Annotated in this window: 87 protein-coding genes, 1 pseudogene and 1 riboswitch; of the genes and pseudogenes, 36 read left to right on the forward strand and 52 right to left on the reverse strand. The window is 69.1% G+C overall.

From position 1 onward, the window contains the following. Window positions 1-104 precede the first annotated feature (104 nt). The 3 genes from ACP7AS_RS03245 to ACP7AS_RS03255 all read right to left on the reverse strand — a co-directional run bounded on the left by ACP7AS_RS03245 (window position 105) and on the right by ACP7AS_RS03255 (window position 3461). Window positions 105-737, reverse strand: coding sequence for a LolA family protein (locus ACP7AS_RS03245; protein WP_426027402.1), 633 nt, complete (start codon window positions 735-737; stop codon window positions 105-107). Window positions 738-923: 186 nt separating this feature from the next. Then, window positions 924-1073: a hypothetical protein gene (locus ACP7AS_RS03250; RefSeq protein WP_426027403.1), complete on the reverse strand. Its 150-nt coding sequence runs from the start codon at window positions 1071-1073 to the stop codon at window positions 924-926. A gap of 24 nt (window positions 1074-1097) precedes the next feature. Further along, a complete protein-coding gene (locus tag ACP7AS_RS03255; protein ID WP_426027404.1) occupies window positions 1098-3461 on the reverse strand; it encodes a DNA translocase FtsK 4TM domain-containing protein in 2364 nt (787 codons plus the stop codon). Window positions 3462-3597: 136 nt separating this feature from the next. On the opposite strand from ACP7AS_RS03255, the gene ACP7AS_RS03260 reads away from it, so the two are divergent. Next, the gene (locus ACP7AS_RS03260) at window positions 3598-4851 is read left to right on the forward strand and encodes a UbiH/UbiF/VisC/COQ6 family ubiquinone biosynthesis hydroxylase (RefSeq protein WP_426027405.1); all 1254 of its coding nucleotides are present in this window, start codon (window positions 3598-3600) and stop codon (window positions 4849-4851) included. Window positions 4852-4901: 50 nt separating this feature from the next. Here ACP7AS_RS03260 and ACP7AS_RS03265 read toward each other — a convergent pair whose 3' ends face one another. The 5 genes from ACP7AS_RS03265 to rpe all read right to left on the reverse strand — a co-directional run bounded on the left by ACP7AS_RS03265 (window position 4902) and on the right by rpe (window position 9306). Continuing rightward, window positions 4902-5096, reverse strand: a complete 195-nt coding sequence (locus ACP7AS_RS03265; protein ID WP_055831844.1) for a Trm112 family protein — start codon at window positions 5094-5096, stop codon at window positions 4902-4904. Window positions 5097-5200: 104 nt separating this feature from the next. Continuing rightward, window positions 5201-5860, reverse strand: coding sequence for an LON peptidase substrate-binding domain-containing protein (locus tag ACP7AS_RS03270; protein ID WP_426027406.1), 660 nt, complete (start codon window positions 5858-5860; stop codon window positions 5201-5203). Between the two features lie 9 nt (window positions 5861-5869). Then, entirely contained in the window at window positions 5870-6766 is an 897-nt protein-coding gene (trxA, locus tag ACP7AS_RS03275) for a thioredoxin (protein ID WP_426027407.1), read from the reverse strand. 75 nt (window positions 6767-6841) lie between these two features. After that, window positions 6842-8650 (reverse strand): heparinase II/III family protein, encoded by a 1809-nt coding sequence (locus ACP7AS_RS03280; RefSeq protein ID WP_426027408.1) that lies wholly within the window; start codon window positions 8648-8650, stop codon window positions 6842-6844. Continuing rightward, window positions 8647-9306, reverse strand: coding sequence for a ribulose-phosphate 3-epimerase (gene rpe / locus ACP7AS_RS03285; protein ID WP_426027409.1), 660 nt, complete (start codon window positions 9304-9306; stop codon window positions 8647-8649). The genes ACP7AS_RS03280 and rpe overlap by 4 nt, the downstream gene beginning before the upstream one ends. Window positions 9307-9409: 103 nt before the next feature. Between rpe and ACP7AS_RS03290 the strand changes: the two genes are divergently transcribed. Beyond that, window positions 9410-9871, forward strand: a complete 462-nt coding sequence (locus tag ACP7AS_RS03290) for an OsmC family protein (RefSeq protein WP_426027410.1) — start codon at window positions 9410-9412, stop codon at window positions 9869-9871. Here ACP7AS_RS03290 and ACP7AS_RS03295 read toward each other — a convergent pair. From ACP7AS_RS03295 to ACP7AS_RS03310, 4 genes are all read right to left on the reverse strand, one after another. Then, window positions 9868-10638, reverse strand: coding sequence for a dienelactone hydrolase family protein (locus ACP7AS_RS03295; protein ID WP_426027411.1), 771 nt, complete (start codon window positions 10636-10638; stop codon window positions 9868-9870). The genes ACP7AS_RS03290 and ACP7AS_RS03295 overlap by 4 nt on opposite strands. A 178-nt stretch (window positions 10639-10816) precedes the next feature. After that, window positions 10817-12421: a bifunctional phosphoribosylaminoimidazolecarboxamide formyltransferase/IMP cyclohydrolase gene (gene purH / locus ACP7AS_RS03300; RefSeq protein ID WP_426027412.1), complete on the reverse strand. Its 1605-nt coding sequence runs from the start codon at window positions 12419-12421 to the stop codon at window positions 10817-10819. 188 nt (window positions 12422-12609) lie between these two features. Continuing rightward, window positions 12610-13125, reverse strand: coding sequence for a CBS domain-containing protein (locus ACP7AS_RS03305; protein WP_426027413.1), 516 nt, complete (start codon window positions 13123-13125; stop codon window positions 12610-12612). A 206-nt stretch (window positions 13126-13331) separates the two neighbouring features. Next, on the reverse strand, window positions 13332-13877 hold the full coding sequence (locus ACP7AS_RS03310) for a prolyl-tRNA synthetase associated domain-containing protein (RefSeq protein ID WP_426027414.1): 546 nt from the start codon (window positions 13875-13877) through the stop codon (window positions 13332-13334). A gap of 53 nt (window positions 13878-13930) precedes the next feature. On the opposite strand from ACP7AS_RS03310, the gene ACP7AS_RS03315 reads away from it, so the two are divergent. After that, window positions 13931-14671: a DUF6065 family protein gene (locus ACP7AS_RS03315; RefSeq protein WP_426027415.1), complete on the forward strand. Its 741-nt coding sequence runs from the start codon at window positions 13931-13933 to the stop codon at window positions 14669-14671. A gap of 76 nt (window positions 14672-14747) precedes the next feature. Here ACP7AS_RS03315 and ACP7AS_RS03320 read toward each other — a convergent pair whose 3' ends face one another. From ACP7AS_RS03320 to htpX, 10 genes are all read right to left on the reverse strand, one after another. After that, entirely contained in the window at window positions 14748-15311 is a 564-nt protein-coding gene (locus ACP7AS_RS03320; protein ID WP_426027416.1) for a CC0125/CC1285 family lipoprotein, read from the reverse strand. Window positions 15312-15394: 83 nt separating this feature from the next. After that, the gene (locus ACP7AS_RS03325) at window positions 15395-15976 is read right to left on the reverse strand and encodes a LysE family translocator (RefSeq protein ID WP_426027507.1); all 582 of its coding nucleotides are present in this window, start codon (window positions 15974-15976) and stop codon (window positions 15395-15397) included. A 211-nt stretch (window positions 15977-16187) separates the two neighbouring features. Further along, complete coding sequence (locus ACP7AS_RS03330; protein WP_426027417.1) at window positions 16188-16769, reverse strand: hypothetical protein; 582 nt, start codon at window positions 16767-16769, stop codon at window positions 16188-16190. A gap of 110 nt (window positions 16770-16879) precedes the next feature. Beyond that, window positions 16880-17278 (reverse strand): translation initiation factor IF-2, encoded by a 399-nt coding sequence (locus ACP7AS_RS03335; RefSeq protein ID WP_426027418.1) that lies wholly within the window; start codon window positions 17276-17278, stop codon window positions 16880-16882. Between the two features lie 104 nt (window positions 17279-17382). After that, the gene (locus tag ACP7AS_RS03340; protein ID WP_426027419.1) at window positions 17383-18615 is read right to left on the reverse strand and encodes an argininosuccinate synthase; all 1233 of its coding nucleotides are present in this window, start codon (window positions 18613-18615) and stop codon (window positions 17383-17385) included. 168 nt (window positions 18616-18783) lie between these two features. Further along, window positions 18784-19107, reverse strand: coding sequence for a hypothetical protein (locus tag ACP7AS_RS03345; RefSeq protein WP_426027420.1), 324 nt, complete (start codon window positions 19105-19107; stop codon window positions 18784-18786). Between the two features lie 56 nt (window positions 19108-19163). Then, complete coding sequence (locus ACP7AS_RS03350; RefSeq protein WP_426027421.1) at window positions 19164-19628, reverse strand: hypothetical protein; 465 nt, start codon at window positions 19626-19628, stop codon at window positions 19164-19166. A 30-nt stretch (window positions 19629-19658) separates the two neighbouring features. After that, complete coding sequence (locus tag ACP7AS_RS03355) at window positions 19659-20018, reverse strand: hypothetical protein (protein WP_426027422.1); 360 nt, start codon at window positions 20016-20018, stop codon at window positions 19659-19661. A gap of 52 nt (window positions 20019-20070) precedes the next feature. Then, entirely contained in the window at window positions 20071-20466 is a 396-nt protein-coding gene (locus ACP7AS_RS03360; protein ID WP_426027423.1) for a helix-turn-helix domain-containing protein, read from the reverse strand. A 108-nt stretch (window positions 20467-20574) separates the two neighbouring features. Further along, on the reverse strand, window positions 20575-21519 hold the full coding sequence (gene htpX / locus ACP7AS_RS03365; RefSeq protein ID WP_426027424.1) for a zinc metalloprotease HtpX: 945 nt from the start codon (window positions 21517-21519) through the stop codon (window positions 20575-20577). A gap of 86 nt (window positions 21520-21605) precedes the next feature. Between htpX and ACP7AS_RS03370 the strand changes: the two genes are divergently transcribed. From ACP7AS_RS03370 to ACP7AS_RS03380, 3 genes are all read left to right on the forward strand, one after another. Further along, window positions 21606-21854, forward strand: a complete 249-nt coding sequence (locus ACP7AS_RS03370) for a DUF1674 domain-containing protein (protein ID WP_426027425.1) — start codon at window positions 21606-21608, stop codon at window positions 21852-21854. Between the two features lie 85 nt (window positions 21855-21939). Continuing rightward, window positions 21940-22401: a hypothetical protein gene (locus ACP7AS_RS03375; protein WP_426027426.1), complete on the forward strand. Its 462-nt coding sequence runs from the start codon at window positions 21940-21942 to the stop codon at window positions 22399-22401. 137 nt (window positions 22402-22538) lie between these two features. Continuing rightward, window positions 22539-23444 (forward strand): hypothetical protein, encoded by a 906-nt coding sequence (locus tag ACP7AS_RS03380; RefSeq protein WP_426027427.1) that lies wholly within the window; start codon window positions 22539-22541, stop codon window positions 23442-23444. On the opposite strand, the gene pyrF is transcribed toward ACP7AS_RS03380, so the two are convergent. Further along, complete coding sequence (gene pyrF, locus ACP7AS_RS03385) at window positions 23441-24169, reverse strand: orotidine-5'-phosphate decarboxylase (RefSeq protein ID WP_426027428.1); 729 nt, start codon at window positions 24167-24169, stop codon at window positions 23441-23443. The genes ACP7AS_RS03380 and pyrF overlap by 4 nt on opposite strands. Window positions 24170-24262: 93 nt before the next feature. On the opposite strand from pyrF, the gene ACP7AS_RS03390 reads away from it, so the two are divergent. Next, window positions 24263-24961: a MarC family protein gene (locus tag ACP7AS_RS03390; protein WP_426027429.1), complete on the forward strand. Its 699-nt coding sequence runs from the start codon at window positions 24263-24265 to the stop codon at window positions 24959-24961. 6 nt (window positions 24962-24967) lie between these two features. Here the strand turns inward: ACP7AS_RS03390 and ACP7AS_RS03395 are convergent. Both ACP7AS_RS03395 and ACP7AS_RS03400 read right to left on the reverse strand, forming a co-directional pair. Continuing rightward, window positions 24968-25779, reverse strand: a pseudogene (locus tag ACP7AS_RS03395) (SDR family NAD(P)-dependent oxidoreductase). A gap of 1 nt (window position 25780) precedes the next feature. Next, the gene (locus ACP7AS_RS03400; protein ID WP_426027430.1) at window positions 25781-26251 is read right to left on the reverse strand and encodes an Rrf2 family transcriptional regulator; all 471 of its coding nucleotides are present in this window, start codon (window positions 26249-26251) and stop codon (window positions 25781-25783) included. Window positions 26252-26461: 210 nt separating this feature from the next. Between ACP7AS_RS03400 and ACP7AS_RS03405 the strand changes: the two genes are divergently transcribed. Further along, window positions 26462-28450, forward strand: coding sequence for a potassium transporter Kup (locus ACP7AS_RS03405; RefSeq protein ID WP_426027431.1), 1989 nt, complete (start codon window positions 26462-26464; stop codon window positions 28448-28450). A 47-nt stretch (window positions 28451-28497) separates the two neighbouring features. After that, a complete protein-coding gene (locus tag ACP7AS_RS03410) occupies window positions 28498-29844 on the forward strand; it encodes an RsmB/NOP family class I SAM-dependent RNA methyltransferase (protein WP_426027508.1) in 1347 nt (448 codons plus the stop codon). Here ACP7AS_RS03410 and ACP7AS_RS03415 read toward each other — a convergent pair. Genes ACP7AS_RS03415 through mutS form a run of 5 tightly spaced genes read right to left on the reverse strand, consistent with a single transcriptional unit; the run spans window position 29841 to window position 38377 of the window. Beyond that, window positions 29841-30299, reverse strand: coding sequence for a hypothetical protein (locus tag ACP7AS_RS03415; protein ID WP_426027432.1), 459 nt, complete (start codon window positions 30297-30299; stop codon window positions 29841-29843). The genes ACP7AS_RS03410 and ACP7AS_RS03415 overlap by 4 nt on opposite strands. Further along, complete coding sequence (gene trpS / locus ACP7AS_RS03420; protein ID WP_426027433.1) at window positions 30299-31357, reverse strand: tryptophan--tRNA ligase; 1059 nt, start codon at window positions 31355-31357, stop codon at window positions 30299-30301. Before trpS ends, ACP7AS_RS03415 begins: the two co-directional genes overlap by 1 nt. Beyond that, window positions 31357-32964: a murein biosynthesis integral membrane protein MurJ gene (murJ, locus tag ACP7AS_RS03425; RefSeq protein ID WP_426027434.1), complete on the reverse strand. Its 1608-nt coding sequence runs from the start codon at window positions 32962-32964 to the stop codon at window positions 31357-31359. The genes trpS and murJ overlap by 1 nt, the downstream gene beginning before the upstream one ends. 32 nt (window positions 32965-32996) lie before the next feature. Beyond that, entirely contained in the window at window positions 32997-35687 is a 2691-nt protein-coding gene (gene glnD, locus ACP7AS_RS03430) for a [protein-PII] uridylyltransferase (RefSeq protein WP_426027435.1), read from the reverse strand. Then, window positions 35684-38377, reverse strand: coding sequence for a DNA mismatch repair protein MutS (gene mutS / locus ACP7AS_RS03435; protein ID WP_426027436.1), 2694 nt, complete (start codon window positions 38375-38377; stop codon window positions 35684-35686). Before mutS ends, glnD begins: the two co-directional genes overlap by 4 nt. 81 nt (window positions 38378-38458) lie before the next feature. Next, window positions 38459-38641: riboswitch (cobalamin riboswitch) on the forward strand. Between the two features lie 165 nt (window positions 38642-38806). On the opposite strand from mutS, the gene ACP7AS_RS03440 reads away from it, so the two are divergent. Next, complete coding sequence (locus tag ACP7AS_RS03440) at window positions 38807-40627, forward strand: TonB-dependent receptor plug domain-containing protein (protein WP_426027437.1); 1821 nt, start codon at window positions 38807-38809, stop codon at window positions 40625-40627. Here ACP7AS_RS03440 and ACP7AS_RS03445 read toward each other — a convergent pair. From ACP7AS_RS03445 to ACP7AS_RS03455, 3 genes are all read right to left on the reverse strand, one after another. After that, the gene (locus ACP7AS_RS03445; protein ID WP_426027438.1) at window positions 40611-41504 is read right to left on the reverse strand and encodes an aldo/keto reductase; all 894 of its coding nucleotides are present in this window, start codon (window positions 41502-41504) and stop codon (window positions 40611-40613) included. The two genes, ACP7AS_RS03440 and ACP7AS_RS03445, sit on opposite strands and share 17 nt — an antisense overlap. Window positions 41505-41580: 76 nt before the next feature. Continuing rightward, window positions 41581-43452, reverse strand: coding sequence for a DNA helicase RecQ (gene recQ / locus ACP7AS_RS03450; protein WP_426027439.1), 1872 nt, complete (start codon window positions 43450-43452; stop codon window positions 41581-41583). Window positions 43453-43506: 54 nt separating this feature from the next. Continuing rightward, window positions 43507-44127 carry an SOS response-associated peptidase family protein gene (locus ACP7AS_RS03455; RefSeq protein WP_426027440.1) on the reverse strand — a complete coding sequence of 207 codons (621 nt, stop codon included), beginning with the start codon at window positions 44125-44127 and terminating at the stop codon, window positions 43507-43509. Window positions 44128-44266: 139 nt separating this feature from the next. Between ACP7AS_RS03455 and ACP7AS_RS03460 the strand changes: the two genes are divergently transcribed. From ACP7AS_RS03460 to ACP7AS_RS03495, 8 genes are all read left to right on the forward strand, one after another. Beyond that, window positions 44267-45166, forward strand: coding sequence for a class I SAM-dependent methyltransferase (locus tag ACP7AS_RS03460; protein ID WP_426027441.1), 900 nt, complete (start codon window positions 44267-44269; stop codon window positions 45164-45166). Between the two features lie 38 nt (window positions 45167-45204). Next, a complete protein-coding gene (locus ACP7AS_RS03465) occupies window positions 45205-45894 on the forward strand; it encodes a pseudouridine synthase (RefSeq protein ID WP_426027509.1) in 690 nt (229 codons plus the stop codon). Window positions 45895-46082: 188 nt separating this feature from the next. After that, the gene (locus ACP7AS_RS03470) at window positions 46083-47297 is read left to right on the forward strand and encodes an NAD(P)/FAD-dependent oxidoreductase (protein ID WP_426027442.1); all 1215 of its coding nucleotides are present in this window, start codon (window positions 46083-46085) and stop codon (window positions 47295-47297) included. Window positions 47298-47328: 31 nt separating this feature from the next. Next, complete coding sequence (locus tag ACP7AS_RS03475; RefSeq protein WP_426027443.1) at window positions 47329-47970, forward strand: phosphoribosylanthranilate isomerase; 642 nt, start codon at window positions 47329-47331, stop codon at window positions 47968-47970. A 63-nt stretch (window positions 47971-48033) separates the two neighbouring features. Continuing rightward, a complete protein-coding gene (gene trpB / locus ACP7AS_RS03480; RefSeq protein WP_426027510.1) occupies window positions 48034-49218 on the forward strand; it encodes a tryptophan synthase subunit beta in 1185 nt (394 codons plus the stop codon). Between the two features lie 3 nt (window positions 49219-49221). Beyond that, window positions 49222-49665: a hypothetical protein gene (locus tag ACP7AS_RS03485; protein ID WP_426027444.1), complete on the forward strand. Its 444-nt coding sequence runs from the start codon at window positions 49222-49224 to the stop codon at window positions 49663-49665. Continuing rightward, window positions 49662-50492 (forward strand): tryptophan synthase subunit alpha, encoded by an 831-nt coding sequence (gene trpA / locus ACP7AS_RS03490; protein WP_426027445.1) that lies wholly within the window; start codon window positions 49662-49664, stop codon window positions 50490-50492. Before ACP7AS_RS03485 ends, trpA begins: the two co-directional genes overlap by 4 nt. Window positions 50493-50501: 9 nt before the next feature. After that, a complete protein-coding gene (locus tag ACP7AS_RS03495; protein ID WP_426027446.1) occupies window positions 50502-51401 on the forward strand; it encodes an acetyl-CoA carboxylase carboxyltransferase subunit beta in 900 nt (299 codons plus the stop codon). Here the strand turns inward: ACP7AS_RS03495 and ACP7AS_RS03500 are convergent. Next, complete coding sequence (locus tag ACP7AS_RS03500) at window positions 51398-51826, reverse strand: DoxX family protein (protein WP_426027447.1); 429 nt, start codon at window positions 51824-51826, stop codon at window positions 51398-51400. The two genes, ACP7AS_RS03495 and ACP7AS_RS03500, sit on opposite strands and share 4 nt — an antisense overlap. A gap of 62 nt (window positions 51827-51888) precedes the next feature. Here ACP7AS_RS03500 and ACP7AS_RS03505 point away from each other — a divergent pair, with 62 nt between their 5' ends. Then, window positions 51889-53163, forward strand: coding sequence for a bifunctional folylpolyglutamate synthase/dihydrofolate synthase (locus tag ACP7AS_RS03505; RefSeq protein ID WP_426027448.1), 1275 nt, complete (start codon window positions 51889-51891; stop codon window positions 53161-53163). Between the two features lie 23 nt (window positions 53164-53186). On the opposite strand, the gene trxA (ACP7AS_RS03510) is transcribed toward ACP7AS_RS03505, so the two are convergent. The 7 genes from trxA (ACP7AS_RS03510) to ACP7AS_RS03540 form a co-directional block, all read right to left on the reverse strand. Beyond that, the gene (gene trxA / locus ACP7AS_RS03510) at window positions 53187-53525 is read right to left on the reverse strand and encodes a thioredoxin (protein WP_426027449.1); all 339 of its coding nucleotides are present in this window, start codon (window positions 53523-53525) and stop codon (window positions 53187-53189) included. Window positions 53526-53658: 133 nt separating this feature from the next. Beyond that, window positions 53659-57171, reverse strand: coding sequence for a double-strand break repair helicase AddA (addA, locus tag ACP7AS_RS03515; RefSeq protein WP_426027450.1), 3513 nt, complete (start codon window positions 57169-57171; stop codon window positions 53659-53661). Continuing rightward, entirely contained in the window at window positions 57168-60254 is a 3087-nt protein-coding gene (gene addB, locus ACP7AS_RS03520) for a double-strand break repair protein AddB (protein ID WP_426027451.1), read from the reverse strand. Before addB ends, addA begins: the two co-directional genes overlap by 4 nt. Window positions 60255-60306: 52 nt before the next feature. Next, window positions 60307-61023: an N-acetylmuramate alpha-1-phosphate uridylyltransferase MurU gene (gene murU, locus ACP7AS_RS03525; protein ID WP_426027452.1), complete on the reverse strand. Its 717-nt coding sequence runs from the start codon at window positions 61021-61023 to the stop codon at window positions 60307-60309. After that, window positions 61020-62108, reverse strand: coding sequence for an N-acetylmuramate/N-acetylglucosamine kinase AmgK (gene amgK, locus ACP7AS_RS03530; RefSeq protein ID WP_426027453.1), 1089 nt, complete (start codon window positions 62106-62108; stop codon window positions 61020-61022). The genes murU and amgK overlap by 4 nt, the downstream gene beginning before the upstream one ends. Further along, entirely contained in the window at window positions 62101-62583 is a 483-nt protein-coding gene (gene tsaE / locus ACP7AS_RS03535) for a tRNA (adenosine(37)-N6)-threonylcarbamoyltransferase complex ATPase subunit type 1 TsaE (RefSeq protein WP_426027454.1), read from the reverse strand. The genes amgK and tsaE overlap by 8 nt, the downstream gene beginning before the upstream one ends. Next, window positions 62576-63439, reverse strand: a complete 864-nt coding sequence (locus ACP7AS_RS03540) for a GNAT family N-acetyltransferase (RefSeq protein WP_426027455.1) — start codon at window positions 63437-63439, stop codon at window positions 62576-62578. The genes tsaE and ACP7AS_RS03540 overlap by 8 nt, the downstream gene beginning before the upstream one ends. A 112-nt stretch (window positions 63440-63551) precedes the next feature. Between ACP7AS_RS03540 and ACP7AS_RS03545 the strand changes: the two genes are divergently transcribed. Further along, on the forward strand, window positions 63552-65675 hold the full coding sequence (locus ACP7AS_RS03545) for a prolyl oligopeptidase family serine peptidase (protein WP_426027456.1): 2124 nt from the start codon (window positions 63552-63554) through the stop codon (window positions 65673-65675). A gap of 76 nt (window positions 65676-65751) precedes the next feature. On the opposite strand, the gene ACP7AS_RS03550 is transcribed toward ACP7AS_RS03545, so the two are convergent. Then, entirely contained in the window at window positions 65752-66069 is a 318-nt protein-coding gene (locus ACP7AS_RS03550; protein ID WP_426027457.1) for a hypothetical protein, read from the reverse strand. A gap of 177 nt (window positions 66070-66246) precedes the next feature. Here ACP7AS_RS03550 and ACP7AS_RS03555 point away from each other — a divergent pair, with 177 nt between their 5' ends. The 3 genes from ACP7AS_RS03555 to ACP7AS_RS03565 all read left to right on the forward strand — a co-directional run bounded on the left by ACP7AS_RS03555 (window position 66247) and on the right by ACP7AS_RS03565 (window position 70894). After that, complete coding sequence (locus ACP7AS_RS03555) at window positions 66247-68289, forward strand: AsmA family protein (protein WP_426027458.1); 2043 nt, start codon at window positions 66247-66249, stop codon at window positions 68287-68289. An 88-nt stretch (window positions 68290-68377) separates the two neighbouring features. Further along, window positions 68378-69241 (forward strand): alpha/beta hydrolase, encoded by an 864-nt coding sequence (locus ACP7AS_RS03560; RefSeq protein WP_426027459.1) that lies wholly within the window; start codon window positions 68378-68380, stop codon window positions 69239-69241. A 207-nt stretch (window positions 69242-69448) separates the two neighbouring features. Then, on the forward strand, window positions 69449-70894 hold the full coding sequence (locus ACP7AS_RS03565; protein WP_426027460.1) for an AMP nucleosidase: 1446 nt from the start codon (window positions 69449-69451) through the stop codon (window positions 70892-70894). A 169-nt stretch (window positions 70895-71063) separates the two neighbouring features. On the opposite strand, the gene ACP7AS_RS03570 is transcribed toward ACP7AS_RS03565, so the two are convergent. The 5 genes from ACP7AS_RS03570 to ACP7AS_RS03590 all read right to left on the reverse strand — a co-directional run bounded on the left by ACP7AS_RS03570 (window position 71064) and on the right by ACP7AS_RS03590 (window position 75717). Continuing rightward, the gene (locus ACP7AS_RS03570) at window positions 71064-71567 is read right to left on the reverse strand and encodes a phasin family protein (protein ID WP_426027461.1); all 504 of its coding nucleotides are present in this window, start codon (window positions 71565-71567) and stop codon (window positions 71064-71066) included. Window positions 71568-71587: 20 nt separating this feature from the next. After that, a complete protein-coding gene (locus tag ACP7AS_RS03575; protein WP_426027462.1) occupies window positions 71588-72343 on the reverse strand; it encodes a creatininase family protein in 756 nt (251 codons plus the stop codon). Between the two features lie 61 nt (window positions 72344-72404). Beyond that, window positions 72405-72998: a TetR/AcrR family transcriptional regulator gene (locus ACP7AS_RS03580; RefSeq protein ID WP_426027463.1), complete on the reverse strand. Its 594-nt coding sequence runs from the start codon at window positions 72996-72998 to the stop codon at window positions 72405-72407. Beyond that, entirely contained in the window at window positions 72998-74608 is a 1611-nt protein-coding gene (locus tag ACP7AS_RS03585) for a DHA2 family efflux MFS transporter permease subunit (RefSeq protein ID WP_426027464.1), read from the reverse strand. The genes ACP7AS_RS03580 and ACP7AS_RS03585 overlap by 1 nt, the downstream gene beginning before the upstream one ends. Further along, on the reverse strand, window positions 74605-75717 hold the full coding sequence (locus tag ACP7AS_RS03590; protein ID WP_426027465.1) for an HlyD family secretion protein: 1113 nt from the start codon (window positions 75715-75717) through the stop codon (window positions 74605-74607). The genes ACP7AS_RS03585 and ACP7AS_RS03590 overlap by 4 nt, the downstream gene beginning before the upstream one ends. Before the next feature lie 119 nt (window positions 75718-75836). On the opposite strand from ACP7AS_RS03590, the gene ACP7AS_RS03595 reads away from it, so the two are divergent. Both ACP7AS_RS03595 and nth read left to right on the forward strand, forming a co-directional pair. Further along, window positions 75837-77117: a flavin monoamine oxidase family protein gene (locus tag ACP7AS_RS03595; protein WP_426027466.1), complete on the forward strand. Its 1281-nt coding sequence runs from the start codon at window positions 75837-75839 to the stop codon at window positions 77115-77117. Then, complete coding sequence (gene nth / locus ACP7AS_RS03600) at window positions 77114-77851, forward strand: endonuclease III (RefSeq protein ID WP_426027467.1); 738 nt, start codon at window positions 77114-77116, stop codon at window positions 77849-77851. Before ACP7AS_RS03595 ends, nth begins: the two co-directional genes overlap by 4 nt. A gap of 214 nt (window positions 77852-78065) precedes the next feature. Here the strand turns inward: nth and ACP7AS_RS03605 are convergent, their stop codons facing one another. Further along, on the reverse strand, window positions 78066-78935 hold the full coding sequence (locus ACP7AS_RS03605; protein WP_426027468.1) for an ATP-grasp domain-containing protein: 870 nt from the start codon (window positions 78933-78935) through the stop codon (window positions 78066-78068). A 92-nt stretch (window positions 78936-79027) separates the two neighbouring features. Here ACP7AS_RS03605 and ACP7AS_RS03610 point away from each other — a divergent pair, with 92 nt between their 5' ends. Continuing rightward, window positions 79028-80059: an adenosine kinase gene (locus tag ACP7AS_RS03610; RefSeq protein WP_426027469.1), complete on the forward strand. Its 1032-nt coding sequence runs from the start codon at window positions 79028-79030 to the stop codon at window positions 80057-80059. Continuing rightward, complete coding sequence (locus ACP7AS_RS03615; RefSeq protein WP_426027470.1) at window positions 80059-80529, forward strand: hypothetical protein; 471 nt, start codon at window positions 80059-80061, stop codon at window positions 80527-80529. The genes ACP7AS_RS03610 and ACP7AS_RS03615 overlap by 1 nt, the downstream gene beginning before the upstream one ends. Here ACP7AS_RS03615 and ACP7AS_RS03620 read toward each other — a convergent pair. The 3 genes from ACP7AS_RS03620 to ACP7AS_RS03630 form a co-directional block, all read right to left on the reverse strand. After that, window positions 80518-81072 carry a Smr/MutS family protein gene (locus tag ACP7AS_RS03620; protein WP_426027471.1) on the reverse strand — a complete coding sequence of 185 codons (555 nt, stop codon included), beginning with the start codon at window positions 81070-81072 and terminating at the stop codon, window positions 80518-80520. The genes ACP7AS_RS03615 and ACP7AS_RS03620 overlap by 12 nt on opposite strands. Next, window positions 81069-81329 carry a helix-turn-helix domain-containing protein gene (locus tag ACP7AS_RS03625; protein WP_426027472.1) on the reverse strand — a complete coding sequence of 87 codons (261 nt, stop codon included), beginning with the start codon at window positions 81327-81329 and terminating at the stop codon, window positions 81069-81071. Before ACP7AS_RS03625 ends, ACP7AS_RS03620 begins: the two co-directional genes overlap by 4 nt. Before the next feature lie 65 nt (window positions 81330-81394). Beyond that, window positions 81395-81901 carry a DUF2975 domain-containing protein gene (locus tag ACP7AS_RS03630; protein WP_426027473.1) on the reverse strand — a complete coding sequence of 169 codons (507 nt, stop codon included), beginning with the start codon at window positions 81899-81901 and terminating at the stop codon, window positions 81395-81397. Window positions 81902-82502: 601 nt separating this feature from the next. Here ACP7AS_RS03630 and rdgB point away from each other — a divergent pair. The 9 genes from rdgB to ACP7AS_RS03675 all read left to right on the forward strand — a co-directional run bounded on the left by rdgB (window position 82503) and on the right by ACP7AS_RS03675 (window position 92259). Then, entirely contained in the window at window positions 82503-83105 is a 603-nt protein-coding gene (gene rdgB / locus ACP7AS_RS03635) for an RdgB/HAM1 family non-canonical purine NTP pyrophosphatase (protein ID WP_426027474.1), read from the forward strand. A 40-nt stretch (window positions 83106-83145) separates the two neighbouring features. Then, window positions 83146-84315 (forward strand): radical SAM family heme chaperone HemW, encoded by a 1170-nt coding sequence (gene hemW / locus ACP7AS_RS03640; protein ID WP_426027511.1) that lies wholly within the window; start codon window positions 83146-83148, stop codon window positions 84313-84315. A 54-nt stretch (window positions 84316-84369) separates the two neighbouring features. Then, the gene (rsmI, locus tag ACP7AS_RS03645; RefSeq protein WP_426027475.1) at window positions 84370-85242 is read left to right on the forward strand and encodes a 16S rRNA (cytidine(1402)-2'-O)-methyltransferase; all 873 of its coding nucleotides are present in this window, start codon (window positions 84370-84372) and stop codon (window positions 85240-85242) included. A 38-nt stretch (window positions 85243-85280) separates the two neighbouring features. After that, window positions 85281-85679, forward strand: coding sequence for a YraN family protein (locus ACP7AS_RS03650; protein ID WP_426027476.1), 399 nt, complete (start codon window positions 85281-85283; stop codon window positions 85677-85679). Then, complete coding sequence (locus tag ACP7AS_RS03655; protein WP_426027477.1) at window positions 85676-86491, forward strand: SirB1 family protein; 816 nt, start codon at window positions 85676-85678, stop codon at window positions 86489-86491. Before ACP7AS_RS03650 ends, ACP7AS_RS03655 begins: the two co-directional genes overlap by 4 nt. Before the next feature lie 99 nt (window positions 86492-86590). Next, window positions 86591-87535, forward strand: a complete 945-nt coding sequence (gene gshB, locus ACP7AS_RS03660; RefSeq protein ID WP_426027478.1) for a glutathione synthase — start codon at window positions 86591-86593, stop codon at window positions 87533-87535. Window positions 87536-87624: 89 nt separating this feature from the next. Beyond that, window positions 87625-89217, forward strand: coding sequence for a YifB family Mg chelatase-like AAA ATPase (locus ACP7AS_RS03665; RefSeq protein ID WP_426027479.1), 1593 nt, complete (start codon window positions 87625-87627; stop codon window positions 89215-89217). A 112-nt stretch (window positions 89218-89329) separates the two neighbouring features. Next, entirely contained in the window at window positions 89330-90865 is a 1536-nt protein-coding gene (locus tag ACP7AS_RS03670) for a response regulator (protein WP_426027480.1), read from the forward strand. A gap of 35 nt (window positions 90866-90900) precedes the next feature. Further along, window positions 90901-92259 carry an AmpG family muropeptide MFS transporter gene (locus ACP7AS_RS03675; protein WP_426027481.1) on the forward strand — a complete coding sequence of 453 codons (1359 nt, stop codon included), beginning with the start codon at window positions 90901-90903 and terminating at the stop codon, window positions 92257-92259. 10 nt (window positions 92260-92269) lie between these two features. Here ACP7AS_RS03675 and ACP7AS_RS03680 read toward each other — a convergent pair whose 3' ends face one another. Beyond that, window positions 92270-94552 (reverse strand): NADP-dependent malic enzyme, encoded by a 2283-nt coding sequence (locus ACP7AS_RS03680; protein ID WP_426027482.1) that lies wholly within the window; start codon window positions 94550-94552, stop codon window positions 92270-92272. Between the last annotated feature and the right edge of the window lie 394 nt (window positions 94553-94946).

A 94946-nucleotide genomic window follows, 5' to 3' on the forward strand; every position in this document is an offset into this window, starting at 1 on the left:
GGAAGGGGATGAAATCCATGCGGTCAGGTCGACACCTGCCAACCTGTGGCTAAAGAGCCACTCTCGGCAAAAAATGTCAAATGCGAATTCGCCCGGGACGGGAGTCAGTTGCGGCGCGGCCGGCGGGTCGGGTCGCTGAGCTGGAACAGGCTGGCGGCCAGGCCCGGCGCGGGCGCGAGCGAAGTCAGCTGGGTCCGGGTGCGGGTGCCTTGCGCATCCGTGATGGTCCATTCGTGCAGCCGAACCGGGTTGCCGGCGAAGGACAGGATCACCGATCCCTCGTTCGGGCGCTGGTCGTCACGGGCGGTTATAGCGAAAGCGCCCGAATCCATCCGGGTCACGCGCGTGATCTGCACGCCCTGGTCGAGGCGGACGTTGCGGGCCAGGAAGACTGACAGGGGCGTCAGCCGCAGTGGCACCTGACGGAAGACATTGAGCCGCGGGTCGTAGCGTTTGACGTTGTTCCCGTCCGACACGACCAGCAGGCCGGCCGGGTTTGTGTATTCGAACCGCATCTTGCCGGGGCGCTGGATCCAGAAGCGGCCCTCGCGGCGCTGTGCCCCCGTGGTCTCGACGAAATTGCCCTGGGCCGACGCCAGGCCCTGCAGATAGGTCTGGGCCTGGGCCAGGACGGCGCGGTCGTCGGCTGAGAGGCTGGTCTGGGCGGCGGCGGGCATCGCCGCTACGGCGGCGAGGGCGGCGGATCCGAAAGCGAAGGCGCGGCGTGAGACGGTCATGGGGTCTTCTCCTCCGTCATCCCGGGCTCGATCCGGGATCTGGATGGTTGTTGATCATGCCGTCGTATGGACTGCGAAAGGCGCGGGCATGACCCCAGCCTGACCATATTCGGGCGCTGCGATGAAGCCCTGTTCAGGCTTCGGGGTTCCCCGGAGCCATATTTGACCGGCGATTCCTGCAGGCGATCACGAGCCGGCAGGGGCGATCACCTCGATATCGACGGCGTCGTCGGTAAAGCTGATCTCGCGGAGTCCGAAGGTTATCGTGATCCAGACCGCCGCGGCGAGGGTGACGATCCCGAGGATCAGGAACAGGATGCGTGTTCGTTTGGTCATGTGACGTGCCTGGGGGCGTCCAGCCTACATCGGCGGCGGACCCGCCAGAATATCCCGCTTGCCCGCGTGATTGGCCTGGCTGACGACGCCTTCCTGTTCCATCCGCTCGATCAGGGAGGCAGCGCGGTTGTAGCCGATCTGCAGCCGGCGCTGGATGTAGCTGGTCGAGGCCTTGCGGTCGCGGGTGACCACGGCCACGGCGCGGTCGTAGAGGTCGTCGCCCGAGCCCCCGCCGCCCTCGTCGTCGAAGGCCGCGTCGCCGTCGCCGTCAGGATCGTCGGTGATCAGGTCCAGATAGTCGGGCTCGGCCTGGCCGCGCAGGTGTTTGCAGACCTCGTCGACTTCCTGGTCCGTCACGAACGGGCCGTGCAGACGGGTGATGCGGCCACCGCCGGCCATGTAGAGCATGTCGCCCTGCCCCAGCAGCTGTTCACCGCCCTGTTCGCCGAGGATGGTGCGGCTGTCGATCTTGGACGTGACCTGGAAGCTGATCCGGGTGGGGAAGTTCGCCTTGATCGTGCCGGTGATGACGTCGACCGAGGGGCGCTGGGTGGCCATGATCAGGTGGATACCGGCGGCGCGGGCCATCTGGGCCAGACGCTGCACCGCGCCCTCGACGTCCTTGCCGGCGACCAGCATCAGGTCGGCCATCTCGTCCATGACCACGACGAGGAAGGGCAGGGGTTCGGGGCGGATCTTTTCGGACTCATAGACCGGGCGGCCCTGGTCGTCGAAGCCGGTCTGGACGGTGCGCTCGAAATGCTCGCCCTTGGCCACGGCCTCGCGGGCGCGCTCGTTGTAGCTGGCGATATTGCGCACGCCGAGCTTGGACATGCGGCGATAGCGGTCCTCCATCTCGCGCACGGTCCATTTCAGCGCGACGACGGCCTTCTTGGGATCGGTGACGACCGGGGCCAGCAGGTGCGGGATGCCGTCATAGACCGACAGCTCCAGCATCTTGGGGTCGATCATGATGAAGCGGCATTCGGCGGGCGTCATCCGGTACAGGATCGACAGGATCATGGCATTGACCCCGACCGACTTGCCCGAGCCGGTGGTGCCGGCGATCAGCAGGTGGGGCATGCGCGCCAGATCGGCGACATAGGGCTCGCCGCCGATCGTCTCGCCCAGCGCCAGCGGCAGCAGATGGGCGGGCTTGTCGTATTCGGCCGATGCCAGCAGATCGCGCAGATAGACGGTCTCGCGCCGGGCATTGGGCAGCTCGATGCCGATGGCGTTGCGGCCCGGCACGACCGAGATGCGGCAGGCGCGGGCGGACATAGAGCGGGCGATGTCGTCGGACAGGGCCACGACGCGGCCGTGTTTGACCCCCGGCGCAGGGACCAGCTCGTACAGGGTTACGACGGGGCCGGGGCGGATCTGGTCGATGATGCCGCGTACGCCGAATTCCTGAAGCACGCCCTCCAGCATCTTGGCGTTCTGTTTCAGCGCCTCCTCGTCGACCGAGGCGACGCGTTTGGCGGGCTTGGTCAGCATGCCCAAGGGCGGCAGGTCGAACCCGGACGAGGGTTTGGCGAAATCGAAGGCCGCCTGGCTGTCGTCGAGCTCGCGCTTCGAGGCCTTGGGGGCCTTGGCGGCGGCGACCCTGGGCTCTGGCGCGCCGCGGGCGGGCACGGGGGCCTCCCAGGGCGGGGCCTCGCAGTCGTTGAGGCTGGCCGGCGTATAGTCCTCGGGCTCGGGCGCGGGTCGGGGACGGGGCGGGGCCTTGACGGCGGCGCGCCGGGCCTTGGTGGGCGGGGCGACGGGGCCCCCGCGGTTCCGGGCCCAGTTCAGGGCGTCGCCGAGATCGGACGCTCTCAACCCGATGGCATAGCCGACGGCCCACAGGCCCGTGGGCAGGAACAGGACCCCGGCGAAGATCGGCGCGCCGGGCAGACGCAGCGCCGAACAGGCCATGCGGATGAGGCCGACGATAGCGTCGCCCCAGAGCCCGCCCAGCCCCGCTGCCAGTGGCCAGGCGGCGGGCGCGGCAAGGGCCGACAGGGCGGCGGACAGGGCCAGAATACCGCCGGCCGCGGACAGGGCCTTCAGCGCCGTGGGCTTGAGTCGCTGCTGGATCACGTCGCCGATGGCCGAGGCCAGGCCGAAGGCGAACAGCAGCAGGGTGGCGGGGAAGGCGGCCAGCCCCAGCGACTGCATGAACAGGTCGGCGAACAGGGCCCCGTTCAGACCCAGCCAGTTGGTCGGCTCCAGCCCCGAGGCCGCGTTCAGGCTGGGATCGGCCGGATTCCACGAGACCAGGGCGGCCAGCAGCAGGGCTGCCAGCAGGGCCTGGAGCACGCCGCGAAACTTGATCGCGATGGGCGCGCCCCACAGGATGCGGGCGCCGAACCAGGCGCGCTGGCCGATGGCGAGGGCGGCGGACATGCGGCAGGGAACTCCGGACGGGCGGGACAGGCCCGCTGTTGTCACCCGCGCAGGGTTAAGAGGCTGTTTACCAGGGGCCTGAAATTGCGACCTCGCGGCACTGGACGCAATCCCGATCCGGCGCGACAACCGGCCCATGAATACGACCGAACGACACGACGTCATCATCGCCGGGGCCGGCATGGCCGGCGCCACCTTTGCCCTGGCCGCGGCGCAGGGCGGGCTGAAGGTGGTTCTGGTCGATCCGCAGCCGTTTTCGCTGCAGCTCGAGCCGACCTTCGACGGGCGGTCGACGGCAATCGCATTCTCGACGTTCCGGATGCTGGACGCGCTGGGCGTGGGTGCGGGCCTGCGACCGCACGCCTGCCGGATGGACCGGATTCTGGTGACCGACGGACGGCGTCCGGGGCCCGCGTCATCGGCCGCGTCCCCGGCCTGGCTGCGCTTTGACGCCGACGAGATCGGCGATCGCACCAACGGCGAGCCGTTGGGTTATATGGTCGAGAACCGGCGTATCCGGGCGGCCCTGAGCGAGGCCGTCATCGCCGCCAGCATCGAGGTTCGGGCTCCTGCGGCCGTCGCGTCGGTCGAGGTCGGCCCGGCCACGACGACCGTGACCCTGGCCGACGGATCGCGCCTGCAGGCCCCGGTGGTCGTCGGGGCCGAGGGGCGCGGCTCACTGGTGAGACAAGCCGCCGGAATTGACACGGTGGGCTGGAGTTATGGCCAGAGCGGGGTCGTGGCGACGGTGTCCCTCGGCCGGGACCACGGCAATGTCGCTCATGAGCATTTCCTGCCGGCGGGCCCTTTCGCCATCCTGCCGCTGACGGAACAGCGCGCCAGCCTGGTCTGGACCGAGACGACGCGCCGGGCCGAGGCCCTGAGGACCGCGTCCGACGCCGCCTTCCAGTCGCATCTGATGCGGCGCTTCGGCGACTTCCTTGAGGATGTGACCGTGGTGGGCCCGCGCTTCGTCTACCCTCTGTCCCTGCAACTGGCCGAGGCCCTGACCGGACCGCGCGCCGCCCTGATCGGCGACGCCGCCCACGCCGTTCACCCGGTGGCCGGACAGGGGCTGAACATGGGGCTGAAGGACGCCGCCGCCCTGGCCGAGGTGCTGATCGAAGCGATGCGGCTGGGCGAGGATATCGGCTCGGAGACGGTGCTGGACCGCTACGCCCGCTGGCGGCGGTTCGACAATGCCGTGCTGGCGGCGGGTTTCGACGCCTTCGTGCGGTTGTTCTCGAATGACATCGCGCCGGTGCGGCTGGCCCGGGACCTCGGCATCGCCGCCGTCAACCGCATCGGCCCCCTGCGCCGCGCCTTCATGCAGGAAGCCGGCGGCGCGAACGGGGATTTGCCGCGGCTGCTCAGGGGCGAAGCGGTTTGATTTTCTTCCGCTTGTCCCCGCGAAGGACGGGATGAGCGGATCTTTCGTATCTAGTCCAGCGTCCGCGCCTCTTCCGGCAGCATGATCGGCACGCCGTCGCGGATCGGATAGGCCAGTTTGGCGCCCTTCGAGACCAGTTCCTGGCGCTCGCGGTCATAGGTCAGCTTGCCGCGCGTGACAGGGCAGACCAGCACCTCCAGCAGGCGGGGATCGACCGAGGCGGGGGTGTGGAAGGTGTCGGACATGGTGGGAAGGTTACAGGGAGTGGGGATTAGGGAATAGGGCTTAGGCGTAGCTTAGAAGGTGCTCTCCTCCCGAATTCCTACGACCTAAGACCTATGCCCTCACTTCACTGCATCGACAGCGCGTCGCCCTCGCCGTCGGTGGCGGCGTCGATGGTCAGCAGGGCGGTCAGGACGGCGGAGCGGTCGGTCAGGCTGAGGGCTTCCAGAAGGGCTTGTTTCTCGGGCGGGTCGAAGGGCAGGGCCATCGACAGGCTGTTGATCAGGGCTTCGGGCGGTGCGGTCTCGGCCGTGTCCCAGTCGATGTCGAGCCCGCGCATCTCCAGATAGGCGCGCAAGGCGTCCAGCAGGCCGTCGCGGTCGAGACCCACGTCATCCACCGGCGGGGCGCTGAGGTCGTCCTCGAAGGGGGCGAAATCGGCGCGGATCTGGCGATAGGGCGTCTGGGCCGGCAGTTCGCTGGCCAGACGGAAGCGGGCGCAGCCGGTCAGGGTGATCAGATATCGGCCGTCCGACGTCTCGGCGAAACTGGTGATCCGTCCGGCGCAACCGATCAGCGACAGGTTGGGCAGGCTGCGCTCCCCGGCCTGGGGCTGGACCATGCCGATGATGCGGTCGCCGGCCATGGCGTCGTCGATCATGTTGAGATAGCGCGGCTCGAAGACGTTCAGGGGCAGCTGGCCGCGCGGCAGCAGGATGGCCCCCGGCAGCGGGAACACCGGGATCACCTGCGGCAGGTCGGCGGCCTTGACGTATCCCTGAGCCACCCGGCCCTCCTAGGCGAACAGGATGGAGGACAGGCGGCGGCGCCCGTCCCGTGCGATATCCGAGGCCCCGCCGGCGGCGTCGAAGACGACGAGGAGCTGTTTGCGGGCCGCCTGGTCGTTCCAGTCACGGTCGGCGGCGACGATGGCCAGCAGGCTGTCGACCGCACCCTTGAGGTCGCCCGCCGACGCCTGGGCCAGCGACAGGTCATAGCGTGCCTGATGATCGGCGGGATCGGCGGCGACCCTCGCCTCCAGTTCGGTGGCGGGGCCGGCCGGGGCGACGGAGGCCAGCGTCAGCTGTGCGCGCACGCTCTGGACGGTCGGCTCGCGCGAGTCCGGCGACGCCATGGCGATGGTCTGTCGGGCCTGATCCGTATCGCCGTCGGCCAGATAGACGCGGGCCATCCCGGCAATGGCCTTTTCGTTGTCCGGGTCGAGCGTCAGCAGCTGGGCGAAGGCCTGGGCCGCGCCGCCGAGATCGTTCAGCGACAGGGATTCCTCACCCAGTGACAGCAGTTGTTCGATGTCGGAATTGGCGCTCTCGCCGCCCGTCAACTTGTCGATAAAGGCCTTGAGCTGGCTGTCGGGCACGGCGCCCTGGAAGCCGTCGACCGGCTGGCCGTTGACGAAGGCATAGACGGTGGGGATCGACTGGACCCGCAGCTGGCCCGCATAGGCCGGGTTCTTGTCGACGTCGATCTTGACCAGTTTCACCGCGCCGCCGGCGGCGCGCACGGCCTTTTCGATCATCGGCGTCAGGGTCCGGCACGGTCCGCACCAGGTGGCCCAGAAGTCGACCAGCACCGGCTGGACCTTTGACTGCTCGATGACGTCGGCCATGAAGCCGGCGTCGGAGCCGTCCTTGATCAGGTCATTTGGAAGTATGGTGGGGTCGGCGAGGCTCATCGATCGGTCCTGTGGTCGGAAAGGCGAAAGGCTGCAAGCCACAGATGGTCGTGGCGACCTTTCGCCTCAAGGGGGTCAGGAAGGATCCGCCCCGGCGCCTGCGGGGCTCAGCTTCCAGCGGATCTTGGTTTCGGAGTCCGTGCGGGCCGAACCGCGCACGACAATCTGCAACGAGCGCCGGGTCAGGCCCTCGTCGATATGGACCGAGGGCTCGATGGCGACGTCTGGGCCATCGGTCCGGAACCACCAGCCCCGACCGGAATGGCCACGCAGCAGGATCGAGCGACGATCGCGGGCCAGAGAGGCCTGGACGCCCGGCTCGAGCTGGAAACGGACGGCATAGGGAGCGGCGATGGCGCGGACCACCTCCCTCTGGCCCGATGCCGGGTGCAGCCGCTCCTCGGCGCGCAGCTCGTCCAGGCGCTGGTCGAGATACAGGCGTCGCTGGTGCAACAGGCCATAGTCGTGGACCCAGCCGTCGTGCTCGACCTCGAGCCAGACGGCACCCTCACCGTCGCGCTGATCGACGACGACGTGCAGGGGCCGCCCGACCAGCCGGTGATCCAGCAGCTCGCCGCGCCAGCCGCCCAGGGGCTCGCCGGTCGAGGCGTCGCCGAGGGTCAGGGTCGAATGGCCGGGCGCGAGCCGCAGGCCCTGCCGGTCGGGCATACGCGGCGTCCAGCCACAGCCGGTGACCAGCCGGTCCTTGCCGCAGACGATCTCCAGCGCCATGGGCTGGGCGCAGGCGGCGGCCGACCAGACGCCCCGCGCGGGGGGCGCGACGTCGGCGGCGATGGTCAGCAGGGGGCTGCGGATGCGGGCGATTCCGGCGACGGTTCCGCTGAGGGCCTCGCCGGAGGCCTCGTCATGGGCGCGGGCAGCCGCCACCCGCGCCGGGGTCGAGGGGCCGCCGCCCTGCATGGTGATCAGCCGGCCGTCGGGCAGGGTCTGAAGCCGGAGCGCCGCGGTCAGGCGCTGGATTGCGGACCGCACGGCCTCGGGCGTCGATTCCGAAATCTGTGACAGGGCATCGTCCAGCGTCAGCAGGTCGAGTAACAGCTCGAGACCGGCTTCTGGACTGCGGCTGGCGTGGCCGCCGTCGAGGCCGATGGTGCGGTCGAGGGCAGCGGGCAGGCCGCCGAGGGCTGAACGGCGCAGGGCGGCTCCGGGGGGACCGGCCAGGGTGCAGCCGGCAACGGCGGCGGCGGTCAGGCGCTCGGCCTTGCCGGCCGGACCCCCGGGCGGGCGCAGCAGCTGGCGGCCCTGACGGCCGAGAATGTCAGCCAGCCTCAGCCTTTCGGCCTCGGTGGCGACCTGTCCCATGCGCCGCGCGGCGCAGGCCAGATTGAGGGTGCGCCGGGTCAGAATCTCCGGCCCCCAGGCGAACGGCGACCAGCGCGCGAAGGCTGTTGCCCACGTCAGGGTCAGGCGCACCGCCTCGCGTGCGCCGCGCTCGCCCTGAAGCATCAGTGACGGCAGCCAGGCGAAACCATGCAGGTCGACAGCGAAGGCGCGGCTCGGGCTTGGCCGGTTCCACGGGTCCTCGGGCTCCATGGCCTCGAGGCTGGAGCCGGCGAGGATGAATTTGCCGCCGAGCAGGGCCTTTCCGGCGGCCGGCTCGACCGGTCGGAAATCGCGTGGTGTGGCGGCGAAGCCCTGGGCCGGGCGACCCTTCAGGGTCAGGCTGTAGCCGGGCAGGCCATAGAGCTCTATCCACAGCTGGCGGGTCAGCAGCCGGCCGATGACCGCGGGCCACAGGCCGGGTCCGGTCGTCGCCCCGGTGACCCTGACCGGAGTGCGCATCGGGGCACCGCGCAGGCCGGGGATGTCTCCGGACGCGGGACTGTCGGCCTCGGGTCGGACGAAGGGGTTGAGCGGGCTCACGCGGCCTTCAATGCCCGGATATTGGCGGCATAGGCCGGCGGGCCGCCGCGGAACACGGCGGTGCCGGCGACCAGGGCATCGGCCCCTGCCGCGACACAGGCCCCGGCGTTGGCGGCCGTGACCCCGCCGTCGACCTGCAGATGCGCCTTCGATCCGGCGGCATCGAGCAGGGCGCGCGTCTTGCCGATCTTGCGCAGGGTGCTGTCGATGAACGACTGGCCGCCGAAGCCCGGATTGACCGACATCAGCAGCACCAGATCGACCAGATCGATGACGTCCTCGATCACCGCCAGCGGCGTTCCGGGGTTCAGAACGACCCCGGCCTTCGCGCCCAGCTGACGGATGCGGCCGAGGGTGCGGTGCAGGTGGGGTCCGCTCTCCGGATGGACGGTCAGGATGTCGGCCCCGGCGTCGCGATAGGCCTCGAGCCAGGGATCGACCGGCGCGACCATCAGATGGACGTCGAACGGCAGTTTTGTGTGCGGCCGCAGGGCCTTCACCACATCGGGGCCGAGGGTGATGTTGGGCACGAAATGCCCGTCCATGACGTCGACATGGATCCAGTCGGCACCCGCCGCCTCAAGGGCGGCGACCTCCTCGCCCAGACGGGCGAAGTCGCTGGCGAGGATCGAGGGGCAGATCAGGGGCGCGGCCATGTCAGCGGGATAAGGCGGGTCGGCGGCGGGAGCAAGGCGTGGGCTTGGGTCGCTGCGTCTGCGGCGCTACACGGTTCGGTCATCAGCATGGTGGAGCGCCCCGATGAGCGAACATGTCGCGACCGTGGAATGGAGCCGGGGTGACCAGCCCTTCAGCGACAACCGCTATTCCCGCGCCCACGACTGGCGCTTCGACGGCGGGGCGGTGGTGCGCGGGTCGTCGGCCCCGTCCAGTGTGGCCGAACCCATGTCCGACCCGACGGCGGTGGACCCGGAAGAGGCCCTGGTGGCGGCGGTTTCGAGCTGCCACATGCTGTTTTTCCTCGCCTATGCCGGCAAGGCGGGGTTCGTGGTCGACGGCTATCGTGACGACGCCGTCGGCCGGATGGACAAGGACGAGCGGGGCCGGGTGTCCATCACCGATGTGATCCTCCGGCCGGCGGTCACCTTCTCGGGGGACGTCCGACCGGATTCGGCGGCGCTGGCGGCATTGCACCACCGGGCGCACGAGGCCTGCTATATCGCCAATTCGATCCGCGCCGGGGTCACGGTCGAGCCGCGCTAGACTCCGGGCCCAAGGACGGGCGGGGCCACCGCGACATCGCCCAGCAGGGCCGCGAAGCGCCGCACCGCCTCCTCGGCCAGTTCCGGATGGTAGCGCATCGGCCCTGCAGCCATGGGCTCGTCGAAGGCGTGGCTGCCATCGGCGATCCAGGTCTCGACCTCAACCCCGCAGCGGCGGACCATGTCATGCACCCGCTCGGCGTTGCGAACGGTGGTCAGGTGGTCGGTGCGCGAGATGACCGCCAGGGTCCGGGGGCAATGCCGCCAGGGCCGCATCCGGTTGACGGCGCCGATGCCGACATAGGGATAGGCCAGATAGGCCCCGATCACACCGTCCAGCGCGACGGCACCGGGATCCTCGACGCCCAGCATGCGCCGTTCGCGTTGAGAGCTCATCGCCTCCATGATGCCCCAGCCGCCGTGGCTCCAGCCGGCGAGGACGATCTTCGAGGCGTCCACGTCACGCCGCTGGGACACACCGTGCAGCGCCGCCAGCACGTCGCCGGCCCTCTGCCAGCCGTGCAGCAGCAGGCCGGTGCAGACCGTGGCCATGGCGAAGAACCGGCTCCAGCCGCGCGGGGCATAGGAATCCACGATGACCGCGCGCCAGCCCGCCGCCGTTGCCGCCGCCGCGTACCGCGGTAGATGCCCGCGCAGACCGCCGCAGCCGTGGAACAGGATCACGGTCGGGCGCGGCCGATCGTCATCGGGACCGACGATTGAGGTGCCGGGCTCGAGCATCGACCAGCGTTGGGAGAGGGTTTGCATGGTGTTTCACCTATCCCTTCTCCCCTTGCGGGAGAAGGTGGCCCGCGAAGCGGGTCGGATGAGGGGTCTCGCCGGCAAAGGGGCAGACAGCGCTGCGACCCCTCACCCGCCCGCGCAAGAACGGCGGCTGCGCCGCCGTGCGCGGCCTCCCTCTCCCGCAAGGGGAGAGGGATCGCGTCTAGTGCCGAAAGACCCGCACACCCGTAAACGCCATGGCCACCCCCGCCTCGTCCGCCGCCGCGATGACCTCGTCGTCGCGGATCGAGCCGCCGGGCTGGATCACGGCCGTCGCTCCGGCCGCCACCGCTTCCAGCAGGCCGTCGGCGAAGGGGAAGAAGGCTTCCGACGCACAGGCCGAACCTTGCGCCAGCGAATGGGCCAGACCCTTGGCCTCGCCGGCCTCCCTCGCCCGAATGGCAGCGATGCGGGCCGAGTCGCGGCGATTCATCTGGCCGGCACCGATGCCGGCGGTCTGGCCGTCCTTGGCATAGACGATGGCGTTGGACTTGACGTGTTTGGCCACGGTGAAGGCGAACAGCATGTCCTCGATCTCCTGCGGCGTCGGCTGCCGGCGGGTGACGATCTTCAGGTCCGACGCGGCGATGCGACTGCGGTCGCGCGACTGGACCAGGAAGCCGCCGGCCACCGAGCGGAACACCTCGCCCGCGGCCAGCGGGTCGGGCAGGCCGTCGGTCAGCAGCAGGCGCAGGTTTTTCTTGGCGGCAAAGATCGCCCTGGCTTCGTCATCGGCGCCGGGGGCGATGACGACCTCGGTGAAGACGTCGGTGATCAGTTTCGCATCGGCGCCGGACAGGGGGCGGTTGACGGCGACCACGCCGCCGAAGGCCGAGACAGCGTCGCATTCCAGGGCGCGGGCATAGGCCTCGGTCAGATCGTTCCCGACCGCCACGCCGCAGGGGTTGGCGTGTTTGACGATGACGCAGGCAGGGCCGTCGAACTCGGCGACCAGCTCATAGGCGGCGTCGGCGTCGGCGATGTTGTTGTAGCCCAGCTCCTTGCCCTGCAGCTGGCGGGCGTGGGCGACGCCGGGGCGGGTGTCGCCGGTGCGGTAGAAGGCACCCGTCTGGTGCGGGTTCTCGCCATATCGCAGGGTCTGGGCCAGCGAACCGCTGATGGATTTGCGCGCCGGGGCGGCGTCGCCGACCTGACCGGCGAACCAGGCCGAGACGGCGGCGTCATAGGCGGCGGTGCGGGCGAAGGCGCGGGCGGCGAGGCGTTTGCGCAGGTCAAGGGTCGTCGCGCCGTCGGCCTTCAGGGCTTCCAGCAGTTCGGCGACCGAGGCCGGGTCGACGCAGACGGCGACATAGCCATGGTTCTTGGACCCCGAGCGGATCATGGCCGGGCCGCCGATGTCGATGTTCTCGACCACGGCGTCGAAGTCGGCGCCCGAGCCGACCGTGGATTCAAACGGATAGAGGTCGACCCAGACGATATCGATCGGACCGATGTTGTGGGTCGCCATGGCCTCGGCGTGGTCGGCGGCGTCGCGCACGCCCAGCAGGCCGCCATGGACCACGGGGTGCAGGGTCTTGACCCGGCCGTCCATCATCTCGGGGAAGCCGGTCAGGTCGGCGACGTCCTTCACCGGCAGGCCGAAGCCGGCGATGGCGGCGCGGGTGCCGCCGGTCGAGACCAGTTCGACGCCGAGGCCGTGCAGGGTGCGGGCGGCCTCTTCCAGCCCGGTCTTGTCGGACAGGGAGATCAGCGCGCGCTGCGGCACCACGCGGTCGGGCGCGGGGGGAAAGTCGGGTGCGGCGGGCATGGCGGCGATCCGTGTCTGGCGTGGGGTCGGGGAGACGCGCGCCGTCTAGCACCGGACGCAGCGGGATAGAACCGCCGACGTCGGATCGGAGTGCCGAAGCCTCAAGGCGGGGGTTCCCCTGTGGCTGAACTGCGGACAAATGGGCCGAGCTCTTTCAGCTCGCGCCTCCCGGGCCGGTTGGAGACCGCTCAGCGCAACTGTGCGAAGATTGTGACGACCGCTGCGGCAAAGACGGCAATCCCGGCCACCATCATGACGAGAGAGGGGCTGTTGTCGAAGGTCGCCTTGGCCTGTTCCTTCACGCGTCCCATCAGCTCGGGCCATGTGTAGCTGACGAAATCGCCCTGGCTCATCATGCTGATGATGGCACCGTCCTCGTCGACGACCGGAAGGTGGCGAAATCTCTCATTGGACATCAATCGAAGCCAGTCCAGAAGATCGTCGTCCGCCCGGGCCACTTTCAGATCCGTCGTCATGATCTGGGCGAGGGTCGTCTCATCCGGATTCAGCCGCTTGTTGAGCAGCCGCCTCATGAAGTCGCGCTCGGTCACGATCCCGAGCGGCTTGCGGTCGGGGCCGACGACGACGGCCGCGCCGTAATTCTTTTCGCTCATGATGGCCACGGCTTCGGCCACGAAGGCGTCCGGCCCGAACGTCAGAACGGCCGCCTTGCTCCGATACTCGGGCCTGTCCTTGATCTTCATGGCGATCTCCTTGGCGACGGCCTGGACAGAACAATGCTGCCATAGGCGCCGGTGGCCATGGTCGCTCAGTTTGCCGACATTCAGTCATGGCGAATCGCCGCAGAGCCGCTCCGGGGTCCGGTCAGAAACCCCCGGTGGCTTGGAGACTGTGTCAGCAAGGTTCTGTGCGGGTCGAAAGCGGCTGCCGATCGGGTGCCGGGAAGGCATCATCTGTCGCTCAACGCATCGAAATCCACCACCATCGGCTCCCGTCCGATGAGGATGAGAAACCGTCGGAACGAGTCCTGCTTCAACCCCGTCGTGGCCGTATTGGTCAGGGGGTGGAAATTGACGACGTCCGCGTCCCACAGGGCCTTGTCGAGGACGAAGGTCACGCGCTGGTCAGGGTCGTTGATGAGGCCCAGCGCCGTCACCGAGCCGGGGCGCACGCCGAGCGTCTCGTACAGCAGCCCCTCATGGCCGAACGACAGCCGGTCCGAGCCGATGGTCTTCGGCGCGCGCTTCAGGTCCAACACCGTGTCCTGACGCGCCGAGATCAGCCACAGCCGGCCCTTCTTGTCCTTCAGGTACAGGTTCTTGGTGTGGGCGCCGGGCAGGGCCGCCTTGAGGTCCAGCCCTTCGTCGACGCGAAAGACGGCCGGGTGGTCGTGGGTGGTCTGCGCAATCCCGTGATCCGCCATCCACGTCAGAAGACGGTCGCGGTCGTAGGCGGGTTCGGGCGCTGAAGGGGGCGTCGGCTTGTCTTCGGTCATGGGGGCCCGCTAGGGATGCAAACACGTCCCTCGATACCGCCCGGAGGCTCCCTGTGGAACTCGAATGCTATCCGATGACGCCGCGGCCGCCGGACCTCGTGCCCGGCCGTCAGTCGCGCAACTGGATGGACGCCTTCGCCAGCCGGCATCCCTATCGCTGCCTGCCGCTGACCATGGCCAACACCACGGGGTGGGAGATCCTGTGCCCGCTGACCTTCACCGCCGAATGGAATGGCGGCCCCAGCCAGGCGGATATCGTCATCACCCCCGAGCGCCACAACTCGGACCTGACCCATGTGGTGACCTCGCATTTCTCGCGCGGGGTGCTGACCATGCATCCGCAGTATCTGTTCCGCACGCCGCCCGGCTGGGGCCTGCTGGCGAGCGGGTCGCCCAACCATGTCAAGGACGGCATCCAAGCGCTGACCGGGCTGATCGAGACCGACTGGCTGCCCTTCCCCTTCACCATGAACTGGATTTTCACCCGCCCGGGCAAGGTGAAGTTCGAGAAGGGCGAGCCCTTCTGCTTCATCACCCCGATCGAGCACCGCAAGGTCGAGACCATGCAGCCGGTCATCCGCTCGCTGGAGTCCAATCCGGTCATGCACGGCCAGTTCGAGGCCTGGAACCGGGCCCGGACCGACTTCAACAAGCGGCTGGCCTCGGGCGACCCTGATGCGGCCAAGGAGGCGTGGCAGCGCTACTATTTCAAGGGCGAGATTCCCGAGGATCTGGGCACCGCCCCGGAGACGCACGTCAACAAGCGCCGGCTGAAGACGCCGCGGGTGGGCTGAAGGCGTGGCGACTGGCCGGTGATGGGTGGCGAGCAAGGAATCCCCCGGCCCAGCCACTAGCCACTGGCCACTTGAACTACATCGGCCGGGTGACCCGCGGTCCGATATTGGAGATCACCTCGCGGGCGTCGAAGGCGTTGGGGTCGTTGGCGGGTTTGGCCCCGCGGCCCATGACGACCTCGGCCGAGGCCTCGAACCGGTCGATCTCCCGCACATCGAAATCGCGGCCGAAGGCATCGCGGCCGAACGGGTCGCTCCACGGACTCCAGTAGCCGCGACGGTAGTAGCGCCAGGAGGGACCCCAGAACGGGCTGTACCGGTCATAATAGAAGGGATCGGGCGTAGCCTGCAGGCGGACGTCGCGATCGGTGGCCCGGTTGACCGTGGCGAACCAGTCATAGCCGTTCTCGGTGGTCACCTCGGCGGCGCGCAGCAGCAGGGCCATCTCGACCTGGTCTCGCGAGGTGACCGAGTTGCCGGAGAAGCTGACGCGGTAGCGGTCGGCATCGACGCGCTGTTCGGAATAACCGAAGCGGCTGTTCACGCCGGCCGGGCCATAGGGGGTTGCGGTGGCGCAGGCGGACAGGGCCAGGGCCGCCGTCACCGCGAGAAGTACGGGCTTGAGGAAACGATGTCTCATCGGAACTCTCCTTGACGCGGCAAGACGCGCCTTGCCGGCTGAACGGGACCTGGACGGTGCGGGTTCCGCCCAGAGATAAGTCTTTATAATCGTGACACAATAAGGGCGGCGGCGGCCAGAAGAAGAACGCCGGTCATCAGGGCGAAACCCTTGCGAAAACGCGGCTCGCTCATGCGCCGCGCCAGGGCCGCCCCGCCCAGACCGTAGGCGGACATCGAAACCAGGTCCATGCCGATGGTGGCGACCGCGAACAGGGCCAGCTGCGGGGCCGCGGGGCGGTTCACATCGAGGAAGGGCGGCAGGACGGCGGTGAAGAACAGCATCGCCTTGGGGTTGGCGATCTGGACCATGAAGCCGTCGACCAGCGCGCTGCGACCCATCCTGACCATCGGCGCATCCGGGTCGGCGGCGGTACGGAAGGCCCCGCGCAGGGCGTTGATCCCCAGCCAGGCCACATAGAGGGCTCCACCGACGGAGATCAGCCGGAAGATCTGCGGAAAGGCGATCACCAGGGCTCCGAGGCCGAGGGCGGCGGCGGCGAACCAGACCAGGGTGGCGGCGTTCATGCCGACCACGCCCAGCAGCGCCCCGGCCTTGCCCCGCTGGACGCCGTTGGCGACCGAGAAGACATTGGCGGGGCCCGGCGTGATCGCCATCACCGCCATCACGCCGAGAAAGGTCAGATACAGGTGCGGATCAACAGGGAGGGTCACGCCCGTCCGTCCCGCGCCGGCCCCGCCGCGTCAAGCCCGCGGAAGGCTCACCAGCCCGTCGAGGGCCGGGTTTTGCGCGGTTGCTCCGGCGCACGTCTGCGACGACCGCGTCTCGTTCCGGCGAACTGAACCCGGAAATCGCCGGCTGGAGACCGAGGGCCGATCAGTTGTTGTCGTCTTCAGCTTCTTCGGCGTCGGTGTCGACGTCGGGGGCGTCCGCGGTCAGAGTCGCGTCGGCCGTGGCGGCGGCGATCTCGACCTGGGCCTCATCCAGTTCGTCGATCGCCTCGCCGACGACGTACTCAGCCATCAGGCCATAGGTGGCCATGTGTTCGGGGTCATGGGAGGCCCAGGCCCCGTTGGCGGCGATGCCCCGCGCCGCGTTCAGGGCTCCCGACGCCTCGACCTCGGCGAGGGCTTCAGAGACGATCGCATCGACGTCGATTCCGGCCAGGGCCTCGGCGGCGATGGCCGAGGCGTGCCGGGTCGCCTCGGCGGTGAAGGCCGTGACGTCGGGTTGATACTCGGTCCACAGGGTGGCGATGCGGAGCTCGCGCTGCGCCTCGGTCAGGCCCTGGTCCGCGGAGATGGCCTCGGCGCGCTCGCCGAAGGCCTCCATGCGCGCCTCGAAGGCGTTGGCGGCGGCTTCCAGTGCATCTTCGGACGGGCCGCGCACATCAGCGGCGACAGCAGCGGAGAGCGGCAGCAGGGCCAGGGCGGCGGCGAGGGAGAGGGCCTTGATCATCGGAGGGCTCCTTGAGCGGGTAGGCCCAGGGTCCGCCGAACGTCGTCTCGCCTCAAGTGAAATCGCGGTAAGGCGGCGGGCGCGAGCTCGCCGCCTTACCGATCAAGGGCTTACTGCGACGCGGCGGGCGTGGCCGGAGCGGCCATGATGCCGGCGCGGATCTGGGCCGGGGCCCCCCGAATCTGGGCGACGGCCATGGCGATCTGGGGCAAGGCCTCGGCCGGCAGGCCCGAGGCCGGGGATGCGGCAAAGGCAGCGAGCTGATCGGCGAAGGTGTCGGCCCCCGCCTGGTGGCGCGCGACAATGGCATCGGCGTCGGTATTGGCCTTGGCGGTGTCCGCGCCTGCGGCGGTGCGGGCGGCCCGGAGTTCACCGGCCATGGCCTCGAGGTCGGCCTGGAAGGCCTGGCCTGCCGCCTCGATGGTGGCCTGGTCGGGAGCGGGTGCGGTCTGGGCGAAAGCGGGGCTGGCGATCGCGAGAGCGGCGGCAACGGCGAGAAGGATACGCATGGCGAGGGATGGTCTCCGGATTGGGGTGCAGGTCAGCTTTCGTTCAGGCTCGGCATTTTGGCAATCCGGACAATGGTCCGGCATCCATCAAGGCGGATGTCGATCTAGCCCCGGTCGCGCGCATCCCGCTTGCCCAGCACGCGCAGGCGCAGGGCGTTCAGCTTGATGAACCCGGCGGCGTCCTTCTGATCATAGGCGACCGCGCCGTCCTCGAAGGTGACCAGTTCCTGGTCGTACAGGCTCTCGTTGCTTTCACGGCCGATGACGGTGGCATTGCCCTTGTAGAGCTTGACCCGGACCGTGCCCGAGACCCGGGTCTGGGAGTGGTCGATGGCGGCCTGGAGCATCTCGCGCTCGGGCGAAAACCAGAAGCCGTTGTAGACCAGATGGGCGTATTTGACCGCCAGCTCGTCCTTCAGATGCATGGCCCCGCCGTCGAGGGTGATGGACTCGATGCCGCGGTGGGCGGCCAGCAATATGGTCCCGCCCGGGGTCTCATAGACGCCGCGGGACTTCATTCCGACGAACCGGTTCTCGACCAGGTCGAGGCGGCCGATGCCGTTGTCGTGACCGTACTGGTTCAGGGCGGTCAGCAGGGTCGCCGGCGATATAGCCTCGCCGTTGATCGAGATCGGGTCGCCCTTGTCGAAGCCGATGGTGATGACGGTGGCCACGTCGGGCGCGTCTTCGGGCGACAGGGTGCGCTGGTGCACGAACTCCGGAGCCTCGACCGACGGGTCCTCCAGTACCTTGCCTTCGGAGGAGCTGTGCAGAAGGTTGGCGTCGACGCTGAACGGGGCCTCGCCACGCTTGTCCTTGGCGATCGGGATCTGGTGCTTCTCGGCGAAGTCCAGCAGGTGTTCGCGGCTCTTGAACTCCCACTCGCGCCACGGGGCGATGACCCGGATGTCGGGCTCCAGCGCATAGTAGCCGAGCTCGAACCGGACCTGGTCGTTGCCCTTGCCGGTGGCACCGTGACAGACGGCGTCGGCACCGACCATGCGGGCGATCTCGATCTGGCGTTTGGCGATCAGCGGCCGGGCGATGGAGGTGCCGAGCAGATACTGGCCCTCGTACAGGGCGTTGGCGCGGAACATCGGGAAGACGTAGTCGCGAACGAACTCCTCGCGCAGGTCATCGATGAAGATGTTCTCGGGCTTAATGCCCATCTTCAGCGCCTTCTCGCGGGCCGGTGCCAATTCCTCGCCCTGGCCCAGGTCGGCGGTGAAGGTCACGACCTCCGCGCCGTATTCCGTCTGCAGCCATTTCAGGATTATCGAGGTGTCGAGGCCGCCGGAATAGGCGAGAACGACCTTCTTGGGCGCGGATTGGGTCATGAAGGGTCCTTCAGCGAACGCGGGGAGGCGTTTTTGACGTCTGCGCGCGCTTTAAGGACCAGACGCCCCGCGATGCAAGGGCGGGAATGCGGCGGGGGAGCCCGATCGGACCAGGCGACACCGCTTCGGGATTCCGCTGATGCCGTCAATCCGGCTCCAGCCTTCGCTTCAGGCGACCCTCATCGTCAACGGGGCGGCATTTTCGTTCAGTCGCGGATCCCGCCGGTCATCTTGTGGCGCATCCTGCCGGTCCATCTGTTGAAGGAAGCGCCGAATGCGTGACATGGCCTCGACATCGCGCCCGTCCGAGCGACGATCGCCGCCCTGTTCGACCAGAATGGCCAGGATCTGGGCTGCCTCGCCGGGTGACCGGGGCCGGTGCTGGAGCAGGAACCGTTCGGCCGCGGCGTATTCATCCCACACGGCTTCCGGGTTCTGTTTCGTCCTTCTCCAGAAGGACATGGCGGTCTCATAGGTCCAGGCGTGCGCCATGACGGGCTCCTTGGGTGCTGTCTCCAACCGCCTGTGCGGTGGGAGGTGATAGGAAGTCAGCGGGCCTGAGACGCCGCCCAGCGCTCGTAACTGCGGGCGAACGGCGTCTCGGCGACGCCGACGAGCAGCGCCAGGACGATGGCGGCGCTGAAATACCAGCCCAGCTCAACATAGGCCCGCCGCCAGACCGTCTGGTCCAGGAGGGCGATGAAGTGGGCAAAGAAGCACAGAAACGCGAAGGCTGCGGCACCATGCGCCCACCAGCGGCGGCTGCGCCACGCCAGCAGGAAGAGCAGGGTGAACAGGAGGCCGTCGAGACACGCGACCCCCGCCCGAATGGCTTGCCAGACCAGTCCCTCGGCGAGCCTGCTGAGGACGAAACCGCCCACCACCAGGCCGACACCGATCCGCACCGAGCGGTCGCCGAAGGTGAGTCCGACCGCCGAGACCGAGAGGGTCGCGAGCCAGAAGACCTGCTGCGCCGGAGTTCCGAGAAGAGCCAAGATCTCACCAATGTTCATCCCCCGACGTTCTGCGCTTCCCCTTCACCGTCAAGCGGCGTTGCGCGGAATTTCCCGAAGGTGGCCCGTCAGCGGCACGGTCGCTCCGTCGTCGGGTTTGGTGCCTGGTCCGGACGCGACGGTCCAGGCGATCCGCATCGACCGCGCATCCCGCGCCATCTGCTTGTGTCCTTCGACCAGGGCGCGGCGGGCCCGGGTGAGCCGGCCGCCGCATTTGGCGACGAGCTCCAGCGCTTCCTGACCGACGACGGCGGCGACGTTGTGATCCATCCGGCCGCGGGTCATCAGCGCCGACAGGTCGCCGATTTCGGCCACCGCGACGTCGACCGCGCGCTCGGCGGCGTAGAGTTTTTCGGCCATCTGGCGGCCCAGTTCGTTGAGTTCCGACATGGTTGGACGCTCCTCCGCGAATGCGGGCTTTCAGGACAGGTTTTCGGTACGCTCAGCCCAGGCCCTGGAAGGCCTTGGACGTCACCAGGGCGAGAACCGCGATCACGCCGATCACCGCGAAGACCCCTATGATGACGCTCGAGCTGACGATGCCGGGCGGTGTGGGGCGATAGAAGGTGGGCGGTCGTGGGTCAGGTCCGGAGAAAAAGCCAGACAAGCGAATTTCGGGCACCGTGTGAATGCTCAAAGAATGACCGGTTTCTGACCAATTTCGCTTGAACTTGGCTACCGCGTCCTGTCGTCTGGACAGACCCAGCTTGCGATAAGCGGACTGCAGCGTGTTGCTGACGGTCCGCTCGGCGACGCCGAGGCGCGCGCCGATCTCCTTGTTTCTGAGCCCCTCTCCCAGCAGGAGCAGGACGCGGACTTCTTGAACCGTCAGACGCACGATCGTTGCACCCACCCCTGGAGGGCGGAAGCTTTCCACCGCATTTGCGTCTTCGTCCAGACAGTTACCGCTGAAGCCGGGATTGTGGGCGGCTGACGGGGCCGGTTGTCAGCCCCACGGCCCACGATCCGACAGCCGATCGGGGCGAACGCTGACGTCCGGTTCCGGGCTCTCCAGCGCCGCCACCGGCCCCGTCGCCGGCTGCCGCGACAGTCCCATCAAGGCCTCGACGCGGTTGCGGGTGGCGGGATGGGTCGAGAACAGATTGTCGGTCCCCCGCCCGGCCAGGGGATTGATGATGAAGAGCTGGCCCGAGGCCGGATTGCGCTCGGCGACCGGATTCACGATCTGGCGGGCGGAGGCGTCGATCTTCTGCAGAGCGGCGGCGAGGGCCAGCGGGTCGCCGGCGATCGCGGCCCCGACGCGGTCGGCCTCGTATTCCCGCGAGCGGCTGATGGCCATCTGCACCAGGGCGGCGGCCAGGGGTGCCAGGATCATCAGCGCCAGCGTCCCGATCAACCCGCCAGGCCGCTCGCGATGGTCGCTACCGCCGAAGAACATCGCAAAATTGGCCAGGGCCGCAATCGCCCCGGCGACGGTGGCCGTGACGGTCATGGTCAGGGTGTCGCGGTTCTTCACATGGGCCAGCTCGTGCGCCATCACGCCGCGGATTTCGTCACGATTCAGCATGTCCAGAAGGCCGGTGGTGGCGCAGACGGCGGCGTGGGCGGGGTTGCGGCCGGTGGCGAAGGCATTGGGCTGGTCGTTGGGAATGATGGCGATCACGGGCCGGGGCAGATCGGCGTCCCGCGCCATCTGGACCACATCGGCAACATAGGCGCGGACGACGGCGTTGGGATGCTGTTCGTCGACCGGCTGGGCGCGATACATCTTCAGAACGATCTTGTCGGCGTTCCAATAGCTGATCAGATTCAGGCCCCCGACGACGACCAGGGCGATCCCCATGCCCACCGGACCGCCGATCAGATAGCCGATGCCGACGAACAGGGCGGTCAGCGCCGCCAGCAGGGTGAAGGTCCTGAGGTGATTCATCGTCGGATGGCTCGATCACGGCTGGCGCATTCGGGGCGAGTGCCTAATTTGAGAACGTAGACACCAAGGCTCAAGGCGAGGCTGCTGTGACCGATCATCCCACCCCTCACTCCGGCCCTGAGCCGGAGGCCCCGCCGGCACTGAACCGGGACGTGCCCCACGCCACGCCCGACCGGCCGCTGAGCGAGGCCGCGCGCCGCGCCCTGCTGGAAGCCGCAGCGCGGCGGTCGGCGTCGTCCGACGATGCGGCTCCGACCGAGCATGGTGGGCCAAGCGGCCCCGAGCCGACCCGTTATGGGGACTGGGAGAAGAAGGGCCTGGCGATCGACTTCTGACGCCGCGCCCGTCGTGCGGACACAGCGGCGGGAGAACAAAGACGGCCGAACAGCGTTAAACGCATTGTTCAGAAAAGGCCGTCCCATGATCCGACCGCTCGCCGCCACCGTGGCCCTTGCCACGCTCGTGCTCATCCCGCTCGCCGGCCCTGGCATCGCCTCGGCCCAGACCTGGGGGCAGCCTGTCTATCTCAACGCCTATGGCCGACCGGTCGGCGGATCACCGCTGTCGGAGTTCGAAACACGATCCTATGTCGAGACCGGCCGCCGGGCGGACGGATATTCCGACCGGCCCCGGGTCTATGTGCCCGTGCCGGGATATGGCCGGCCGTATGGGGGCCACGGTTACGGCACCTATGGGTACGACCGTGATCGATACCGCGATGGTTCCGGCCGATATGATCGGCCCCCGGTGCCCGGTTATCGCGACGTCTGGGGCTACAATGATGACCGTTCCCCGACCTCGACGCGCGGCGGGCCTGATGGGCACCGGCACCGCGGTTCGCGAGACTGCGGCTGTGCTGACGTCTATCTCTACGACCGGTGACTCGGCCGAACCGCCACGGGTACGGTTAAATTGGCTGCCCTGAGGGGAAAGAACCGGTCCCGGTTTCGCCCCTGCGGTGCAATCCGAACCCTTTTCATTCCAGAGACTTACAACGGATCATCACCGGAGTGGGTCTCATGCGTATGCTTACCGTCGCGGCCGGCGCCGCCTTTCTGATCCTGGCCGCCAGCCCCGCCCAGGCGGGCGGCCCGACGCGCGGTGGCCATCCGGGTGCTGGGCACCCGGGCGGGGGTTGCGGAAGTTGCGGCGGTGGTGGCGGGGGTCACCCCGGGGGCGGTCATCCGGGCGGGGGCTATGCCGGTGGCGCAAACATCAATGTGAATGTGAACGCCAGTGCGAACGCCAACGCCTACGCCGGAGCCTCGGCCGGGTCGTATCTCAACGCGCGCACCTACAACGTCAGCGGTGCGCGGGGCGTGGTCGGCGGCGGCGCAGTCTATGTCGGCGGCGGTTATGGCGGGGACGGGGGCGGACCCTGGAGCGGTCCGGTCTATTACAACGAGGCTGTCTATGAGGGGCGCGCCTGCGGGGCGGCACCCTTCGGCTATGTGCTGAGCGGTTTCGGCCGCAACCAGCGTGCTGCGCCGGTTTGCGGTGGCGGCTACGAACAGCAGGGCGACCGGGGTGGACGCTATGGCTACAGCGAACGCCACGAGAGTCGATACGAAGAGAGTCGTTACGAATCCCGTGAGGCCTACGCCGTCTATGAGGGCCGTACGGCCTATGCGGCTGACGACGGGCACCGGGAAGAGCGCTATGAGGACCGGGGCCAGGGGTATGGTGCCCATGGCGCGGTCGGGTACGGCCGGAGCGATACGGGCGGACGGCACAACTGTGGCTGCCGCGCCGACGTCCGTGACGCAGAGCCCTATATCGCTCTGCCGGAGCCGGCCCCTTACGTCCCCGCGCCGGAACCCGTCTATGAAGCCCCGATGACCCCCAACCAGTACTACGGCACCGGCGGACAGACGCCGCCGCCGCCGCGCCAGCACTACAGCCAGGAGCCCGGTGAGCGGGGCTAGTGAACCGGGCCGTCGCCCATTTCGGCGATGATGGCCGCAGCCGCCTGAACCGGATCCTCAGCGCCGACCACCGGCCGGGCCACGACGAGATGGGTTGCGCCGGCGTAAAGGGCCTCCGCCGGGGTCGCGACCCGCTGCTGGTCGCCCTTGTCCGCGCCTGCCGGGCGGACGCCGGGGGTGACGATCAGGAAGTCCGGGCGGCCCGCCGCGGTGACGATCTCGCGCACGCGGGCAGCCTCCAGCGGGCTTGAGACGACGCCGTCGACGCCGCAGTCCAGCGCCTGCCGGACCCGTCGCTCGACCAGATCCGCCGCCGAAAAGCCGTAGCCGATGTCGGCCAGGTCCAGGTCGGACAGGCTGGTCAGGACGGTAACGGCCAGAAGTTTCGTGTTCGCGCCCGATGCGTCGCGGCCCTTGACCGCGCCACGCATGACTTGCGGCTCGGCGTGGACGGTCAGCAGGTCGCAGCCGCCCTCGGCCACGGCACGGGCCGCGCCTTCGACCTGGGCCCCGATGTCATGCAGCTTCCAGTCCTGAAAAACGGCCTTGCCGCGCGCCCGCAGGTCGTGGGCGAAGGCGACGCCGCCGGGCCGGGCCAGCAGGGTCAGACCGATCTTGTAGGACGCGACGGTTTCGCCCAGCCTGTCGACCATGGCGCGGGCCGCGTCCAGCGACGGAAGGTCGAGGCCGACGATAAGGCGGGAATCAGATTTTGCCGGGGTCATGGCGTCGCTCCTCCTGAGCCGTTAGGGCTGGACGCGCGGTCGGGCGTCAGCCTTGATGGCCGCGGGATGTGAATTGCAGGGCGAGGTCAGCACATGGACGCGGTCGATCTGGGGGTCAACCTGTTCGTGGCCCTGTTTGCCCTGGTGGATCCCATCGGCAACATTCCGATCTTCGCCGCCGCTACGGCCGGGGCCTCGGTGCGGCAGCGGCTCTCGGTCTCGGGCCTGATTTGCATTTTCATCGTCGTCTTCCTGGCCTTCTTCTTCTTCACCGGCTTGGGATTGCTGCAGTTCTTCGGCATTTCGCTGGCGGCGTTCCGGATTGCGGGCGGCATATTGCTGCTGCTGCTGGGCCTCGACATGACGCGCGAGGACTTCCTCAAGATGTTCGCCGACAAGGACGCCCTGGCTGACGCCCAGAATGACCAGGGCTATGCCCGCCGTCGGTTCCAGCGGCTGGTCGTGCCCTTCGCCATGCCCCTGCTGATCGGGCCGGGCGCGATCTCGACCATCATCATCCAGGCCGGTGAAGCCGAGAAGGTCGGTCCTGCCGGGCAGGCGGCGGGGGTGGCGGCTATCGTCGCTGCGGGCCTCGCCACCTTCATCGTCTTCACCCTGACCGGCCCGATCAGCCGTCTGCTCGGCGAGATCGGCATGGCCATCATCGTGCGGGTGCTGGGCCTGATCCTCTGCGCCCTGGCCATCCAGTTCATCCTCGCCGGCCTGTCCGAAGCCATTCCGGGGATGTTCAGCTCGATCGCCACCACGCCCTATCCGGACGGCGGGCACTGAGGCGGGTCAGATCCGCTTCAGCCGTTTCGCGTGGCCGCCGACCATGTTCAGCGCCATATGGTCAGGCAGGTGTTTGGCGAGGCTGGCGAGGACATTGTTCATCGCCCCCGGTGTGACCCTGGGCCGGTTGGCCTCGCAGGCGGCATAGCCGACCCGCGCCACATGGTCGGCGGTCTGCCACATCCACGCCGGATAGGCCGATGACACCTGTTCGCGGGTGCCGTTGGCGTCGTGCAATTCGGTCAGGGTGTAGCCGGGGCAGAGGGCGGTGACGTGGACGCCGGTCCCGCGCAGCTCCAGATGCAGGCCTTGAGACGCCTTGATGAGGAAGGACTTGATCGGGCCGTACAGGGTGTCGCCGCCGGTCGCGGGCATCTGGCCGGCGAGGGAGGCGACATTGAGGATGCGGCCAAAGCCGCGCTCGACCATGGCGGGGGCGAACAGCCGGGCCAGTTCCACCGGGGCGGCCAGCATGACCTGGATCATCGCCTTGTGGGCCGCCGGATCGGTGTTGAGGAAGCCTGCGGTGCGGCTGAAACCGGCATTGTTGATCAGGCCATCCACCCTCAGTCCGTCCGCCTGAACGGCGTCGAACAGGCGGCGCGGTGCCTCCGGGTCGGCAAGGTCCGCTGGCAGGATGGTGGAGGCGGCACCCATGCGGGCCAGTTCGCCAGCAGCGCGTGCAGGGGCGCTTCGCGTCGCGCCGTCAGGATCAGGTCCCAGCCTTCTGCGGCATAGACCCGGGCGAGGGCGGCCCCGATGCCGGCGGAGGCTCCGGTGATCAGTACGACCGGCCGCGGCCGTGAGGGCAGGCTCATCTCAGGCGGCGACCGGGCAGGACGCGTGCGGAGCGAAGGCGGCCAGCGACGCCGGTTCGTGATCCAGCAGGTCGGCGATGGTGATCTTCGACAGGGCGGCACCGGCGGCCTGGTCGGCAGCGGTCAGGGCCTTGGCGACCTGACGCGGAATGTGTTCGCTGACCGGGCAGCCCTTGGCCCCCGCGGGCGGCGACCCGAGGTGGGCGCAGCCGTTGACGGCGCGCAGCACGGTCTCCAGCGAAATGTCCTCGGGCCGGTGCAGCAGCCATGCCCCGCCGGACGCGCCCGGTCGGGTGGCGATCAGCCCTGCCTTGGCCAGCAAGGCGGTCACCCGCCGGACCACGACGGGATTGGTCGGGATGGAGGCAGCCAGAATGGCGCTCGCGACCGCATCGGAGGGCGAGCAGGCCCCCCTGTGGGCCAGATAGGCCAGGGCGTGGGCGGCGACGGGGAATCGTTGACTGTCTGACATGGCGTTGCCCTTAAGATAAGGCTTGCGGGACGCTTTCACAAACGGGCTTCATTCCCCCTCGCGGCGGTCGTCAAGCCTGGGGGATCTCCCGACCCGCCAGCCCCCGGAACCTTCGCGCCCGCAGCACGATTGAACCGCGGAATGAAAGAGCTTAAAGGCTCGCCGCTCTTTGGATGGGAACCGCATGGAGCGGGGTCCCGGAGGAACTTCATGGCCGGGGCCTCTCCCAAAGGTGACGACGGCGTCTCCGCCGCCGCCTCAAACTCACCGACCCCCGCCGATAAATCGGTCGCCCCGGCCCATCCGCACCCCGCGGCGGCCGGCGAAGGCGGTCACGTCAAGGCCGGCAAATGGGGCCTGATCATCGGTGCCATCGGCGTCGTCTTCGGCGACATCGGTACCAGCCCGCTCTATGCGATGCGCGAGGCCCTGCATCACTCCAAGAGCGGCGGTACCGCTGACCTGGCCGTCCTGGGCGTCGTATCCCTCGTTTTCTGGGCCCTGCTGCTGGTCGTCACGCTGAAGTACGTCGTCTTCCTGATGAAGGCTGACAACAAGGGCGAGGGCGGTACCCTGGCGCTGATGGCCCTGGCCCAGCACGCCATCGGGCGCCGATCGGGTCTGATCTTCATACTCGGCGTCTGCGGCGCGGCGCTGTTCTACGGCGACGGTGTTATCACGCCGGCCGTCTCGGTGCTGTCGGCGGTCGAGGGTCTGCGCGATGCGCCGGGCATTTCGGGTCAGCTGGACAGTTTCGTCGTGCCCATCGCCGCGGGCATCCTGATTGCCCTGTTCATGATCCAGTCGCGCGGCACGGCCAGCGTCGCCCGGTTTTTCGGGCCCCTGACCGCCGTCTGGTTCCTGATCCTCGCGGCGCTCGGCATCTATCACATCTTTGACGACCCCACGGTTTTCAGGGCGCTGTCGCCGCACTACGGCGTGTTGTTCATACTCGACAACGGCTTCCTCGGCTTCATCATCCTCGGCAGCGTGTTCCTCGCGGTCACCGGGGCCGAGGCGCTGTACGCGGACATGGGCCATTTCGGAAAATCGCCGATCCGGCAGGGCTGGATCTGGTTCGTTCTGCCGTGCCTCACACTCAACTATCTCGGCCAGGGCGCGCTGGTGCTCAACAACAGCGCCGCCGCCGCCAACCCGTTCTGGATGATGGTGCCGGAAGTCGCCTACTGGCCGGTTCTGGTAATGGCGACCATCGCCACCGTGATTGCGTCGCAAGCCGTCATCACCGGGGCCTTCTCGGTGACCCAGCAGGCCGTCCAGCTGGGCCTTCTGCCGCGAATCGACATCCGCAACACGTCTGAAAGCCAGGCCGGGCAGATCTTCGTCCCCAGCGTCAACATCATGCTGATGCTCGGCGTTCTGGCTCTGCTGGTGACCTTCCAGACCTCGACAAATCTGGCGGCGGCATACGGCATCGCCGTGACCGGCTCGATGTTCGTCGACAGCCTGCTGGCCTGGTTCATCGTCCGCAACATGTGGAAATGGAGCCTGCCGCTCTCACTGGCGGCCATCAGCCCGCTGGTGGCGATCGACCTGGTCTTTCTCACCTCCAACATGCTCAAGATTCCGCAGGGCGCGTGGTTTCCGCTCGCCCTTGGCGGCGCGCTGATCGTGCTGATGTGGACCTGGGTGCGCGGGACCCAGATCCTGACCGACAAGACGCGCAAGGACAGTCTGCCGCTGACCGACCTGATCGAGATGCTGCGCGCCCGACCGCCGCACCGCGCGCCGGGCACGGCCATTTTCCTGACCTCGGACCCCGATGTCGCCCCGGTGGCACTGATGCACAATCTCAAACACAACAAGGTGTTGCACGAGAAGAACGTCATCCTGACCGTGCGCACCACCGACACCCCACGCGTGCCCGAAAGCCAGCGGGTGACGATCGAGCCGATCTCGGACGACTTCAAGAAGCTGACCATCAGCTATGGCTTCATGGAACAGCCGAATGTGCCCAAGGCGCTGGGCCTGTGCCGCAAGCAAGGGCTGAAGTTCGACATCATGTCGACCAGCTTCTTCCTCGGTCGCCGCTCCGTCATCGCCTCGGCGACGCAGGGGATGCCGCTGTGGCAGGACCGGCTGTTCATCTTCCTGACCCGCAATGCCGCCAATCCGACCGACTTCTTCCACATCCCGCCGGGACGCGTGGTCGAGCTCGGCGCGCAGGTGGCGGTTTGAGCCGCTCGCCCGAGCAGGGCCGAAGCTCCGCCGCCCGTGGCCGCCGCATGGCCGACAAGGCGCGGGCCGGAACCCGACCGCCGCGCGCCCCCAGGGTTGAGATCGTGGACGACAGCGTCGACATCGGCGTCGAGGCGCGGATCGCGGCGGGCGTGCTGCTGAACGCCGCCCTTGAGGGTCGGGGCGGGCTGGACGCCGCCCTGTCGTTCCGCGAAATCTCCAGCCTGCCGGGACCGGACCGGGCCTTCGCCCGCGCTGTGGCCATGGCCGCCCTGCGCCGGCTGGGCGAGATCGACCAGATTCTTGACCGCAAGCTGCAGAAGGGGCCGCCTCTGGCCGTGCGCACCATCCTGCGCGTGGCCCTGGCCCAGATGCTGATCCTCGAGACGCCGGCCTTCGCGGCGGTGTCGACGGCGGTGAAACTGGCTGAGCGCGAGGTCAAGACGCGGCCCTACAAGAATCTGGTCAATGCCGTGCTGCGCGGCATCGACCGGGAAGGACCCGGCCTGACCACGGCCGAGAGCAATCTGCCCGAATGGCTGGCGGCCCGCTGGCGAGCCGCCTACGGCGAGGCGGCGCTCGTCGGTCTGGCCCTGGCCGCGCGCGAGGAGCCGGGCACGGACCTCAGCGTCAAACCCGGGGTCGATCCCGCCGCCGTGGCCGAGGCCGTCGAGGGCGAGGTCCTGCCGGGCGGCTCGGTTCGCACCGGGCGGCGCGGCGACGTGGCGAGCTGGCCGGGCTTCGATGACGGCGTGTGGTGGGTCCAGGACGCGGCCGCCGCCGTGCCGGGCCGTCTGCTGGCGCCCAGGGCCGGCGAAACAATCATTGATCTGTGTGCGGCCCCGGGCGGCAAGACGCTGCAGCTGGCCGCCTCCGGAGCCCACGTCGTGGCGCTGGACCGGTCGGCGGTCAGGCTGCAGCGGCTGACCGAGAACCTGGCCCGCACCGGCCTCAGCGCCGAAGTGGTCGCGACCCCCGCCGAGGACTGGGATGACGCGCGGACCTTCGACGCCGTCCTGCTCGACGCGCCGTGCACGGCCACCGGCACCTTCCGGCGCAATCCGGAAGTCCTGCGCGCCACCAAACCCGCCGACGTGGCCAAGCTGGCCGATGTGCAGCACCGCCTTCTGGACGCCGCCGCCGGGCGCGTAAAGCCGGGCGGACGGCTGGTCTATTGCGTCTGTTCGCTGGAACGCGAGGAGGGCGAGACCCAGATCATCGCCTTCCTGCGCCGCAACCCGGCCTTCCGGACGGCACCGGCCGTTCCGGCCGAGATCGGCGCGCCGGACGCCGCGCCGACGCCCGAGGGCTGGCTGCGCATCCTGCCCTCGATGTGGGCGGAAAAGGGCGGCGTCGACGGGTTCTTCATCGCCCGGCTGGACCGGATCGGCTAACGCGGCGGCGGTGGTGGTGCCGGTGGTGCCGGTGAGGCCGGCATGGCCTGAATCGTGACCTCGCCGGCCTGTTCGAAGGTGATGGTGACCGTGGTCAGCACCGGAGCCGGCACGCCCGAGGCGAGATCGGTCAGCTGGGCCAGCACCCCCGTCCGGCCGGAGCGGATCGACAGATCGCCCTCCGGCGCGCGTTCGCCGCGGCCGTTGACGACCGGGTAGACACCGACGTCGCCGACCGTCCCGGAAGGCGTGGTTACAGACAGGATCCGATCCGTTCCGGAGCCGGCGTTATCGACCAGAACCGTCACCTGGCCGCCGAGCCCGCTGTTTGCCCGCCAGGCCATCATGCCTCCTTGCGACACGGTCAGGTCTCCGCTTCGGGCGGACGTCGGTGCTTCGGTCGTTGCGTCCTGTACAAGAGGCCCGGCGACGAGCGTCAGGATCAGCTCCAGCATTATCCCCTCCAGAAGCCGACGATCTTCTTGACCTCGTTCACCACCGGATCTGCGAGGGCGGCGGCGCGCTCGGCCCCGTCCTTGAGCACTCTATCAATCTCGGTCGGGTCGTCCATCAGCCGCCGCATTTCGGCTGTCACCGGGGCCATGGAGGCGACGGCGAGGTCCGCCAGCGCCGGTTTGAAGGCACCGAAGCCCTGGCCGGCGAACTGGGCCAGCACCGCCTCGCGGCTCATGTCGGCCAGCGCGGCATAGATGGTGACGAGGTTCTTCGCCTCCGCCCGGCCTTCCAGTCCCTCGAGCGTTTCGGGCAGGGCGTCGGGGTCGGTGCGGGCCTTGCGGATCTTGGCGACGATGGAGTCCGCGTCGTCGGTCAGATTGATGCGTGACTGGTCCGACGGATCGGACTTCGACATCTTGGCCGCGCCGTCGCGCAGGCTCATGACCCGGGGTGCCGGTCCCTGCGTCAGGGGTTCCGGCAGGGGGAAGAAGCCGGGCACCTTGAAGTCGGTATTGAACTTCTGGGCGATGTCGCGCGTCAGCTCCAGATGCTGCTTCTGGTCTTCGCCGGTCGGCACCTCGGTGGCCTTGTACAGCAGGATGTCAGCGGCCTGGAGCACCGGGTAGGTGTAGAGGCCGACGGACGAGCGCTCCTTGTGCTTGCCCGACTTCTCCTTGAACTGGGTCATGCGGTCCAGCCAGCCGAGCCGGGCGACGCAGTTCAGGATCCAGGCCAGTTCGGAATGCGCCCGCACCGCCGACTGGGGCCAGATGATCGAGCGCGCCGGGTCGAGGCCGGAGGCCAGATAGGCGGCGGCGATCTCGCGCGTCTGGGCGGTCAGCTTGTCCGGGTCCTGCCAGACGGTGATGGCGTGCAGGTCGGCGACGAACAGGAAGCAGGGCGCGCCCGTGTCCTGAAGTTGGGTGAACCGTTTCAGGGCCCCGAGGTAGTTCCCGAGATGCAGGGCACCCGAGGCCTGGATGCCGCTGAGAACGCGGCGCGGGCCCTGGTAGGCGGGGACAGTTTCAGGGGCGTCTTCGGGGGAGGCGTCGGTCATCAATCCAGTCCGGTCGGCGGCACGCTCTTGTCGGAGGCACCGGGTTCACGCTTCAGCGTCGCCTTCAGTTCGGAGACGCTGACGGCGCGGAAAAGCACGATGCAGGCGGCGTAGACAAGGGCTCCGACGCCGACAACGACGACGACGGCGATTTCCTTGGCCAGCAGAAGACGGCTCAGGGCCGGGTAGCTGATCCCGGCCAGCACCAGCAGGCCTGCCATGACTGCGCTGGCCGCCAGCACGCGGGACAGGCGCGACAGGAAGGCCGGCGACGGCCGCCAGGCGTCCTCGCGTATCAGGGTGCCCGCCAGCAGGGAGACGTTGATCCACGCCGACAGGCTGGTGGCGACCGCCAGACCCAGCACCCCGTCGACGCCGATGCTGGACAGCCAGAAGAACAGGCCGGCCCCGACCACGACCGTGAAGATCACCGCGGCCACGGCATAGATCATCGGCCGGCGGGTGTCCTCGCGGGCGAAGAAGGGCGGGGTCAGCACCTTGGCCAGCACGAAGGCGGGCACGCCCCAGGCGAACTGGCGCAGCACATCGGCGGTGCGGGCGGCGTCGAGGCTGGTGAAGGCCCCGCGGGTTACCGTCGCATCGATGATGAAGAAGGGGATGACGAACAGGGCCACGGCGGCCGGCAGGGTAAAGGCCATGGCCAGGGTGATGCCGTCATCGAGGGTGCGGCGGCCGCCCTCGTGGTCGCCCGAGACGAAAGCCCGGGTCAGGCGCGGGACGAGCGCCAGGCCGATGGCGACGCCGATCAGACCCAGCGGAAGCTGGTACAGCCGGTCGGCGTTGTAGATCACCGAGCGGGCCCCTTCATCGGACCCGGCCAGCACCTGGCTGACCAGGGAGTTGACCTGCATCGCCCCGCCGGCGAGCGCGCCGGGCACGGCGAGGGCGAGGGCCCGCTTCACATTGGGCGTGAGGCGCGGCCACGACAGTTTCAGGGTCACACCGAGCCGGCGGACGCCCCACCACAGCAGTCCGGCCTGCAGGAAGCCCGAGACGGTGACGGCGGCTGTGACCCAGAGCAATACGGTCGGCTGTCTGGCCGGCACGACATAGGCGGCCAGCAGCGGCGTCAGGGTACAGAGGTTTAGGAACACCGGCACCCCGGCCGACAGGGCAAATTTGCCGGCTGTGTTCAGCACTCCCGACAGCAGGGAGGCCACGGTCATGCAGGCCAGATAGGGCATGGCCAGCTGGGTCGCGGTCACCGCCACCGACATGACCCCGGCCTGATGGCGGTAGGCGGACAGCAGCCATGGCATGATCCAGGGCATCAGGACCTGAAGCACGACACAGAAGCCCGCGACCACGGCCAGCATGAAGGACATGGCTTCCGACGCCGTGACGGCCGCCGCCTCTTCCCCCTCACGCGCGCGGACACCGCCATAGACGGGCACGAAGGCCTGGGCGAAGGCCCCCTCGGCGAACAGTCGGCGGAACATGTTGGGCAACATCAGCGCCGTGGTGAAGGCGTCCATCATCGGTCCCTGACCGAAGCGGGCCGCCAGGGCCATGTCGCGGGCAAACCCGAGGATGCGGCTGCCCAGCGTCAGGGTCGCTTGCACGAGAGTGTTGCGGGCCAGGCTCATGCAGTGCTCGAAAACAGGATCCGGCCCAGCGCTTAGCGTGGTTCCGGCGCGCGCGATACCGGCTCTTGCGCGGATCGGCGGCGGCCGACTTCGGAGACGTCACGCAGGCTGGCGCGAACGGGCGCCGAGACGCGATGACCGGCGTGCCCGGTGAAGTCGAGGACCCGCTCCAGATCGGCGCGCAGGGAGTCCAGTTTCGGGCCCGGCTTCGGCTTGTGGCCCGCCGAATCCGTCACGTAGAAGCTGTCGACCGCCCGTTCGCCAAAGCCGGCGATGTGGGCCGAACGGATCGACAGGCGGTGGATCGCAAGGGCCCGCGCCAGATCGGCGAGCAGACCGGGGCGGTCGGCACCCGACACCTCGACGACGGCCGCGGTGGGACTCTCGTCCAGATCGACCATGGCGGTCGGCCGCACGTCGAAGGCGGCGCGGCGCGGATTGGGCGCGGCGATCGGGGCGGGCGCGATCGGCACGCCGCCGCGCGCCGCGGCAACCAGCGCCTTGATCAGGACCGTCAGACGGCGGGGCTCGGCCTGGCCGTAGGGCGCGCCGCCGCCGTCCTGGAGCTCGAAGACATCCAGCGCCGTCCCGTCTCCGGCGGTGGCGACGCGCGCCCCGACGACATCGGCCCCGGCGGCGGCGAGGGCGTCGGCCAGATCAACGAACAGACCCGGCCGGTCGCGGGCCGCCACCGCCACCCGGGTCGCGGCGCGTTCGTCCCCGGCGCTTCCCGCGATGCTGACGGCTTCGGCGGCGGCTCCGTCCGTGCGGGCGCGGGCGACCAGATCGGGATAGTCGTCCACCGGATCGGCGTGGGTGACATCCTCGCCCCGGAACACGCCTTCGGTCCGATAGTACAGGGCGCGGATCAGCCCGCCCTTCCAGGCGTTCCAGACCCCCGGGCCGACGGCGCGGATGTCGGCCACGGTCAGGATCAGGAGGGTTCTCAGCCGTTCCGGGTCGCCGACCAGTTTGGTGAAGGCGCGGACCGTCGCCGGGTCGGACACGTCGCGCTTCTGGGCATAGTCGCTGAGGGCCAGATGGTTGCGCACCAGCCAGACGACGAACTCGGTCCGGCGTGGATCGAGGCCAAGCCGGTCACAGGCGCGGCGCGCGGAGATGGCTCCGTCGTCCAGTTGACCGCGGTCGCCGCCCTTGCCGACGTCATGCAGCAGCATGGCCAGCATCAGGGCCTCGAAATCGTCGATGCGGTGGACGATCTCGGTCGAGGCCGGGTGGTCGGCCTTCAGCTTGCCGCGCCAGATGTCATTGATGATGCCGATCGCCTGCAGGGTGTGCTCATCGACCGTATAGGCGTGGTACATGTTGAACTGTGTCTGGCCGACGATCCGGCCCCATTCGGGCAGGAACCGGCCCAGCAGGCCGGTCTCGTTCATCAGGGTCAGGACGCGATAGGGGCGCTGGCCGTGAGCCAGGACGTCGAGGAAGGCGCGCGTGGCCTCCGGGTCGCGGCGCAGCGACGGCGTGACCAGCGACAGCGACCGGCTGACCGCCGAGAAGGCGTCGGGGTGCAGGTCCAGATCGTGCTCATCCGCCGTGCGAAACAGCATCAGCAGCTTTTCGGGCGCGGCGGCGAAGACCTCGGGGCCGGTGACCGACAGTCGGCCGGCGTCCTCGATGAAGCCCTCGACGCCCAGCCTGCGTTTGCGCCCCGGGATCAGGCGCGACAGGCTCAGGGTCGGCTTCTGCTGTCGCGCCTCCAGCTTGGCTGACATGGCGCGGGTCAGGGCACCCACATCGCGGGCGACAAGGAAATAGCGGCGCATGAAGCGTTCGACCGCCGGCTCGTCGCCGCGCCCGCGCCAGCCCATGCGGCGCGCGACCTCGGGCTGGAAGTCGAAGGTCAGCTTTTCCTCGGGACGGCCAGCGGTCAGATGCAGATGCGCCCGGGTTCGCCACAGGAAGTCGAAGGCTTCCTCGAAGGTCCGGCGTTCGCGGGCGGTCAAAAGGTCGTCGAGGACCCGCGCGCCCAGCGGACTCTCGGGGGCCAGCGAGCGGGCGATCCAGAACAGGGTGTTGAGGTCGCGCAGACCGCCCTTGCCGTCCTTGACGTTGGGCTCGACGCGATAACGGACAGCCCCGGATTTCTGATGACGCAGATCGCGCTCTTCCAGCTTGGCCGCGATGAAGGGGCGCGGGTCCGCCTTGGTCACAAAGGCGCGGAAGCGGACGATGAAGTCGTCGGTCAGCCGGTCGTCGCCCGCCAGGGGACGCGCCTCCAGCAGGGCGGTCCGCACGGTCATGTCGGATCTGGCCAGGGCCAGGCATTCGTCGACCGAACGCGCTGACTGACCGACCTTCACGCCCAGATCCCACAGGACGTAGAGCATGAATTCCGTCACCTGTTCGGTACGCGGGTTGGATTTCCACGACCGCAGGAACAGCAGGTCCAGATCCGAGAAGGGGGCCAGCACGCCGCGGCCATAACCCCCGACGGCGAGCAGGCTGAGTCGCTCGGCCTCGGTCGGATTGGGGGCGGGATAGAGGGTCCCGGTGGTGAACCGCCACAGGGCCGTCAGCAGTTCGTCGGCGGCGGCGGAATAAAGCCGGGCCACCTCGACGCCCTCACCGCCTGATTCAAGGCGGCGAGAGGCCTTCGCCCGGGCGGCGTCGAAGCTCTCGTGGAGGATGGCGGCCACCGCCTTGCGCACATCGGGGGCGGACGCCGCCTCGATCAACCGGTCGTCGAGGGCGGGGGTCACCGCCGGCCCAGACCCTTCAGCCGGTACAGGGCCTCCAGCGCCTCGCGGGGGGACAGTTCATCGGGTTCGATGGCCTGAAGCGCATCCTCGACGGCGGACGACCGCGGCGGAGGCGGCGGTTCGGCGACCGCGAACAGCGGCAGATCGTCCAGGCTGACGGTCGCGCGTTTCTCGCCCTCCAGCCGGTCCAGCACCTCGCGGGCGCGGCTGACGACGGCGGCGGGCACGCCGGCCAATCTGGCGACCTGGACGCCATAGCTGCGGTCGGCAGCGCCGGGCGCGGCCTCGTGCAGGAAGACCAGGTCACCGTTCCACTCCCGCGCCGTCATCGACAGATTGCAGACGTGGGCCAGCCGGGACTCGAGGCCCGCCAGCTCGTGATAGTGGGTGGCGAACAGGGTGCGGGCGCGGTTGCGGTCGTGCAGGGCCTCTGCCACAGCCCAGGCGATGGCGAGGCCGTCGTATGTGGCGGTGCCGCGGCCGATTTCGTCCAGCACAACGAACGAGCGTTCGGTGGCCTGGGTCAGGATGGCGGCGGTCTCGACCATCTCGGTCATGAAGGTGGAACGGCCCCGGGCCAGATCGTCGCCGGCCCCGACCCTGGAGAACAGCCGGTCGACCACACCCAGCCGCATCGACCGGGCGGGCACGAAGGCCCCGGCCTGGGCCAGCACGACCAGCAGGGCGTTCTGGCGCAGGAAGGTCGACTTGCCGGCCATGTTCGGCCCGGTGACGATCGACAGGCGCGAGGCCGCCGCGCCCGACCCGTCCAGAGTGCAGTTGTTGGGCGTATAGGGATCGCCGTGCGCCTTCACCGCCGCCTCGACCACGGGGTGGCGGCCGGCCATGACCTCGAAACAGGTGGTGTCGTCGACCGCGGGGCGGACGGCCCCCACTTCCTCGGCCCATTCCGCGAGGGCGGCGTGGGCGTCCAGCTCCGCCAGGGCCTCGGCTACAGCCTGAAGCGGTCGGGCCAGCGACTGCACTATGGCCCGCCAGCCCTCGAAGGTCTCGCCCTCGATCGCCAGCGCCCGATGCCCGGCCTGGCTGATCTTCGCGTCCAGCTCGGACAGTTCGACGGTGGTGAAGCGGACCTGGTTCGCCAGCGTCTGGCGGTGGATGAAGGGGCTTTCTCCGCTCGGCCGCAACAACGGTTCGGCAGCCTTGGCGCTGGTCTCGAGGAAATAGCCGAGCACGGCGTTGTGGCGGATCTTGAACGGGACCCCGGCCTCGGCCACGGCGCGGGCCTCGAGGTCGGCGACGACGCGGCGGCTGTCGTCGCGCAGGCGGCGGGCCTCTTCCAGCTCGGGCCGGTAGCCGGGCGAGACGAAGCCGCCGTCGCGGGCCAGGTGCGGGGGCTCGGCCACCAGACCCTCGGCCAGATCGACCAGCAGCCGCCCCAGATCGGGCGACAGGGTCAGCCGGTCCAGCGCGGCGACGATCCGGGCCGGGAGGCCGGTCAGGGGATCGCGGGCGGGCGGGAACAGCCCCGCGATGCCCTCGGCGATCGACAGGCCCGTGCGGACGGCGGCGAGGTCGCGCGGCCCGCCCCGGCCCAGCACCAGCCGGGAGGTCGCGCGGGCAATGTCGGACGAGGCGCGCAGGCCGTCGCGCAGGTCGCGGCGCAGGTCGCGCCGCTCCACCAGCCATTCGACGGCGTCGAGGCCATGATTGATGGCGGCCGGATCACGCAGCGGGCGGGCGATCCGTTCGGCCAGGGCCCGCGCCCCGCCCGAGGTGACGGTGCGGTCGATACAGGCCAGCAGCGAGCCCTCCCGCTCGCCGCGCTGGGTGCGGTCGATCTCGAGGCTGAGCCGGGTTGCCGGGTCGATGGCGAGGAAGCCGCTGTCACCCGAACGCCGGGGCGGCGACAGGGCGGGGATCTTTCCGGCCTGGGTGGTTTCCAGATAGGCGGCGATCAGGCCCAGCGCCGAGACCTCGGCCTCCTCGAAGGCTCCGAAGCCGTCCAGCGAGGCCACGCCGTACAGCCGCTCGACCCGGGCACGGGCCCCCACGGGCTCGGCCAGTGCCTGCGGCAGCGCCTGGACCACCCCGCCCGAACCATCGAGCGCATCCTTGGTCGCCGCGTCCGAAAACAGACGGTCGGGCACCAGCACTTCGGACGGCCGGAACGAGGCCAGGGTCGCGCCGAGGTCTTCCAGCGAACAGGCGACGGCGTCGACCGAGCCGCCCGACAGCTCGACCACGGCCACCGCCGCGCGGCCCTTGCGCACCGAGACGGCAGCCAGCCGGTTGGCCCCGCGGGCGTCCAGCAGGCTGTCCTCGGTCAGGGTTCCGGGGGTGACGACGCGGACGATGTCGCGGTGAACCACGGCCTTGGAACCGCGCTTGCGGGCCTCGGCCGGCGCTTCCAGCTGTTCGCAGATGGCCGCCTTGAACCCCTGGCGGATCAGCCGCGCCAGATAACCGTCCAGCGCATGCACCGGCACCCCGGCCATGGGGATGTCCTCGCCCTGGTGCTTGCCCCGTTTGGTCAGGGTGATGCCGAGGGCCCTGGAGGCGATCTCGGCGTCCTTGAAGAACAGTTCGTAGAAGTCGCCCATGCGGAAGAAGACGATGGCATCGGGCTGGCTGGCCTTGGCCGCCAGGAATTGCGCCATGACGGGCGTGGTCCCCTCGCTGGACGGGACCGCGTCGGCTTTCGGAGGGTGGACGAGGGGGGCGTTCATGGAAGGGGCGCAAGGTGAAGGATTGCGGGCCGCGCCTCAAGCGTCTTGGCTCAAGCGGCTTGTGTATGCCGGGCCGCACTGCGACACATACCTCAGGCGGTTAAGGGAACGCGGTCAGAGACCGCGGCTGTGCCCGCAACTGTAGGCGGCGAGATTGTCGTCCGATCCGGAAGTTCGCTTCCGGCGCCACTGGGCAACCGGGAAGGCGTGGACGGCGGTTTTTGACCCGCAAGCCAGGAGACCTGGCCGCCGACGTCGCTCGTCCGCTGTCCGGGACCAGACAGAGGCGTGGGGCCAACCCTTCCGTTTGCGCGGAAGCTGTTCCGTCGAAGCGACCCGACCCCAGCGCCGTGCCCTGTTTCAGGGCCGGGTCGGTCGCTTTCACCTGCCGCCGCGCAGCGCCAGCGCGGGGCCGACGGAGATCCGCGCATGACGCGATCCATCCTCTACGCCACGGCCGCCGCCGTGTTTTGTCCCTTGTCCGCCTGGGCCCAGACGCCGGGCGACCCCGATGCGGTGCTGCCCGAAGTGGTCATCACCGCCACCCGCCTGCCGGCGATCGCCGCCGACACGCCGGGAGCCCGGGTCATCGACCGGGCGACGATCGACCAGCGGGGGGCCGTCTTCGCGGCTGACATTCTCGGCGACGTGCCGGGCCTGTCCGTCTATCGCGCGGGCCTCGGCGGCGTGACCTCGGTGCGGATTCGCGGCGCCAGCCAGGACAAGTCGCTGGTCCTCGTCGACGGCGTCCCAGTGAATGATCCGTCCCAGCCGGCCGGCGGTTTCGACTTCGCGGGCTTCGACCTGACCGACGTCGATCGCATCGAAACGCTCAGCGGGCCGCAGTCCTCCCTGTGGGGCTCGGACGCCATCGGCGGCGTCATCGCCTTCACCAGCCGCGAACTGAATGGGCTGCGCGCCGGGCTTGAAGCCGGATCGTTCGATACGCGTCGCGGCCGGCTTCAGATCGGCCGGGCAGGAGACCGCTACGCCCTCGGCGCCTTCGTCTCACGCTATGAGAGCGAGGGCATATCGGCCGCGGCGAGCGGGACCGAGGCCGATGGATTCGAGACCACCGCCTGGGGACTGAACGGGCGCTATGCCCTGAACACCCGCATCGAGATCGACGGCCGCTTCCGTCATGCCGACCGTTTCGCCGAGCTCGACGATTTCGGCCCGGTCGACTCACTGGACACGACTGACACCACCGACCGCTCGGGTTTCGTCCGACTGGCGATCACCGACCTGCTGGGCCTCGATCACCGCGTCACCGTCGCCGCTTCGGACATCGAGCGGGTCACCGACAGCGCCTTCCCTTCGACCTATGAGGGCGAGCACCGCCTGTGGCGCTGGCAGGCCGACAGTCGCGGGACCGGCCCGGTGATCTACGCCTTCGGGATCGAGCGAGAGGAGACCGACGCGTTCCTGAACGGCTACAGCGCGGGCCTTGGCGTCGATTCAGCCTTCGGAACGCTGCGCTGGGAGCCGTCGCACCGGCTCATGCTGAATTTCGGCCTGCGCCACGACTCGACCGACGACTTCGGCGGCGAGACGACCGGTCGGATTTCGGCCGCGTATCGGCTGGATGGCGGCCTGACCCTGTCGGGCGCGTTCGGGACCGGTTTCAAGACGCCCAGCGTCAGCCAGGCGGTGTGCGACTTCTGCTTCATCCTGCCGGGCACGGCGGCCGCGCCGCTGGTTCCCGAATATGCGAAGGGCGGCGAGATCGCCCTGGGCTGGCGGTCGGCCGACGGCCGTTTCGAGGGTCGCGCGACCCTGTACCGGCTTGAGGTCGAGGACCAGATCGACGGCTTCTTCGATTTCGGGACCTTCGAATTCTACTACGTCAACATCGCCGAGACCCGGACGGACGGGGTCGAACTCGAAGGCCGGGCCGTGCTGGGCTCAGGCTTTGACTTCAGCGCCTCGTACGCCTGGACCGACGCCGTCAATGAAACGACCGGCGCCGCCATCCTGCGCGTGCCGGAACACGCGGGTTCGGCGACCCTCGGCTGGACCGGCGGTCGCTGGTCGGGCGCCCTGACGGTCCGGGCGGAGGGCGACATGCCCGACTCGGGTGGAACGCGGGACGGCTTCTTCACGGCCAACCTGAACGCCGCCTGGGACGTTACGGACGCCGTCACGCTGACGGCGCGGATCGAGAATCTGGCGGACGAGCGCTATCAGCAGGTGCTGGGCTATGGCGAGCCGGGGCGGTCGGGTTCCGTCGGGATCAGGCTGCGCTACTGATGCGAAGCGGGCCGGCGGCGCTCGCCGTCGCCGGCTCCAGCTGCAGGGCGGCCCAGTCGAGGTCCGGGGCCGGGGCGTGGGTGGCGGCGATGACCGCGCGCAGTTCGGCGGCCGAGGCGACGCTGGCGACCACGGCCGAGACTTCGGGCAAGCCGAGTGCATAGGCCAGGGTGGCCTGCATCGGATCGACGCGCGCCTCGGCCAGCCGGCGACGAATGCGCGACAGGGTCGGGGCGTGGCGGTGCATCTCGACAGGCAGGGCCTCGCTGTTCATGAACAGCAGGCCGTCGGCGAAGATGGACGAGGCATGGACGGCGACGTCCAGGGCGGCCAGTTCGGACAGGACGCCGGCGTGCTGGGCGCGCTGGTCCAGAAGATTGCATTTGAGCTGGACGATGTCGGGCTGGAAGCGGCGGGCCAGCAGGGCCGGTCCGTCCTCGACCGTGGCGCAGAAGCCGATGCGGCGGAACAGGCCGCGATCCTTCAGGGCCAGAAGCCTGTCCCACAGGGCCCGGCCCTCGGTGCCGGCCAGGTCACAGGCATTGGAGATCAGCAGGGCGTCGCCGCGTGGCAGGCCGAGGCGCTCCAGCGACCGGCGGGCGCGGGCCTCGACCCGGTCGACGCCGTCGCTGACCGGCAGGGTGCGGACCGAGACCTGGAAGGGCGAGGGAAACGGCCAGGCCTGACCCAGCCAGCGTTCGCCGTCGCCGTCCGGCCGGGTGGCGATGCGGGTCACGCCGGAATCCGCGGCGGTCTGAAGCAGGAAACGCAGCGATTCTTCCCGTGCTCCAGCGGGCGCGGGAATGGCGCGCTCCGGCTCATGCACGACGGCCAGAGCGAGTTTGTCGACCGGAGTCTGGGCGCGGCTTGGGATCACAGGGCGACTGTGACGGCGAAAGTTTAAGGCCCTCCTTCCAAGACCTTGCGCGAACCTTACCAGGCGAACGCCGGTTTCAATCCACAGCCCCGGCCAGGGCGGCCAGAACGCCCTTGCCGTAACGGTCCAGCTTGGTCTGGCCCACGCCCGAGATATGACCGAGCGTCTCGAGATTTCCCGGCTCGGCGAGGGCGATTTCCAGCAGGGTCTTGTCCTGGAAAATCACATAGGGCGGCACGCGCTGTTCGGCGGCGCGGTCGCGGCGCCAGGCGCGGAGTGTCTCGAAGCGGGCGCGGACGTCGGCGTCCATGGTTTCCAGCGCGGCGTTGCGTCCGGTGCGGACGCGCTCCTTCGACCCGACCACGCGGGCGGGGGTCAGGCGCACCTCGACGGCGCGTTCGCCACGATAGACGGCGCGGACGGCCTCGGGGTCACCGATCCGGACCAGCGGTTTGCCGTCGTTAGGGTCTTCGACCAGAAGTCCCTCGAACATCAGGTGATCGACCACATCGCGCAGGGTGTGCAGGGCGATGTCGGTGCCGATGCCCCACGTCGAGAGGGCCGTCTCCCATGGCTGGACCTCCTTCGTCTTGCCCAGCAGATGGTCGATGACGCGGGTCTTGCCGAAGCGTTCGCCCAGACGCTGCACCGCGGCCAGCGCTTTCTGGGCGTGGACCGTGGCGTCGAAGACGGCAGGCGGGTCGAGGCAGATGTCGCAGACGCCGCATGGTCGGGCTTCGGTCTCGCCGAAATAGCGGCGCACGGTCTGGGGGCGGCAGGTGGCGCCGTCCAGCATGGCGAACAGCTGGCGCGCCTTGCGGACCTGCACCGCCTTGACCTCCTCGGCCATGGGGCGACCGTCGAGCCGTTTCAGGGTCCAGGCGATGTCGGAGGGACCGTAGAGGGTGATCCCTTCGGCCGGCTCTCCGTCGCGGCCGGCGCGACCGATCTCCTGCCAGTAGGCCTCGAGCGAGCCGGGCGGATCGGCGTGAATGACGAAGCGGACGTCGGCCTTGTCGACCCCCATGCCGAAGGCGATGGTCGCGACCATGACGGCCCCGTCTTCGGCCAGGAAGCGTTCCAGCCGTTGGTCACGGTCGCGGGCGTCCATCCCTGCGTGATAGGCGATGGCGTTGGTCCCGGCGATCTTCAGGGCGTCAGCGACGCGCTCGCAGCCGTCGCGCGAGCCGCAATAGACGACGCCCGACTTGCCGCGCCGCGCCCTGACCAGATCGATGACGGCGGCGTCGGTTTTGGCCCGCGAGGCGTTTTCCTTGCGCACGGCCGAGAGCTGCAGATTCGGACGGGCGAAGCTGTCGACGATGACTTTCGCTCCCTCCAGCCTCAGCGAGCGGACGATGTCGTCGCGGGTGCGGGCGTCGGCGGTGGCGGTCACGGCGATCCGCGGCACGCCGGGGAAGATCTCGGCCAGGCGACCGAGCGTGCGATAGTCAGGGCGGAAGTCGTGGCCCCACTGGGAGACGCAGTGGGCCTCGTCGATGGCGATCAGGCTCAGCGGCAGGTCGTGTAGCCGGTCGATCAGATGCGGCTGGGCCAGGCCTTCCGGCGAGACATAGAGCAGGTCCAGTTCGCCCGCCTTCGCCTGACGCCAGATGGCCGAGCGATCGTCCATGGAGACGCCGGAATCGAGCCGGGCGGCGGCCACGCCCTGCTGTTTCAGCGCCTCGACCTGATCGGTCATCAGGGCGATCAGCGGAGAGACGACCAGGCCGAGGCCGGGGCGCAGCATGGCCGGGATCTGGTAGCAGACCGACTTGCCGCCGCCGGTCGGCAGCACCGCCAGCACATCGCGGCCGGCGAGGATTTCGGTGACGACCTCGGACTGCAGGCCGCGAAAGTCGCCGTGACCCCAGACCCGCTCCAGCGTCGCGCGGGCGTCGGCAAGCGTCGGCGCGGGCGGAACGGTCAGGATCGAGTCGGCGAACATCGCGGCCTTGTGCCTGATTTGTTCGCCTGTGTCAGCGGTGCCGGATCGCGCCGGTTATTTCTTGCCGGGGCGCGGGGCCAGGGTAGCGACAAGCGTCCCGGCGGCTGGCGGCGACAGCAGCGCCTCGGCGGGACGGCGGTCGAACAGCCAGTCGGCCCAGAGCGACACCGGCAAGGGCAGGACGCCGCGCGAATGATAGGGGGCGACATCGGGGCCCGGCTCGGCGGTCAGCAGCGAAAAGGCGTCGCCGGCGGGTCCGGCGCGCCAGACGGCGGCCAGGGCCAGCGGTTCGCCGTCCAAGCCGCCCAGCAGCCAGCGGGTCTTGGGATAGGTCGTTCCGGTGAATTCATAGAAACCCGAGACCGGCACGAGGGCACGACCGCCGGCGGGGCCGTTGGAGAAGCGCCGGCCCTCCGACCGGAAATTGATCACGGGCGGGCGTTTGGGAGCCGGCGGCGGGAAGCCGAAGCGCATCGGGACCAGTTCGGAGGTCGCCTCGATTTCTGGATCGGCTCCCGTGTGCGTCCGTACCACCGGGGACAGATCGGTGGGACGCACCTCGTCGACCGGCTCGATATTGGGGCGACCGCCGTCGAAGGCCAGCGGTGCGCGCGCCTGCTCGAACAGACGCACCAGCTGGGTGAGGTTGAACCGGGCCTGGAAGGACGCGCACATGAGGCGAGGCTAGCGGCTCGAATGCGGGCGCGCCACGGCTCTGCACAAGGCGGCGGAAACCGACCGCCGGCCGGTGCGTGCGAGGAGAACGCACGGGCCGCCTTCGCGAGGGGACGCAAACCGTCTATGCACCGCCGCCATGACAATTCTTCTCTATGGCCGCCCGCCGGCGGTGTTCGATCCCCCCGGCACCGCGACCCAGGTCTCGCCCCTGATCCCCGGCTCGACTCCGCTCGAGGATGTGGCACCCGGCTCGGCCGACGAGATCATGATCTATGCCCCGCCCGGCGTGCTGGAGCGCCGCCACACCCTGGCCCTCGCGCTGAAGGCGCTCAAGGTCGGGGGGCGGCTGGACGCGATGGCGGCCAAGGACAAGGGCGGAGCGCGGCTGAAGAAGGAGCTGGAAGGTTTCGGCGTTGTGGTCGGCGAGAGCGCCAAGGCGCACCACCGGCGCTGCGTTGTCATTCGGCCGGAAACGGTGACAGGGATCGAAGAGGCCATCACCGCGGGGGCCGCCCGTCTGGTCGAGGGGCTGGAGGCCTGGTCACAGCCGGGCGTCTTCGCCTGGGACCGGATCGACGCGGGCTCGCTGCTGCTGGCCCAGACGGCACCGGTGCTGAAAGGGGCCGGGGCCGATCTCGGCTGCGGTTACGGGGCCCTGGCGACGGTGGTTCTGGGATCGCCAGCAGTGACGTCCTTGCGACTGATCGATCTGGACCGGCGAGCCATCGATGCCGCTAGAAAGAATGTGACCGACGCCCGCGCGCGCTTCGAATGGGCCGATGCGCGGACGCTTGAGGGCGCTGGCGATCTGGACTTTATCGTCACCAATCCGCCGTTCCACGACGGCGGAGCCGAGGACCGGCGGCTGGGTCAGGCCTTCATCCAGAAGGCGGCAGGGATGCTGGGCAAGGGCGGGGTGTTGTGGCTCGTCGCCAACCGGCACCTGCCCTATGAGGCCGATCTGAACGCCGCCTTCAAACGGGTGACCAAGGTCGCCGATGCGGGCGGGTACAAGGTCTATGAGGCGGTGAAGTGAAGACGCCGACCAGCCGCGTCGACAAGCTGCTGGGCTCGATGGGCTATGGGTCGCGGACCGAGATGGCGCGCCTGGGCAAGGCGGGCGGGATCGTGCTGGACGGCGTCGATCTGACCGATGTGTCGAAGCGGATCGCGGTGACGCCGGACTTGCCGGCGCGGATGGAGATCGACGGCCAGCCGCTGGATCCGGTGCCGGGTCTGGTAATGATGCTGCACAAGCCGCTGGGCATGACGTGTTCGCGCAAGGAGGACGGGGCCCTGGTCTATGACGTCCTGCCGCCGCGCTGGAAGCGGCGCGATCCGGCCATCTCCACTATCGGCCGGCTGGACAAGCAGACCACGGGTCTGCTGCTGCTGACCGACGACGGCGATCTGCTGCACCGGGTGATTTCGCCCAAACGCCATGTGGCCAAGGTCTATCGCGCGACGCTGGCGCGACCGCTGGACGGGACCGAGGGCGATGTCTTCGCCGCCGGGGGGCTGGTGCTGGAGGGCGAGGACAAGCCGCTGTCGCCGGCGGTGCTGGAGGTGCTATCGCCCACGGAGGCCCGGCTGACCGTGACCGAGGGCCGCTATCACATGGTGCGGCGCATGTTCGCGGCCGTGGGCAATCACGTCGAGGGCCTGCACCGCGAACGGGTGGGCGGGCTGGCCCTGCCGGACGATCTGGCACCGGGGGCCTGGCGGTTGTTGGATCAGGATCAGATCGATCTGATCTTCGCCTGAGCCTTTATCACCGTGCACCCCGGCGGATGCCGGGGGCCAGATGACAGGTCGACTGTCGGGACATGGGTCTCCGGGTCCTGCTCCACGCATGGTGTGCGGATCTGGATCCCGGCATTCGCCGGGATGCACGGAGAGTGGGAACCTCGCGCGCGCGCCTGACTTATCGCTCCGCTTCCTGCGGAGAAAGCATGACCGGAGCTACGATCAAGAGAGACCTGCGGACCGGACGGTCACTGTGGGCTGACAGCCCCGGGCTGGGCGTGCCGGTGCGGCCTTTGAAGACCGCCGTCTCGGTGGACGTCGCCATCATCGGGGCGGGGATCAGCGGAGCCTTCATGGCCCACGAACTGAGCCGCGACCACACCGTGGCCGTGCTGGACCGGCGGCCGCCGCTGACCGGCTCGACGATCGCCTCGACCGCGCTGTTGCAATGGGAAATCGATCTGCCTCTGACCGCGCTTTCCGAAAAGATCGGCAAGGCGAAAGCCAGACGGGCCTATCTGCGGTCGCGGGCGGCGGTCCACGATCTGAAGCGGATCGTGGCCGAGGAAGGGATTGTCTGCGGGCTCAAGGACAAGTCCAGCCTGTATCTGGCCGGCGACGACCATGGCCACCGCGCGCTGGAGGCCGAGGCGACGGCGCGCGCCGCGATCGGGCTGGAGAGCCGATTTGTGGGGCCGGACGTGCTGCGGGCGCAGTTCGGCATCGACCGGACGGGTGCGATCGTCAGCCAGGGCTCGGCCAGCGGCGATCCGGCGCGGCTGGCGGCCGGACTTTTGCGGCGGGCGCAGGCGGTTGGTGCCAGGGTGTATTCGCCCGTCGAGGTGGTCGAGGCCGCCAGCGATCCGGACGGCGTCACCCTGCTGACGGACGCCGGCCATGCGGTGCGGGCCAAGACGGTGGTGTTCTGCTGTGGCTACGAGTTCCCCAAGGGCGTGCCGACTCCGGGAGCCAAAGTCATCTCGACCTGGGCCCTGGCCTCGAAGCCGCGTCAACGCTGCCCGGCATGGCTCAAGGACACGCTGGTGTGGGAGGCGTCCGATCCGTATCTCTATTTCCGCATGGGCGGGGACGGACGGCTGATTGTCGGCGGCGAGGACGAGGCCTCGCCCGACGCCCATGCCGACAGGGCGAAACTCAAAAGGAAGTGCGAGACCATCTCGGCCAAGCTCAAGGCGTTGCTGCCCGAGGTCGAGTTCGAGGTCGACTACAGCTGGGCCGGGGCGTTCGGCGAAAGCGCGACCGGCCTGCCGTCGATTGCGCCCGTGCCGGACATGGACCACGCCTGGGCTGTCATGGGGTTCGGCGGCAACGGCATCACCTATTCGGTCATCGCCTCGCAGGTGGTCTCCGCGGCGATCCGCGGCGGAACCGACGCGGACGCGGACCTCTACAGGCCTTGACCCCGGCGGGCGACGGGGGCACCTGCGCCCGATGAATGCCCAAGCCAAGATCTGCGGCCTGACGACGCCGGGCACGCTGGACGCGGCCTTGGCCGGAGGAGCCGCCTTCGTGGGGGCGGTGGTCTTCCCGAAGAGCCCCAGACACATCGACCCGCTGCATGCCGCGACCCTGTTCGACCGGGCCCGCGGAAAAGCCAGGATCGTGGCCGTGACGGTGGATGCCGACGATGCCCTGCTGACGGAAATCGCGCTGATCCTGAAGCCTGACCTGATCCAGCTGCACGGTCATGAAACGCGTGAACGGGCGGAATACGTCCGGACGCTGACCGGTGCCGGGATCATCAAGGTCCTGCCGATCCGGACGCATGAGGATTTCGCCGAGGCCGGGGACTGGGAGCCGTTCGCCGATCATCTGATGTTTGACGCCAGACCGCCGGAGGGATCGCATCTGCCGGGCGGGGTCGGCTCGCGGTTCGACTGGACGCTGCTGGCCGGCCGGGCCTTCCGTCATCCGTGGTTCGTGGCCGGCGGCTTGACCCCGGACAATGTGGCGCAGGCAATCCGGGTGTCCGGGGCTCCCCTGGTCGATGTGTCCTCTGGCGTGGAAAGCGCGCCGGGTGTTAAGGACCCGGCCCTGATCACGGCGTTTCTCGACAGTGTCCGGGCCGCCTGATTTCCGCCGCTCCCCTGCGTGAAAGCTTCGTCCGTGAACGCCATCATCCCGAACCAGTACGCCATGCCCGACGCCGAGGGCCGTTTCGGTCACTATGGCGGGCGGTTCGTGGCCGAGACGCTGATGCCGCTGGTTCACGAGCTGAACGCGGCCTACGAGGCGGCCAAGGCGGACCCGAGCTTCCAGGCCGAGCTGGACGGCTTTCTGACCGACTATGTCGGCCGGCCCAGCCCGATGTATCTGGCCGAGCGTCTGACGGCCTACTACGGGGCCGCCGACATCTGGTTCAAGCGCGACGAGCTGAACCATACGGGCGCGCACAAGATCAACAACTGCATGGGCCAGATCCTGCTGGCCATGCGGATGGGCAAGACCCGTATCATCGCCGAGACCGGTGCCGGCCAGCACGGCGTGGCCACGGCGACGGTCTGCGCCCGCTTCGGCCTGAAATGCATCGTCTACATGGGCGCGACGGATGTGGAGCGGCAGTCGCCCAACGTCTTCCGCATGAAGCTGCTGGGGGCCGAGGTCGTGCCGGTGACGGCGGGTCGGGCGACCCTCAAGGACGCCATGAACGAGGCGATGCGCGACTGGGTGACCAATGTCGAGGACACCTATTATCTGATCGGCACGGCGGCCGGGCCGCACCCCTATCCGGCCATGGTGCGGGACTTCCAGTCGGTGATCGGCAAGGAGACGCGGGCGGCGATGCTGGCGCGACGCGGCAAGCTGCCGGATGCCTGCGTGGCGGCGATCGGTGGCGGCTCCAACGCCATCGGCCTGTTCCATCCCTTCATCGAGGATGCCGGCGTGCGGCTGATCGGGGTCGAGGCGGCCGGGCGCGGCCTGGACGGACCGGACCACGCGGCCTCGCTGCAGGGCGGTCGCCCCGGCGTGCTGCACGGCAACCGCACCTATCTGCTCCAGGACGATGACGGCCAGATTCTCGAAGGCCATTCCATTTCGGCCGGGCTCGACTATCCCGGCATCGGCCCGGAACACGCCTGGCTCAAGGACATCGGCCGGGCCGAATACCGCGCCGCCACGGACGTCGACGCCCTGGAGGCCTTCCAGCTGTGCTCGAAACTGGAGGGAATCATCCCTGCCCTGGAGCCCAGCCATGCGCTGGCCCGGGTGGGCGAGATCGCGATGGAAGTGGGCAAGGGCGGCGATGTCGTGCTGAATATGTGCGGGCGGGGCGACAAGGATATTTTCGCGGTGGCGAAACACCTGGGCGTGGAGTTGTAGACTATGAAAATCATGGTGATGGCCGCGGCGGCGGCGCTTCTGGCGGCTCCGGCGATGGCCCGGCAGGCACCCGCGCCGTTGCAGGTGGAGATTCCGGAACTGGCGGCCGCAGCCAGCGATCCGACGTGCGGCGGGAAGCCTGCGTTGGCCCAGCAGGCGTTCTGTGTGTCGACGACCCAGGCCGGCATTGAGGCCCTGGTCGACGCCTACAGCGCCGCCTTCGCCCAGCAGGGCTGGCTGGCGGCCGGGGGTGGCGAAAACCGGGTCGTCTACGTCAAGCGTCGTCCCGCGGGCGGTTGCGACGGCTTCCAGATGATGGCCTTCGCGGATGATACCCGTCCGGCGGCCCCGGCGGCGACCGCCTGGCTCGCCTTCGCGGCGATCCCCGGCGATGTCTGCGGTGCCCCGACCCCGGCTCCGGCCGCGACGCCCGCGCCGGCGCAATGACCACAGCTCGTATCGACGCCCGGTTCGCCGCGCTGAAGGCCGAGGGCCGGGCCGGCTTTGTCGCCTATGTCATGGCCGGCGATCCGACCCGTGACCAGGCGCTGGACATCCTGCGCGGCTTGCCGGCAGCGGGGGCCGACATCATCGAGCTCGGCTTTCCCTTCTCGGATCCGATGGCCGAGGGGCCGCCGATCCAGCGCGCGGCGCTGCGCGGCCTCAAGGCCGGGCTGACGCTGAAGGGAACGCTGGCCCTGGCCGCCGACTTCCGCGCCGGCGATACCGACACGCCGGTGATTCTGATGGGCTATCTCAATCCCATCGAGACCTATGGCTATGCGGCCTTTGCCCGCGATGCGGCGGCCCAAGGCGTGGACGGTGTTATCGTCGTCGACTGCCCGCCCGAGGAAGCCGGGCCGCTTTCGGATGCGCTGGATGCGGCGCAGGTGTCGCTGATCCGGCTGGCGACCCCCACTTCGGACGATGCGCGGCTCAAGATCATCGCTGAGCGAACCTCGGGCTTCGTCTATTATGTCTCGGTCGCCGGGGTGACCGGGGTCAAGGAGGCGCAGGCCCTGTCGGTGGCACCGGCCGTGGCGCGGGTGCGCAAGGCTTCGGGTCTGCCGGTGGCGGTCGGCTTCGGGGTCAAGACCCCGGAGCGTGCGGCCGAGATTGCCCGCGTGGCCGATGCGGTGGTGGCGGGCTCGGTCCTGGTCGACGAGGTGGCGGCGGCGCTGGACGCGAACGAACCGGCGGCCCCCCGCGTTTTGGCCAGGGTCAAGGCCCTCGCGGACGCCGTCCGGGGTGCACGGGTCAAGGAAACGGTCTAAAGCGCGCCCATGGCTGACAAGACTCCTCCCAAACCCCAGCAAGAGAAGCGCGGCGGCTGGCTGAGCCGCTTCGCGCCCGGCGTGCGCAAGATCGTCAGCCGGCGCGACACGCCCGACAATCTGTGGGTCAAGGACCCCGACACGGGCGAGATGCTTTACCGCTCGGACCTGGAGGCCTCGCTGTGGGTCACCCCGTCCGGCCGGCATATGCGCATCGATGCGCCGACCCGCCTGCGCTTCACCTTCGATGACGGACAGTTTGAGTCCATCGACACGCCCGACGTGCCCGAGGATCCGCTGAAATTCTCGGACGGCAAGCCCTACAAGGAGCGCCTGGCCGCGGCGCGCAAGGTCGCGGGCCGCAAGGACACCATGGCGATCGGCTTCGGCGAGCTGGACGGCACGCCCGCGGTGGTGATCGTGCAGGACTTCAGCTTCATGGGCGGATCGCTCGGCATGGCGGCGGGTGAAGCCTTCATCGCCGCGGCCCGTGCCGCCATCGCGCGGGGCGTTCCTCTGGTCTGTTACACCGCCGCCGGCGGGGCGCGGATGCAGGAGGGTGCGCTCAGCCTGATGCAGATGGCGCGCACCACCCTGGCCATTCAGGAGCTCAAGGCGGTCCAGCTGCCCTTCGTCGTGGTGCTGACCGACCCGACGACCGGCGGGGTCACCGCCAGCTATGCCATGCTGGGCGACGTGCACCTGGCCGAGCCGGGTGCCCTGATCGGCTTTGCCGGTCCGCGCGTCATCGAGGCGACTATTCGCGAGAAACTGCCGCCGGGCTTCCAGCGTGCAGAATATCTTCAGGAAAAAGGCATGGTCGACAAGGTCGTCGCCCGCGAGGACCTGCCGAAGGTCCTCGGCCAGATACTGTCGATGCTGATGGGTGGCCGGCGACGGGCGGCCTAGTTCGATTTTGTTCGGGTGTGTCGGGCGAACGGCCAATCGATCACCTTGCCCGCCCACAGGGCCCACCAGACGATGACCGGCTGCAGCAACAGCCTGGGGACGTGGTACCACAGGCCGGACAGGGCCTCGGGACGGCCCAGACTGTCCATCGCGTGCTGGATATTGGCCGGGAAAACGCAGACGGCGTAGAGCGCCAGCCCGATACCCGCGGCGCGCCTCAACCTCGGGACCATCAGACCGAATGCGCCGGCCAGCTCGGCCAGACCGGTCAGGGCCACGACCTGTTCCGGAAACGGAACCCACGAAGGCGTGATGGACAGGAACGGTCCCGGGGCTGCGAGGTGGAGAACGCCGGCGGCCAGATAGATTGCGCTGAGCAGGGTCCTGACGATCGCCCTCGCTGTGATCTGCTTGCGCTTGTCCATGCGGTCACCGATAGCATTTCAATGGTCGAATCGACGCCGCTTTCTCTGGTCAGGATCCGATGATGGATCCCGTCTCCGAACGCCTGAGGGCCCGCCACCCGCAACGGATCGACCTGTCGCTCGAGCGGATGCAACGTCTGTGCGCCGCCCTCGGCGATCCGCAGGACCGGCTGCCGCCCGTGGTCCATGTGGCGGGCACCAACGGCAAGGGCTCGACCGTCGCCTTCATCCGCGCCATCGCCGAGGCGGCGGGGCTGAAGGTCCACACCTATACCTCGCCGCATCTGGTCCGGTTCAACGAGCGCATCCGGCTGGCCGGGCGGCTGATCGAGGACGGCCCGCTGAACGCCATCCTGGATCGCATCGAGGCGACGGGAACCGAGGCGACCGTGTTCGAGAGCACCACCGCCGCCGCCTTTGTGGCCATGAGCGAGGTGCCGGCTGACCTGGCCATTGTCGAGGTCGGGCTGGGCGGACGACTGGACGCCACCAATGTGATCCAGCGACCGTTGCTCAGCGTGATCACGCCGGTCGATCTGGACCATGCGGAGTTCCTCGGAACCTCCCTGCCGGGTGTGGCGGCGGAAAAGGCCGGGATTCTCAAACCGGGCGCGCGCGGCCTGATCGCGCGTCAGTCGGAAGAGGGGATGGCCGTCATCGCGGCGGCGGCACAGGCCGTGCGGGCACCCCTCACGGTCATGGGCGTGGATTTCGACGCCTGGGCCGAACGGGGCGGCATGGCCTTTCAGGATCAGGAGCGGTTTCTCGATCTGCCCGCCCCGGCGCTGGTCGGTCCATACCAGATCGCCAATGCCGGTCTGGCCGTCGCGGTGGCGCTGGAGCTGGACCTGCCCGAGGCGGCGATAGCCGAAGGTCTTCGCACCGTGCGCTGGCCGGCCCGCCTGCAACGGCTGACGGCCGGGCCCTATGGCGAGGCGGCACGGGCGGCGGACGCCGAACTGTGGCTCGACGGGGGGCACAATCCGCACGCCGCCCGGGCGCTGGCCGAGGCGCTGGCCGAGCGACAGGCCCGGGCACCGCGTCCGCTGGCGCTGATCGTGGGCATTCTGGCCAACAAGGACGCGGGCGGCTTCTTCGAGGCCCTGAAGACGTCGGAGGCCGCCGTCTTCAGCGTGCCGTTCGACGGTGCCGCGGCCGAGCCCGACGCGCTGGCCGCCGTGGCGCGCGGCCACGGCCTTGGAGCGACATCATGCGGCTCGGTCGGCGAGGCCCTCGAGCGGGCGCTGCGGCTGGGCGCGGGCCGGGTGGTGATCTGCGGATCGCTGTATCTGGCCGGCGAGGTTCTGGGCGCGGCGCTTGAGACCTGGCCGGACTGATCGAGGGGTCCGGCCGCAAGGGCTCAGGCGGCGGGCGCGCCGATGCCGGATTCGGCCAGCCATTCCAGGATCTTGCCCTTGGGCATGGCCCCGACCTTCATCGATGCCATCTGGCCGTCCTTGAACAGCATCAGGGTCGGAATCCCCTTCACGCCCAGCTTGGACGGGATCATCGGACTGTCGTCGATATTGACCTTGGCGATCACCACCTGACCGGCCAGATCGTCGGCGATCTGTTCCAGGGCCGGGCCAATCTGTTTGCAGGGGCCGCACCACTCCGCCCAGAAGTCGACGAGCACGGGGGTGGAGGCCTTCAGCACGTCGGCGTCGAAGCTGTCGTCGGTGACCTTGATCGTGGCCATGGGTGATGTCCTGTCTGGAGCCGCCATCGGGCCCGCGAATGTGCAGCCGGTCAGAGGAGTCTGATTCCAGCCTGTTGGCGACGATGTGGGATGTTCCACGACGCAAATCAACGCGTGGACGCAGACGATGGCCTCAACCGGCCAGGGCAGCCTCCATCAGGGCGGCGGGAACGGCCATCAGCCTCGGTCCGTCAGTCCAGACCAGGGCCGCCTCGACCGTGCGCCCGGGATAGAGGCGGGTCAGCACCGAGGTATAGATCGCCAACTGCAGCACATAGGCCGGATCGGCCTCCTCGACCCGGTCCGGTGCCGGCCGATTGGTCTTGTAGTCGATGACCAGCACCCGATCGGCCGTGATCACCAGTCTGTCCATGCGTCCCGATACCGGGACATCGCTGACCGATCCGGTCAGGGCGACCTCGGGGCGCGAGCCCGGACCGAAGACGGGGGCGAAGCGGGTGTCGTCGAGGACCGCGAAAGCGGCGGCGATCATCTCGGCGCGGGCCGGGTCATCGAGGTCACGTTCGCGGGACAGGATGCGGCGTGCGGCGTCCGCACGCTCGGCCCCGGCAATGTCAGGCAGGCGCTCCAGCAGCCGGTGGATCAGGTCGCCGCGCCGGAACCGGCCCAGAGGCCCGCCCGGTCCGGCGGTCGTGGCCAGCGGTGAAGGGGCGGGGATGCGGAGGGTCTCGTCCATCCTCGACGGCGAGGCGAACCGGGCCGTCGCGTCGGCAGCCGGCGCGGTTCGGGCCCAGGCCGGAACGGCGACGGCGACCGGACGGGCAACGGGGCCGGACGCCATGGTCCCGGGATCGACGCCGAAGCGCAGCACGCCGTCACCGATGTCGCGCGCATTCAGCGGCTCTTCCTCGCCCAGCCGATGGAAGGTTTCGGCGACGACGCTCCACCAGCTGCCGGCCTCGAATCCGGTTTCCTGCTTGCGGACCGCCCGGCCCATGATCACCAGCCGGTCCCGGGCACGGGTCAGGGCGACATAGAGCAGGCGCAGGGTTTCGGCGTCGGTGCGGGCCACGCGGGCCTCGCGGGCGGCCCTTGAGGCCGGGCAGTCGTCCCTGGCCGAGCCGGGACACATCAGCCAGCCCTCGGACTCCTCGCCGTCCTCGCCGGCGGCGGGCATCAGGGTCGGCCCCTGGGGTTTGGCCCGCGAGGTGGTGTCGGGCAGGATGACGATGGGGGCCTCCAGCCCCTTGGCACCGTGCACGGTCATGACGCGTACTTCGTTGCGCGCCCCCTCCATCTCGCGCTTGACCTCGACGTCGGCGATTTCCAGCCGGGCGACGCAGGTCTCCAGGTCGACCCCGCCGCGATCCTCGGCGGCGAGGACCTGGGCCAGGGTCTCGTCGATCGCCTCCTCAGCCTCACGGCCCAGCCGGGCGAGGATGCGGGCGCGGCCCGAGACGCCGGTCTCGTCGACCCGGTTCAGCAGGCTGGAGAAGAAGGCGAACGGGTCGCGGTCGCGGGCGTCCAGCGCGGCCTGGACGAAGTCCCGGGCGCGGGACCACTGCGGCTGTTCCCCGGCCCGCATCTGCAGCGCGCGCCAGAGTGTCCGACCCTCGCGGCCTTCCTGGTCGGCCAGCGGATACAGGCTGTGGGCGTCGCCGAAATCGGTCACATCGCAGAAGGGGCTGCGCAGGACCTCGGCCAGTGACAGGTCGTCGTCGGGATAGAGGACGAAGCGGGCGACCGCGATCAGGTCGTCAAAGACGATGTGGCTGCTCAGCTTCAGCCGGTCGGCCCCGGCGACGGGCACGGCCTCGGCCTTGAGCGCGCGGATGATCTCCTCGAACAGGGCGTCGCGGCGGCGCACGAGGATCAGGAAGTCGCCCCAGCGCGCCGGGCGCATTCCATCCTCGGCATCGCGATCGTGGACCGCGCTGCCGGCCTCGACCTGTTTGCGGATCTCGCGGGCCAGGGACTGGGCCAGCTGTTTTCGGCCGCTGCGGGCGTCTTCCTTGTCGACGGGCGCGTTCCAGGCTTCGCGGTCCGGGGTCGCCGGATCGTGGAACAGGGGCCAGAGATCGACCGAGCCGTGCTGGTCGATGCGGGCGGGATGGTGGACCGGGATGTCGCCGCGGTTGCCGACGAGGGCGCGGGTCCGCTCGGGCCCCTGGAAGGCGGCGTCGACGAAGGCGAGGACCTCCTCGGTGGAGCGGAAGGAGGTGTCCAGCGGCACCTGTCTGAACGGCCGCCCGGCCCCGGCGGCCAGCGCCGCATAGGTCTGCGATTCCTGGAACAGCCGCTCCGGCCGCGCCCCCTGGAAGGAGTAGATCGACTGTTTCTCGTCACCGACGGCGAAGACCGTGCGGGGAATGCGGGGCGCGATGTCGGCCCGCCGCGACGCGCCCTCGCCCGAAAAGAACTCCTCGGTCAGGGCCTTGAAGATGGCCCACTGGTCGGGAGCGGTGTCCTGGGCCTCGTCGACGAGCACGTGTTCGATGCCGCCGTCCAGCTTGAACAGCACCCAGGCCGCCGAGGATCTCGCGGTCAGAAGCTCGACGGTGCGGACGACGAGGTCAGAAAAGTCCAGCGCCCCCTGCCGCGCCTTGGCGGTCTCGTAGAGGGCGGCGTGGGCCTGGGCCAGGGTCAGGGCCTTGACGGTGTCGTCGGCGACCCTCGCCGCGCGCATGCGGTCGAGGACGGCACAGTATTTCAGCGATACGGAGTCGAGGTAGGCGGTTGAGGCCGCCGGCGCGCTTTTCGTCCCGAATTTCGTCCGCGCCTCGCCCTTCGAGTCGATGAACAGGGCCTTCATGGCGGCGATTGAGCTGTCCGGTGGAACCGTCCCGCGCATCAGGGTCGCGATCTTCTGGTCGTTCGTCGAGCCCGTGGCGAAACCGTCCGCTGCGGCGCGCCAGGCGGCGGGGTCGAGCCAGTTCAGGAAGTCGGTCTCGATCACGGCGGGCGTATCGTCCGCACTCACCCCGGCGAGGACGTGAGGCCCCGTCGCCAGGCCTGAAGCGACGCGGTCGATATAGGCGACCAGCTTGCCCCGTTCGGCCTCGATCATGGCCAGCAGGGCGTGGAAGGATTTCCAGTCCAGCTCGACGGCGAAATGGGCATAGGCGAGACCCACCGGTCCTTCGGGGTCCTTCAGCGCCTCACGCGCAAGATCTTCCCGGGCCTGATGCGACAGGGCGACGGCGGCCTCGTTCTCCAGCACCTTGAAGGCGGGTGAGACTCCCGCCTCGATCGGAAAACGGCGCAGCAGCTTTTCGCAGAAGGCGTGAATGGTCTGGATCTTCAGCCCGCCCGGCGTCTCCAGCGCGCGGGCGAACAGGCGGCGGGCGTCGGACAGGTCGGCGGCGGTCAGGCTGGCGGGGTCGCGCCCGTCCAGCCGGGCGAGGGAGCCCGACAGCCGGGCGTCGTCCATGACCGCCCATTCTCCCAGCTTGTCGAACAGCCGGGCCTGCATCTCGGCGGCGGCCGCCTTGGTGTAGGTGACGCAGAGGATCTCGCCGGGCGGGGCCTTCTGCAGCAGCAGACGGGCCACGCGGTCGACCAGGGTGGTGGTCTTGCCCGAGCCGGCATTGGCGGTGACGAAGACCGACCGGCCGGGGTCGGCGGCGGCGGTCTGGTTGGCGCGGGCCTGGTCGAGCGGCGACAGGGTCGGGGGGGCCTGGGTCATTCGGGAGCCTCGTCCTCGCCGCCGACGACGTGCCATTCCCAGACGCGGGCCAGATGGTCGTAGTTGCCACCGAAATTACCCATGAACTGTGGCGCGGCCCAGGAGACATAGGGTCGGGTCTCATCGTCGAAGGCGGCGACGCCGTCGATCAGCCGCAGCAGTTCGCGCTCGGCCAGTTCGGGGGCGGTCAGGGGCTGGTTGCGCGTGGTCTTGCCGACATCGACCGCCTCGCCGGGGGTCTTGCGCCCCGTGACCTTGACGTAGAGCAGCTCAGACGCGGGCGTCGGCGGGGCACCGGGGAAGCCGCCGGCGGCGAGGATGGCGGCGGTCAGGGTCAGCTGGGGCGCAAAGCCCTGGGCGACCTGTCTGGCGCTGGGGGTCGAGCCTGTCTTGAAGTCGATGACCGCGGCCCCGCGGGCGTCCAGCTCGATCCGGTCGGCCTTGGCGGTGAGGGTGAACAGGCCGAACGGCGCGGCAAAGGTCATCTGGCCGGTCTGTTCAATCAGCAGGCTGGCCCCGCGCGACCGGCGCTCGCGCTCCCAGCACGCCAGCCAGACGGCGCAGTTGCGGGCCAGTGGCGTCTCGCGGGCCATGGCGTGGTCCTCGAAGCCTGCGGCGTCCAGTTCCTCGCGCAGAAAGCTCTCGATCTGGTCGGCGCAGTCCTCGGGCAGGGCGTCGGGCCAGGTCGCGACGACCCGCTCGATCGCCCGGTGCACCGCATTGCCGCGGGCCATGGCCTCGGCCGAGGCCCCGGGGCGTTCCAGCTTCTGCAGGCCGAGGATGCGCTGGGCATAGACGGCATAGGGGTCGCGGACCCAGCGCTCCACACCCGTGACGGGCAGCCGGCGCGGGCGCCTGTGAACGGGCGGCGTGGGGGCCGGGCGACGCTCGTACCGGGGTGGTCCCGGGGCCGGGACATCCAGGGCGCGTGCCGCCTCCAGGGTGTCTGACGGGCGTTCGAGGATGATCCGCGTGGCCGGAGCATCGGCCCCCCGCGTCAGCATCTCCAGCCGCCACAGCCAGCGCGACTTGACGGCCGGCTGACCGCCCCGGCGTTCGGAATGGACCAGAACCGCCTCGTCGGCGCAGGCGGCCTGGACGAAGTCCTGGGCGGTCTGGCCGAGGCGCCGCTCGGGCGGCGGCAGGCCGAGGGTCTTTCGCATCGGTCGCGACAGGAAGGGATCCGTGGGGGCGGCATTGGGCCAGACACCCTCCTCCAGCCCCGCCAGAATCATCCGGTCGGCCCGCACCAGCCTGGCCTCGATGGCCCCGAGGATGCGCAGGCGCGGCTGGTTCGCACCGCCGGTTCGCACGGTCTCTTCAGCCAGCAGGCCCCGGATCAGGTCGGCGAATTCGGTGCGGGACACGGCCCCCAGGGAGGCCCCGCCGTCGATCAGCCCCGCCAGAAGGGCGGCGGCGGCCTCGCCGTCGGGCCCGGCCCAGGCGTCCTGACCGGCGAGGGCCTCGATCAGTTCGGTCAGGGCCCGTGCGGCGGCGTCAAGCGGGGCGTCCGGCGTGAAAGGGGCGAGGGCGGCGGCGGACAGGGCCTCCAGCTGGTCGACCAGATGGCCGGCGGCGGTCAGGCGGGTGCGGGTTCCTTCAGACGGAGCCTTGCCGTCGTCGCGGGGTTGGCCGGCCTTGAGCAGGGTGCGGCGCAGGCGGGCCCAGTCGCGGTGCCGGGGGCCACGCAGGGCATAATGCTCAAGCGTGCGCAGGGCGACGGCGGCATCGGTCTCGCCGAGGTCGAGGCGGGTCAGGGGATGTTTCAGCAGGCCCAGCAGGGCGTGAGGGTCCAGCGGTGTCGCCACGAAACGGACGGCGAGGTCGATCAAACGCCCGGCCCCCATGCGCGACAGGGGCTGGCCCGACGAGACATCGGTGATGACGCCCCAGCGCTCCAGCCGGGCGGCGACACGGCGGCCGAGGGCGAGGTCCGGCGTCACGAGGGCGCAGGTCCGGCCCGGAGTCTCCAGCGTCTCGCGCATCATCAGTGCGAGGGCGGCGGCGGCGTCTTCCTCGGCGCGGACGGTGACCACCGACAGGCCCTCCAGCCCTTGCGCGATCGGGTCGGCGGATTGCGCCCGGAAGGCGTCGGCACGCAGGGCACCGATGACGGTGCGCCAGTCGTCGGTGGCCTCGGCGGGGCGCAGGGCTTCGTTGAGCAGCCGTTGGCGGGCGCGGCCGCGCGCCTCGGCGACGGCGCTTTCGGCGGGCCGGAACCACGGACGGACGGCGTCGCGTTCGGCGCGTCCGTCGAGCAGCCGCCACAGGGCGTTCTGCGGATGCTGCTCGTTGTCGCCAAGGGTGGCCCAGACGGCCGGGTCCAGATCCCGGTCGAGGCCGGGCAGGACGACGCAGCCGCGCGGTGCGGCGGCGACGGCGGCCAGCACATCGGCGGCGGCCGGGGCCGTGCCGGTCGAGCCGGCGGCGATGACGGTCTGGGTCGGCGGCCGTTCGGTCCAGGCGGTGGCCAGCAGGCGCAGCAGGCGGGCGCGACGCCAGGCCGGATCGACCAGCTCCAGGGCCTCCAGCCGCTTCGGCCAGGCCTCGACGGCAAGGGCGAGGAATTCGGCCGACTCGCGCCAGTGCTCGGCCAGATCGCCCTCGACCAGGGTGGCGACCCGATGCAGGTCCTCGATCTCCTCCAGCTGGCAGGAATCGAGGAAGCCGCCGAGGGCATCGGCCATTTCGAGCGCCCGCAGGGGCGGCAGGCCGGGCCGAAAATCCTCGACGATCATTCGCGCCATCTCGAAACGGCGCGTCAGGGGGGCGATGGCGGGCGGCAGGTCCAGACCCAGTTCACCGGGCGCGAAGGGCGGCTCGTCCTCTTCCAGATCACCGAGCGGGCGGACCTGGGGCAGCAGCAGGGGGCGTCCCCCGGCCTGTTTCGACAGGGCGGCCGTGAAGGCGCGGGCGGCGCGGCGGTTCGGCAGCAGGATGACCGCGTCGGACAGGGCCTCCGGCGGATGATCGCCCAGCCAGTCCAGCACCCCGGCGGCGAGATCCTCCAGGAACGGCCGGCGCGCCTCGATCGCATACCAGCGCGGGGTGGACGGCGCGAAGGGGTTGAACCGAACGGTCATCGGGCGCCGACCGCTCGACGCGCGGCGTCTCGCTGCATGAGGCGCGAGGTCTTCATTCGCCCGCCAGTCGGGCCTCGGCCTCGTCGCGCGCCTGCGGATCGCCGACGTGCATCCAGTCACCGTCGAGGACGCAGCCGTACAGGCGGCCCGCGGCGGCGGACCTGCGCCAGAAGCCGCTGAGCGAGAAGGGGCCCTCGGGACCCTCGGCGACATAGTCCGGCCGGCAGATGTGGACGCCCATATAGGCGAAGGGCGCGGACGGGGCGTCGCCGCGAAAGGTCAGCCTTCCGTCGTCGGCGAGGAAGACGTCGCCGTCGCCTTCGAAGCCGATCGAGCCTTCGCGTCTCGCGAGAAGAAGCGCGGCATCCATGATTGACGGATTCCACAGCCGCGCGAGTTGATTGAGTGCATCGCCGCGCGGGTCGGTCCAGACGCTGTCGATATTGGCGATGAAGACCGGATCGGGTCCCAGCAGGGCCGCAGCCTTCTTCAATCCGCCGCCGGTTTCCAGCAGTTCGACGCGTTCGTCGGAGATGACGATGTCGGGTCCGCGGCCGCGCGCGGCCAGATGGGATTCCAGCCGATTGGCGAACCAGTGGACATTGACCACGGCGCGCTCGACCCCGACGTCCGCCAGCCGGTCCAGCACATGATCGATCAGGGCCCGACCGCCGACCTCGACCAGGGCCTTGGGCCGGTCGTCGGTGAGGGGACGCATACGGGTGCCGAGGCCGGCAGCCAGCACCATCGCGGTCGTTGGAGCGGTCATCGGCGCGTCGCCTCCGGGACGTGATCATCGAACCAGCGCGCGACGGGTTCCAGCCCCGGCAGCCTCAGATTGGCGTTCAGATGCGCCCACATGCGCGGCATGAAGGCGCGATAGCGCGGCTTGCCGTCGCGGGCGATCAGTCGGGCGAAGATGCCGAGGATGCGCGCCTCGTTCAGCGCCGCCAGACCCGCGTAGTCGCGCCGGAAGGCCTCGCGGTCCGTGTCCGGGCGGAGGTTGAAGTAGTGGTCGAGCGCCCGGGCTTCCAGATCGGGCGACACGTCGCGACGCGCGTCCTGCAGCAGCGAGTGCAGGTCCCAGGCCGGGTGGGCCCGGACCGCGTCCTGGAAGTCGATCAGGCCCACGATGCCGGCTCCCCTGCGGTCCGGGAGCCGGATCAGGTTCTCGGCATGATAGTCGCGGTGCGCCATGACCGTCGCCCCCGCCGCGCCGCGCGCCGTGATGGGGGCCCAGGCGGTGTGCCACGCCTCGATGGCGGCGGCGTCAAAGGTCAGGGACGGATCCAGCTTCGGCATCCATTCCACGAACAGGTCGGCCCCGCCCTGAAGCGCGGTCTCGTCATAGGTCAACAGGGGCCAGTCGCCGGCGGCGCCGGTCATGATGTCGGGGGCCGGGGCGTCGTGCAGGGTCGCCAGCGCCTCGACGGCGGCGAGATAAAGGGGCGCTTCCGGTGTTCCGGTGTCGATCACCCGGGCGAACAGGTCGTCGCCGAAATCCTCGAGCACGGCGAGGCCCGAGGCGGCGTCGACGGCGACGATCCCGGGCGCGGAAAGGCCGATGGACTTCAGATGGGCGGCGACGGCGGCAAAGGCCTCGATCCGACCGGCGGACAGTCGGGCGACGGCGTTCCAGCCCTCGGCCTTGCGGCGCTCCGGCGACCAGGAGGGATCGGCGGGCGGGCTCTCGGCGGCCGGGGCCTGATCCATCAGCATCAGCCTGGCGCCGGATGGCGTGGTCAGTCGCTCATAGCGCCGCGTCGAGGCGTCGCCGGGCAGGGGCGCGCGCGCCGCATCGGACAGGGCGGCAGTCCTCAGAAAGTCGAGACGTTGCTGTTCGCGGTCAGACATGAAGGTCCTTCAGTTTTGTCTCCCACGCCCCTACGCCAGAAACGGTCGCAACGCGTCCATCAGACAGCGCCGGGCCGGCTTCGCTGAGGGTCACGGTCAGGATATCGGGGCCCAGCCACCGCGCCGGATCGTCGCCCAGCCGCTCGGGCCATTCGATCAGGGCGCAGCCGTCGTCCAGCGCCTCGTCGAGGCCGATCTCGGAGGCTTCCTCCGGCCGGGTCAGCCGGTAGAGGTCGAAATGGGCGACCGGAGGTTCGCTCTCGTAGAACTGCACCAGGGTGAAGGTCGGCGACGGCACATCCTCGTCAGGCCGCGTCAGGGCGCGGATCAGGCCGCGCGCCAAGGTCGACTTGCCCATGCCCAGCGGTCCGTAAAGCAGCACGGCCTCGCCAGCCTCGAGGCGCGGGGCGATGGCGGCCCCGAGTCGGGCGGTGGCGTCGGCGTCGCTGAGCCGCAAGGAAATCGGCTCAGGCAAAGTCGGCGTCCGGCTGACTGGGCAGAACCCGCTCGGTAAAGGCCTTCAGCCCATAGGTCGCCTTGACCGCGTCGATGTCGAGACGCGCGGCCGAAACCGGCTTGCCGACCTTCAGCTGGAACGGCTTTTTCCGCTTGTTGAGCAACTCGTGGAACAGGGTGATGTCCCGCAGTTCGGGCGAGATCCGGTCGAAGAAATGGAACAGGCGCGAGGTCGGTCCCGCGACATGGATCGGGATGATCAGGGCGTCGTATTTGCGCGCCAGTGAGGCCGCGGTCGGGGCCCATTCGGGATCGGTGACCGAGCCGTCGCGCGCCACCCGGGCCAGACGGCCGGCGGGGAACATGACGACGCAGCGCTCGGCCTCGAACGCTTCCCTGGCGGCCAGGAGTGTGGCGCGGGTCTTTTCCCGGGTGCGTTTGGCGACGACCCATTCGACGGGAATGACGGCCTCGCCCAGCCGGGGCGACACCCGCAGGGCGTCGGCATTGGCGAAGAAGACGGCGTCGGCCCGCCGGGCCCGGATGGCGTCGAACACGGCGATGCCGTCGGCGATACCGGTCGGGTGGTTGGCCACGACGATGCAGCGGCCGGTGGCCGGAATCCGCTCGGGATTCATCACGGATACCTTCAGGTCCAGCAGGTCGCTCATATAGTCCAGCGCACCGGCTCCGGAGAGCGGCCGGACGGCGTCGGCCATGCGAACGGCGGCGTGGTAGTTGAGCAGCTTGTAAAGAAACGGCCGGACCAGCGGCCAGGTGACGGACCGGGTCAGGCGCGGTGCGCGCTCGGCGATCAGCACGTCGCAGACGTGCGGCTCCCGGCGGGTCGGCGTAAGGGCGGCGGTCTCGGTCATCCGACGCCGGTTGTCGCCGCTCACGGTGCCCACGGCAAGCGGCTTCCGCCTGTCGGCCGGTGGTGCTACGCCAGCGCCCGAGACTGACGATACAGTCACGAGGAAACCGCCCATGCGTCACCGTTCCCTGCTCGCCGGTGCCAGCGCCGCCCTGGCCCTCTTCGCCGCCGTCCCCGCCCTCGCTGAAGCCCCGCCCGCGGTTGTCCCCCCGGCCAGTGTCGCGACGGCGCAGGCTGCGGACCCCTTCGACTACCGCGACATGATCTCGGCCAACCGGCTGGCCGATCCGCAGGTGTCGCCGGACGGCCGCTGGGTGGTCTATGCCGTGACCACGACCGATGTCGCCGCCAACCGGCGCGCCGGTTCGCTTTACATGATGGATCTGCGCGACGGTGGCGAAGGCCGCAGGCTGGCGATCAGCGAGGGCGGGGCCAACACCGCGCGCTGGGGGGCCGACGGCAGGCTGTATTTCCTCTCGGGCCGATCGGGCACCAGCCAGGTCTGGCGCGCCGAGGCTGACGGGACCGGCCCGGTGCAGGTCACTGACCTGGCGCTGGACGTCAACGCCTACCGGCTGAGCCCCGGCGCGGACAGGGTGGCGGTCTCACTGGCCGTCTTCCCGGACTGCGGCGACATCGCCTGCTCGGTCGACCGGGCCAAGGCCGTGGCCGACGATCCCTCGACCGGCCAGGTCTATGACCGCATGTTCGTGCGCCACTGGGACACCTGGGCCGACGGCACGCAGAACCATCTGTTCGTCCAGTCGATCGGGGCGGATGGCCACGCAACGGGCGCACCGGCCTGGGTGACGAAGGGGTTCGACGGCGACACCCCCTCCAAGCCGTTCGGCGACGAGAGCGAATTCATCTTCGCCCCCGACGGCCAGTCGGTGGTCTTCTCGGCGCGTCTGGCCGGCAAGAGCGAGCCGTGGAGCACCAATTTCGACCTGTGGCGCACCAACGGCCTGTCGGGCGACGGCACGTTCGAGAACCTGACCGACGACAATGACGCCTGGGACACCGGCCCGGTGTTCTCGCCCGACGGCCGGACGCTGGCCTGGCGCGCCATGGCCCGTCCGGGCTTCGAGGCCGACAAATTCGCCATCTTCCTGCGCGACGTGGCCACGGGTCAGACGCGCCAGATCGCGGCGAACTGGGACCGCTCGGCCGATACCCTGCAATGGTCGGCCGACGGAAACACGCTCTACACGACGGCGGGCGACGTCGGTCAGACCCGCATCTTCGCCATCGATACGCGCAATGGCGTCGTGACCCCGGTAACCGGCCCGGGACATGTGTCCGCCTTCGCCCAGACCCCGTCCGGCTTCGTCTTCGCCCAGGATTCCCTGACCCGTCCCAGCGAGCTGTTCGTGAAGACCTTCCTCGGTCGCGAGATGCCGCGCCGGATCACCAATGTGAACCCGCAGCTGGACGGCCAGGCGTTCGGTGAGGCCGAGCAGTTCAGTTTCGCCGGCTGGAACGGCGAGACGGTCTACGGCCATGTCATCAAGCCGGCCAACTATGTTGAAGGGCAGAAATATCCGGTTGCCTTCCTGATTCACGGCGGACCGCAGGGGTCGTTCGGCAACGGTTGGTCGTTTCGCTGGAACGCCCAGACCTACGCCGGCGCGGGCTATGCGGTGGTGATGATCGATTTCCACGGTTCGACCGGTTACGGCCAGGCCTTTACCGACTCGATCAGCCAGCACTGGGGCGACCGCCCGCTGGAGGACCTGCAAAAGGGCTGGGCTGCTGCCCAGCAACGCTACGGTTTCCTCGATGGCGACAACGCCTGCGCGCTCGGCGCGTCCTACGGCGGCTATATGATCAACTGGATCGCCGGCAACTGGTCGGACGAATTCAAATGCCTGGTCAACCACGACGGCGTCTTCGACGTGCGCGGCATGGGCTATGCCACCGAGGAGCTGTGGTTCACCGAGTGGGAGTATGGTGGCACGCCGTGGGAGAATCCGCGGGGCTACGAGCAGTTCAACCCGGTCCACCACGTCGAGAACTGGAAGACGCCGATGCTGGTGGTCCAGGGCGACCTCGACTACCGCATCCCGACCGCCCAGGGCCTGTCGACCTTCACCGCCCTGCAGCGCCGGGGCATCGACAGCCGTTTGATCGTCTTCCCCAACGAGAACCACTGGGTGCTGAAGCCGGCCAACAGCCTGCAATGGCATACCGAAGTGTTCGGCTGGCTGGACAAATATCTGAAGCCCGCGCCGCAGTAGGCCGGGGCTGGCGTCCAGACGACGAAAGGGCGCGCCCCCGGCCGGGGACGCGCCCTTTTCCTTGACCGCCGGCTTTCTAGCGAACGGCGGCGTAGGTGGTCGCGGCGTCGCGATAACGGGCGTGCTCGATGGCGGTCATGCAGCGAGGCGCATTCCAGGCCGGATCGGACGCCCTGACCGACAGGACTTCGCGGGCCGTGACGAAGATCGGCGCAGCCCCGTGTTCGCGCGCGAAGGCGCGGCGCGTCGCGGCGTCCGTGGCACAGATCATGACGGCGCGCCCATGGGTCTGCACCGACGGCTGGCCGGCGTCACCGGCTGTCGCCAGGCCGGCCGGAAGACTCGCGGCTGCGGCGAGGGCCGCCAGGCCGAGAAGGGGTGTGAACGCGCGCATATCTGTCTCTCCCGAACGCCTGAAACAATCAGGACCCGGAGCAATAATGCGCCATTTTCTGCGATTGTAAAGGTTATGCGACGATTTGAAGGAAGAAGTTTGACGGCCGGTCCTCCGGCGACCGGCTGAGGCTTTCCGCCGTGTCATGCGTTGTGGGGGGTCGTCGGAGTTCTCTGCTTGCCCAACCCTTTGAAAAATCATCCCAACTGGCTGGCAGTGCGCGACCGTGCCCTGATCCCGGCGGGGGCCTGGGCGCGCGGTCGTCACGCCTGGGTCAGGGCGCATGATCCGATCTACACCAGCTTCCGACGACCCGGGCGGACCGAGCAGATCGCCGCCGGCGTCACCCTTGGCGTTATCGCCCTGATCATTGTCTTCCTGATGCTGTTCCAGTGGAACTGGCTGCGCGGCCCGATCGGCAACTGGGCATCGGCAAAATACCACCGCGAGATCGTCCTCAAGGGCGACCTGGACGTGAAGCTGTTCAGCTGGACGCCATCCGCCCACGTCCGCGACGTCCGCGTCGGCGGACCCGACTGGGCCCGTGAGAGGGATACGCTGGTGCTCGACGACGCCATGGCTTCGGTGCGTCTGGTACCGTTGCTGTCGGGACGTCTGGAGATGCCCCTGGTCCAGTTCACCCGGCCGCAGGTGGTGCTGATCGCGACAAGGGACGGCCGCAAGAGCTGGGAACTGAATCCGGACAGGCCGTCCACCGGCCCGTTGAAACTTCCGCCGATCAACCGGCTGATCATCCGCGACGGTCGCCTGTCGCTCGAGGAGCAAGGCCGCAATGTGCGTCTGGATGCCACGATCAACGCACGGGAAGGATCCGACGGAAACGCGGGGTTCCATCTGTCGGGGCGCGGCACCATCAACGACACACCCTTGACGCTCGAGGTACGCGGCGGACCCTTCATCAACATCAAGCGAGACCGGCCGTACGGGTTCAAGGCCGAGCTCTCCGGCGTGGGCTCCACCCTGGTGGCCGACGGCGCGATCACCCGGCCGTTCGACCTGGGACAGTTCAATGCGACCCTCAGCCTGCGAGGCCGGAACCTCGCCGACCTCTATATGTTGACCGGTATCACTGCCCCCAACACGCCGCCGTATCGGCTGAGCGGCAAGCTGACCCGCAACGACTCTGTTTTCACCTTCAATGACTTCAGCGGCCGCGTCGGTTCGTCCGACCTGACGGGCGACATCAAGGTCTACAAGGCGGGCAACCGTCGGCGCGTCGAGGCCGATCTGCAGTCCCGCCTGCTCGACATCGACGACCTGGCCACCGTTCTGGGCGGCACGCCCCGGATGACCGCCGCGGGCGATACCGTCATGACCTCGGGCGCGCCGGGCAAGCTGTTGCCGGACGCGCCGTTGAGCGCGGACCGCCTGCGCGCCATGGACGGCACCCTGCGGTATCGCGCCACCCAGGTGAAGCGCAACGAACTGGACATACGCAGGGTCAATCTGGGGGCCGAACTCAAGGCCGGCATCCTGAACCTCGACCCCGTCGCCTTCGATTTCAATCGGGGTGAACTGGACGGCACGGCGCGCATCGATGCCAACGGCAAGGTACCCTATTCGACCGCCGACTTCCGCCTGCGCGGCTATCCGCTGGAATCGATCGTTCCGTCGCGCAACGGTGCGCCCACGGTGACCGGCCGCGCCATCGGGCGGGCGAAGCTAGAGGGGGCAGGGGCCTCGATCCACGACTTTGCCGCCGGCTCAAAGGGCACGCTCAGCCTGGTGGTCCCCCAGGGCCAGATGCGGGCAGCCTTCGCCGAACTGCTGGGAATCAACGCCAGCGCCGGGCTGGGCAAGCTGCTGTCCGGCGACACCGGTGTGTCCGAGATCCGCTGCGCCGTCGCCGATTTCACCGTCAGCGGCGGGACGGCGACCGCCCGGACCTTCATCATCGACACCACCCCGGTTCTGGCGCGGGGGTCCGGCACGATCAACCTGGGCGCCGAGACCCTCAACCTGCGCATCGACGGCGACACCAAGAAGCCGCGCCTGATCCGCCTGTGGTCGCCGATCACGATCAGCGGACCGCTGACGGCCCCCCGCATCGGCGTTGACCAGGCCGCGATCGCGGGTCAGATCGGGCTCGGCGCGGCGCTGGGGGCGCTGATCAATCCCCTCGTCGCCCTGTTGCCGTTCGTCGATCCGGGGCTGGCGAAGGACGCCAACTGCGGGGCCCTGATCTCGGGCGCGCGCTAAAATCGCGCACGGTTGAGCCGATGGGGCCTTCCGTGCGTATCTTGCTGCGGTCCCGTCTGACCTGTCCCCGCCCGACCTGAAAGATCGCATGACCCGCAGAGGCCTGTTCATCCCCGCCGTCGGCCTGCTGGCCGCCGCCTGTTCCCCGCTCGGACTGTTGAACACCCTGGCTCCGCGCGATCGCGGCGTCCGGCGGGTCGCGACCGACGTCGCCTATGGCGCAGACCCCCGCCAGAAGATGGATATTCACGCCCCGATCGAGGGCGGTGATCGGCCTTGGCCGATGCTGGTCTTCTTCTATGGCGGCGGCTGGGACAGCGGCGAGCGCGGCCTCTACGCCTGGGCGGCACAGGCGCTGGCGGCGCGGGGCTTCGTCGTCGCCACGCCGGACTACCGACTGGTTCCGCAGGTTCATTTCCCGGCCTTTATCGAGGACGCCGCGGCCGCCACGGCCAGGGCCGGTGAGATCGCAAGCCAGTACGGCGCCGACCCGGCACAGGTGGGCGTCATCGGCCATTCCGCCGGAGCCCATCTGGCGATGATGATCGCCCTGGACCGGCGCTATATGACCGCCGCCGGCGCACCCGATCTGATCAGGGCGGCGGCCGGGCTGGCGGGGCCTTACGACTTCCTGCCCTTTGACGTCTCGTCGTCGATCAATGCCTTCGGTCGCGTGGCCGATCCCACCCTGACCCAGCCCGTGACCTTCGCCCGGGCCGATGCCCCGCCGCTGTGGCTGGGCCACGGCACAGCGGATGTGGTGGTCCATGACGACGACACCATCATCCTGTGCGACCGGATGAAGGCGATCGGCGGTCGTTGCGAGGCCAAACTCTATCCCGGCCTGAACCATGCCGACCTGGTCGCGACCTTCTCGCCCCTGTTCCGCAAGAAGGCACCGGTGCTCGACGACGTCACCGCCTTCCTGCGCCGCGAACTGGGCCAGCGCTGACGGCGCGGGCGAGCGCGTTGTGCACATGGCACCCCGTCTGCGCTCAAGCTGTGTGCGACCGCGTCGCGATCCCCCGGTCAGGCCGGGGGCTGACGAATAGTGACCCCGCGCTCAAGCCGTGAGCGACCGGGTCGCGAACATAGCGCGCCCAAAGAGTGCCAAGCTCCACAGTCTCGCCAAGGCCATGATCTTCCGCTAGAGTAGGCCATGACAGAAACGATGACACCACAGGCGGCGCTGGACCGTCTTGAAAGCCTTTACAGCCAATCCGTCTCCAACCTGCGATCCGCGGTGGGGACCTTCCTTCGGACCGGCGAGCGCGCCGACCCCGAGGCCCGGGCCAAAGGCCTGTTCTCCTATCCCGAACTCAGGGTCAGCTGGTACGGCGAACGGCCGGCCAATCTGGAGCAGCGCGCCTTCGCCCGCCTTTCGCGGCCGGGGGTCTATTCGACGACCCTGACCCGGCCCGACCTGTACCGCCCCTATCTGCTGGAGCAGCTGACCCTGCTCGAGGCCGACTATGGCGCCACCTTCGATGTGCATCCTTCGGAGCAGGAAATCCCGTTCCCCTATGTGATGGACGGCTCGGACGTCACACTGGATCGCAGTCAGACGGCGGCCGTGGCCCGCTATTTCCCGACCACGGATCTCGCCCATATCGGCGACGAAATCTCTGACGGGATGTTCGACCTGACGAAGGACTTCCCGCTGGCCCAATTCGACGGGCTGCGGACGGACTTCTCGCTGGCCCGTCTGCGTCACTATACCGGGACGCCGGTCGAGGATGTGCAGAGCTACATCCTGTTCACCAACTACAACCGGTACGTCGACGAGTTCGTGCGCTGGGCCTGCGCCCAGCTGCAGGACCCCGACAGCGCCTATGAGAAACTCGTCTGCGCCGGCGGCATCGAGATCACGCGCGATACGCCCGATCCCGAGACCGCCGTCATGGACGCGGCCTGGAAGAAGCACCAGATGCCCGCCTATCACCTGACGGCGCCGGGGCATCGCGGCATCACCCTGGTGAACATCGGGGTCGGGCCGTCCAACGCCAAGACCATCTGCGACCACCTGGCCGTCACCCGGCCGCACGCGTGGATGATGATCGGGCACTGTGGCGGCCTGAGGCCCAGCCAGAGCATCGGCGACTATGTTCTGGCCCACGCCTATCTGCGCGACGATCACGTGCTGGACGCGGTGCTGCCGCCCGACATCCCGATCCCGTCGATCGCCGAGGTGCAGCGGGCGCTCTACGACGCCGCAAAGATCGTCTCCGGCGCGCCGGGCGAAGAGGTCAAGCGCCGGCTGCGCACCGGCACGGTGGTGACCACCGACGATCGGAACTGGGAGCTGCGCTATTCCAAGTCCGCGCTGCGCTTCAACCAGAGCCGGGCCGTGGCCATCGATATGGAATCCGCGACCATCGCCGCGCAGGGCTATCGCTTCCGCGTGCCCTACGGGACGCTGTTGTGCGTGTCGGACAAACCCCTGCACGGCGAGATCAAGCTGCCGGGTCAGGCCAACCGATTCTATGAGGGCTCGATCTCCGAGCATCTGCAGATCGGCATCCACGCCATCGACCTGCTGCGCGCCGAGGGCAACCGGCTGCATTCGCGCAAGCTGCGCGCCTTCGACGAGCCACCGTTCCGGTAGACATTGGTGCGGATCTCCCTCCCCCTCGGGGGGAGGGTGTCGGCGAAGCTGACGGGTGGGGAGGGCTCGGCGACGAGAACGCCGGCGTCTGTCTCGCCGAAGCGTCCCCACCCGGCTTCACCTGCGGCTCAGCCACCCTCCCCCCGAGGGGGAGGGAGATCGGCATCTTCTACTTCTTCAGTCGCTTCGCATTGGCGACGGCGGTCTTGTGGATCGGGCGCAGGGCGTCGGCGTGGCCCTTCAGTACCGCGCTGTTCAGGGTGAGCATCTGCGCGGCCGCGCGGCTCCACCAGCCGACGGCATAGCTGTACTGCGCCTGCATGGCTGCGGCGGGAGTCGAGGCGGACGCAATGGACCTAGCCGCCCGGGACGCCAGTCCGGCCTCGGTCATGACGCCGGAACCGAGGCGACCGCCGATATCGCCGAAGGTTTTCGCCATGGCCGCCGCCGAGGCTGACAGGGCCTCGACCTTCTCGGTGCTCATCAGCGACATTTCCGTCAGGTCGATCTTGCGCGGATCGGTCATCCCCGCGGCCATGATCTCGAGCCGGGCGTTGATGACGTCGCCGGCGGCCTGCAGCATTTCGCCACCGGACAGGGCCGTACTGGCGGCGCGGGCCCCGTCGCGCGTCAGGCGGCGGCCGGTCTTGATGGCTCTGTCGAACTCGGTCATTTCCAAGCCTTGGGCCGCTTTCAGGAGCCGGGCAAGACCTCGGCTGTGAAGTCGGCCACATCCTTCAGCAGGGCGGGGACGGCGGCGTCGATGATGGTCTGGCCCTTCGCGGGGCTGGCCTGGGCCGGGTCCGAGCCGATGCGGCCGTCGGGGAAGCGCGCCCGGTAGTCGAGCGCATCGCGGATCGGGCCGCTGGGAGCGATCTTCGGGCTGTAGTCGGCCGTCTTGATCCGGTCGGGATAGGCGGCTTGGGTCACGGCGATCTCGGACGGGGTCGCGTGCATGCCGTGGCCGGTCGGGAAGAGGCGGTTGCACAGGCTGTTGACCCCCGGCAGGTCCCACCAGTTCTTCAGTTTCAGCACGAAGGGCGGGCGTTCCTCGACGAACGACCATTCCGCATGGATTTCGGCGAAGGTGGCTTCGATGGTGGCGACGTTGCCGCCGTGGCCGTTGAGGAAATAGATCCGCTCGAAGCCGTGGCGGCTCAAGGACGAGACCCAGTCGGTGATGGCCGCCATAAAGGTCGAGGGGCGCAGGGATATGGTGCCCGCGAAGGCCAGGTGATGCTGGGCCATGCCGATGTTGAAGGTTGGGGCGACGACCAGGTTGTCGTCCTGCTTCTCCGCCGCATGGGCGATGATCTCGGGGCACATCCAGTCGGTGCCCAGCAGGCCGGTCGGGCCGTGCTGTTCGTTGGAGCCGATCGGCACGACCACGGTCTTCGTGGTCTTCAGCCGCGCGTCGATCTCGGGCCAGGACGACAGATGGATCAGCATGGGGGGACTCCGGAGCGATTTGCGCGCGGTCTAGGCCGATTGGTGCGCCAGGCCAACCGTCTCAGACGGCGAAGGCGCGCAGGAAGCGACGGGCCGCCTCGGCCGCCCGGGTTTCAACATCGAACCCCGGATGCGCCACACCCAGTACACTGCGCAGATGGCCGTGACCCATCACCATGCCCGTAAACATCTCGGCCGCCGCATCGGGATCCGGTACGGCGATCGTGCCGGCGCGGCTCTGTTCGGCCAGCCAGGCGGACAGGCGACGCAGGCCTTCCGCCGGTCCCGCCTGGTAGATGGCGTGGGCCAGTTCGGGATCATTGGGCGACATCAGGGCGACCCCGCGCATCGAGGCACCCGCGCCCTGCGCGATCAGCTTTTCCAGCATCCCCGCCGCCGTGGCGGTCAGAACGGTCACAGGATCACCGCCGCTCCTGAGTGGGGCGCTGATGGCGTCGGAGCGGCGGGTCGCCAGGGCCCGGGCGATCTCCACCTTGGACGGGAAGCGGTTGTAGAGGGTCTGGCGCGACACGCCGGCGCGCCGGGCGATGGCGTCCATCGAGGTCAGGGCCCCCTTTTCGGCGAACAGGGCGGCGGCGGCGTCGAGGATCGCCGCCGTCTTGCTCTCGTCGACCTGGCCCACCACGCGCGCCATCAGTGAGCGTCCACCGGCGGTGCGTCCGCGGCGGGTTTCACGGGCCGCGACAACAGGGTCACAAAGGCGGCGATGGCGCAGCCGACGGCCAGCATGGCAAAGGCGTCGCCGAACGCCAGCGTCGTGGCCTGCAGGTTCAGCATCCCGTGGATCGCCTTCAGCGCCGCGCCGGCCGGATCGGCGGAGCCGGCGAACCGCTCCTGCATCCCCGCCAGCATCCCCTGCATGCCGTGGTTGGTGACGGCGATATTCTGGGTCAGCTCGCTCATGTGAGCGGCGGTGTTCCGGGTCAGGGAGGTGTTCAGCAGGGCCAGGCCAAAGGCCCCGCCGACGTTGCGCGAGAGGTTCACCAGCCCCGAGGCGTTCTTGATCATGTGCGGGGGCAGGGTCGACATGGTGACCTGCTGGGCGGCGATCATGGCCATCATCACCCCCGCACCGCGCAGGGCCTGGACGCCGGCGAACTCCCAGAAGCCCCACTGGCTGGTCACGGCGTGGGCATCCCACATGCCCCAGGCGCAGAACATGAAGCCGCCGAACATCAGGATGCGCGCGTCGACCTTGCGCACCAGACGGCCGGCGAAGGGGGCCGTGGCGAACATGGCCAGACCCGAGACCACCATGGTTGTGCCGACCTCGGCCGCTGAATAGTCCCGCACGCGAGACAGGAACAGTGGCAGCAGGAAGGTACCGCCGAACAGGGCCGCGCCGACGATGAAGGTCATGACCACGCCGACCATGAAATTGCGATTGGCGAAGGCCCGCAGCTCGACCACCGGATTATGGTAGGTCAGCGTCCTCCAGATGAAGGCCGGGCCGGTGACGGCGGCCAGAACACCCAGCCACAGGATGGTGTCGTCCGAGAACCAGTCGTTCTTCGAGCCTTCCTCGAGCACGAACTGCAGGCTCATCAGGAAGGTGGCCATCAGGCCCAGTCCCCACCAGTCAAAGCCCTTGGCCAGCGACGGATCGCCCTTGTCGAAATTGGCGTAGCGGCCGACCAGGAAGAGCACCAGCAGGCCGGGGGGCACATTGATGAAGAACAGCCAGCGCCAGCTGAGCCATTCGGTCAGGTGGCCGCCCAGGGTCGGACCGACGGTCGGGGCCAGGGTAACGATCAGGCCCATCACCACGCTGGCAGTGATGCGCTTGTCCGGCGGAAAGGCGGTGAAGGCGACCGCGAACACGGTCGGGATCATGGCCCCGCCGACGAAGCCCTGCAGCGCGCGGAACAGGATCATGGCGTCGATCGACGACGACAGGCCCGTGGCCACGCTCATCAGCATGAAGCCGGTGCAGGAAACCAGAAACACCTTCTGCGTCCCCCACAGTCGCGACAGATATCCCGACAGGGGGATCATCACGACCTCGGGGATCAGATAGGCGGTCTGGATCCGGCTGATCTCGTCGGCCGAAGCCCCGACGCCGGCCTGGATCTGGGGCAGGGACGAGGCCACGATCTGGATGTCGAGGATGGCCATGAACTGGCCGATCACCATGCCGGCGAAGCCGAGCAGCAGGATGGTCCAGTTGATCCCGGGCGCAGCCGGCGGGGCTCCGGACCCAACCCCGGCCCCGGCCCCGACCAATGCGGGGGCGGCGGCGGTCACTCGGCACGCGCCCCGGTGTCCGCGGCGGCGACGGCGACCGTCTCGGTCGCGGCCTGGGCGAAGTTGAGCCCGCCCTGGCTCTTCAGATCAACCTTGACCTCGACCGACAGGCCGGGCCGCAGGGCGGCGGCCGAGGCGTGGTCGACGCGGATGCGCACGGGCAGGCGCTGGGCGATCTTGGTGAAGTTGCCGGTCGCGTTCTCGATCGGGATGAGGGCGAATTCCGACCCGGTCGCGGGCGCGAAGCTGTCGATATGGCCCGTCAGGGTCTGGCCGGGGAAGGCGTCGGCCATGATCTCGACGGACTGGCCGAGGCGCAGCCGGTCGACCTGGGTCTCCTTGAAATTGGCCACCACATAGGCGTCGCCCAGCGGCACGATCGACAGCACCTGACCGCCGGGGCGGACATACTGGCCGACGCGAACCCCGCGGGCACCGACGACGCCGCCGACGGGGGCCCGGAGGACCGTGCGGTCGAGGGCGATCCGGGCCTGTTCGACCTGGGCGCGGGCGACATCCACGGCGGCGACGCTCTGGCTCCGGGTCGAGCCCAGCACGCCGGCGGTGCGCTGTTCGGCGACAAGCGCGGCCTGGGCCTCGGCGACCGAGGCCTGGGCGGTGCGGGCCCCGGCACGCTCGGTCTGGATGCGGGCCTGCGAGACCCAGCCCTGCTCGGCCAGCCTGCCGTAGCGGTCGACCTGCTGACGGGCCAGATCGGCCTGGGCCTGGGCCTGGGCGACGCCGGCGGCGCGCGAGGCGATCATGGCCTGTTCCTGGGCGGCGCGGGCGTCGACATTGCCGACCGCAGCCATCACCGCGGCCAGATTGGCCTCGGCCTGGGTCAGCGCCGCGCGGGCGTTGGCGTCGTCGAGACGGATCAGGATCTGGCCGGGCTCAACCCGCTGGTTGTCGGCGACCAGAACCTCGACGACATAGCCGTCGATCTGGGGGCTGACCTCGGTGGTGTCGGCCGCGACGAAAGCGTTGTCGGTGGACTCCCAGCGCTGCTTGCCCTGCCACCAGACGAAGCCACCGATGATGACGGCGACAAGAACGAAGGCCCCCAAGATCAGGGGCAGGCGTTTCTTGAGGGCGGGAGACAGGGCCATGGGAAGCTCGGAGAACGGTGTCGGGGAGGACGCCTTAAAATGGACGATAGTGTCCAAAAATCAAGGACGCTTGTTTTGGCGCGACAACACGTCTTGTTTCGCTTCGTTTGGAGTGCGTGATGCCCGCGACCCGCCCGCCGTCTTTTGTCGATGTCGCCATCATTGGTGCCGGAGCCGCCGGCGTCGCCGCCGCCCGGGCGCTGGGCGGAGCGCCGCTGGACGTGGTGGTGCTCGAGGCCCGGGACCGGATCGGCGGCCGCGCGCATACGGTCGATATGGACGGCAGCGGTCTCGACATGGGCTGCGGCTGGCTGCATTCGGCCGACGAGAATGTGCTGGCGGCGCTGGCCGAAGATGAAGGCTTCAGTCTCGATCGCACGCCGCCGCCGTGGCGCAGCCAGGCCTTCAATCACGAGATGTCACCCGACGACCAGGCGGCGTTCGGCGAGTCGTTTGCCGCCTTTGAGGACCGCGTGGCCGAGGCGGCCCGTCGCGGTGAGGAGGGCCCTGCCGCCGCCCTGTTCGATCCCGACGGGCGCTGGAATGGCCGGATCGACGCCATCTCGGGGGCTCTGAACGGGGCCCGGTTCGCAGAGGTCTCGATCCGCGACTATGACGCCTATCGCGACACCGGGGTGAACTGGCGCGTGGTCGATGGCTATGGCCGTCTGGTCGAGCATCTGGGGTCATCGCGACCGGTGGTGTTCGACTGCCCGGTCAGCCGCATCGACCGGTCCGGACCGACCCTGCGTCTCGACACGGCGCGGGGCCGCGTCGAGGCCCGGGCGGTGATCCTGACCGTCCCGACCAGCCTGCTTGCGACAGAGACGATCCGCATCGACCCGCCGGTTCCGGACCTGCTGGAGGCCGTATCCGGCCTCCCCCTGGGATTGGCGTCCAAGCTGCACATGACGGTGGCCGGCGCGGATGACTTCCCGCCCGACAGTCAGCTGTGGGGTCGCCGGGACACCGCCGACACCGCCGGCTATCACCTGCGCCCCTTCGGCCGGCCGATGATCGAGGCCTATTTCGGGGCCGACCTGGCCTGGGGGCTGGAGCGGGAGGGCGAGGCCGCCTTTTTCGCCTTTGCGGCGGACGAACTGGCGGCCTTGCTGGGATTCGGCATTCGCCGCCGCATCGCCCCGGTCGCCACCTCCCTGTGGGGGGCCGATCCCTGGGCGCGCGGGGCCTATTCCCACGCCCTGCCCGGCCACGCCGACGACCGCGCACGGCTCAAGATCCCGATCGAGAACCGCATCTTCCTTGCGGGAGAAGCCACCTCCGAAATCTTCTACGGCACGGCTCACGGCGCGTGGATCGAAGGCGAGCGGGCGGCGCGGGAAGCGCTGACGGCCTTCGGTCTTGACGGTTTCGGGCGTCAGCGCGAAGGCGAGCCATGAAGCCCCCAAAGCCCGCCTTGCGACCGACCCCCAAACGCCCCGCCGTCATGACCGGCGCGGTCATCCCGACGCTCGGCTGGCCGCCGGATGAGGATCGGGTCGAGGCGATCTTCGCGCGGCTGGCGGCCGTGATGCCCGATCCCAAGACCGAGCTGACCTTCTCCAGCCCCTATACGCTGGTGGTCGCCGTGGCTCTGTCGGCCCAGGCCACGGACGTCGCGGTCAACAAGGCCACGGACAAACTGTTCAAGGTCGCCGACACGCCCGTGAAGATGCTGGCTCTGGGGGAAGAGGGGCTTGTCCCCTACATCGCCTCCATCGGCCTGTACCGGAACAAGGCGAAGAACGTCATCGCCCTCAGTCGGATCGTGCTCGAGCAGCATGGCGGCGAGGTGCCGCTGAACCGCGCCGACCTGCAGGGCCTGCCCGGCGTGGGGCGCAAGACCGCCAGCGTGGTGCTGAACGAACTGGGGATCGAGGCCGCCATCGCCGTCGACACCCACGTCTTCCGGGTCTCGCACCGGCTCGGTCTGGCCAATGCCGCCACGCCCGACAAGGTCGAGGCCCAGCTGTTCCGCGTCGTGCCCGAAGGATGGCTCCCCAAGGCCCACCACTGGCTGATCCTGCATGGCCGCTACACCTGTACGGCGCGAAAGCCGAAATGCAGCGCCTGCCTGATCAGCGACCTGTGTCCCTCGCGGCCCGATCTGGTGGCGATGGGCGAGGCGGTCTGAGGCGCTTCCGTCGGTGCCGGACGCCAGAATCCAGTTTGCCAGACAACTTACGCCGATCAACGCGTTGAGTTTAGACAGGTTTTCTGCCGCGGCAGGGTCGTTTCCCTCGCATGCCCCGGGCCCGGGTTACACTTCTTGCTTCGCTCCTGACGAAACGGGGAAGAGTCCGATGTGTCCGCAATGTCCGCTAGAAGATTCAGCGGACCGGACTCAGTCAGAGCCGGGCCCGCACCGCCTTCGCGAAATTCCGTCCGCCTTCAGGCGCGGACGCCAGATAGAAGTCGGGCTCGATCAGTTCGGCCTCCATCAGCAGCCAGCCGCCGTCGGCGTCGGGCGCCATGTCGATGCGGGCGTAGAGCAGGTCCTCGCTGATCGCGGCCAGCGTCGCTTCCGCCAGCGCACGGGCTCCCGCCGGCGGTTCGGCCAGCGCCGTGTAGCCGCCGCCGTACTGTACCTGGACCCGGAACTCGCCCGGGACCGGCCGCTTGTTGACGACGTGGCTGAGCTTGCCGCCGAAGAACAGCAGGGAGGTCTCGCCCTCGGTCTCTATGGTCGGCAGATAGGGCTGGATCATCGCCGGGCCTTGCGGTGCGTCAGTCAGTCGGTCGCCACGAGACAGCCGCAAAGTCTTCCATGCTCCGCCCGAGACGCGCGGCTTGACTACGATCTGATCGGTCCCAAACCGGACGAAGGCAGCGTCGACATCGACCTGCGTCGGGCTCTCGACCCAGACGGTGTCGGGGAGGGCGATCCCCTTGTCGGCCAGACGCCCCAGATAGCTCTTGTCCGAATTCCAGCCCAGCACCGAGGGCGGGTTCAGCATCCGCAGTCCGGCGTCGGCCCAGGTCGCGCAGGCCTGCATCCAGCGGTCGTGGTCGCGGTGATAGCCCCAGGCGATCACCGGCAGCACCAGCGGAAACCGCGTCAGTCCCGAGGCGTCCGCGACATGGTCGGTCCACGGCGTCGGCGCGACCGTGACCCCCGCAAGGGACAGGGCCTCGCCCAGGCGCTCCAGCACCCCGGGCCACTGGCCGGCATAGGAGGGGTCGGACGGGTGGGGGGTCAGGACGGCGACTTCGGTCATGACCGCGTCTTAGCGAACTGTTCGAAAATGCATAAGGCTTTCCTTATGGGTTTTTGGATGACGCGGGGCCGGGCGTCGGCTATGGGCGGCCCATGACCCAGATCCCCGCCTCCTACGACGTCTGTGCCGTCGGCAACGCCATCGTCGACGTGCTCGCCCCCTGCGACCCGTCCTTCCTGACCGCCCAGAACCTGACCGCCGGTTCGATGCAGCTGGTGGACGCGCAACAGAGCGCCGCCCTCTATGCCGCCATGGCCGCAGGCGTCGAGGCCTCGGGCGGCTCGGCCGGCAATACGGTCGCCGGTATCGGCAGTTTCGGCGGCCGCGCGGCCTATATCGGCAAGGTTGCCGACGACACCCTGGGCGGGGTCTTCACCCATGACATCCGCGCCGCGGGCGTGGCCTTCGAGACGCTCCCGTTGAAGGACGGCGCCGACTCCGGACTGGCCACCGGCGTCTGCATGATCAACGTCACCCCCGACGGCCAGCGCACCATGTGCACCTTTCTGGGGGCCGCCAACCAGCTGGAGGCCGGCGACATCGACGCCGACCTGATCGGGGCCTCGGCCATCGTCTATCTGGAAGGCTATCTGTTTGACCCGGCCCCGGCCCGCGCCGCCTTCGAGGCCGCGGCGGCCGCCGCCCACACTGCCGGGCGCAAGGTCGCCATCACCCTGTCCGACACCTTCGTTGTCGCCCGCTGGCGCGCCGAGCTGCTGGCCTTCATCGAGACCTCGGCCGACATCGTCCTGGCCAATGAGGGCGAACTGGCCGCCCTGTTCGAAACAGACGACTTCGACGCCGCCGCCGCGCAGCTCGCGTCCATGGTTGACGTCGCCGCCGTGACCCGGGGCGAGGCCGGCTCGGTCGTCCTGTCCGGTGACGATCGCGTGGCCATCGCCGTCGTCCCGGTCGACAAGGTGGTCGACACCACGGGGGCCGGTGACCAGTACGCCGCCGGCTTCCTGCTGGGCGTGGCGCGCGGCCTGTCGCTGGAAGACGCCGGCAAGCTCGGCTCCCTCGCCGCCGCCGAGGTCATCGCCCACTGGGGACCGCGGCCGATGACGTCGCTGGAAGCGCTGGCGAAACAGAACGGCCTGACGTTGGGCGCGGACCGCGTCTGATGTCGATCGCGCTCGCCTTTGCTCTCCAACTGGCGACGGTGGCCGCGCAGATCCCGGCCGAATATCTGGACCAGAGCCGGGTGATGGCCGAGGACTCGGTGGTGTCCGGCTTCTGCTACTCGATCGGATGGGAGCCCGACCCACAGGCGCACATCTGGTTCGAAACGCAACTCGACGCCCTCGCAGCCAGCTACGGCGTGGCCGCGGGACTGACGCGGGAAACCCTTATGGCACAGGCGCTGGAAAAGTCCCGGACGCTCAGGGAGCGGCTGATGACCCGGCCGGGCGATGCGGCGGAGCGCGTCCGCTATCTCGATGATCTGCAAGGCTGGGTGCAGGAAAACTGCAGCGCCGTCGCGCTCCGCCGTCCCATGCTTTTCAAGGGCGACGTGGCGGCCAATCAGGCGAGGGTCGACTCCAATTTCACCGAACTGCGACGTCAGGAAGCGGCCAACCCGTCACCGCACTGACACCCGCCTGATCGTCACATAAAGCGCCCCGTCTCCGCCGTGATGACGGGCGGCGGACGCAAACCCCGAGACCACGCCACGCAGCGCCGGGCCCTGCAGCCATTCGTGGACCGAGGCGCGGATCACGCCCGTGCCGCCGCGTCGGCCCTGTCCCGTCACCACCAGCACCGAACGATAGCCGCGCGCCTGGGCCCCCTGCAGGAAGGCGGTCAGAGCGTCCTGGGCCTGGAACCGGCCGTAGCCATGCAGGTCGATCCGCGCCTCGATCGGATCGCGCTCGCGTGACAGCCGACGCTGGCGGCGGGGTTCCAGCTCCTCCGGATGACCGCGTGGGCGGGCCGGGCCGGCAACGACGAGCGAATGGAGCGGTGCTGTGCCGCGGGCCTTCACCGGACCCTTCGGATGCGGCGCGGCCGGCGGATCGACGACGGCGGCACCGGGAATGATCCGCGCGGCCTTCTTCGGTTTCGCGGGCGTGACCGAGCCTGTGACGCGGTCCCAGATGCGGCGGTCGTCCGGGCTCAGGTCGTCGCGCCGGCTCATGCCGTCCCGGGGGCGGTCCCGTCGGGATCCTCGTCCGAGCCGGCGTCCTGGGGCCCGGGCATCTGCATCAGCAGATCGCCCGGCTGGCAGTTCAGCTCGCGGCACAGGGCGTCCAGCGTCGTGAACCGGATCGCCCGCGCCTTGCCGGTCTTGAGGATCGACAGATTGGCCAGGGTCACGCCGACGCGGTCGGCCAGCTCGGTCAACGACATGCGCCGCTCGAGGAGGATGCGATCTAGCTGGACACGGATAGCCATGGGACGCTCTCTTAACCGGCGCGCCTCGGGTCGAGAAGGGCTCAGCCTTCTGACCGCGCGCTGCCTCAGATAGTCAGTTCGGATTCGCGGCGCAGGCGCGCGCCCTCGCGGAAGACTTGGGCCAGGACGAAAACGACCAAGACGGAAAAGGCAGGGGTGACCAGATCGAACATGCTGGGCGGCTCCAGCGCACCGCGTACAAGCCGCGACACCAAAGTCTGACCGATCCAGGCCCCGCCGGTGACGACGGCCAGGATCAGGCCGATCTGCTTCAGACGGCTGACATTGGCGGGCTGGAAGGGGTCGCCGATGCGAAGACTGTGCACGATGCGGCGCAGATGGCGCAGGATCAGGGCGAAACCGCCCAGATAGCCGGTGATGGCTCCGACCCCGAACAGCACATAGGCCCGGGGCACAGGCACGCTGGTGCCGCCGTCGGTGGATGTCGCGGTCAGGCCCAGGGGTCCCATCGGGACGAAGACCATGAAGATGAAGAAGAGGGCGGCGGCCAGCGTCAGCAGCGCCAGAACCCAGAAGCCGACGCCGAGAGCGACGCCGAGCAGGCTGGACATGGATCCGGGGCCGATCGCCGGAAGGACAGGCGGGCGGATCCCGAGCGTGATCGTCTTCGGGAATCGCATAATTCGCGCCTCGTTCAGGCCGGAGGTCGGGTCGCGGATGCCGCGCGGGGTCCGGCGAACCCACACGCGGTCTTATTCATCGCGATTGTCATGCCGATCGTCAAAGCTCCGGTGAGACATTCTTTCTGGCCTACCGCCCTTCGGGCTACTTGAGGCCAGACTGTTTCGCAGGCCGCGCTGGGGCGGCTTGAAGCCTGACGTGGCTTACAGAGCCTGGAGCAGCGAGACGACCAGGGCGGTCGGCAGGGCGGCGAGCAGGAAGGCGTTGAGGATGCCGTGGCCAACCTTTTCGATGAAGTAGGAAGCGTTCATGGTGTTCATGGTCTTTCTCCGTGGGTCCTGAGTGAGGGATGTTTTCACCCCTCGTTCGTTGTAACGCTGCATCGATCTTGCCGGTTTTGGCTCTATCGGGGAACGTTGCGCCGTCCGTTCTTGAGGACATAGATAGGACGTGCGCTGAGGGAAGTCATGTTACATATCGTTTAACGATATTAAACTTTGGCAATGGATTGTTGCGGAGCGTGTGATCGGGATGAAAATAAGGCTTATCAAAGGGATGCGTCTGATTGTGGCGACCCACAATCCCGGCAAGGCGGTCGAGATCGACGCCCTGCTGGACGGACATTACGAGGTCGTCACTGCCGCCAGCCTGAACCTGCCCGAGCCAGAGGAGACCGAGAGCACCTTTGTGGGCAATGCGCTGCTGAAAGCGCGCCATGCCGCCGACCGGGCGGGCGAGGTTGCCCTCGCCGACGACTCGGGCCTGTCGGTTGCGGCCCTCGACGGGGCACCGGGTATATTTTCTGCGCGCTGGGCCGGGCCGGAGAAGGATTTTGCCTTCGCCATGCGCCGCGTGGAAGACAGACTTGAGGAGGTCAGTTCCGACGATCGCCGGGCCTGGTTCACCTCTGCCCTGGCCGTGGCCTGGCCGGACGGACCGGCGGTGGTGGTCGAGGGCCGGGTCGACGGGGTCCTGACCTTCCCGCCGCGCGGCGACCGGGGGTTCGGCTATGACCCAATCTTCGTCCCGGAAGGCTATGATCAGACCTTCGGTGAACTGGACCCGGCGCTCAAGGATTCCATCAGCCACCGCGCGCGGGCGTTTGCGAAACTGAAGGCGGCGCTGATTGACTGATGCGTTTGGCGATCCCGGAAACGCCGTCGCTCAAGTAGCGATGCGCCGCGCGCATCGCGTTAGCGACCTCAAGGGAGACCTCGCCCTCTACGTCCACTGGCCGTACTGCGACCGCATCTGCCCCTATTGCGACTTCAACGTCGTCCGGGATCGGGGGAAGATCGCGGAACAGGCGGCGCTGGTTCAGGCTATTCTCGCCGACATGGAGGCCCAGTCGGCCCTGACCGGTCCGCGCCGGCTGGCCTCGATCTTCTTCGGCGGCGGGACCCCGTCGCTGATGGCACCGGATGCCGTCGCCGCCATCATCGCCCGCGCCCAGGCCCTGTTCCCGCCGCGCGGCGACATCGAGATCACCCTGGAGGCCAATCCCACCGATGCCGAGGCCGACCGGTTCGCCGCCCTCGCCGACGCCGGGGTCAATCGGCTGTCGATGGGGGTGCAGGCGCTGGACGACGGTGCCCTGGCCTTCCTGGGCCGCAACCACTCGGCGGACGAGGCCCGGCGGGCCGTGGCCGTCGCAGGCCGTACATTCGAACGGCTGTCGATCGACCTGATCTACGCCCGTCCCGGCCAGACCCTGAACGGCTGGCGGGCCGAACTGACCGAGGCGCTGGACCTCGGCTTCGAGCATGTCTCGCCTTATCAACTGACCATCGAGCCGACGACCGCCTTCGGCCGGGCTGTGGCCCGCGGAGCCTGGGCCCCGCCCGACGAGGACCTGTCGGCCGCCCTGTACGAGACCACCCAGACCGTGCTCGAAGCCGCGGGCTTCGACGCCTATGAGGTCTCCAACCACGCGCGGGGCGTCGCGGCGCGGTCGGCGCACAATCTGCACGTCTGGCGCGGCGGCGACTATCTCGGCCTCGGTCCCGGGGCCCACGGGCGGCTGACGCTGGCCGGCGCGCGGACGGCGACGGTCGCCCATCGGCGAATCGCGGACTACGTCGCGGGTGTCGAGGCGGGGGTGCCGTGGAGCGAGCGGGAGACCCAGTCGCAGCGGGACGCCGCCGAAGAGCGGGTGCTGCTGGGCCTGCGTACGGTCGAGGGCGTGCCGGTCGCCCTGCTGGCCTTGCTCGACCGGACTCCGACAGCCGTTCCGCTGGCGGCCTTGATCGAGGGGGGATTTCTGTCCCTGTGCAAAGACCGCGTCGTCGCAACGGCGTCGGGGCGTCCGGTGCTGGACAGCGTATTGAAGGCCTTGCTGGTCTGAAGCAGATTGCGACCGGCCTTGAGCCGGACGCGCCCCACTGGCACGGTCCCGGCGATGTCCGATCCCTCGCCCTTCCCGCCGACTGCCCCGCCGCCGCGCCCGGTCGCGTCCGGCCTCTATCTGGTGGCGACCCCGATCGGGAACCTCAGGGATATGACTCTTCGGGCGCTCGACGTGCTGGCCGCCGCCGACCTGGTGCTGGCCGAGGACACACGCGTCACCGGCAAGCTGCTGTCGGCCTATGGGCTGAAGGCGAAGCTGGAGCGCTGCGACGATCATGCCTCGGCCCGCGCGGCCGAGGGGGCGATCGAACGGCTGCGCGCGGGCGAGGTGGTGGCCCTCGTCTCGGACGCGGGCACGCCGATGGTCAATGATCCGGGCTTCGTCGTCGCCCGTGCCGTCATCGCGGCAGGCCTGCCCGTGCATCCGATCCCCGGGGCGTCCAGCCTGCTGGCGGCTTTGTGTATCGCCGGCCTGCCCGCCGACCGGGTGCTGTTCGCCGGCTTCCTGCCGCCGAAATCGGGTGCGCGGCGGGCGATGCTGGAAGAGGTACGCACGGCGCGCCAGACCCTGATCTTCTTCGAGAGCGGCCCGCGCCTCGCCGACAGTCTGGCCGATATGGCGGCGGTCCTGGGGCCACGCCCCGCCGCCGTCGCCCGTGAACTGACCAAGCTGTTCGAAGAGTGCGTGCGGGGCACCCTGCCCGAACTGGCCGCCGATCCGCGCTGCCAGTCGCCCAAGGGCGAGATCGTGGTAGTCGTGGGCCCGGGCGAGACCGAGGTCGCGTCCGAAGCCGACGCCGATGCCGCCCTGACCGAAGCCATGACCCGGCTGCCGCCCGGCGAGGCGGCGGCGGAAGTCTCGCGGGCGCTGAACCTGCCGCGCAAGCCGCTCTACAAGCGGGCGCTGGAGTTGCAGGGCCGGTGAAACGGCCGAGACCTCCGACCCGTCTGACGGCCCCGAAGGTGGCGCGCGTCAAACGGGACTGGCGGGTCGGGCTCGGGACCCAGGCACATCGGGCGGGGCACGCATCGGAATGGCTGGCGGCGGCCCTGCTGATGGCCAAGGGCTATCAGATCCTCGGCTTCCGGCTGAAGACCCGCGCCGGCGAGATCGACATCCTCGCCCGGCGGGGCAGGGTCTTGGCGGTGGTCGAGGTCAAGCGTCGGGCCACAATGGACGCGGCCCTGACGGCGCTGACCCCGGATCAGTTCGACCGTCTGCTGGCAGCGGGCCGGGCAGTGTTGCGCCAAAGACCCAGCTTGGCCGGTCATCTGCTCCGGATCGATATGGTGGCGCTGGCTCCCGGACGGTTTCCGCGCCATCGTCGCGGTGTTGACGCCTTCGGGAGGGGCGGCGCATGACCCGCGAAGACGCGATCACCTTGCTGACCGAGGCCGGACAAGCCGAGGACGAGGCCTTTCCTCTGCTCGAGGCCGCGATTGCCTGCGCCATCCACGACTATCCGTTCCGCGACCCGGAGCCGGTCCGGACCCTGGCCAATCACGCTGCTGAACGGCTGGCTGAACGGATCGGTGGCGAAAGCCCGGATGATGCCCTGACCGAGACCCTGGCCTCCGACCTGCGGCTGAACGGCGACCTGCTGCACTATGACGATCCGGCCAACACCGACATCATCGACGTGGCCGAGCGCCGTCGCGGCCTGTCGGCGGCGCTGGCCGTCTTCTATCTCGACGCGGCGCGGCGGGCAGGGATCAAGGCCCAGGGCGTCGACTTCCCGGGCCATTTCCTGCTGCGGGTCGAGACGCCCGAAGGGCCGGTGGCGCTGGATCCCTTCAGCCAGGGCCGGCTGGTCCTGCCGTCCGAACTGACGCAGCGTGCGCTCAGGGCCGGGCTGACGCCCTATGTGGCCGACCGGCTCGATCTCTTGATGGCCCCGGTCAGCGAGCGACAGGCTCTGATCCGGCTTCAGAATGTGCTGTTCGCGCGCGCCATACGGGCTCGCGACTTCGAGGGGGCGGAACGCGCGGCCCTGCGCCGCGCTCTGCTGGATCCCGAGGATCACCGCCCGTGGCTGGACGTGGCCGCCGCGCGCGAAAGACAGGGTGCCCTGACCGGTGCGTTGCAGGCTCTGGCGCAGGCGCGCACCAAGGATGACCCGATGGAGATCACGCGCCAGATGTCCGTCGACCGGGTCCGCCTTCAGCTCAACTAGCTGAGCCCGACGTCCTCCGGGTCCGTGGAGGCCGAACAGGCTTGCGCCGTTCCGCTGCGCTGCCCATTAGCCAAGGGCTGACGCTTGGAAGGACAAAGCATGTTGAGAGTCGCCATCCAGATGGATCCCGTTGAGGCCGTCAACATCGAGTCCGACACGACCTGGCTGATGATGATGACGGCCCAGGATCGGGGCCACGCCCAGTGGGTCTATGATGTGCGGACATTGGCCCTGGAGGACGGGAAACTGTCCTGCCGCGCCAGACCGGTCACGCTGCGCCAGATCGAGGGCGATCACGTCAGTTTCGGCGACGAGGTCAAGCTGAACCTGGCCGAGGATATCGATGTCATCCTGATGCGTCAGGATCCGCCGTTCGACATGGCCTATGTCACTTCGACCTATCTGCTCGAGACGGTGCATCCCGGGACCCTGGTCGTGAACGATCCGGCCGAAGTCCGCAGCGCCCCCGAAAAACTGCTGGTGACGCAGTTTCCCGGCCTGACCCCGCCGACCCTGATCAGCTCCGATCCGGTCGCCCTGGTCGATTTCCACGAACGTCATGGCGACGTCGTTCTGAAGCCGCTGCACGGGGCGGCCGGCTCGGGCGTGGTCAAGTTGAAGGCGGGCGATCCCAACCTTGAGGCCCTGATCGAGATCCATGCGACGGGCAGCCGCGACCCCCTCGTGATCCAGAAATTCATCCCGGCGGTCTCAAAGGGCGACAAGCGGATCATCCTGATCGACGGCGAGCCGGTCGGGGCGATCAATCGCATTCCCGCCACCGGCCAGGTGCGCTCCAACCTGCGGGTCGGTGGCACGGCGGCACCGGTCGATCTGACTGTGCGTGACCGCGAGATCTGCGCTGCCATCGGGCCGACGCTCAGGCAACGCGGTCTGTTGTTCGTCGGCATCGACGTGATCGGTGACTATCTGACCGAGATCAACGTCACCTCGCCGACGGGGGCCCAGCAGTTGAAGCGGTTCACCGGCGTCGACGCCGCCGCTTTGATGTGGGACGCGATCGAGCGCAAACGGGCCGGCTGAAACCTTCTCGGGGTTGTGTTCATGTCTAGATCAGGATTGCATTTGCCCTGAGTTCGTGTTTCGTTCCCTTCCGGCAACGGGAGGGCGCGGTGGCGGCTCGGGTGGTGACGGTCGCGTTCGAAGGCGTCGAGGCCCGGCGCGTCGACGTCGAGGTGCAACTGGTCGGCAACGACGGGCCGATCGTCTTCGCCATCGTCGGCCTGCCGGACAAGGCCGTTGCCGAGAGCCGCGAGCGGGTGCGCGGGGCGTTCGCCGGCATCGGCCTGGCGCTGCCGTCGCGGCGTATCATCGCCAATCTGGCCCCCGCCGACCTGCCCAAGGAGGGCAGTCATTTCGACCTGCCGATCGCCCTGGCCCTGCTGGCCGCCATGGGAGTGATCGCGCCGGATGCGCTGGACGGCTGGGCCGCCGTCGGCGAACTGAACCTGGATGGCCAGATCGCGCCGGTGGGTGGAACCCTGCCCGCGGCGGTCGCCGCCTCGGCCATGGGACTGGGCCTGATCTGTCCGGAAGCCAATGGCCCCGAGGCGGCGTGGGCGGGCGACGTCAACATCCTGGCCCCGCGCTCGCTGATCGGTCTGGTCAATCATTTCAAGGGCAGCCAGGTGCTGCGGTCGCCGGAACCCGGACCGGTACGGATGGGCGCTGCGGTGCCTGATCTGCGCGAGGTCAAGGGCCAGGAAAGCGCCAAACGGGCACTCGAGATCGCGGCAGCGGGCGGCCACAACCTGTTGTTCGTCGGGCCGCCCGGTTCGGGCAAGTCCATGATGGCGGCGCGTCTGCCGGGCCTGTTGGCGCCGCTGACGCCGCAGGAACTGCTGGAGACCTCGATGGTCTGGTCGGTGCCAGGCCTGATCGAACGCGGGGCCTTGACGCGGGACCGGCCGTTTCGGGCCCCGCACCATTCGGCCTCGATGGCAGCCCTGACGGGTGGCGGGCTGAAGGCCAGGCCGGGCGAGGCCTCACTGGCGCATAACGGCGTCCTGTTTCTGGACGAATTGCCGGAATATTCGGCCCAGGCGCTGGATTCGCTGCGGGCACCGCTTGAGACCGGCGAGATCGTTGTGGCGCGGGCCAATGCCCATGTCCGCTATCCGGCCCGCTTCCAGCTGGTCGCGGCCATGAACCCTTGCCGCTGCGGCCTCGGTGGGGCCGGGCGCGGGGCCTGCGGCAAGGCCCCGCGCTGCCAGCGCGACTATCAGAACCGCATCTCCGGCCCGATGTTCGACCGCATCGACCTGACCGTTGAAACGCCACCGGTGACCGCCGCCGACATGGCCCTGCCGCCGCCCGCCGAAGGCACGGCCGAGGCAGCGGCCCGGGTCATCGCGGCGCGGACGATGCAGGAGGATCGACTGCGGGCCGCCGGTGTCGATCCGGCTGTAGCCCGCGATCAGGCCATCAACGCCCGCGCCTCGGGAGAGACGCTGGAGCGGTTCGCCACGCCGGACGAAGCGGGGCGGGCGCTGCTGATGCGGGCGGGCGAGGCCGGCGGCCTGACCGCGCGCGGCTGGACCCGCACCCTGCGTCTGGCGCGCACCATCGCTGATCTCGACGGCTGTGACGGCGTGCTGCGCCGGCACATCGCCGAGGCCCTGATCCATCGCCGGTCGACCGGCGGCGCCCAGGGCGATTTCGAGCGGCAGGCCGAGGGCCGGCGGGAGACTTCGTCCGCCTGGTGAAGACGTGACCGCCCGCCGTCCGGGGTGCCCCCGATCGAGGTTTGCTTAATCGTGCCGATTGAGCCGGCCTTAAGGGGTTCTGGCCCATCATCAGGGTCAAGGGAGACAGGGTATGGCGGGCCAGCGCAAGAAATCGAGCACAGCAGCGGCGACGGACTCGGCCTCGGCCGAGCAGCAGTTCCTGCGCCTCATGAGCCATGAGATGCGCACGCCCCTGAACGGCGTCATCGGCATGCTGGGTCTGTTGCAACGCACGCGGCTGGACGGTGCCCAGCGCGCCTATGCCGAGGCGGCGCGGTCTTCGGCCGAGCATCTTCTGGGTCTGGTCAACGACCTGCTGGACTACGCCCGTCTTGAGGCCGGCAAGCTCGAGTTCGACGCCGCGCCGGTCGATCTCGAGGGGCTGGTCCGTGGCGTGGCTGAACTGCTCAGCCCCCGCGCCCATGACAAGGGACTGGAAATCGTCTGGTCGGTCGCTGCCGACGCACCGGACATCGTCGGTGACGAGGGCCGCCTGCGTCAGGTGCTGTTCAACCTGGCCGGCAATGCCGTGAAATTCACCGAGACCGGCGGGGTGCGCATCACCGTTGAGCGCGTCGACGGAAATACCTCCCAGCCCAGGCTGGCCTTCATCATCGACGACACCGGCCCCGGCGTGCCCGCCGAGGCCCGCAAACGCATCTTCGAGGAATTCGGCCACGTCGACGCCTCGGACGCCAGCCGTTTCGGCGGGGCCGGCCTGGGCCTGGCGGTCGTGTCGAAGCTGGCCGCGGCGATGAAGGGAACCGTCACGGTCGCCGACCGGCCCGATGGCCCGGGCGCGCGTTTCCGTTTCGAGGCCGCCTTCCCCGCCGTGGAAGGCGCGGACCGCGGCCGCCCGCTGCAGGGGCATGCCGTTCATGTCGTCAGTCCCGATCCGTTCGTGCGAGCCGGGGCCATGGCCCAGGTCGTGGCGTCCGGCGGACGCCACAGCGTCGGGGCGGATGTGGTCCTGATCGACCACCTGGCCTGCGCCCCAGGCTCTGCGATGGTCGCTCGCCCGGCACAGGGTCGCGCCATCATTCTGCTGAAACCGTCGGAGCGTGAGTTGATCGCTCGCTACAAGGGCGCGGGTTTCCATGGCTATCTGATCAAGCCCCTGCGCCGCGCCTCCCTGGCGGAACGGGTGCTGGCCGCCGCCGGAACCCGGCCCGACCTGCAGCCGGGATTGCCCCCCCCTCCGCCCCCCGAAGATGACCGCGTGGCGAAAACCCGGTTCACGGGTACCCGGGTGCTGCTGGTCGAGGACAATCCGGTCGGGTCCCTGCTGGCCGCCACCCTGCTGCGTCGCGAAGGCTGCGCCGTCGAAACCGCGGCAAGCGGCGATGAGGCTGTCGATGCCATGAAGCGCGCCCGTTACGACCTTGTCTTCATGGATATGAGGATGCCGGGGATGGACGGCCCCACAGCTGCCCGCGCCGTCCGTGCGGCAGGCGACAAAACGCCGATTGTGGCTCTGACCGCCCATGCCTTTGCCGAGGATCGGCGGGCCTGTCTCGAGGCGGGGATGAACGACCATCTGGTCAAGCCGCTGGAGCTGGAGGCCCTGCGGGTCTCACTCGCCCGCTGGACGAACCGGGCGGAGCGCGCCAAGGTCGGCGTCGCATAGGTCGACGCGGGGGCGTCGTTTCCAAAGGACGCCAGATGACCGACAACTCCGCGGAAGCCGCGCCCCGCAAGGCCGGCGCGAAGGATGTCTTCAAGGCGCTGGGCCGTGGCCGCGTCCTGATCACCCTGCTGCTGGGCTTCGGTTCCGGTCTGCCCTTCCTGCTGACGGGTGCGACGCTCAGCATCTGGCTGGCGGAAGGCGATGTGGCGTTGTCCACGATCGGGTTCATCTCGTGGGTCGGCCTTGCCTACTCCTTCAAATTTATCTGGGCACCGGTCGTCGACAGGTTCGACGTTCCGATCCTCGGCCGGTTCGGGCGGCGACGCGGCTGGATGTTGCTGTCCCAGACGCTGGTCGGCGCCGCGCTGATCACGATGGCCATCGTCGGTCCGGAAGGGGGTCTGACCGCCCTTGGAATCGCGGCCCTCGTGACGGCCTTTGCGTCCGCGACCCAGGATATCGTCGTCGACGCCTGGCGGATCGAGAGCGCCGAAAACGAGGAAGATCTGGCCCTCCTGACCTCGGCGTATCAGCTGGGCTATCGGTTCGCGATTCTGGCCGGCAATGCGCTGATTTTGTTCTTCGCCACCCGTCTGGGGTGGAATGCGGCCTATGCGATCTGGGGTGCGGCGATGTCGATCGCGATCCTCGCCACCCTGTTCGCCAAGGAGCCGTTGGACCGGTCGGATATTGCCAAAGTGACGGGTGGAGCCGCGCCTTGGACGCCGCGCGGGATGTTCGACGCGGTCGTCGGCCCGTTCCTCAACTTTCTGAAAACGCACAAGACCGCCGCCCTGCTGATGCTGGCGGCGATCAGCCTCTACCGGCTCCCGGACTTTGTGATGGGGCCGATGGTCGGACCGTTCTATATCGAGCTGGGCCTGACCAAGGATGCCATCGGGGCGATGCGGCTCAGCTTCGGTCTGGCGGGGTCGATCGCCGGTATCGCCGCCGGTGGCCTTTGCGCCCTGCGCTTCGGATTTGGCCGGACACTGCTGCTGGGTGCCCTGATCGGTCCGATGTCGAACCTGGGCTATACGCTGATGGCGCTGGCGGGCCTTTCGACGCCGATGTTCGCCGGGGTTCTGTTCGTGGAGAATTTCAGTGAAGGTTTGGCCGGTGCCGCCCTCGTGGCCTACATGTCGAGCCTGACAGGCATCGGCTATACGGCCACCCAATACGCCCTGTTGAGCTCGTTCTACGCCCTGCTGGGAAAATTCCTGAAGGGCTTCTCAGGCGTCGTCGTCGAGAGCTTGCAGCAAGGGCATGAGCTGATGGTCGCCTACGCCCTGTTCTTTGCCGGGACGGCCGCCGTCGGCATCCCGGCCGTCATCCTGTGCTGGATGCTGGACCGCCGGAATCGCCGGTTGAAGGCGATGGCGGGCGTTACCTGAACCCGCCGTCCTAACCTTCGGCCGCCGCCCCTTCGTCATAGGCAGCGAAGGTGGCGGCGGTGATGATCTCGCTGACCGAGGCCCCCAGGCTGACGATCTGGACCGACTTCTCCAGCCCCACCAGCAGCGGACCGATCACGGTCGCGCCGCCCAGCGACTGGACCAGCCGGGTCGAGATGGCGGCGGAATGGATGGCCGGCATGACCAGCACATTGGCGTGGCCGGTCAGGCGCATGAAGGGATAGGCGGCCCGGGCCTCGGGATCGAGCGCCAGTTCGGGCGGCATTTCGCCCTCATATTCGAAATCGACGCCGCGCTGGTCGAGGATGCGGATGGCCTCGCGCACCTTTTCGCCCCGGTCGCCCGGAGGGTTGCCGAAGGTGGAATAGCTGAGGAAGGCCACGCGCGGGGTCTTGCCCAGCTTGCGGACGGTCGCGGCCGCCTGGATGGCGATCTCGGCCAGTTCTTCCGCATTCGGAAGTTCATGGATCGAGGTGTCGGCGACGAACAGGGTGCGCCCCTTGGCCAGCAGGATCGACAGGCCGATCATGCGGTTCTTGACGTCGAGGACGCGGCGGACCTCTTTCAGCACCATGTTGAAATTGCGGGTCACGCCGGTGACCATGCAGTCGGCCTGACCCCGCGCGCACATGGCGGCGGCGAAATAGTTGCGGTCCTGATTGATCATCCGCTGCACATCGCGGCGCAGATAGCCGCGCCGCTGGAGGCGCGCGTAGAGCCAGTCGGTGTAGTCGTCGTTGTGCTCGCTGACGCGGGCGTTGACGATCTCGATACCCATGGCGTCGAAGTCGAGGCCGGCTTCGGCGGCGTTCTTGCGGATCAGTTCCTCGCGGCCCAGCAGGATCGGCGTGCCCAGCTCGGCCTGTTTGAAGCCCCAGGCGGCGCGGATGACGACGGTCTCCTCGCCCTCGGCGAACACCACCCGCTTGTTCTGTCCGGCGCGCACGGCCCCGGAGATGTTCTGCATCAGGGCGGCGGAGGGATCGAGCCGCGAGCGCAGCTGGGTGCGATAGGCGTCCATGTCCTCGATCGGCTTGCGCGCCACGCCCGAGTCCATCGCCGCTTGGGCGACGAAGGGCGGGATGTACCAGATCAGGCGCGGGTCGAACGGCGAGGGGATGATGTAGTCGGGACCGAAGCGCAGCTTGCGGCCGCGATAGGCCATGGCGACCTCGTCCGGCACGTCCTCACGGGCGAGGGCGGCCAGCGCCTGGGCGCAGGCCACCTTCATCTCGTGATTGACGCGGCGGGCGCGCACGTCCAGCGCGCCACGGAAGATGTAGGGGAAGCCCAGGACGTTGTTGACCTGGTTCACATAGTCCGAGCGGCCCGTAGCCATGATGGCGTCGGAGCGGACGGACAGGACGTCTTCCGGCGTGATTTCCGGGTCCGGATTGGCCATGGCGAAGATGATCGGATTGGGGGCCATGGAGGCCACCATCTCCTTGGTGATCGCGCCCTTGGCCGACAGGCCCAGGACCACGTCGGCACCGACCATGGCCTCGGCCAGGGTCCGGTGCGGGGTGTCCGTGGCGTGGGCCGCCTTCCACTGGTCCATCCCGCTGGGGCGGCCCTTGTAGACCACGCCGTCACGATCGACGATGACGGTGTTCTCGGCCCGGACGCCGACGGCCTTCATCAGACCGATGGAACTGAGGCCCGCCGCGCCGGCACCGGCCAGGACGACCTTGATGTCCTCGAGCTTCTTGCCGGTGATGTGGCAGGCGTTGATCAGGCCGGCGGTCGAGATGATGGCGGTGCCGTGCTGGTCGTCATGGAAGACCGGGATGTCCAGCAGGTCCTGCAGTTCCGACTCGATGACGAAACATTCCGGGGACTTGATGTCCTCGAGATTGATCCCGCCCCAAGTGTCACCGATGTTCTTGACGACGGTGATGAACTCGTCCGGATCGGTGGTCTTGACCTCGACGTCGAAGCTGTCGACGTCGGCAAAGCGTTTGAAGAGCACGCATTTGCCCTCCATCACCGGCTTGGACGCCATATGGCCGAGGTTGCCGAGGCCGAGGATGGCGGTGCCGTTCGAGATGACGGCTACCAGATTGCCCTTGGAGGTATAGTCGTAGGCCTTGTCGACATCGGCGGCGATGGCCAGCACGGGGATGGCGACGCCCGGCGAATAGGCCAGCGACAGGTCGCGCTGGGTCGCCATGGGCTTGGTCGGGGCCATGGAGATCTTGCCCGGCGTCGGGCTGCGGTGAAACTCCAGCGCGTCTTCGTCGGAGAAGGTCTGTTTGTCTGTGAGATCGGGCATGGACTGTTCCTAAGCCGCAGGACGGGCGGGGACAACCGTTGAGGGGGTGGGCGCTGTGTTCTCCCTCCCCCTGGGGGGAGGGTGGTCGCGCAGCGACCGGGTGGGGGCGGTTCGGCGAGGGGAGCGCCGGTGCTTGTGTCGCCGAGCCCCTCCCACCCCGGGGGGGCCCCCCCCCCGCCCCCCCCCCCCCCCCCGGGGGGGGGGGGGGGGGGGGGGGGGGGGGGGGGGGGCGGGGGGGGGGGGGGAACTTGTGTGGGGGGGGGGTGGTTGTCTGCCCCCCGGGGGGGGGGGGGGGGGGGCCGCGCGGGGGGGGGGGGCCCCCGGTTCGGCGAGGGGAGCGCCGGTGCTTGTGTCGCCGAGCCCCTCCCACCCCGGCGCCGCTACGCGGCGCCGA

The organism is Brevundimonas sp. TWP2-3-4b2 (genome assembly GCF_049897345.1).
GTDB lineage: Bacteria > Pseudomonadota > Alphaproteobacteria > Caulobacterales > Caulobacteraceae > Brevundimonas.

What these genes read in the sequence shown, in the direction of transcription:
- ACP7AS_RS03245 (WP_426027402.1), bottom strand. Translation starts at nt 737, where the DNA reads ATGACCGTCTCACGCCGCGCCTTCGCTTTCGGATCCGCCGCCCTCGCC.
- ACP7AS_RS03250 (WP_426027403.1), bottom strand. Translation starts at nt 1,073, where the DNA reads ATGACCAAACGAACACGCATCCTGTTCCTGATCCTCGGGATCGTCACC.
- ACP7AS_RS03255 (WP_426027404.1), bottom strand. Translation starts at nt 3,461, where the DNA reads ATGTCCGCCGCCCTCGCCATCGGCCAGCGCGCCTGGTTCGGCGCCCGC.
- ACP7AS_RS03260 (WP_426027405.1), top strand. Translation starts at nt 3,598, where the DNA reads ATGAATACGACCGAACGACACGACGTCATCATCGCCGGGGCCGGCATG.
- ACP7AS_RS03265 (WP_055831844.1), bottom strand. Translation starts at nt 5,096, where the DNA reads ATGTCCGACACCTTCCACACCCCCGCCTCGGTCGATCCCCGCCTGCTG.
- trxA (WP_426027407.1), bottom strand. Translation starts at nt 6,766, where the DNA reads ATGAGCCTCGCCGACCCCACCATACTTCCAAATGACCTGATCAAGGAC.
- rpe (WP_426027409.1), bottom strand. Translation starts at nt 9,306, where the DNA reads ATGGCCGCGCCCCTGATCTGCCCCTCGATCCTCGCCAGCGACTTCGCC.
- ACP7AS_RS03290 (WP_426027410.1), top strand. Translation starts at nt 9,410, where the DNA reads ATGAGCGAACATGTCGCGACCGTGGAATGGAGCCGGGGTGACCAGCCC.
- ACP7AS_RS03295 (WP_426027411.1), bottom strand. Translation starts at nt 10,638, where the DNA reads ATGCAAACCCTCTCCCAACGCTGGTCGATGCTCGAGCCCGGCACCTCA.
- purH (WP_426027412.1), bottom strand. Translation starts at nt 12,421, where the DNA reads ATGCCCGCCGCACCCGACTTTCCCCCCGCGCCCGACCGCGTGGTGCCG.
- ACP7AS_RS03305 (WP_426027413.1), bottom strand. Translation starts at nt 13,125, where the DNA reads ATGAAGATCAAGGACAGGCCCGAGTATCGGAGCAAGGCGGCCGTTCTG.
- ACP7AS_RS03310 (WP_426027414.1), bottom strand. Translation starts at nt 13,877, where the DNA reads ATGACCGAAGACAAGCCGACGCCCCCTTCAGCGCCCGAACCCGCCTAC.
- ACP7AS_RS03320 (WP_426027416.1), bottom strand. Translation starts at nt 15,311, where the DNA reads ATGAGACATCGTTTCCTCAAGCCCGTACTTCTCGCGGTGACGGCGGCC.
- ACP7AS_RS03325 (WP_426027507.1), bottom strand. Translation starts at nt 15,976, where the DNA reads ATGGCGGTGATGGCGATCACGCCGGGCCCCGCCAATGTCTTCTCGGTC.
- ACP7AS_RS03330 (WP_426027417.1), bottom strand. Translation starts at nt 16,769, where the DNA reads ATGATCAAGGCCCTCTCCCTCGCCGCCGCCCTGGCCCTGCTGCCGCTC.
- ACP7AS_RS03335 (WP_426027418.1), bottom strand. Translation starts at nt 17,278, where the DNA reads ATGCGTATCCTTCTCGCCGTTGCCGCCGCTCTCGCGATCGCCAGCCCC.
- ACP7AS_RS03340 (WP_426027419.1), bottom strand. Translation starts at nt 18,615, where the DNA reads ATGACCCAATCCGCGCCCAAGAAGGTCGTTCTCGCCTATTCCGGCGGC.
- ACP7AS_RS03345 (WP_426027420.1), bottom strand. Translation starts at nt 19,107, where the DNA reads ATGGCGCACGCCTGGACCTATGAGACCGCCATGTCCTTCTGGAGAAGG.
- ACP7AS_RS03350 (WP_426027421.1), bottom strand. Translation starts at nt 19,628, where the DNA reads ATGAACATTGGTGAGATCTTGGCTCTTCTCGGAACTCCGGCGCAGCAG.
- ACP7AS_RS03355 (WP_426027422.1), bottom strand. Translation starts at nt 20,018, where the DNA reads ATGTCGGAACTCAACGAACTGGGCCGCCAGATGGCCGAAAAACTCTAC.
- htpX (WP_426027424.1), bottom strand. Translation starts at nt 21,519, where the DNA reads ATGAATCACCTCAGGACCTTCACCCTGCTGGCGGCGCTGACCGCCCTG.
- ACP7AS_RS03375 (WP_426027426.1), top strand. Translation starts at nt 21,940, where the DNA reads ATGATCCGACCGCTCGCCGCCACCGTGGCCCTTGCCACGCTCGTGCTC.
- ACP7AS_RS03380 (WP_426027427.1), top strand. Translation starts at nt 22,539, where the DNA reads ATGCGTATGCTTACCGTCGCGGCCGGCGCCGCCTTTCTGATCCTGGCC.
- pyrF (WP_426027428.1), bottom strand. Translation starts at nt 24,169, where the DNA reads ATGACCCCGGCAAAATCTGATTCCCGCCTTATCGTCGGCCTCGACCTT.
- ACP7AS_RS03390 (WP_426027429.1), top strand. Translation starts at nt 24,263, where the DNA reads ATGGACGCGGTCGATCTGGGGGTCAACCTGTTCGTGGCCCTGTTTGCC.
- ACP7AS_RS03400 (WP_426027430.1), bottom strand. Translation starts at nt 26,251, where the DNA reads ATGTCAGACAGTCAACGATTCCCCGTCGCCGCCCACGCCCTGGCCTAT.
- ACP7AS_RS03405 (WP_426027431.1), top strand. Translation starts at nt 26,462, where the DNA reads ATGGCCGGGGCCTCTCCCAAAGGTGACGACGGCGTCTCCGCCGCCGCC.
- ACP7AS_RS03410 (WP_426027508.1), top strand. Translation starts at nt 28,498, where the DNA reads ATGGCCGACAAGGCGCGGGCCGGAACCCGACCGCCGCGCGCCCCCAGG.
- ACP7AS_RS03415 (WP_426027432.1), bottom strand. Translation starts at nt 30,299, where the DNA reads ATGCTGGAGCTGATCCTGACGCTCGTCGCCGGGCCTCTTGTACAGGAC.
- trpS (WP_426027433.1), bottom strand. Translation starts at nt 31,357, where the DNA reads ATGACCGACGCCTCCCCCGAAGACGCCCCTGAAACTGTCCCCGCCTAC.
- murJ (WP_426027434.1), bottom strand. Translation starts at nt 32,964, where the DNA reads ATGAGCCTGGCCCGCAACACTCTCGTGCAAGCGACCCTGACGCTGGGC.
- mutS (WP_426027436.1), bottom strand. Translation starts at nt 38,377, where the DNA reads ATGAACGCCCCCCTCGTCCACCCTCCGAAAGCCGACGCGGTCCCGTCC.
- ACP7AS_RS03440 (WP_426027437.1), top strand. Translation starts at nt 38,807, where the DNA reads ATGACGCGATCCATCCTCTACGCCACGGCCGCCGCCGTGTTTTGTCCC.
- recQ (WP_426027439.1), bottom strand. Translation starts at nt 43,452, where the DNA reads ATGTTCGCCGACTCGATCCTGACCGTTCCGCCCGCGCCGACGCTTGCC.
- ACP7AS_RS03455 (WP_426027440.1), bottom strand. Translation starts at nt 44,127, where the DNA reads ATGTGCGCGTCCTTCCAGGCCCGGTTCAACCTCACCCAGCTGGTGCGT.
- ACP7AS_RS03460 (WP_426027441.1), top strand. Translation starts at nt 44,267, where the DNA reads ATGACAATTCTTCTCTATGGCCGCCCGCCGGCGGTGTTCGATCCCCCC.
- ACP7AS_RS03465 (WP_426027509.1), top strand. Translation starts at nt 45,205, where the DNA reads ATGGGCTATGGGTCGCGGACCGAGATGGCGCGCCTGGGCAAGGCGGGC.
- ACP7AS_RS03470 (WP_426027442.1), top strand. Translation starts at nt 46,083, where the DNA reads ATGACCGGAGCTACGATCAAGAGAGACCTGCGGACCGGACGGTCACTG.
- ACP7AS_RS03475 (WP_426027443.1), top strand. Translation starts at nt 47,329, where the DNA reads ATGAATGCCCAAGCCAAGATCTGCGGCCTGACGACGCCGGGCACGCTG.
- trpB (WP_426027510.1), top strand. Translation starts at nt 48,034, where the DNA reads ATGCCCGACGCCGAGGGCCGTTTCGGTCACTATGGCGGGCGGTTCGTG.
- ACP7AS_RS03485 (WP_426027444.1), top strand. Translation starts at nt 49,222, where the DNA reads ATGAAAATCATGGTGATGGCCGCGGCGGCGGCGCTTCTGGCGGCTCCG.
- trpA (WP_426027445.1), top strand. Translation starts at nt 49,662, where the DNA reads ATGACCACAGCTCGTATCGACGCCCGGTTCGCCGCGCTGAAGGCCGAG.
- ACP7AS_RS03495 (WP_426027446.1), top strand. Translation starts at nt 50,502, where the DNA reads ATGGCTGACAAGACTCCTCCCAAACCCCAGCAAGAGAAGCGCGGCGGC.
- ACP7AS_RS03500 (WP_426027447.1), bottom strand. Translation starts at nt 51,826, where the DNA reads ATGGACAAGCGCAAGCAGATCACAGCGAGGGCGATCGTCAGGACCCTG.
- ACP7AS_RS03505 (WP_426027448.1), top strand. Translation starts at nt 51,889, where the DNA reads ATGGATCCCGTCTCCGAACGCCTGAGGGCCCGCCACCCGCAACGGATC.
- trxA (WP_426027449.1), bottom strand. Translation starts at nt 53,525, where the DNA reads ATGGCCACGATCAAGGTCACCGACGACAGCTTCGACGCCGACGTGCTG.
- addA (WP_426027450.1), bottom strand. Translation starts at nt 57,171, where the DNA reads ATGACCCAGGCCCCCCCGACCCTGTCGCCGCTCGACCAGGCCCGCGCC.
- addB (WP_426027451.1), bottom strand. Translation starts at nt 60,254, where the DNA reads ATGACCGTTCGGTTCAACCCCTTCGCGCCGTCCACCCCGCGCTGGTAT.
- murU (WP_426027452.1), bottom strand. Translation starts at nt 61,023, where the DNA reads ATGACCGCTCCAACGACCGCGATGGTGCTGGCTGCCGGCCTCGGCACC.
- amgK (WP_426027453.1), bottom strand. Translation starts at nt 62,108, where the DNA reads ATGTCTGACCGCGAACAGCAACGTCTCGACTTTCTGAGGACTGCCGCC.
- ACP7AS_RS03540 (WP_426027455.1), bottom strand. Translation starts at nt 63,439, where the DNA reads ATGACCGAGACCGCCGCCCTTACGCCGACCCGCCGGGAGCCGCACGTC.
- ACP7AS_RS03545 (WP_426027456.1), top strand. Translation starts at nt 63,552, where the DNA reads ATGCGTCACCGTTCCCTGCTCGCCGGTGCCAGCGCCGCCCTGGCCCTC.
- ACP7AS_RS03550 (WP_426027457.1), bottom strand. Translation starts at nt 66,069, where the DNA reads ATGCGCGCGTTCACACCCCTTCTCGGCCTGGCGGCCCTCGCCGCAGCC.
- ACP7AS_RS03560 (WP_426027459.1), top strand. Translation starts at nt 68,378, where the DNA reads ATGACCCGCAGAGGCCTGTTCATCCCCGCCGTCGGCCTGCTGGCCGCC.
- ACP7AS_RS03565 (WP_426027460.1), top strand. Translation starts at nt 69,449, where the DNA reads ATGACAGAAACGATGACACCACAGGCGGCGCTGGACCGTCTTGAAAGC.
- ACP7AS_RS03570 (WP_426027461.1), bottom strand. Translation starts at nt 71,567, where the DNA reads ATGACCGAGTTCGACAGAGCCATCAAGACCGGCCGCCGCCTGACGCGC.
- ACP7AS_RS03575 (WP_426027462.1), bottom strand. Translation starts at nt 72,343, where the DNA reads ATGCTGATCCATCTGTCGTCCTGGCCCGAGATCGACGCGCGGCTGAAG.
- ACP7AS_RS03580 (WP_426027463.1), bottom strand. Translation starts at nt 72,998, where the DNA reads ATGGCGCGCGTGGTGGGCCAGGTCGACGAGAGCAAGACGGCGGCGATC.
- ACP7AS_RS03590 (WP_426027465.1), bottom strand. Translation starts at nt 75,717, where the DNA reads ATGGCCCTGTCTCCCGCCCTCAAGAAACGCCTGCCCCTGATCTTGGGG.
- ACP7AS_RS03595 (WP_426027466.1), top strand. Translation starts at nt 75,837, where the DNA reads ATGCCCGCGACCCGCCCGCCGTCTTTTGTCGATGTCGCCATCATTGGT.
- nth (WP_426027467.1), top strand. Translation starts at nt 77,114, where the DNA reads ATGAAGCCCCCAAAGCCCGCCTTGCGACCGACCCCCAAACGCCCCGCC.
- ACP7AS_RS03605 (WP_426027468.1), bottom strand. Translation starts at nt 78,935, where the DNA reads ATGACCGAAGTCGCCGTCCTGACCCCCCACCCGTCCGACCCCTCCTAT.
- ACP7AS_RS03610 (WP_426027469.1), top strand. Translation starts at nt 79,028, where the DNA reads ATGACCCAGATCCCCGCCTCCTACGACGTCTGTGCCGTCGGCAACGCC.
- ACP7AS_RS03615 (WP_426027470.1), top strand. Translation starts at nt 80,059, where the DNA reads ATGTCGATCGCGCTCGCCTTTGCTCTCCAACTGGCGACGGTGGCCGCG.
- ACP7AS_RS03620 (WP_426027471.1), bottom strand. Translation starts at nt 81,072, where the DNA reads ATGAGCCGGCGCGACGACCTGAGCCCGGACGACCGCCGCATCTGGGAC.
- ACP7AS_RS03625 (WP_426027472.1), bottom strand. Translation starts at nt 81,329, where the DNA reads ATGGCTATCCGTGTCCAGCTAGATCGCATCCTCCTCGAGCGGCGCATG.
- ACP7AS_RS03630 (WP_426027473.1), bottom strand. Translation starts at nt 81,901, where the DNA reads ATGTCCAGCCTGCTCGGCGTCGCTCTCGGCGTCGGCTTCTGGGTTCTG.
- rdgB (WP_426027474.1), top strand. Translation starts at nt 82,503, where the DNA reads ATGAAAATAAGGCTTATCAAAGGGATGCGTCTGATTGTGGCGACCCAC.
- hemW (WP_426027511.1), top strand. Translation starts at nt 83,146, where the DNA reads ATGCGCCGCGCGCATCGCGTTAGCGACCTCAAGGGAGACCTCGCCCTC.
- rsmI (WP_426027475.1), top strand. Translation starts at nt 84,370, where the DNA reads ATGTCCGATCCCTCGCCCTTCCCGCCGACTGCCCCGCCGCCGCGCCCG.
- ACP7AS_RS03655 (WP_426027477.1), top strand. Translation starts at nt 85,676, where the DNA reads ATGACCCGCGAAGACGCGATCACCTTGCTGACCGAGGCCGGACAAGCC.
- gshB (WP_426027478.1), top strand. Translation starts at nt 86,591, where the DNA reads ATGTTGAGAGTCGCCATCCAGATGGATCCCGTTGAGGCCGTCAACATC.
- ACP7AS_RS03670 (WP_426027480.1), top strand. Translation starts at nt 89,330, where the DNA reads ATGGCGGGCCAGCGCAAGAAATCGAGCACAGCAGCGGCGACGGACTCG.
- ACP7AS_RS03675 (WP_426027481.1), top strand. Translation starts at nt 90,901, where the DNA reads ATGACCGACAACTCCGCGGAAGCCGCGCCCCGCAAGGCCGGCGCGAAG.
- ACP7AS_RS03680 (WP_426027482.1), bottom strand. Translation starts at nt 94,552, where the DNA reads ATGCCCGATCTCACAGACAAACAGACCTTCTCCGACGAAGACGCGCTG.